Annotated in this window: 100 protein-coding genes and 1 riboswitch; of the genes, 58 read left to right on the top strand and 42 right to left on the bottom strand. The window is 74.8% G+C overall.

Annotation, left to right across the window (positions count from 1 at the left end; translation table 11 throughout):
* Positions 1-346: 346 nt before the first annotated feature.
* The 3 genes from uppS (at position 347) to ACWERV_RS03765 (ending at position 3,113) form a co-directional block, all read left to right on the top strand.
* Positions 347-1,123 (top strand): polyprenyl diphosphate synthase, encoded by a 777-nt coding sequence (gene uppS, locus ACWERV_RS03775; RefSeq protein WP_452928306.1) that lies wholly within the window; start codon positions 347-349, stop codon positions 1,121-1,123.
* 52 nt (positions 1,124-1,175) lie between these two features.
* A complete protein-coding gene (locus ACWERV_RS03770) occupies positions 1,176-1,907 on the top strand; it encodes a class I SAM-dependent methyltransferase (RefSeq protein ID WP_452928303.1) in 732 nt (243 codons plus the stop codon).
* Positions 1,908-2,045: 138 nt separating this feature from the next.
* Positions 2,046-3,113, top strand: a complete 1,068-nt coding sequence (locus ACWERV_RS03765) for an alcohol dehydrogenase catalytic domain-containing protein (protein WP_452928300.1) — start codon at positions 2,046-2,048, stop codon at positions 3,111-3,113.
* 19 nt (positions 3,114-3,132) lie between these two features.
* Here ACWERV_RS03765 and ACWERV_RS03760 read toward each other — a convergent pair whose 3' ends face one another.
* Both ACWERV_RS03760 and ACWERV_RS03755 read right to left on the bottom strand, forming a co-directional pair.
* Complete coding sequence (locus tag ACWERV_RS03760; protein WP_452928297.1) at positions 3,133-5,517, bottom strand: glycoside hydrolase family 65 protein; 2,385 nt, start codon at positions 5,515-5,517, stop codon at positions 3,133-3,135.
* 93 nt (positions 5,518-5,610) lie between these two features.
* Complete coding sequence (locus ACWERV_RS03755; protein ID WP_452928295.1) at positions 5,611-6,279, bottom strand: helix-turn-helix domain-containing protein; 669 nt, start codon at positions 6,277-6,279, stop codon at positions 5,611-5,613.
* Positions 6,280-6,507: 228 nt separating this feature from the next.
* On the opposite strand from ACWERV_RS03755, the gene ACWERV_RS03750 reads away from it, so the two are divergent.
* Complete coding sequence (locus tag ACWERV_RS03750) at positions 6,508-7,335, top strand: endonuclease/exonuclease/phosphatase family protein (protein ID WP_452928292.1); 828 nt, start codon at positions 6,508-6,510, stop codon at positions 7,333-7,335.
* Between the two features lie 155 nt (positions 7,336-7,490).
* Positions 7,491-8,573 carry a tyrosine-protein phosphatase gene (locus tag ACWERV_RS03745; protein ID WP_452928289.1) on the top strand — a complete coding sequence of 361 codons (1,083 nt, stop codon included), beginning with the start codon at positions 7,491-7,493 and terminating at the stop codon, positions 8,571-8,573.
* A 140-nt stretch (positions 8,574-8,713) separates the two neighbouring features.
* Here the strand turns inward: ACWERV_RS03745 and ACWERV_RS03740 are convergent, their stop codons facing one another.
* Positions 8,714-10,321 (bottom strand): purple acid phosphatase family protein, encoded by a 1,608-nt coding sequence (locus tag ACWERV_RS03740; protein WP_452928286.1) that lies wholly within the window; start codon positions 10,319-10,321, stop codon positions 8,714-8,716.
* Between the two features lie 319 nt (positions 10,322-10,640).
* Here ACWERV_RS03740 and ACWERV_RS03735 point away from each other — a divergent pair, with 319 nt between their 5' ends.
* Positions 10,641-12,698, top strand: coding sequence for a phosphocholine-specific phospholipase C (locus ACWERV_RS03735; protein ID WP_452928283.1), 2,058 nt, complete (start codon positions 10,641-10,643; stop codon positions 12,696-12,698).
* 61 nt (positions 12,699-12,759) lie between these two features.
* Complete coding sequence (locus tag ACWERV_RS03730; RefSeq protein ID WP_452928281.1) at positions 12,760-13,386, top strand: RraA family protein; 627 nt, start codon at positions 12,760-12,762, stop codon at positions 13,384-13,386.
* Between the two features lie 10 nt (positions 13,387-13,396).
* Here the strand turns inward: ACWERV_RS03730 and ACWERV_RS03725 are convergent, their stop codons facing one another.
* Positions 13,397-13,807, bottom strand: coding sequence for a winged helix-turn-helix transcriptional regulator (locus ACWERV_RS03725; protein ID WP_452928513.1), 411 nt, complete (start codon positions 13,805-13,807; stop codon positions 13,397-13,399).
* Between the two features lie 151 nt (positions 13,808-13,958).
* On the opposite strand from ACWERV_RS03725, the gene ACWERV_RS03720 reads away from it, so the two are divergent.
* Positions 13,959-15,410 (top strand): MFS transporter, encoded by a 1,452-nt coding sequence (locus tag ACWERV_RS03720; RefSeq protein ID WP_452928280.1) that lies wholly within the window; start codon positions 13,959-13,961, stop codon positions 15,408-15,410.
* 60 nt (positions 15,411-15,470) lie between these two features.
* Here the strand turns inward: ACWERV_RS03720 and ACWERV_RS03715 are convergent, their stop codons facing one another.
* The gene (locus tag ACWERV_RS03715; RefSeq protein WP_452928510.1) at positions 15,471-16,403 is read right to left on the bottom strand and encodes a LysR family transcriptional regulator; all 933 of its coding nucleotides are present in this window, start codon (positions 16,401-16,403) and stop codon (positions 15,471-15,473) included.
* A 93-nt stretch (positions 16,404-16,496) separates the two neighbouring features.
* Between ACWERV_RS03715 and ACWERV_RS03710 the strand changes: the two genes are divergently transcribed.
* From ACWERV_RS03710 to ACWERV_RS03675, 8 genes are all read left to right on the top strand, one after another.
* Positions 16,497-17,201, top strand: a complete 705-nt coding sequence (locus tag ACWERV_RS03710) for a succinate dehydrogenase cytochrome b subunit (RefSeq protein WP_452928276.1) — start codon at positions 16,497-16,499, stop codon at positions 17,199-17,201.
* A 10-nt stretch (positions 17,202-17,211) separates the two neighbouring features.
* Positions 17,212-19,170 (top strand): fumarate reductase/succinate dehydrogenase flavoprotein subunit, encoded by a 1,959-nt coding sequence (locus tag ACWERV_RS03705; RefSeq protein WP_452928274.1) that lies wholly within the window; start codon positions 17,212-17,214, stop codon positions 19,168-19,170.
* Positions 19,167-19,916: a succinate dehydrogenase/fumarate reductase iron-sulfur subunit gene (locus ACWERV_RS03700; RefSeq protein ID WP_452928271.1), complete on the top strand. Its 750-nt coding sequence runs from the start codon at positions 19,167-19,169 to the stop codon at positions 19,914-19,916. Before ACWERV_RS03705 ends, ACWERV_RS03700 begins: the two co-directional genes overlap by 4 nt.
* Before the next feature lie 178 nt (positions 19,917-20,094).
* Complete coding sequence (locus tag ACWERV_RS03695) at positions 20,095-22,137, top strand: GTP-binding protein (RefSeq protein ID WP_452928268.1); 2,043 nt, start codon at positions 20,095-20,097, stop codon at positions 22,135-22,137.
* Between the two features lie 61 nt (positions 22,138-22,198).
* Positions 22,199-22,567 (top strand): DUF427 domain-containing protein, encoded by a 369-nt coding sequence (locus ACWERV_RS03690; protein ID WP_452928265.1) that lies wholly within the window; start codon positions 22,199-22,201, stop codon positions 22,565-22,567.
* Between the two features lie 122 nt (positions 22,568-22,689).
* Positions 22,690-23,445: an SDR family oxidoreductase gene (locus ACWERV_RS03685; RefSeq protein ID WP_452928262.1), complete on the top strand. Its 756-nt coding sequence runs from the start codon at positions 22,690-22,692 to the stop codon at positions 23,443-23,445.
* Positions 23,446-23,561: 116 nt separating this feature from the next.
* Positions 23,562-24,593 (top strand): RNA polymerase subunit sigma-70, encoded by a 1,032-nt coding sequence (locus ACWERV_RS03680; RefSeq protein ID WP_452928259.1) that lies wholly within the window; start codon positions 23,562-23,564, stop codon positions 24,591-24,593.
* Positions 24,581-25,201: a TIGR03086 family metal-binding protein gene (locus ACWERV_RS03675; protein WP_452928257.1), complete on the top strand. Its 621-nt coding sequence runs from the start codon at positions 24,581-24,583 to the stop codon at positions 25,199-25,201. The genes ACWERV_RS03680 and ACWERV_RS03675 overlap by 13 nt, the downstream gene beginning before the upstream one ends.
* Positions 25,202-25,396: 195 nt before the next feature.
* Here ACWERV_RS03675 and ACWERV_RS03670 read toward each other — a convergent pair whose 3' ends face one another.
* The 8 genes from ACWERV_RS03670 to ACWERV_RS03635 all read right to left on the bottom strand — a co-directional run bounded on the left by ACWERV_RS03670 (position 25,397) and on the right by ACWERV_RS03635 (position 38,212).
* Complete coding sequence (locus tag ACWERV_RS03670; protein ID WP_452928254.1) at positions 25,397-26,809, bottom strand: MFS transporter; 1,413 nt, start codon at positions 26,807-26,809, stop codon at positions 25,397-25,399.
* Positions 26,810-27,083: 274 nt separating this feature from the next.
* Positions 27,084-28,112 (bottom strand): LacI family DNA-binding transcriptional regulator, encoded by a 1,029-nt coding sequence (locus ACWERV_RS03665; RefSeq protein WP_398184492.1) that lies wholly within the window; start codon positions 28,110-28,112, stop codon positions 27,084-27,086.
* Between the two features lie 249 nt (positions 28,113-28,361).
* A complete protein-coding gene (locus tag ACWERV_RS03660; RefSeq protein WP_452928250.1) occupies positions 28,362-30,407 on the bottom strand; it encodes a CBM96 family carbohydrate-binding protein in 2,046 nt (681 codons plus the stop codon).
* Between the two features lie 139 nt (positions 30,408-30,546).
* Positions 30,547-31,992, bottom strand: a complete 1,446-nt coding sequence (locus tag ACWERV_RS03655) for an MFS transporter (protein ID WP_452928247.1) — start codon at positions 31,990-31,992, stop codon at positions 30,547-30,549.
* A 392-nt stretch (positions 31,993-32,384) separates the two neighbouring features.
* Complete coding sequence (locus ACWERV_RS03650) at positions 32,385-35,075, bottom strand: hypothetical protein (protein WP_452928244.1); 2,691 nt, start codon at positions 35,073-35,075, stop codon at positions 32,385-32,387.
* Positions 35,072-35,998 (bottom strand): carbohydrate ABC transporter permease, encoded by a 927-nt coding sequence (locus ACWERV_RS03645; protein WP_452928242.1) that lies wholly within the window; start codon positions 35,996-35,998, stop codon positions 35,072-35,074. Before ACWERV_RS03645 ends, ACWERV_RS03650 begins: the two co-directional genes overlap by 4 nt.
* Complete coding sequence (locus ACWERV_RS03640) at positions 35,995-36,894, bottom strand: carbohydrate ABC transporter permease (protein ID WP_452928239.1); 900 nt, start codon at positions 36,892-36,894, stop codon at positions 35,995-35,997. The genes ACWERV_RS03645 and ACWERV_RS03640 overlap by 4 nt, the downstream gene beginning before the upstream one ends.
* A 28-nt stretch (positions 36,895-36,922) precedes the next feature.
* Positions 36,923-38,212, bottom strand: coding sequence for an ABC transporter substrate-binding protein (locus ACWERV_RS03635; RefSeq protein ID WP_452928237.1), 1,290 nt, complete (start codon positions 38,210-38,212; stop codon positions 36,923-36,925).
* A 205-nt stretch (positions 38,213-38,417) separates the two neighbouring features.
* On the opposite strand from ACWERV_RS03635, the gene ACWERV_RS03630 reads away from it, so the two are divergent.
* The 3 genes from ACWERV_RS03630 (at position 38,418) to ACWERV_RS03620 (ending at position 44,694) form a co-directional block, all read left to right on the top strand.
* Positions 38,418-39,515, top strand: a complete 1,098-nt coding sequence (locus tag ACWERV_RS03630; protein ID WP_452928234.1) for a LacI family DNA-binding transcriptional regulator — start codon at positions 38,418-38,420, stop codon at positions 39,513-39,515.
* 449 nt (positions 39,516-39,964) lie between these two features.
* A complete protein-coding gene (locus tag ACWERV_RS03625; RefSeq protein WP_452928231.1) occupies positions 39,965-42,844 on the top strand; it encodes a glycosyl hydrolase family 95 catalytic domain-containing protein in 2,880 nt (959 codons plus the stop codon).
* A gap of 32 nt (positions 42,845-42,876) precedes the next feature.
* A complete protein-coding gene (locus ACWERV_RS03620; RefSeq protein WP_452928228.1) occupies positions 42,877-44,694 on the top strand; it encodes a CocE/NonD family hydrolase in 1,818 nt (605 codons plus the stop codon).
* Here ACWERV_RS03620 and ACWERV_RS03615 read toward each other — a convergent pair.
* Positions 44,684-46,363, bottom strand: a complete 1,680-nt coding sequence (locus ACWERV_RS03615; RefSeq protein WP_452928225.1) for a GDSL-type esterase/lipase family protein — start codon at positions 46,361-46,363, stop codon at positions 44,684-44,686. The two genes, ACWERV_RS03620 and ACWERV_RS03615, sit on opposite strands and share 11 nt — an antisense overlap.
* A 252-nt stretch (positions 46,364-46,615) precedes the next feature.
* A riboswitch (guanidine-III (ykkC-III) riboswitch) is annotated at positions 46,616-46,676 on the top strand.
* 31 nt (positions 46,677-46,707) lie between these two features.
* Here ACWERV_RS03615 and ACWERV_RS03610 point away from each other — a divergent pair.
* From ACWERV_RS03610 to ACWERV_RS03600, 3 genes are all read left to right on the top strand, one after another.
* Positions 46,708-47,028, top strand: coding sequence for a DMT family transporter (locus ACWERV_RS03610; protein WP_398184477.1), 321 nt, complete (start codon positions 46,708-46,710; stop codon positions 47,026-47,028).
* Positions 47,029-47,099: 71 nt separating this feature from the next.
* Positions 47,100-47,444 (top strand): hypothetical protein, encoded by a 345-nt coding sequence (locus tag ACWERV_RS03605; protein ID WP_398184474.1) that lies wholly within the window; start codon positions 47,100-47,102, stop codon positions 47,442-47,444.
* 28 nt (positions 47,445-47,472) lie between these two features.
* Positions 47,473-48,558, top strand: a complete 1,086-nt coding sequence (locus ACWERV_RS03600; RefSeq protein WP_452928221.1) for a P1 family peptidase — start codon at positions 47,473-47,475, stop codon at positions 48,556-48,558.
* 23 nt (positions 48,559-48,581) lie between these two features.
* Here ACWERV_RS03600 and ACWERV_RS03595 read toward each other — a convergent pair whose 3' ends face one another.
* A complete protein-coding gene (locus ACWERV_RS03595; protein WP_452928218.1) occupies positions 48,582-49,682 on the bottom strand; it encodes a hypothetical protein in 1,101 nt (366 codons plus the stop codon).
* Positions 49,683-49,997: 315 nt separating this feature from the next.
* Between ACWERV_RS03595 and ACWERV_RS03590 the strand changes: the two genes are divergently transcribed.
* The 4 genes from ACWERV_RS03590 to ACWERV_RS03575 all read left to right on the top strand — a co-directional run bounded on the left by ACWERV_RS03590 (position 49,998) and on the right by ACWERV_RS03575 (position 53,557).
* On the top strand, positions 49,998-50,606 hold the full coding sequence (locus tag ACWERV_RS03590) for a DedA family protein (RefSeq protein ID WP_452928215.1): 609 nt from the start codon (positions 49,998-50,000) through the stop codon (positions 50,604-50,606).
* A gap of 240 nt (positions 50,607-50,846) precedes the next feature.
* On the top strand, positions 50,847-51,494 hold the full coding sequence (locus ACWERV_RS03585; protein WP_452928212.1) for a DUF4232 domain-containing protein: 648 nt from the start codon (positions 50,847-50,849) through the stop codon (positions 51,492-51,494).
* Positions 51,495-51,603: 109 nt separating this feature from the next.
* The gene (locus ACWERV_RS03580) at positions 51,604-52,437 is read left to right on the top strand and encodes a GH25 family lysozyme (RefSeq protein WP_452928208.1); all 834 of its coding nucleotides are present in this window, start codon (positions 51,604-51,606) and stop codon (positions 52,435-52,437) included.
* Positions 52,438-52,522: 85 nt separating this feature from the next.
* On the top strand, positions 52,523-53,557 hold the full coding sequence (locus tag ACWERV_RS03575; RefSeq protein WP_452928205.1) for a PHP domain-containing protein: 1,035 nt from the start codon (positions 52,523-52,525) through the stop codon (positions 53,555-53,557).
* 81 nt (positions 53,558-53,638) lie between these two features.
* Here the strand turns inward: ACWERV_RS03575 and ACWERV_RS03570 are convergent, their stop codons facing one another.
* From ACWERV_RS03570 to ACWERV_RS03540, 7 genes are all read right to left on the bottom strand, one after another.
* Positions 53,639-55,729 carry a cellulose binding domain-containing protein gene (locus ACWERV_RS03570; RefSeq protein ID WP_452928203.1) on the bottom strand — a complete coding sequence of 697 codons (2,091 nt, stop codon included), beginning with the start codon at positions 55,727-55,729 and terminating at the stop codon, positions 53,639-53,641.
* Positions 55,730-55,876: 147 nt separating this feature from the next.
* On the bottom strand, positions 55,877-57,280 hold the full coding sequence (gene sthA / locus ACWERV_RS03565) for a Si-specific NAD(P)(+) transhydrogenase (protein WP_452928200.1): 1,404 nt from the start codon (positions 57,278-57,280) through the stop codon (positions 55,877-55,879).
* Positions 57,281-57,348: 68 nt separating this feature from the next.
* Entirely contained in the window at positions 57,349-59,712 is a 2,364-nt protein-coding gene (locus ACWERV_RS03560) for a glycoside hydrolase family 65 protein (RefSeq protein ID WP_452928197.1), read from the bottom strand.
* Complete coding sequence (locus ACWERV_RS03555; RefSeq protein WP_452928194.1) at positions 59,709-60,452, bottom strand: HAD family hydrolase; 744 nt, start codon at positions 60,450-60,452, stop codon at positions 59,709-59,711. The genes ACWERV_RS03560 and ACWERV_RS03555 overlap by 4 nt, the downstream gene beginning before the upstream one ends.
* 100 nt (positions 60,453-60,552) lie before the next feature.
* On the bottom strand, positions 60,553-61,218 hold the full coding sequence (locus ACWERV_RS03550; protein ID WP_452928192.1) for an epimerase: 666 nt from the start codon (positions 61,216-61,218) through the stop codon (positions 60,553-60,555).
* A 108-nt stretch (positions 61,219-61,326) separates the two neighbouring features.
* Positions 61,327-62,004 carry an NAD(P)-dependent oxidoreductase gene (locus ACWERV_RS03545; RefSeq protein WP_452928189.1) on the bottom strand — a complete coding sequence of 226 codons (678 nt, stop codon included), beginning with the start codon at positions 62,002-62,004 and terminating at the stop codon, positions 61,327-61,329.
* An 85-nt stretch (positions 62,005-62,089) separates the two neighbouring features.
* A complete protein-coding gene (locus ACWERV_RS03540; protein WP_398184434.1) occupies positions 62,090-62,554 on the bottom strand; it encodes a MarR family winged helix-turn-helix transcriptional regulator in 465 nt (154 codons plus the stop codon).
* Positions 62,555-62,734: 180 nt separating this feature from the next.
* Between ACWERV_RS03540 and ACWERV_RS03535 the strand changes: the two genes are divergently transcribed.
* Positions 62,735-63,982 (top strand): MFS transporter, encoded by a 1,248-nt coding sequence (locus ACWERV_RS03535; protein WP_398184431.1) that lies wholly within the window; start codon positions 62,735-62,737, stop codon positions 63,980-63,982.
* Here the strand turns inward: ACWERV_RS03535 and ACWERV_RS03530 are convergent.
* Positions 63,954-64,475 carry a hypothetical protein gene (locus tag ACWERV_RS03530; RefSeq protein WP_452928187.1) on the bottom strand — a complete coding sequence of 174 codons (522 nt, stop codon included), beginning with the start codon at positions 64,473-64,475 and terminating at the stop codon, positions 63,954-63,956. The two genes, ACWERV_RS03535 and ACWERV_RS03530, sit on opposite strands and share 29 nt — an antisense overlap.
* Before the next feature lie 296 nt (positions 64,476-64,771).
* Here ACWERV_RS03530 and ACWERV_RS03525 point away from each other — a divergent pair, with 296 nt between their 5' ends.
* Positions 64,772-66,136, top strand: a complete 1,365-nt coding sequence (locus ACWERV_RS03525; protein WP_398184425.1) for an NAD(P)/FAD-dependent oxidoreductase — start codon at positions 64,772-64,774, stop codon at positions 66,134-66,136.
* Between the two features lie 79 nt (positions 66,137-66,215).
* Here ACWERV_RS03525 and ACWERV_RS03520 read toward each other — a convergent pair whose 3' ends face one another.
* The gene (locus ACWERV_RS03520) at positions 66,216-68,228 is read right to left on the bottom strand and encodes an ATP-binding SpoIIE family protein phosphatase (RefSeq protein ID WP_452928184.1); all 2,013 of its coding nucleotides are present in this window, start codon (positions 68,226-68,228) and stop codon (positions 66,216-66,218) included.
* Between the two features lie 142 nt (positions 68,229-68,370).
* Here ACWERV_RS03520 and ACWERV_RS03515 point away from each other — a divergent pair, with 142 nt between their 5' ends.
* The 10 genes from ACWERV_RS03515 (at position 68,371) to ACWERV_RS03470 (ending at position 79,298) form a co-directional block, all read left to right on the top strand.
* Positions 68,371-69,090, top strand: a complete 720-nt coding sequence (locus ACWERV_RS03515) for a ribonuclease H family protein (protein ID WP_452928181.1) — start codon at positions 68,371-68,373, stop codon at positions 69,088-69,090.
* A gap of 247 nt (positions 69,091-69,337) precedes the next feature.
* Entirely contained in the window at positions 69,338-69,985 is a 648-nt protein-coding gene (locus ACWERV_RS03510) for a GntR family transcriptional regulator (protein ID WP_398184416.1), read from the top strand.
* Positions 69,985-70,893: a dihydrodipicolinate synthase family protein gene (locus ACWERV_RS03505; protein ID WP_452928178.1), complete on the top strand. Its 909-nt coding sequence runs from the start codon at positions 69,985-69,987 to the stop codon at positions 70,891-70,893. Before ACWERV_RS03510 ends, ACWERV_RS03505 begins: the two co-directional genes overlap by 1 nt.
* A complete protein-coding gene (gene araD / locus ACWERV_RS03500) occupies positions 70,890-72,620 on the top strand; it encodes an L-arabinonate dehydratase (protein WP_452928176.1) in 1,731 nt (576 codons plus the stop codon). Before ACWERV_RS03505 ends, araD begins: the two co-directional genes overlap by 4 nt.
* An 18-nt stretch (positions 72,621-72,638) precedes the next feature.
* The gene (locus tag ACWERV_RS03495) at positions 72,639-73,568 is read left to right on the top strand and encodes a carbohydrate ABC transporter permease (protein ID WP_452928174.1); all 930 of its coding nucleotides are present in this window, start codon (positions 72,639-72,641) and stop codon (positions 73,566-73,568) included.
* Positions 73,565-74,461, top strand: a complete 897-nt coding sequence (locus ACWERV_RS03490) for a carbohydrate ABC transporter permease (RefSeq protein ID WP_452928173.1) — start codon at positions 73,565-73,567, stop codon at positions 74,459-74,461. The genes ACWERV_RS03495 and ACWERV_RS03490 overlap by 4 nt, the downstream gene beginning before the upstream one ends.
* Positions 74,462-74,466: 5 nt before the next feature.
* Positions 74,467-75,621, top strand: a complete 1,155-nt coding sequence (locus ACWERV_RS03485) for a Gfo/Idh/MocA family protein (RefSeq protein ID WP_452928171.1) — start codon at positions 74,467-74,469, stop codon at positions 75,619-75,621.
* Entirely contained in the window at positions 75,618-76,436 is an 819-nt protein-coding gene (locus tag ACWERV_RS03480) for a DUF6807 domain-containing protein (RefSeq protein ID WP_452928169.1), read from the top strand. The genes ACWERV_RS03485 and ACWERV_RS03480 overlap by 4 nt, the downstream gene beginning before the upstream one ends.
* Before the next feature lie 92 nt (positions 76,437-76,528).
* On the top strand, positions 76,529-77,878 hold the full coding sequence (locus tag ACWERV_RS03475) for an ABC transporter substrate-binding protein (protein ID WP_452928168.1): 1,350 nt from the start codon (positions 76,529-76,531) through the stop codon (positions 77,876-77,878).
* 127 nt (positions 77,879-78,005) lie between these two features.
* Positions 78,006-79,298 carry a pectate lyase family protein gene (locus tag ACWERV_RS03470; protein ID WP_452928507.1) on the top strand — a complete coding sequence of 431 codons (1,293 nt, stop codon included), beginning with the start codon at positions 78,006-78,008 and terminating at the stop codon, positions 79,296-79,298.
* Positions 79,299-79,376: 78 nt separating this feature from the next.
* Here ACWERV_RS03470 and ACWERV_RS03465 read toward each other — a convergent pair whose 3' ends face one another.
* The 6 genes from ACWERV_RS03465 to ACWERV_RS03440 all read right to left on the bottom strand — a co-directional run bounded on the left by ACWERV_RS03465 (position 79,377) and on the right by ACWERV_RS03440 (position 84,072).
* A complete protein-coding gene (locus ACWERV_RS03465; protein ID WP_452928165.1) occupies positions 79,377-80,231 on the bottom strand; it encodes a DUF4232 domain-containing protein in 855 nt (284 codons plus the stop codon).
* On the bottom strand, positions 80,215-80,706 hold the full coding sequence (locus ACWERV_RS03460) for an RNA polymerase sigma factor (RefSeq protein ID WP_452928504.1): 492 nt from the start codon (positions 80,704-80,706) through the stop codon (positions 80,215-80,217). The genes ACWERV_RS03465 and ACWERV_RS03460 overlap by 17 nt, the downstream gene beginning before the upstream one ends.
* A 53-nt stretch (positions 80,707-80,759) precedes the next feature.
* The gene (locus ACWERV_RS03455) at positions 80,760-81,377 is read right to left on the bottom strand and encodes a class F sortase (protein WP_452928163.1); all 618 of its coding nucleotides are present in this window, start codon (positions 81,375-81,377) and stop codon (positions 80,760-80,762) included.
* Positions 81,378-81,548: 171 nt separating this feature from the next.
* Positions 81,549-82,271, bottom strand: coding sequence for a DUF4232 domain-containing protein (locus ACWERV_RS03450; protein ID WP_452928161.1), 723 nt, complete (start codon positions 82,269-82,271; stop codon positions 81,549-81,551).
* Positions 82,272-82,410: 139 nt separating this feature from the next.
* On the bottom strand, positions 82,411-82,986 hold the full coding sequence (locus ACWERV_RS03445; protein ID WP_452928158.1) for a dihydrofolate reductase family protein: 576 nt from the start codon (positions 82,984-82,986) through the stop codon (positions 82,411-82,413).
* Positions 82,987-83,109: 123 nt separating this feature from the next.
* The gene (locus tag ACWERV_RS03440; RefSeq protein WP_452928501.1) at positions 83,110-84,072 is read right to left on the bottom strand and encodes a LysR family transcriptional regulator; all 963 of its coding nucleotides are present in this window, start codon (positions 84,070-84,072) and stop codon (positions 83,110-83,112) included.
* Positions 84,073-84,148: 76 nt separating this feature from the next.
* On the opposite strand from ACWERV_RS03440, the gene ACWERV_RS03435 reads away from it, so the two are divergent.
* The 5 genes from ACWERV_RS03435 (at position 84,149) to ACWERV_RS03415 (ending at position 88,758) form a co-directional block, all read left to right on the top strand.
* A complete protein-coding gene (locus ACWERV_RS03435; protein ID WP_452928155.1) occupies positions 84,149-84,937 on the top strand; it encodes a CTP synthase C-terminal region-related (seleno)protein in 789 nt (262 codons plus the stop codon).
* A 137-nt stretch (positions 84,938-85,074) separates the two neighbouring features.
* Positions 85,075-86,343, top strand: a complete 1,269-nt coding sequence (locus tag ACWERV_RS03430) for a VWA domain-containing protein (protein ID WP_452928153.1) — start codon at positions 85,075-85,077, stop codon at positions 86,341-86,343.
* Positions 86,343-87,185, top strand: coding sequence for a hypothetical protein (locus ACWERV_RS03425; protein WP_452928150.1), 843 nt, complete (start codon positions 86,343-86,345; stop codon positions 87,183-87,185). The genes ACWERV_RS03430 and ACWERV_RS03425 overlap by 1 nt, the downstream gene beginning before the upstream one ends.
* Positions 87,186-87,357: 172 nt before the next feature.
* Positions 87,358-88,185 (top strand): hypothetical protein, encoded by an 828-nt coding sequence (locus ACWERV_RS03420; RefSeq protein WP_452928147.1) that lies wholly within the window; start codon positions 87,358-87,360, stop codon positions 88,183-88,185.
* A 54-nt stretch (positions 88,186-88,239) separates the two neighbouring features.
* Positions 88,240-88,758, top strand: coding sequence for a pyridoxamine 5'-phosphate oxidase family protein (locus ACWERV_RS03415; protein ID WP_452928144.1), 519 nt, complete (start codon positions 88,240-88,242; stop codon positions 88,756-88,758).
* Between the two features lie 12 nt (positions 88,759-88,770).
* Here the strand turns inward: ACWERV_RS03415 and ACWERV_RS03410 are convergent, their stop codons facing one another.
* Positions 88,771-89,715: an ADP-ribosylglycohydrolase family protein gene (locus ACWERV_RS03410; protein WP_452928141.1), complete on the bottom strand. Its 945-nt coding sequence runs from the start codon at positions 89,713-89,715 to the stop codon at positions 88,771-88,773.
* A gap of 135 nt (positions 89,716-89,850) precedes the next feature.
* Between ACWERV_RS03410 and ACWERV_RS03405 the strand changes: the two genes are divergently transcribed.
* From ACWERV_RS03405 to ACWERV_RS03395, 3 genes are all read left to right on the top strand, one after another.
* The gene (locus ACWERV_RS03405) at positions 89,851-90,660 is read left to right on the top strand and encodes a hypothetical protein (protein WP_452928138.1); all 810 of its coding nucleotides are present in this window, start codon (positions 89,851-89,853) and stop codon (positions 90,658-90,660) included.
* 351 nt (positions 90,661-91,011) lie between these two features.
* The gene (locus tag ACWERV_RS03400) at positions 91,012-91,800 is read left to right on the top strand and encodes a dienelactone hydrolase family protein (RefSeq protein ID WP_452928135.1); all 789 of its coding nucleotides are present in this window, start codon (positions 91,012-91,014) and stop codon (positions 91,798-91,800) included.
* Positions 91,801-92,167: 367 nt separating this feature from the next.
* Entirely contained in the window at positions 92,168-93,559 is a 1,392-nt protein-coding gene (locus tag ACWERV_RS03395) for an MFS transporter (protein WP_452928133.1), read from the top strand.
* A 9-nt stretch (positions 93,560-93,568) separates the two neighbouring features.
* On the opposite strand, the gene ACWERV_RS03390 is transcribed toward ACWERV_RS03395, so the two are convergent.
* The 6 genes from ACWERV_RS03390 to ACWERV_RS03365 form a co-directional block, all read right to left on the bottom strand.
* Entirely contained in the window at positions 93,569-93,979 is a 411-nt protein-coding gene (locus ACWERV_RS03390) for a RidA family protein (RefSeq protein WP_452928130.1), read from the bottom strand.
* A 92-nt stretch (positions 93,980-94,071) separates the two neighbouring features.
* On the bottom strand, positions 94,072-95,010 hold the full coding sequence (locus tag ACWERV_RS03385) for a carbohydrate kinase family protein (protein WP_452928127.1): 939 nt from the start codon (positions 95,008-95,010) through the stop codon (positions 94,072-94,074).
* A gap of 426 nt (positions 95,011-95,436) precedes the next feature.
* Positions 95,437-98,424, bottom strand: a complete 2,988-nt coding sequence (locus ACWERV_RS03380) for an NHLP bacteriocin export ABC transporter permease/ATPase subunit (protein WP_452928125.1) — start codon at positions 98,422-98,424, stop codon at positions 95,437-95,439.
* A 1-nt stretch (position 98,425) separates the two neighbouring features.
* Positions 98,426-100,684, bottom strand: coding sequence for an NHLP family bacteriocin export ABC transporter peptidase/permease/ATPase subunit (locus ACWERV_RS03375; RefSeq protein WP_452928122.1), 2,259 nt, complete (start codon positions 100,682-100,684; stop codon positions 98,426-98,428).
* Positions 100,681-101,478 carry a hypothetical protein gene (locus ACWERV_RS03370; protein ID WP_452928119.1) on the bottom strand — a complete coding sequence of 266 codons (798 nt, stop codon included), beginning with the start codon at positions 101,476-101,478 and terminating at the stop codon, positions 100,681-100,683. Before ACWERV_RS03370 ends, ACWERV_RS03375 begins: the two co-directional genes overlap by 4 nt.
* Before the next feature lie 181 nt (positions 101,479-101,659).
* On the bottom strand, positions 101,660-101,869 hold the full coding sequence (locus ACWERV_RS03365; RefSeq protein WP_398184336.1) for a type A2 lantipeptide: 210 nt from the start codon (positions 101,867-101,869) through the stop codon (positions 101,660-101,662).
* A gap of 540 nt (positions 101,870-102,409) precedes the next feature.
* On the opposite strand from ACWERV_RS03365, the gene ACWERV_RS03360 reads away from it, so the two are divergent.
* Positions 102,410-102,901 carry a peptidylprolyl isomerase gene (locus ACWERV_RS03360; protein ID WP_452928117.1) on the top strand — a complete coding sequence of 164 codons (492 nt, stop codon included), beginning with the start codon at positions 102,410-102,412 and terminating at the stop codon, positions 102,899-102,901.
* 98 nt (positions 102,902-102,999) lie between these two features.
* On the opposite strand, the gene ACWERV_RS03355 is transcribed toward ACWERV_RS03360, so the two are convergent.
* On the bottom strand, positions 103,000-103,656 hold the full coding sequence (locus ACWERV_RS03355) for a PhzF family phenazine biosynthesis protein (RefSeq protein ID WP_452928114.1): 657 nt from the start codon (positions 103,654-103,656) through the stop codon (positions 103,000-103,002).
* 173 nt (positions 103,657-103,829) lie between these two features.
* On the opposite strand from ACWERV_RS03355, the gene ACWERV_RS03350 reads away from it, so the two are divergent.
* A complete protein-coding gene (locus tag ACWERV_RS03350) occupies positions 103,830-104,126 on the top strand; it encodes a dsRBD fold-containing protein (RefSeq protein ID WP_398184328.1) in 297 nt (98 codons plus the stop codon).
* A 45-nt stretch (positions 104,127-104,171) separates the two neighbouring features.
* On the opposite strand, the gene ACWERV_RS03345 is transcribed toward ACWERV_RS03350, so the two are convergent.
* Positions 104,172-104,609 (bottom strand): nuclear transport factor 2 family protein, encoded by a 438-nt coding sequence (locus ACWERV_RS03345; RefSeq protein WP_398184325.1) that lies wholly within the window; start codon positions 104,607-104,609, stop codon positions 104,172-104,174.
* A 239-nt stretch (positions 104,610-104,848) separates the two neighbouring features.
* Between ACWERV_RS03345 and ACWERV_RS03340 the strand changes: the two genes are divergently transcribed.
* From ACWERV_RS03340 to ACWERV_RS03315, 6 genes are all read left to right on the top strand, one after another.
* Positions 104,849-105,439 carry a hypothetical protein gene (locus ACWERV_RS03340; protein WP_452928110.1) on the top strand — a complete coding sequence of 197 codons (591 nt, stop codon included), beginning with the start codon at positions 104,849-104,851 and terminating at the stop codon, positions 105,437-105,439.
* A gap of 385 nt (positions 105,440-105,824) precedes the next feature.
* Complete coding sequence (locus ACWERV_RS03335; protein ID WP_452928107.1) at positions 105,825-106,328, top strand: fluoride efflux transporter FluC; 504 nt, start codon at positions 105,825-105,827, stop codon at positions 106,326-106,328.
* Positions 106,325-106,696 carry a fluoride efflux transporter FluC gene (locus ACWERV_RS03330; RefSeq protein ID WP_452928104.1) on the top strand — a complete coding sequence of 124 codons (372 nt, stop codon included), beginning with the start codon at positions 106,325-106,327 and terminating at the stop codon, positions 106,694-106,696. The genes ACWERV_RS03335 and ACWERV_RS03330 overlap by 4 nt, the downstream gene beginning before the upstream one ends.
* A gap of 100 nt (positions 106,697-106,796) precedes the next feature.
* Positions 106,797-107,396, top strand: a complete 600-nt coding sequence (locus ACWERV_RS03325) for a molybdopterin-dependent oxidoreductase (protein WP_452928102.1) — start codon at positions 106,797-106,799, stop codon at positions 107,394-107,396.
* Positions 107,384-108,103: an FAD-binding oxidoreductase gene (locus tag ACWERV_RS03320; RefSeq protein WP_452928099.1), complete on the top strand. Its 720-nt coding sequence runs from the start codon at positions 107,384-107,386 to the stop codon at positions 108,101-108,103. Before ACWERV_RS03325 ends, ACWERV_RS03320 begins: the two co-directional genes overlap by 13 nt.
* A 43-nt stretch (positions 108,104-108,146) precedes the next feature.
* Positions 108,147-108,437: a DUF6510 family protein gene (locus tag ACWERV_RS03315; protein ID WP_452928096.1), complete on the top strand. Its 291-nt coding sequence runs from the start codon at positions 108,147-108,149 to the stop codon at positions 108,435-108,437.
* A 16-nt stretch (positions 108,438-108,453) separates the two neighbouring features.
* On the opposite strand, the gene ACWERV_RS03310 is transcribed toward ACWERV_RS03315, so the two are convergent.
* A complete protein-coding gene (locus tag ACWERV_RS03310) occupies positions 108,454-109,029 on the bottom strand; it encodes a TetR/AcrR family transcriptional regulator (RefSeq protein WP_452928093.1) in 576 nt (191 codons plus the stop codon).
* A 94-nt stretch (positions 109,030-109,123) separates the two neighbouring features.
* Here ACWERV_RS03310 and ACWERV_RS03305 point away from each other — a divergent pair, with 94 nt between their 5' ends.
* Positions 109,124-110,032: an SDR family oxidoreductase gene (locus ACWERV_RS03305; protein ID WP_452928499.1), complete on the top strand. Its 909-nt coding sequence runs from the start codon at positions 109,124-109,126 to the stop codon at positions 110,030-110,032.
* Positions 110,033-110,059: 27 nt separating this feature from the next.
* Here ACWERV_RS03305 and ACWERV_RS03300 read toward each other — a convergent pair whose 3' ends face one another.
* Entirely contained in the window at positions 110,060-110,638 is a 579-nt protein-coding gene (locus tag ACWERV_RS03300) for a TetR-like C-terminal domain-containing protein (protein ID WP_452928091.1), read from the bottom strand.
* A 75-nt stretch (positions 110,639-110,713) separates the two neighbouring features.
* Here ACWERV_RS03300 and ACWERV_RS03295 point away from each other — a divergent pair, with 75 nt between their 5' ends.
* Both ACWERV_RS03295 and ACWERV_RS03290 read left to right on the top strand, forming a co-directional pair.
* Entirely contained in the window at positions 110,714-112,006 is a 1,293-nt protein-coding gene (locus tag ACWERV_RS03295; protein WP_452928088.1) for an MFS transporter, read from the top strand.
* A 104-nt stretch (positions 112,007-112,110) separates the two neighbouring features.
* Positions 112,111-112,581, top strand: a complete 471-nt coding sequence (locus ACWERV_RS03290; RefSeq protein ID WP_452928086.1) for a carboxymuconolactone decarboxylase family protein — start codon at positions 112,111-112,113, stop codon at positions 112,579-112,581.
* 85 nt (positions 112,582-112,666) lie between these two features.
* Here ACWERV_RS03290 and ACWERV_RS03285 read toward each other — a convergent pair whose 3' ends face one another.
* A complete protein-coding gene (locus tag ACWERV_RS03285; RefSeq protein ID WP_398184290.1) occupies positions 112,667-113,059 on the bottom strand; it encodes a DUF5997 family protein in 393 nt (130 codons plus the stop codon).
* A 181-nt stretch (positions 113,060-113,240) separates the two neighbouring features.
* Between ACWERV_RS03285 and ACWERV_RS03280 the strand changes: the two genes are divergently transcribed.
* A partial coding sequence (locus tag ACWERV_RS03280; protein WP_452928496.1) for a LysR substrate-binding domain-containing protein occupies positions 113,241-113,924 on the top strand: 684 nt, incomplete at its 3' end.

Genomic DNA, 113,924 nt, shown 5'->3' with positions numbered 1-113,924 from the left:
ACTCCTTCAGAAGTGAAGCGGAACGATCATTCCGGAATACAGGATAAGCCATCAGGAATGACGGTTCCGTTTCATGACGATGAGGGAAAGCGCACATCGATACGGGGAATACGCCGCCCGCCCGCGTGCGCCGCCGCCGGTCTGCGGCTTCCGGCCGGTTCCCGCGGACCCGGGCACCGGGGTCGGGGAGAGCGCTTTCCCGCCCCCGCGCTCCCCCTTACGGTGTGCCGCGGCGGGACCGGCCCCCGGGAACGGCCCGCTCACCCTAGTCTTCGGTCAGGAAAGCAAGGGGAGAGCCCAGGGAGCGCCTCGGGACCGCGGGGGCGCCAGGCAAGGGGAGACCGCCGTGGGGATCACGACACCGGTATACGCCCTGTACACCCGCCGGCTGCGCCGGAGGCTCCGCGGCGGGGCGCTGCCCCGCCACATCGGGCTGATCATGGACGGCAACCGCCGCTGGGCCCGCAAGGCCGGGCTGGCCGGCCCCAGCCTCGGCCACAAGGCCGGCGCCGAGCACGTGGACGACGTCCTTGCCTGGTGCGAGTCGCTCGCCGTCCGCCATGTCACCGTCTTCGTCTGCTCCACCGAGAACCTGGCCCGCCGCGGCGAGGACGAGGTCGGCTTCCTCATGGACCTGATCACCCGGGTCGTCACCGAGCGGCTCGCCCGCCCCGGCGCCCGCTGGCGGCTCCATGTCGCCGGCGACCTGTCGGTGCTGCCCGACCGTACCGCGCACGCGCTCAAGGAGGCCGTGGACGCCGGGCGGGAGATCACCACCGGGAACCACGTCACCCTCGCGATCGGCTACGGCGGCCGCCAGGAGGTCGTCGACGCGGTGCGCGAGGTGCTCACCGGGCACGCCGAGGCGGGCCGCTCGCTGGCCGAGGCCGCCGACGCCTTCGAACCCGACGACATCGCCCGGCACCTGTGGACCGCCGGGCACCCCGACCCCGACCTGGTGATCAGGACCAGCGGCGAGCAGCGGATGTCCAACTTCCTGCTGTGGCAGGCCGCGTACGCCGAGCTGTACTTCTGCGACGCGCACTGGCCGGCCTTCCGCGAGGTCGACTTCCTGCGGGCGCTGCGCAGCTACGCCGCCCGCGAGCGCCGCCGCGGCAGATGACCGGCCCGCACGGGCCGGGGCGGCGGGGGCCCGCCCGCCTATCCTTGGCCGGGTGTTCTCACCCGAGGGACCCACACTGCGCGAGCTGGCGGTCCAGGCGCTGTCGTCCGTCGAGCACGGCTACGACCTGCTCGCCCCCGACTTCGACGCCACCCCCTTCCGTACCCCGGACGCCGTCCTGGACGCCACCGCCGAGGCCCTCGCCCCGCTCGGCCCCTTCGACGCCGGGCTCGACCTGTGCTGCGGTACGGGCGCGGGCCTGCGGGTGCTGGCGCCGCTGTGCCGCACGCATGTGACGGGCGCCGACTTCAGCGCCGGGATGCTCGCCCAGGCCCAGGCCCAGGCCGCCGCCGCGCCCGCGGACGGTCCGCGGCGGTCCTGGGTGCGTGCCGACGCGCGTGCCCTGCCCTTCGCGCAGGGCTTCGACCTGGCCGTCAGCTTCGGCGCCTTCGGCCACTTCCTGCCCGCCGAGCGGCCCCGGCTCTTCGCGCAGGTCCACCGGGCGCTGCGGCCCGGCGGGCTGTTCGCCTTCCCGCTGGGCGCCCCGCCACCCCCGCGCTCGCCCTGGTACTGGGCCTTCGCGGGCTTCGACGCGGCCATGCGGGTGCGCAACGCGGTGCGCCGCCCGCCCTTCGTGATGTACTACCGCACCTTCCCGCTGCCCGCCGTCCGCGCCGACCTCGCGGCGGCCGGCTTCGACGTCGCCCTCACCCCGCTGACCGCCCTCGGCCGCCGTGCCGACGGCAGCCCCCGCGCCCGCCTGGTGCTGGCCCGCCGCCGCTGACCGGCGGCCGCGCGGCCGCGCCACATGCGTGACGGGGCGGCTGCGGCGACCATGGATCGAGGGGGCGTACGCGCGCCGCCGGCGGCGCGGGCGGCCCGCCGGCCGAGCCACAGTCGCGGTTGCGAGGAGATGATCCCCATGAAGGCCATGGTCTTCCACGGTCCCGGCCAGTCCGGCTGGCAGGACGTCCCGGACCCCACGCTCCAGGACGCGGGCGACGCCATCGTGCGCGTCGAGGCCACCACCATCTGCGGCACCGATCTGCACATCCTGGGCGGTGACGTGCCGGACGTGCGGCCGGGCACGGTGCTGGGCCACGAGGCGGTCGGCGAGGTCGTCGAGACCGGCGCCGCGGTGCGCGGGGTGCGCCCCGGCGACCGGGTGCTGGTGTCCTGCGTGACCGGCTGCGGGCGCTGCCGCTACTGCCGCCAGGGCGCGTACGGGCAGTGCCTGGGCGGGGGCGGCTGGATCCTCGGCCACCTCGTGGACGGCACGCAGGCCGAATACGTCCGGGTGCCCTTCGCGGACTTCGGACTGCACCCGCTGCCCGCCGCGGTGGACGCCGCGCAGGCCGTGCTGCTCGCCGACATCTTCCCCACCGGCTACGAGGTGGGTGTGCTCAACGGCCGGGTGCGCCCCGGCGACACCGTCGTGGTCGTGGGCGCCGGGCCGGTGGGGCTCGCCGCGATCGCCACCGCCCAGCTCTTCTCGCCCGCCCGCACCATCGCCGTGGACCTCGCGCCCGGACGGCTGGACGTGGCCAAGCGGGTCGGCGCCGACGCCATCGCCGGTGTCGCCGAGAGCGAGCAGCTGGTCGCCGACCTGACCGGCGGGCTCGGCGCGGACGTCGTCGTCGAGGCGGTCGGCCGCCCGGAGAGCTTCGAGCTGTGCGCCCGTATGGTCCGCCCCGGCGGCCACCTGGCGAACGTCGGCGTGCACGGCAGGCCGGTCACCTTGCACCTGGAGGACCTGTGGATCAGGAACCTGACCCTGACCACCGGCCTGGTCGACACCTCCTCCACCCCCGACCTGCTGCGCATGCTTGTCGACGGCCGCCTCCCGGCGTCCGCGCTGGTCAGCCACACCTTCGGGCTGGGGCAGATGGAGGAGGCGTACGAGGTCTTCGCCGGCGCCGCCGACACCGGCGCCCTCAAGGTCGTGCTCGGCGAGCCCCGGCACGAGGAGCTGACACTGCGCACGGGCTGACCCTGACCCGCGGCGCCCCTCAGCGCGGCAGGTCCACCGTGACCTCGCCGCCGGGGGCGACCTGGTAGACGTGCCCGTCGACCGCCACCGCGACCGGGTCCTGGCCGGAGTCGGGCACCCCGATGCGCAGCCTGCCGCCGTGCAGCGCGAGATCGACGCCCCAGTGCGTCCGGTAGCGCAGCGACAGCGAGAAGCGGGACAGCTGCGGCAGCGGCACCGGGTCCAGCCGCAGGCAGTCGGCCTGCGGCTGGAGTCCGGTCAGCCCGCGCTGCACCAGGTCCAGCGTCCCGGCCATGGCGCCCAGGTGGATGCCCTCGCCGGTGGTGCCGCCCTGGAGGTCGGCGACGTCGCCGAGCAGCGCCTCGCGCACGTGGTCCCAGGCGCCCTCGCGGCGCGAGCGGGCCAGGACCCAGCCGTGCACCAGACCGCTGAGCGTCGAGCCGTGGCTGGTGCGCGCCAGGTAGTGGGACACCGTCCGGGCCCACAGCTCGTCGTCCAGGGTGTGCCCGAGCCGCGCCAGGAGCGCGGCCAGCTCCGCGGGCGGGAAGAGGTAGCCGAGCATGAGCACGTCCGCCTGCTTGGACGCCTGGTAGTGGTTGACGCTGTCGCCCTCGGCCTCCAGGATCCGGTCGAGCCGGCGGATGTCGCCGTAGCGCTCGCGGTAGCCGGTCCAGTCCAGCTCGTCCAGCTCGCCGTAGCCGTCGAACTGGCTGATCACGCCCGCGTGGAAGGGCACCCGCAGCCGCCGGGAGACGTCCTGCCAGCGCTCCGGCTCGTCCGCGCCGATCCCCAGCCGCTCGAACAGCTCCGACCGCCGCGGGGCGGGCATCGACCCGGTCAGCTCCAGCGCGCGGGCCAGCACCCACGCGGCCGTGACGTTGGTGTACGCGTTGTCGTCCAGCCCCGGGCGGTCCGCCCCCGGGTAGGCGGTGTGGTATTCGTCGGGGCCCACCACCTGGCGGATGCGGTAGCGCTCGTACCCCGGGTCCCACACCGCGCTGCCCGCCCAGAAGCGGGCGACCTGGAGCAGCATCTCGGCGCCCTCGCCGTGCAGGAAGGCGGTGTCGCCGCTGGCCAGGCAGTACTGCCAGACGTTGTACGCGACCGCCGAGCCGACATGGTGCTGGAGGTGGGTGTGGTCCGGCAGCCAGCGGCCCGAACGCGGGTTCAGGTGCAGCCGCTGGGTCTCCTCGTGGCCGTCGCTGCCGCTCTGCCACGGGTACATCGCGCCCTGCCGCCCCTCGGCGCGGGCCGCGCGGCAGGCCGCGTCCAGCCGCCGGTGCCGGTACATCAGCAGCGCCCGCGACACCTCCGGCAGGTGCAGGTTGAGGAAGGGCAGCACGAACAGCTCGTCCCAGAAGACGTGCCCGCGGTAGGCCTCGCCGTGCAGCCCGCGGGCCGGGACCCCCACGTCGAGGTCCGCGGTGTGCGGCGACAGCGTCTGGAGGACGTGGAAGAGGTGCAGCCGCAGCACCGCCCCCACCGAACGCGGGACCTGGATCCTGGCCCGCCGCCACAGCCGCTCCCAGGCGGTGGAGTGCTCCGTGAGCAGCCCCGTGACGTCCGCCGCGCGCGCCACCCGCTCCAGCGCGGCGTGCAGCGGGTCGTGGATCGCCGAATCCCGCGAGGTGTGCAGCGCGACGACCTTCTCCACGGTCACCGGGCGCGTGGCGTCCACCGCAGCGGTGACCCGCCGCAGCACCCCGCGCCCGCCGGGGACGGGCGGCTGCGCGCGCACGTCCGCGCCGGTCACCCGGATCCGGGCGGCCAGCGCCACCTCGATGCCGGAACTGGACGTGCGGCAGCGCAGCCAGCCGGTGTCCTGGCCCTCCGCGCCCGTGCGGTGGCCGGTCAGGTGGTGCCCGTCGAGGTCGCGGTAGCGGGCGACGCCGCTGTTGGCGACGTCCCCGTCGAGGCCCGCCTCGATCTCCAGGTCGCCGCTCCAGCCCTCCGCGGTGACCACCAGCCGCTGCGCCGCCAGGTGCGGGTCGCCCATGTGCACCAGCCGGGTCTCGGTCGTGGCGAGGATCCGCCCCGCGCCGTCCCGCAGCCGCGTCCGCCGCTCCAGGGTGCCGCCGCGCAGATCGAGGACGACCTCGTGGTCGAGCACCTCGCACACGTCGGGGCCGAACCAGGAACCGCCCGCCGGGCGCACCCGCAGCGGCAGCCAGTTCGGCAGGTTGACCATGTCCTCGTTGTCGACCTCGCGCCCCGCGACCTTCGACGTCAGCCGGTTGTAGCAGCCGGCCGCGTACGTGCCCGGGTAGTGCGGGCCGCCCGCGGGTGACTCGGCCGCCGCGCCGCGGGTCGCGAAGTAGCCGTTCCCCAGCGTGCACAGCGCCTCGCGCAGCTGCTCACGCTCCGGGTCGTAGCCCGCGTAGCGCCAGGCCCAGCCGTCCTCCATGCCGCGGTCCCTTCGGCTCGCCCGGCGCGGGAACCGCCGGCTCTCGGTGGTGGGTCGGTACGGGGCCGGGCCGCCGGTGCGGGCGGAGGGCGCTCACTCGGTGTCGATACGGCGGCCGGTCACGCTCTTGGGCCGAACCCGTATCCACAGCGGGCGGTCGCCGCCCGCCCACGGCTCCGGGGCGCGGGCGGACAGCACCTCGGTCTGCGCCGGGTCCTCGACATGCTCCGCGGTGCCGGTCAGCAGCACGCTCCAGCCGCGGCTGAGATGATCGTCGATCTGGTCGACCTGGAAGGACACGCCCTCGCCGGGCGCGGGCGCCGCGGGGCCGCCGGACTCCGTGCGGTAGACCACCGTGCCGCCGTCCACCAGGTAGTTCACCGGCAGCACCGCGGGTCCCGGCTGCACCGGCACCGCGATCCGGCCCACACCGTGCGTGCCCAGCCGGTCCCAGCACTCGTCGGTGCTCAGGTGCGCGAGCACCGGGCGCGCGGAGGCGTCCGGCTGCCCCGGCGGCGGGTCACGGCGGCCCTCCATGAGTTCCTGGTAGGTGAGGTCCAGGGCGGCGGCCACCCGGACCAGTCCGCCCGGGTCGAAGTCCGGGCCGGAGTCCAGCAGGTGCTGCAGATACCGGGGGGACATCGCCGCCCGGGTCGACAGCGCGCTCTCGCTCAGCCCGAGCTGCGCCCGGCGCTCCGCTATGCGCCGCACGATCGGATCACGTTCGGTCCGCTGCCCGCCGGTGCGCGTTTGGCCGGCCATGTCGGACCCTCCCTCCGCCCGAACCTCGGGCAAGATGCCACACCCGTACATCCAGGATCACGCACCTTCGCCCACCGCGCCACGCGGGACGACGGGCGGCGGGGTGCCGCACGGCGCCGCCGGGCGGCAGGATGAGCACCCCGTGCCCGGCCGGTGACCGGCCGGGACGGTGCCGGTACGCAAGGGCGCGGGGCGTCGCGGGCGCTCCGCCGGGGGAGGGACACGGCGATGCGCGTGCTGACCTGGAATCTGTGGTGGCGCTTCGGCCCCTGGGAAAGGCGCCGCGAGGCGGTCCTGGAGGTGCTGCGGGAGCTGCGGCCGGACGCGGTGGGCCTGCAGGAGGTGTGGGAGGCCGACGGCGAGAACCTCGCCGGGTGGCTCGCGGAGCGTCTCGGGATGCACTGGACGTGGGCCGCCTCCCGGGCGCCGCACGGCTGGCGGCGCCGGACCGGCGAGCCCGCCGCCGAGGTCGGCAACGCGGTGCTCAGCCGCTGGCCCGTCACCGAGCGGGCGGTGGTCGAGCTGCCCGCCCGGCCCGGCGAGGACGACGGGCGGCTCGCCCTGTACGCGCGGCTGGACGCCCCGGGGCACCCGGTGCCGTTCTTCACCACACACCTCACGGCGGACCTGGCCGCCTCGGCGGTGCGCTGCGCGCAGGTGCGGGCGCTCGCCGCTCTCGTCGCCGCCCGCCGCGGCGGCACCGGCTTCCCCCCGGTGGTGACCGGGGACTTCAACGCCTGGCCGGACTCCGACGAGATACGGCTGCTCGGCGGCTACCGGACCGCCCCCGCGGCGCCCGGCCTGACCCTGCTGGACGCCTGGGAGTACGCCGCCCCCGGGCTGCCCGGCGCGACCTGGGACCCGGCCAACCCGTACGCCGCGGTGCACGGCGAGCCGCCCGCCCGCGTGGACCACATCCATGTCGGGCCGCCCGGACCCGGCGGTCTCGGGCGGGTCCTGGACGTGCGGCGGATCGGCACCGGGGAGGTCGCGGGCGTCTGGCCCTCCGACCACGCCGGGGTGCTCGCCGACCTGGACATGCCGGGCGGGGGCTGACGGGGGCCGCGCCGCGGGGTTCGCGCGGCGGTCCTGCGGCGGTGCTGCGGCAGTTCTGCGGCGGGACTTTCCGCGGCGGTCCCCGGCGGGCCACCCGGGTGTCATGTACAGGGGGATGGATGGCGGCGACGTCCACCTCACGTGAGGAGCACTCCGTGCGCATCCCCCGTACCGCACTGGCTCTCGCCGTCGCCGCCGTCCTCGGCGCCACCGCCGCCGGTCCGCTCGCCGCACCGGCCACCGCCGCCCCGGCCGTGGCCGCCGCCGACGCCGCGGTGTCCGCCGCCCCGTTCACCGCCGCGCAGGCCACACTCAACGCCGACGGCAGCTACCTGGTCAGCTGGACCTCGACCGCCGCCCAGGTCGGCGTCACCGCCGTGACCGGCGCCTCGGACACCGCCGGTGTCGCGCTCGGCGCGGGCCCCGGCACGGGCAGCCTCACCGTCCCGGCGGGCACCCTGCCGGGCGCCGCGCGCTGGTACTTCCGGCTCACCACCCCCGACGGCTCCGCGCTCACCGTGGCCGAGCGCTCGCTCGGCCTGCCCGACGCGCGCAACTTCCGCGACGCGGGCGGCTACCGCACCGCCGACGGCCACTGGGTACGCACCGGCGTCGTCTACCGCTCGGGCAAGCTCAGCGGCCTGACCGCCGCCGAGCAGCAGGTGCTCACCGCCGAGGGCGTCACCCTCGATGTCGACCTGCGCAACGCGGGCGAGCGCTCCGACGACCCCGACCGGCTCCCCGCGGGCGTCGCCTACCAGGTCGCCGACGTCGTCTCGGTCGCGCACGGCGTCAGGTTCCACAAGGACGCCGCCGCCACGCTCCTCCAGGCGCTCGCCGCCGGGCTGTTCAGCGGCTCCTCCGACCTCGGGCAGTCCATCGGCTACCCCTTCATGGTGAACTTCGTCGGCGCCGACTACGCCTTCCACGACGCCCTCACCGCCGTTGAGCACAACCCCGGCGCCACCGTCCTCCACTGCACGGCGGGCAAGGACCGCACCGGCTGGGCCGACGCCGTGCTGCTGACCCTGCTCGGGGTGCCGCGGGCCACCGTCGAGGCCGACTTCCTGGCGAGCAACACCTACACGGGCGACCCCGACGCGGTCGAACTGTCCTGGCTGAACGCCGCCTTCGACGAGGTCGACGCGATCTACGGCAGCTTCGACGGCTATCTGCACCAGGGCCTGACGCTGACCGACGCCGACATCGCCGCGCTCAAGGCCAAGTTGCTCGTCTGACCCCGCGTCCGCCGTCCCCCCGGCTCGTCCCCGCGAAGGGGATCTGTGTACCCGGTCCCATATCCGGTGTACGGCGCGGCGGAAGGCGGCCCGCGGGAGCAGTTCCCGCGGGCCGCCGCACCGGTGACGGGACGCGGGTGTCAGCCGCGACCGTCCGAGCGCTTGCGGTGCAGCGTGAACTGCTCGAAGACCGACAGCTCGCCGTGCGGCTTGTTCACGTTGTAGTACGTGACGTGCATCCGGGTCGTGTCGCCGGGAAAGCGGCCCGGGTCGACGGTGAAGGCCGCGAAGCCGTACGGGTGCTCGATGTCGCGCACGCCCGTCCAGACCGCCTGCTCCTTGACGTACGTCGCGGCGCGCTTGCCGCCGCCGGAGGGGCGGCTGTCGGCCACCGCGGTGATCACCTTGGCGGTGCCGTCCTGGAAGAAGGCCTGGTTGGTGGTGCCCGAGACACCGCCGCCGCCCAGCACCATGTGGACGGTGCCGAGGCCGGTGTCGATGTCGTCGGTGCGGTGCGAGGCCGGGTTCGGGGTCAGCGTCTCGCTGCCGCTGACCACGCCGCGCACCGCGAGCGAGCGCTCGTAGTTGTGCTCGTGCCCGCACACCACGAGATCGACCTGGTAGCGGTCGAACAGCGGCCCGTACGCGGCCCGCAGGCCGAGGTCCGCGCCGTTGGCGTCGGAGGAGCTGATCATCACCTGGTGCATCGCCACGACGATCCAGTCGATGTCGCGGTCCCGTCGGGCCGCCTTCAGCTCCCGCTCCAGGAAGGCCAGCTGGCGCCCGCCGGAGTAGCCGTGCAGGTAGTTGTCGCCGCCGTCCTGGAGGGCCACGTCGTCGTTCTGCAGCACGATCACCCGCACCGACCCGGCCGTGAAGGCGTACCACAGGCCCGCCAGCTCGTCGTCCGTCTCGGTCGAGGGCAGCTGGAAGTACGTCTGGTAGGCGCCCAGGCCCAGCGGGCCGTTGCCGGACTCGATCTCGTGGTTGCCCGCGGCGGGCATCCACGGCCGGAAACGGGCCGAACGCGAGTTGTTGGCGAAGAAGTTGTTCCAGGTGCGCACCCGGTCCACGTCCAGGTTGGCGTAGCACAGGTCGCCGTTGAGCAGGTGGAAGAGCGGCGCGACCTGCTCGACGCCGGTGACGATGTCCATCGTGGCGGGCGTGGAGTTGGCGTCCAGCGCCACCGTGCCGTCCGCGGACCAGGTCACCTGGGGGGCCGACTGGTCGCCGAAGCTGGTGAAGGTGAGCGGCTGCCGGCCGCGCGGCGCGGTGCGGAAGGTGCCGCTGTCCGGGGTGCCGCCGTCGTGCGAGGCGAGGTAGTAGTAGTCGGTGCCGGGGCGCAGCCCGCCGAGCAGCACGTGGTGGACGTACACCGTGCGGCCCGACTTGCCGTCGGTGTACGTGCGCGTCCGCGCCGCGGCGCCGGAGCCCAGGCCGTGCTCCAGCGTGCCGTAGAGCACCCGGGGGCGCTTGACCGGCCCGTCGGTGATCCAGGACACCGCCATCTGGGTCGACGGGTCCTTGCCGAAGGTGAGGTGCAGGCCCAGCACCGGGGAGGCGCCGCCCGCGTCGGGGGTGGGGTGGAAGGCGGGCGCCCCGGCCGGGGCGGCGGACGCGGTGCCGGCGCCCAGCAGCGGCACGGCGACCGCGCCCACCCCCGCGCTGCCCAGCAGTCCGACCGCGGTACGCCGGCTGAGGCGGTCACCCGACGCGGACGGCTCCGGGGTGTCCATCTGTGCGACCATCGTTGCTCCTTGGTGCATGGGCTGGGATCGCGTGCAGACTCGCGCCCCCCGGCGACGCCCAGTTGAACACCGGCTGTCCACCGCGGGTCGGAAGACGCGGCCGTGCCGCGCCCGGACTCCCGCCGCCGCCGGCGGCCCGCGTGCCGCACCGCCGCCCGCGCCGTGCCGCGGACGGCTGTTCGTGACGCGTACCGTGGTACGTCACACGGCCGTCACGGACGGTTCGCCCGGGGTCGCTGCTGTGGGGACCGCCTTGCGCGTCCACTCCCGCAACCACCGCACTCCCGCACCCTCGACGAGCGAAGAGGTGTTCCGACCCATGGCCGAACCCACCCGGCGGCGTTTCCTGCAGATCGCCGGCGCCACCGCCGGCTTCAGCGCTTTGTCCGGCAGCATCGCCCGTGCCGCCGCGATCCCGGCCCGGCGCCGCACCGGCACCATCAAGGACATCGAGCACATCGTCGTCCTGATGCAGGAGAACCGGTCCTTCGACCACTACTTCGGCACGATGCGCGGGGTGCGCGGCTTCGGCGACCCGCGGCCGGTGCTGCTGGCGAACGGCAGGTCCGTCCTCCACCAGCCCGACGCCGCGGGCAACGACGTGCTGCCCTACCACCCGGACGCCGGCGGCCTGGGCATGCAGTTCATCGAGGGCCTCAACCACGAGTGGACCGGCAGCCACGCCGCCGTCCACGACGGCCGCTACGACCGCTGGATCCCCGCCAAGTCCCCGGCCACCATGGCGTACCTGACGCGCGAGGACATCCCCTTCCACTACGCCCTCGCCGACGCCTTCACCGTCTGCGACGCCTACCACTGCTCGTTCATCGGCGGCACCGACCCCAACCGCTACTACATGTGGTCCGGCTGGACCGGAAACGACGGCAAGGGAGCAGGCCCGGTCGTCGACAACTCCGAGCTGGGCTACTCGTGGACGACCTACCCCGAGCGGCTGGAGCGGGCCGGGATCTCCTGGAAGATCTACCAGGACATCGGCGACGGCCTGGACGCCGAGCACTCCTGGGGCTGGATCCAGGACGCCTACCGCGGCAACTACGGCGACAACTCGCTGCTGTACTTCGACAACTACCGCAACGCCCGCCCCGGCGACCCGCTCTACGACAAGGCCCGCACCGGCACGAACGCCGCGGCCGGCGACGGCTTCTTCGACGTGCTGCGCGCCGACGTCACCGCCGGGCGGCTGCCGCAGATCTCCTGGATCGCCGCCCCCGAGGCCTTCTCCGAGCACCCCAACTGGCCCGCCAACTACGGCGCCTGGTACATCTCGCAGGTGCTGGACGCGCTCACCGCCGACCCCGAGGTGTGGAGCAGGACCGCGCTGTTCATCACCTACGACGAGAACGACGGCTACTTCGACCACGTCGTGCCGCCCTTCGCACCGCCCGCGCCCGGCCGCGGCGCCTCCACCGTCAGCACCGACCTGGAGATCTTCCCGGGCAACGGCACCTACGCCGCGGGGCCCTACGGGCTCGGGCAGCGGGTGCCGATGACGGTCGTCTCCCCGTGGAGCACCGGCGGCTACGTGTGCTCCGAGGTCTTCGACCACACCTCGCTGGTCCGCTTCATGGAGCGCCGCTTCGGGGTGCACGAGCCGCAGATCTCACCGTGGCGCCGCGCCGTGTGCGGCGACCTGACCTCGGCCTTCGACTTCTCCCTCGCCCGCGAGCGGACCGCCCCGCTGCCCGCCACCGACGGCTACCGCCCGCAGGACGGCGACCGGCACGACAGCTACGTGCCCGTGCCGCCCGCCGACCAGAAGCTGCCGGTGCAGGAGCGCGGCAGCCGCCCCACCCGCCCGCTGCCGTACGCGCCGCTGGTGGACGCCTCGGTGTCCCCGGACAAGGGCGCACTGAGCCTCACCTTCTTCGCCGGAGCGGGCGCGGGCGCGTGCTTCCACGTCACCGCCGCGGGAGAGGACGCCCCGCGGACGTACACCGCGGCGGCCGGGCGGACCGTCAGCGGCCGGTGGGAGACCGCGGACCGGGACGGCGGCTACGACGTGACCGCGTACGGCCCGGCCGGATTCCTGCGGGCCTTCCGCGGCTCCGCCCGCCGGGCCGGACCCGAGGTGACCGCCCGCCACCACGCCGCCACCGGCCGGGTCGAGCTGACCCTCGTCAACAACGGGCGCGGCGAGGTCCGGCTGACCGTCCGCAACTCCTACGACGGCGGGCACACCGTCCACACCCTGCGCCCCGGCCGGCGCGAGACGCACACCGTCGACCTGGCCCGCGGCAAGCGCTGGTACGACCTGACGGTGACCGCCGACCACGACCCGGCGTTCCTGCGCCGCCTGGCGGGACACGTCGAGAACGGGCGGCCGGGCGTCAGCGACCCCGCCCTCGCCACCGGCTGACCGCCCGGTAACGTGCCAGGGGCGCTCCCGGCCGGGGGCGCCCCGCACGGAAAGGCCGACCATGGGCAGCGACGCGCACGACTTCCGGGAGATCTCCCCGACTACCCTCGCCGACGTCCTCGGACGCGGCCAGGTGATGGACCACGGACTGCGCCCGCTGTGGGGACCGGCGCCGCGGATCGCGGGACCGGCCTTCACCGTGCGCTGCCCGCCCGGCGACAACCTCATGCTGCACGCCGCGATCCACCGGGCCCCGGCGGGCTCGGTGATCGTGATGGCGGCCGGGGACACCGACTTCGCGGTCGCGGGCGGCAACGTCTGCGCCGTCGCGCAGCGCCGCGGCATCGCCGGTTTCGTCGTCGACGGGGTGATCCGCGACCTCGCCGAGATCCGCGCGATGGGCTTCCCGGTGCTCGCCCGCGGCATCGTGCCCTGCCCGGGGGTGAAGTCCGCGGTGCTGCCGCTCGGCGAGCCGGTCGACTGCGGCGGTGTCCGGGTGCACGCGGGCGACGTCGTGGTGGCCGACGAGGAGGGCGTCGCCGTCGTCCCCGCGGGCCGGACCGGCGAGGTGCTGGCGGCGGCCCGCACGAAGCTCGCCAAGGAGGCCGCCCAGGACCTCGACGCCTGGGAGGCCGAGCACCGCGCCCGGATCGACGCGGCGCTCGCCGAGGGCGGCTACCGGGACTGAACCCGGCTCGTCACGGCATCGGCCCGCCCCGGTCGTCGTAGCCGGTGCGGGCGTCGGCCACGTCGCCGGCGTGCTCGCGCCACCACTCGGTGAGGTGGTGGAAGAGCGGGGCGAGGCTCACCCCCAGCTCGCTGATCTCGTACTCCACCCGGGGCGGCACCTCCGGGTGGTAGGTGCGCACCACCAGGCCGTCGCGCTCCATCTGGCGCAGCCGCTGGGTGAGCACCTTCGGGGTGATGGTGCCGATCCGGCGCTCCAGCTCCACGAAACGCTGCCGGCCGAACTGGTTGAGCGCCCACAGGATCGGTGTCGTCCAGCGGCTGAACACCAGGTCCACGACGGGCGCGATGGGGCACGGCTCCGCCTGGACCCCCGCGGCGGCGCCCCGGGCGGTGCGGGCACCGGCGGGCGGGGACATCATCTCGGGCATGTCTGCTGCGCCTCTCGGGACTCGGCGGACCCGCCGCCGGAGCCCGGGGCCGCCGTGCGGCGGATCCGGCGGGCCCGCCGGGAGAATCCGTAGCCACTTTCTTCTAGGTACCTACTATATCGGCGTTGCTAGCGTCCGGGCCATGTCTCTCACCGCCGCCCGGCGCGGCCCCGCTCCGCACGCCCCGGCCGCCGTACGCCCCGGCCTGGTCCTGGCCTTCCTCTGCGTGGTGCAGTCGATGGTCTACCTTGACGTCACGATCGTGAACGTCGCCCTGCCCTCCCTCCAGCGCGGCCTGGGCATGGCCGACGGCGACCTCCAGCTCGTCGTGACCGCCTACGGCACCGTCCTCGGCGGCTTCCTGCTGCTCGGCGGCCGGCTCGCCGACATGCTCGGACGGCGGCGCCTGCTGCAGGCCGGCATGGCGCTCTTCGGCGCCGCATCGCTCGCCGCGGGCCTCGCGCACGAGCCCGCCGTGCTCATCGCCGCCCGCGCCGTCCAGGGCCTGGGCGCCGCGCTGACCGCGCCCGCGGCGCTCTCCACGCTCACCACGACCTTCCCCGAGGGTGCCGCGCGCAACAAGGCGCTCGGCATCTGGGGCGCGCTCGCCGGAGTCGCCTCCGTGCTCGGGGTGCTGCTCGGCGGGCTGCTCACCCAGGGTCCCGGCTGGCGCTGGATCTTCTTCGTCAACGTGCCCGTCGCGCTCACCGCCCTTCTCCTCGCGCCGCGGGTGCTGCCCGAGAGCCGGGCCGCGCACGACGGACCGCGCCGCTTCGACGCCGTGGGCGCGGCGACCCTGACGGCAGGACTGCTGCTGCTCATCTTCACCCTCGACCAGGCGGTCACGGCGGGCTGGGCCACCGCGCGGACCATCGGCGGACTGGCCGGTGCCGCGCTGCTGCTCGCCGCCTTCGTCGCCGTCGAACTGCGCACGGCGGCCCCGCTGCTGCCGATGCGGATCTTCCGGCTGCGCGCACTGCGCGCCGCCAACCTCGGCACGGTGCTGATGCTCGGGGCGATGGGTACGCTGTTCTTCTTCGCCAGCCTGTTCATGCAGCAGGTGCTGGGCTACGACGCGCTGCGGACCGGGCTGGCCTACGTCCCGCTCGCGGTCGCGGTGATCGTGGGCGCGGGCGTCGCCTCCGGCCTGGTCACCAAGCTCCCGGCGCGGGCGGTGCTCGCCGCGGGCCTCGCGCTCGCCACGGCCGGGCTGCTGCTGCTCGCCCGGCTGCCCCTCGACGCCGGGTACGCCGGGCGGGTGCTGCCGCCCTTCGTGCTGGTCGGCGTGGGGCTGGGGATGTCCTTCGTGCCGTTGCAGATCGCCGCGGCCTTCGGGGTGGCCGAGCGCGAGTCTGGGGTGGCCGCCGGGCTGATCAACACCAGCCAGGAGGCGGGCGGCGCGGTCGGCCTGGCGGTCGTGTCCACCGCGGCCTTCACCCGGATCGGCCACACGGCCTCCGGCCCGTCCGCGAGCGCTCTGCGGGCCGCTCGGGCGAGCGGCTTCCACGAGGCCTTCCTCATCGGCGCCGGGTTCGCCTTCGCCGCGCTGCTGGTGGCGCTGCTCCTGCTGCCGCGGATGCGGACGGAGGGGTAGTACGCACCGGGGCCGCGTCCGCCCCTCCCGACCCGCCGGGCCCGCCCCCGCGCCCCGGGTTCAGCTCCGGCCCGGGTGCAGGCCCGGCGAGGCCACCGCCCGGCGCGCCGCGGTCAGCAGCACGTCCTGGAGGACGCGGGCGGCCCGCGGCGGGGCGACGTCGCTGCGGTGGGCCAGCGCGACGGTACGCCGCAGGCCCGGCCGGGCCAGCGGCGTCACCCGCAGGTCCAGCCCGGCTCGGGCGGCCACGGTCGCGGGCACGACGCCGATGCCGAGCCCGGCCCGTACGAACCCCAGCACCGCGTCCATCTCGCCGCCCTCGACCGTGAGGTACGGCTCGAATCCCGCCGCCCGGCAGGCCGCGAGGGTGAGGTCGCGCAGGTCGTAGCCGTGCCGGAACATCACCATCGGCAGGCCCTCCAGATCGGCGATCCGCAGCGGCCCGGCGGTGGACTCCGAGGGCGGCCCGTCCGCGGCGGACGAGACGACGACCAGGTCCTCCTGGAAGAGCTCCACCGTGGTCAGCGCGGGCGACGGGCTGGGCAGCGGCAGCACCACGAGCGCCAGGTCCAGCGCCCCGCGGGCCAGGTGCCGCACCAGGTCGTGCGAGCCGCCCTCCTCGATCAGCAGCCGGATACCGGGGTGCCGGTCGTGGAAGGCCCGCAGCACGTCGGGCAGCAGCCCGGTGGCCAGGCTCGGGGTCGCGCCGAGCCGGACCCGGCCGCGGCGCAGCTGCACCAGTTCCAGCACCTCGTGCCGCGCGGTGTCGGCGTCGGCGAGGATCCGCCGGGCCAGCGGCAGCAGCGTCTCACCGGCGTCGGTGAGCGCGATGTTGCCCCGGGCCCGGCTGAACAGGGCCGCACCCAGCTCCTTCTCCAGCGCCCTGATCTGCTGCGACAGCGACGGCTGGGAGACGTGCAGGGCCTGCGCGGCCCGGGTGAAGTGCCGGGTGTCCGCGACGGCCACGAAGTACGCGAGCTGCTGGAACTGCACCCTGTCAGGGTAGCTCTCCATAGCCGGTGCCTATCGACTCCAGCCCGATCATGTCTTGGACCACTGGTGGCACCCGGCCGTAGCGTCGTGTCCATGGCATTGGCAACGCGGCCGGACCGGCGCCCCTCGGCGGTCCGCACGGTCTGGGACTCCTCCGTCGGCAAGAAGGCGGTCATGGCGGTGAGCGGCCTGGTGATGCTGCTCTACCTGGTCGTCCACATGTACGGCAATCTCAAGATCTTCTTCGGTCCCGGCACCTTCGACGGCTACGCGCACTGGCTGCGCACCCTCGGCGAGCCCTTCTTCCACTACGAGTGGGCGCTGTGGATCGTCCGGGCGGGCCTGGTCGCCGCCGTGGTCGCGCACGGCGTGTGCGCGTACCAGCTCAGCCGCCGCGACATCCGCTCGCGCCCGGTCGGCTACGTCCACCGCAAGGCGCGCTCCAGCTACGCGACCCGCACCATGCGCTGGGGCGGCGTGATCCTCGCGCTCTTCATCGTCTGGCACATCCTGGACCTCACCACCGGCACCGTGCAGCGCGGTTTCGTGCCAGGCCACCCGTACCACAACGTCGTGGCCGCCTTCCACGACTGGTGGAACAACGTCTTCTACATCGCGGCGATGCTCGCGCTCGGCCTGCACGTCCGGCACGGCTTCTGGAGCGCCGCGCAGACCCTCGGCGCGGGCAGCGCCACCCGCGACCGGGTGCTCAAGGGCACCGCGAACGTCCTCGCCCTGCTGCTGACGGCAGGCTTCATCGCCGTGCCGGTCGGCGTCATGACCGGCCTCGTGAGCTGAAGGGTCCGACATGAGCAACCCCACCGACTACGCCGACTACACCACCGGCGAGCCGATCGCCGACACCAAGGCGCCCGACGGCCCGATCGAGGAGCGCTGGGACACCCGCCGCTTCACCGCCAAGCTGGTCAACCCCGCCAACCGCCGCAAGCACACCGTCATCGTCGTCGGCACCGGACTGGCCGGCGGCTCCGCGGGCGCCACGCTCGCCGAACAGGGCTACCACGTCGTCCAGTTCTGCTACCAGGACTCCCCGCGCCGGGCCCACTCGATCGCCGCGCAGGGCGGCATCAACGCCGCCAAGAACTACCGCAACGACGGCGACTCCATCCACCGGCTCTTCTACGACACCGTCAAGGGCGGCGACTTCCGCTCCCGCGAGTCCAACGTGCGCCGGCTGGCGCAGATCTCGGTGGAGATCATCGACCAGTGCGTCGCCCAGGGCGTCCCCTTCGCCCGCGAGTACGGCGGCCTGCTCGACACCCGCTCCTTCGGCGGCGTCCAGGTCTCCCGCACCTTCTACGCCCGCGGCCAGACGGGTCAGCAACTGCTGCTCGGCGCCTACCAGGCGCTCTCCCGGCAGATCGCGGCCGGCAGCGTCGAACTGCACCCGCGCACCGAGATGCTGGACCTGCTCGTCGTCGACGGCCGGGCCCGCGGCATCGTCGCCCGCGACCTGGTCACCGGCGAGATCACCCCGTACTTCGCGGACGCCGTCGTCCTCGCCTCCGGCGGCTACGGCAACGTCTTCTACCTGTCGACCAACGCCATGAACTCCAACGCCACCGCGATCTGGCGGGCCCACCGCCGCGGCGCGTACTTCGCCAACCCCTGCTTCACCCAGATCCACCCCACCTGCATCCCGCGCACCGGCGACCACCAGTCCAAGCTCACCTTGATGAGCGAGTCGCTGCGCAATGACGGCCGCATCTGGGTGCCCAGGGCGAAGGGCGACACCCGCCCGCCCGGCGAGATCCCCGAGGACGAGCGCGACTACTACCTGGAGCGCATCTACCCCTCCTTCGGCAACCTGGTGCCGCGCGACATCGCCTCGCGCGCCGCCAAGAACGTCTGCGACGAGGGCCGCGGCGTCGGACCCGGCGGCCAGGGCGTCTACCTCGACTTCGCCGACGCCATCGCCCGGATGGGCCGCAAGGCCGTCGAGGCGAAGTACGGTAACCTCTTCGATATGTACGAGCGGATCACCGCGGAGAACCCGTACGAGGTCCCGATGCGGATCTACCCGGCCGTGCACTACACGATGGGCGGGCTGTGGGTCGACTACGACCTCCAGACCACGATCCCGGGTCTGTTCGCGATCGGCGAGGCCAACTTCTCCGACCACGGCGCCAACCGGCTCGGCGCCTCCGCGCTCATGCAGGGCCTGGCCGACGGCTACTTCGTGCTGCCCGCCACCCTCAACGACTACCTCGCCCGGCACCCCGGCCACGACACCCCCGGCGCCGACCACCCCGAGGTCGCCGCGGTGCTCGAAGAGACCACCGGCCGGCTGCACCGCCTGGTCGCCGCGGACGGCGATCGCACCGCCGACTCCTTCCACCGTGAACTCGGCGAGCTGATGTGGGAGTTCTGCGGCATGGCCCGCACCGCGGAAGGGCTGCGCAAGGCGCTCGACCGGATCCCGCAGATCCGCGAGGAGTTCTGGCGCCGCATCAAGGTGCCCGGCACCGAGGCGGAGTTCAACCAGTCGCTGGAGCGGGCCAACCGCGTCGTCGACTACCTGGAGCTGGCCGAGCTGATGTGCCTGGACGCGCTGCACCGCGCCGAGTCCTGCGGCGGCCACTTCCGCGAGGAGTCGCAGACCCCGGACGGCGAGGCCGCCCGCCGCGACGAGGAGTTCTCCTACGCCGCCGCCTGGGAGTTCGCCGGCACCGGCGCCGCCCCCGTCCTGCACCGCGAAGACCTGGTCTTCGACTACGTACACCCCACCCAGCGGAGCTACGCATGAGGCTCACCCTGCGCATCTGGCGCCAGCACGACGCCGCCGCGCCCGGCGGCATGACCACCTACGAGGTGGACGGCATCTCGCCCGACATGTCCTTCCTGGAAATGCTCGACACCCTCAACGAGCGGCTCACCGTCGAGGGCGAGGAACCCGTCGCCTTCGACCACGACTGCCGCGAGGGCATCTGCGGGGCGTGCAGCCTGGTCATCAACGGCGACGCGCACGGCCCCGAGCGCACCACCACCTGCCAGCTGCACATGCGCTCCTTCCGGGACGGCGACACCATCGACGTCGAGCCGTGGCGCGCGGCCGCCTTCCCGGTGGTGCGCGACCTGGTCGTGGACCGCTCGTCCTTCGACCGGATCATCCAGTCCGGCGGCTACGTCACCGCGCCCACCGGCTCCGCCCCCGAGGCGCACGCCACGCCCGTGCCCAAGGCCGCCGCCGACAGCGCCTTCGAGCACGCCGAGTGCATCGGCTGCGGCGCGTGCGTCGCCGCCTGCCCGAACGGCTCGGCGATGCTCTTCACCTCGGCGAAGATCAACCACCTCAACGTCCTGCCGCAGGGTGCCCCGGAGCGCGAGACCCGGGTGCTGGACATGGTCGCGCAGATGGACACCGAGGGCTTCGGCGGCTGCACCCTGACCGGCGAGTGCGCGACCGCCTGCCCCAAGGGCATCCCGCTGACCTCCATCACCTCGATGAACCGCGAGTGGCTGCGCGCCAACCGCAAGGTCTCCCGGAAGTAGGGGCCCGCCCCGCCCGCGCCCCCGCGCCGCGTCCGCCGGATATCCGGTTGCCGCCCGCGGGGGCGTTCTGGTGTAGTCGGCGGGTCCTCATCGCCGACGAAGGAGCACTGAGCAATGCGCGGTTCCGTCATGCCCGCCCCGACAGGAATCCCTTCGCCTCCTGAGGACATGACAGCCCGTGGCTTCACTCAATCTCGGCATTCTCGCGCACGTCGACGCAGGTAAGACCAGCCTCACCGAACGGCTGCTGCACCACGCCGGTGTCATCGACACGGTCGGCAGCGTCGACCGCGGCACGACGCGCACCGACACCCTCGCGCTGGAGCGGCAGCGCGGCATCACCATCAAGTCCGCCGTCGTCTCCTTCGCCCTCGGCGGTACGACCGTCAACCTCATCGACACCCCCGGCCACCCCGACTTCATCGCCGAGGTCGAACGGGTGCTCGGCGTCCTGGACGGCGCCGTCCTCGTGGTCTCCGCCGTGGAGGGCGTCCAGCCGCAGACCACCGTGCTGATGCGCACCCTGCGCCGGCTGCGCATCCCGACGCTGGTCTTCGTCAACAAGCTCGACCGCTCCGGCGCCGACCTCGACCGCACGCTGGCCGCCGTCGCCGAGCGCCTCACCCCCGACGTCGTGCCGATGACGGCCGCCCGGCAGCAGGGCACACCGCGGGCCGCCGCGGTCCCCTACACGCCGGACGACACCGGATTCACCGCCCGCCTCACCGAGGTGCTCGCGGGCCACGACGACGGGCTGCTCGCCGCCTGGGCCGAGGGCGAGGGCGCCGGGCTGCCGTACGGGCGGCTGCGGGACGCGCTCGCCGCGCAGACCGCGCGGGCCGCGGTGCACCCGGTGTACGCCGGCTCCGCCGTGACCGGAGCGGGGGTGGACGCGCTCGCCGACGGCATCGCCCGGCTGCTGCCCGGCGCCGGCGGCGACCCGGACGCGCCGCTGAGCGGCACCGTCTTCGCCGTGCAGCGCGGCGCCGCGGGCGAGCGCGTGGCGTACGTCCGGATCGGCGCGGGCACCCTGCGGGTGCGCGACCGCCCGCCGCTGCACCGCGGAGCGCAGGTGGCGGGGGAGGGCCGGGTCACCGCGCTCAGCGTCTTCGCCGACGGCACCGACACCCCGGCGGCGAGCGTGCCCGCCGGGCGCATCGCCCGGGTGTGGGGACTCGGCGCGGTACGGATCGGCGACACCGTCGGCGTCCCCGATCCGTCCGGGGCGCCCGCCCGGCACTTCGCGCCGCCCACCCTGGAGACCGTCGTCGCCGCCCGCCGCACCGCCGACCGCGCGGCCCTGCACACCGCGCTGGGCCAGCTCGCCGAGCAGGACCCGCTCATCGGCCTGCGGCGCGACGAGGACCGCGGGGAGATCGCCGTCTCGCTCTACGGCGAGGTGCAGAAGGAGGTCGTCCAGGCGACCCTGGCCGCCGACTACGGCGTGGACGTGGTCTTCGAGCCGACGACCACGCTGCACATCGAGCGGGTCACCGGCAGCGGCGCGGCCGTGGAGTTCAACAAGAAGGACGCCAACCCCTTCCTGGCCACCGTCGGCCTGCGCGTCGACCCGGCGCCGCCCGGCAGCGGCGTCGTCTTCCGCCGCGAGGTCGAACTCGGCTCGCTGCCCTACGCGTTCTTCACCGCCGTCGAGGAGACCGTGCACGCCACGCTCGGCCAGGGCCTGTACGGCTGGCAGGTCGCCGACTGCACGGTGACGATGACGCACTCCGGCTACAGCGCCCGGCAGAGCCACGCGCACGCGGTCTTCGACAAGAGCATGTCCAGCACCTCCGGCGACTTCCGCAACCTCACCCCGCTGGTGCTGACAGCCGCGCTGCGACAGGCCGGCACCCGGGTGCACGAGCCCGTGCACCGCTTCCGGCTGGACCTGCCCGCCGACGCGCTCGGCGCGGTGCTGCCCGTCCTCGGCAAGCTGCGGGCGCTGCCCCGCACCCCGGCGGCGGCCGGTCCCGGCCGCCATGTGCTGGAGGGCGACATCCCCGCGGCCGCCGTGCACGCCCTGGAGCGGCAGCTGCCCACCCTGACCAGCGGCGAGGGCGTGCTGGAGACCTCCTTCGGCCACTGGGCCCCGGTCACCGGCGAGATCCCGGTCCGCCGCCGCACCGGCCCCGACCCGCGGGACCGGAGGGAGTACCTGCTGGCGGTACGGCGGCGGCTCGGGACCGTACCGCACCGCGCCGCGGCGGGGGGTGCTTGACCCTGCCCGGACGATCTGCCTACGGTCGCAGGTGCCGTACCGCTACGTCAGGGAGGACCCCGTGGAGCGCACCGTGAAGACGCCCGGTCCGGACCACCCGATCACCGTCGAACCGAACCCGGCGCGGGTCACCGTGCGGGCCGCCGGGAAGGTCGTCGCCGACACCACGCGGGCGCTGACCCTCCGCGAGGGGACGTACCCGGCGGTCCAGTACATCCCGCTGGAGGACGTCGAGCCGGGCGTCCTGGTGCCGGGCGACAAGAGCACGTACTGCCCGTACAAGGGCGACGCCTCCTACTACGCGCTGGTCACCGCGGACGGCACGGTGCCCGACGCGGTGTGGACGTACACCGAGCCCTTCCCGGCGGTCGGCGGGATCGCCGGGCACGTCGCCTTCTACCCGCAGCACGTCGAGCTGACCGAGGACTGAGCCCGGCGGCCCGGACGGGGCCGACGAGTTTTCCCGCGTGCCGTTGTCCTTATCCGTGAGGCGTCCGCGCACCCCGTGACACCACGGGCCACGGACGAGGACAACGCACCGAGGGAGACACCATGCCCGTCCACGAACTCGCCGGAACCACCGCCGTCGTCACCGGCGCCTGCGGCGGCTTCGGCCGCGGCGTCGCCGCCGCACTCGTCCGGGCCGGCGCCCGGGTCCTGGGCCTGGCCCGCGACGGGGAGGCGCTGGACAAGCTGCGCGCCGACCTCGGCGACGGCTTCGTCCCCGTGCCCGGCGACGCCACCGACCCCGACCTGGCCGCGGACCTGCTCGCGCGGCACACCCCGCGCACGGTGGTGCTCGCCGCGGGCGCCGCGCCCGCGATGCTGCCGCTCCAGGACCACACCTGGGAGACTTTCTCCGAAGCCTGGCACACCGACGTGCGGCATGTCTTCGGCTGGACGCGCGCCGCGCTGCGGCAGCCGCTGCCGCCCGGCAGCACCGTGATCGCCTTCTCCAGCGGGGCCGCCCTGCGCGGATCGCCGCTCAGCGGCGGCTACGCGGGCGCCAAGGCCACCGTCCGCTTCATCACCGCCTACGCCGACGGCCAGTCCCGCCGCCACGAGCTGGGCATCCGCTTCACCGCCGTGCTGCCCGCCCTGGCGCCGACCACCGGCCTGGGCGCCGAGGCGGCGGCCGCCTACGCGGCCTACGAGGGCATCACCACCGAGGACTTCGTCCGCCGCTCGGGCGCGCTTCTCACGCCGGGGACGGCGGGCGCCGCGGTGCTCGAACTCGCCCGCGGACAGCGGGCGGACGCCGTCGCGTACGGGCTGTCGGCGGACGGCCTGGCCACCCTCGCGGACTGACGCGACCGGCCGCGGGCGCCCCGCAGCGGGGGCGGGACGCCCGGGTGCGATGACTTTGCGGGCCGGGCGGTGTCTGTACTGGTGGACGCCGGTCCCCGAGCACCCGGAGAGGTCACGTGAACACCCTGAACGGCCAGACCACCACCGCCCCCGAACGCCCCGACGACGGCGACGACTTCCTCGCGCGGGCCGCCGCCTACCGCCCGGAGCTGATGGCGCACTGCTACCGGATGCTGGGCTCGGTGCACGACGCGGAGGACCTGGTCCAGGAGACCCTGCTGCGCGCCTGGCGCGGCCACCGCGGCTTCGAGGGCCGCTCCTCGCTGCGCTTCTGGCTCTACCGCATCGCCACCAGCGCCTGCCTGACCGCGCTCCAGCACCGCAGCCGCCGGGTCGTGCCCGCCGGGCTCGGCGCGCCCAGCGACGACCCGGACGTCTCCATGGAGGCGGCGCCGGCCGGCGTCGCATGGGTCCAGCCGATGGCCGACCCGCCGCCGGACCCCGCCGCGGTCGTCACCGAACGCGGCAGCGTACGCCTCGCGTTGATCGTCGCACTCCAGGAACTGCCGCCCCGGCAGCGGGCGGTGCTCATCCTGCGGGATGTGCTGTCCTGGCGCGCCGCCGAGGTCGCCGAACTGCTCGGCACCAGCACCGCCGCCGTCAACAGCGCCCTCCAGCGGGCCCGGGAGCGGCTGGAGCGCGCCGCGCCGCGCGAGGACGACGTCCACGACGTGCTCGACGCCGACGGCCGCGCCCTCGTCGAGAGCTTCGCCCGCGCCTTCCGGGAGGCCGACGCCGACGCGCTGGCCCGGCTGCTGCGCGACGACGCGACGCTGGAGATGCCGCCCGAGCCCGTCTGGTTCGCCGACCGCTCGGTCGCACTCGACTTCCTGCGGCGGCAGGTCTTCCCCGTCCTCCCCGACCAGCGGATGCGCGGCCTGACCGTCAACGACGGGCAGCCCGCGCTCGCCCTCTACTGGCGCGCGGCCGACGGGCTCTACCACCCGCACGCCGTCAGCGTCCTGACGCTGCGCGAGCGGCGGATCGCCCGTGCGGTCGTCTTCCGCGACCCCGCGCTCTTCCCGCTGCTCGGCCTGCCCGGCGCCCTCGCCCCCGGCACCGCACCGGAGGTGTCATGGCTGCGCTGACCGAGCGCGGCCGGACGGTGCTGCTGCTGGAGCAGGCCGTCGGATACGGACTGGACTGCGTCGGGACCGTCACACCCGCCCTGCTGCCGCGGCCCACACCCTGCGCGGGCTGGGACCTGGAGCGCCTGCTGTGGCATCTGTACGAGTCGATGGCCGCGCTGCGGGAGGCCCCCGACCGCGGGGGAGTCGCGCTGCTGCCCGCGGGACCGGGCGGCCCGCCGCCCGCCGACCCGGTCGCCGCCGTGACCGCCGGGGCGCACCAGCTGCTGGACAGCTGGCGCTGCTGGGCGGCCCGGCCGGGTCCGCCCTGCGCGCCCGTCGCGGTCGGCGGGATGCCGATACCCGGTGAGACGGTGGCGCTGGTCGGGGCGCTCGAAGTGGCCGTGCACGGCTGGGACGTCGCCCAGGCGTGCGGGCGGGCCCGTCCCATCCCGGCGCCGCTGGCGCTGGCCGTCCTGCGCCGCGCCCCGCAGGTGGCCGACGCCACCACCCGCCCCGCGCTCTTCGCCGCCCCCGTGCCCGTACCGCCGCACGCGTGCGCGGGGGACCGGCTGGTCGCCTTCCTCGGCCGCCCCCCGGACCGCGTCGCGCCGGATCCCGGGGCCTGACGCCGTCCGCGGGCGCGCGGTGCCGGTACGCCCGGGGCTCGCGCGGGACGGGGCCCCGGGGTCCGCCGTACGCGAGGGGCCGCCCGCGGGCGGGCGGAGGTCCGCCGAAGCCCGACCGCCGGACGCGCAGCCGAGGAGACCGCCGCGGACCCGGAAGGGTTCCGCGGCGGTCTCCTCCGCCCCGTGGCCGGGACGTCAGAGGGTGCCCTGCGTTCCCTGACTCCGTGCGGCCACCGCGTCCTCCTCCCGTTTGCCCGGCGCGAGCAGTGCCACCGCCGCTCCGGCGGCCGCCGCCACGGCGGCGACGACCTCCGCGGCCCGGAAGCCGGACATGAACGAACTCACCGACCCGTAGCTGCCGTTGGCGGAGAAGACGGCCACCAGGACGGCCACGCCGAAGACCCCGCCCGCCTCCCGCACCGTGTTGTTGGTGCCCGCCGCCACGGCGGCGTCCTCGGCCGGCACCGCGCCGACCACCGCGTTCGCCACCGTCGGGAAGACCATCGAGATGCCGACGCCCGCCACGACCAGCGGACCGGCCACGCTGCCGTACCCGGTGCCGGAGTCCGCGACCAGCGCGAGCCACAGCAGGCCCACCGCCTGGAGGAGCATGCCGAGCACCATGAAGGGCCGGTTGCCGAGGCGTTCGGACAGCGCGCCCGCGAGCGGCGCGACGACCATGGGCATCGCCGTCCACACCAGGATGCGCAGCCCCGTCTGCAACGGGTCGTAGCCGAGACCCAGCTGGAACATCTGGGTGATCATGAAGAGCGAGCCGATGAGCGAGAACGTCATGAAGAAGACCGTGCCGTTGGCCACGGAGAAGCCGCGCACCCGGAAGTAGCCCAGCGGCAGCATCGGGAAGCGCGCCCGGCGCTGCCAGCCGAGGAAGCCGGCCAGCAGTGCCGCGCCCGCGGCGAGCGCGGCCACGACCTCGGCCGAGCCCCAGCCCACCGAGGGCGCCCGCACCGGTGCCCAGACCAGCGCCAGCAGCCCGGCGCTGACCAGCCCCACGCCCACCAGGTCCAGATGCGGACGGCTGCCGCGGCTCTCCTCCAGCCGCAGCATCGCCAGCACCGCGACCGCGACGCCCACCGGCACGTTGATCCAGAAGATCCACCGCCAGGCGATGTCCTGGATGATCAGCCCGCCGAGCACCGGCCCGAGGGCGACCCCGAGACCGGTGACGGCGCCCCACACGCCGATCGCCGCGCCCCGCTTCTCCGCCGGGAAGGCATGGCTGATCAGGGTGAGCGTCAACGGCAGCACCACTGCCGCGCCCGCGCCCTGCACCACCCGGGCGGCGATCAGCGCCTGCGCGGAGCCGGCGCTCGCGCAGGCGATCGACGCCAGCGTGAAGAGGGCGACGCCCAGCGCGTACGTCCGGCGCCGCCCGAAGCGGTCGCCGAGGGCCGCGCCGGTGAGCATCAGACAGGCGAAGGCCAGGTTGTAGCCGTTGAGTGTCCACTCCATGTCGGCCAGGCTCGCGTGCAGGCTGTCGCGCAGCGTGGGCAGCGCGGTGGCGACCACCACCACGTCGAGCGAGGTCAGGAACGCCCCCAGCGAGGCGAGGACCAGGGTCCACGCCGTCCGTGCGGGCGGCTTCACGCCCCGCGTGGACGCCGGTGCGGGGCGGTCGGCCCTGTCGGTGTCCGGCGGTGTCGGTGCCGCCGGTGGTGTCGGTGGTGTCGGTGTCGTGGGTGTCGTCGTCATGGGAAGAAAAGACCTCCGGTCCGGCCCGGGGCAGAGCGCCGCGGGCACCTGCGGGCGGCGCCGCCCCGCCGTCCCTGGGAACGCGCGCCGTCGCGAGCGGCACGGTGGGGAAGGGGGAAGGCGGGCGGACGCGGCCCTCAGGAATACAGACCAGACCGGTGGAGGAAAGTCATCGTGCGCCGGCGGCCGACGGGGCCGGGCCGGTCGAGCCGCGCAGCACCAGCTGGGTGGCCAGTTCGACGTGCAGCGCGTCCACGGTGTGCCGGTCCAGCAGCCGCATGAGCAGCGAGACGGCCATCCGGCCCATCTCCTCCAGCGGCTGGCGGACGGTCGTCAGCCGCGGCACGGTGCTGCGGCTCAGGTCGATGTCGTCGAAGCCGGTGATCGACAGGTCCTCGGGCACCCGCAGCCGCCGCTCGTACGCCGCGCGCAGCGCGCCGACTGCGGCCTTGTCGTTGAACGCGACCAGCGCGGTGGGACGTTCGGGCAGGTCGAGCAGCTCGCAGGCCGCGGTGTACCCCCAGTCCGCGGTCGGCTCGATGCTGCGCAGCAGCTCGGGGGCGGGCAGCACACCCGCGTCGGCGAGGGCCGAGGTGTGCCCGGAGAGCCGGGACTGGCCCGCGAGCCAGTCGCCGGGGCCGCCGATCACGCCGATCCGCCGGTGGCCCAGCTCCACCAGGTGGGCGGTGACGGCGCGCGCCGCCGTGAGGTTGGCGGCGGAGACGGAGGCGATGTCCTGCGGCAGCGGGGTGCGCGGATCGACGACGACGAAGGGGAAGTCGGCGGCGCGCAGCGCCGCAAGGTCCCGCTCCGGTTCGGGCGGCACGATGAGCACCGCGCCCGCCACGGCCGGGTCGTCCGGCAGGCCGCCCAGCACCTCGCGGTCGCGGGCCGCGTCGCCCGCGCTGAGCACCAGGCGCCGCCCGTACAGGTCCAGCGTCTCGGCGATCGAGGAGACGATGACCCCGAAGTAGTCGCTGAGCACGTACGGGCAGCGTACGTAGATCGCACCGTCCGCGGCGCCCCGCCGGGCGGGTGCCGCGGCGCCCAGCCGGGCCGCCGCACGGCGCACGGCCTCGCGGGTGTCGGGCGCGACGGAGGCATGGCCGTTCATCACCCGCGAGACGGTCGCGATCGACACCCCGGCCTCCGCCGCGATGGCCCGGACCGTGGCCCGGGAGCCCGGCTGCCTAGCCACGCGTTACACCGCTCTGTTTCATGTGCAGCAGACTAGCGGCGTCCGTACGCGTATTGACAGGGGCGGGAAGCAGGGGGTGTGCTGGGAAGCCACCCGCTCGCCGCGCTCCGGTGTTACATCGTGTTCCACGATGCGCCGCTTCCTCCCCGCGCCGCGACCGGGACGGGACGCCCGCCGGACGGCAGCTGCCGAGGGAACAGCTGCGGTCCGGGGAGGCGCCGCGGCGCCCCGCCCGGACCGGACCCGCCGTCAGGACTTGGCGAAGGTCAGCGTCAGCTGCGGATGGCCCGCCGTACCGGATGCCTCGCGGGACCAGAACCACGCCGAATCCGTCCCCGTGGACGTGAGCGCCAGGCCGTAGCCGCCGCCGAGCGCGGGGCTGAGCGCCGACACGGTGAGCGGGGCGCTGTAGTCGGTCTGGAGCGCGGTGGGCGCGGGCAGGGTGCCGAGCGAACCGGCGTCGGGCGCGGGCTGGTTCGCCCACGTCACACCCGTCTCCGTCCACGCGTCCGCGACATGCTGCACGCTGAGCGTGTCGGCGGAGGCAGCGAGCGTGTCGGAGCTGGTGCGCACCGACAGCGACGCGCTCCGCAGCGTCATCCCGGCCGGCGCCGCGGGCAGGGTGAAGTGCAGATACGTCCGGTAGGCGGAGCTGCCGCGGACCGCCAGCTGCTGGTCGCCGCCGTAGTTGGCGGTGGTCGCGGCCGCGTTGGTGTAGCTGTCGGCGTCCGCCGGGACGGTCAGCGTGGTGGTCGTCGCGGTGCCGGAGGTCGTCACGCTCACCGCCGCCGACCGCGCGCTGGTGTTGCCCGCCGCGTCCGCCGCCGTGACCTGGTAGCTGTACGTGGTGCCGGGTCCGGCGGTGGTGTCGGCGAAGGCCGCCCGGCCCTGGTTCCAGAACGTCGAGGAGGCGCCGACCACGGCGATCCGGACGCCGTCGCGGTAGACGGTGTAGGTCAGCGCGGTGTCGTCGAGGTCGAGGGAATCCTGCCAGGTCAGCCGTACCCCGTTGGGGGCGGCGACCCCGGTCAGCTGCTGCGGCACGGTGGGGCTGCGGGTGTCGGGGGTGTTCGGGAAGTGGACCAGGCCCTGCTGCAGGCGGTTTCCGTTGCTGGCGATACGGGTGAACTCGCCGCCCACCCACAGATAGTCGGTGCCGCCCTCGCTCGCCGTCGTCATGGCCCGCGGGCCGATCTGCTCGGTGCCGGCCGGGCCGTCGTCGGTGTCCGGGAACCACCCCAGCAGCGGGCGGGGGTTGCCGACCGACTCCGCCAGCAGGTGCTGCCGGTCGTCCATCTGCGGGAACTGCCCCATGCTGGAGCAGTTGTGGGCGTGCGAGCCGCTGTAGAGCACGCCCTGGTAGACCTGCACCGTCTGGGTGGCGCCCAGGCAGGTGTCGCGCCAGCGCTGGTCGAGTGTCGCCCAGTCGAGGGCGATGCGGCCGTCGAAGCCGCCCGTGCCCTCGTTGGCGGTGTAGAAGCCGGTGGCGTCGGACGCCAGGTCCTGCACGGTCGAGGTCGCGCCGATGAAGCCCGGGTACGTCCGGACGTTCGCGCCCGTCGTGGCGTCCACCACGGCGAGCGCGTGCGAGGCCGCACCGTTGACGGTGTCGAAGTCGCCCCCGAGCACCACCCGGGAGCCGTCCGGCGAGAGCAGCAGGGCCTTGCCCGCCTGGTCGGCCGCGGGCGCGAACGGGAGCAGCGCGCCCGCCGTGCTGACCGCCGCGAAATGCTGCCGGGCCTGGCCGCCGACCGAGGTGAAGTTGCCGCCGAACCGGACCGTGTCGTCCGTCGCCAGGATGGTGCGCACCTGCGCGGACACGGCGACCTTGAAGTCCGTCCGCACGGTGCAGCTCGCGATGTCAACCGCCGCGAGATTGCTCACCGGGACCCCGCCCGCGGTGCCGAACGTCCCGCCGACGTAGAGCGTGCTGTGGTCCGGTGACACCGCGAGCGCCCGCACCGTGGCGGTGCCGCTGCCGACGGTGAAGGACAGCCGGCAGGAGGTCGGGGCGCCGGTCGCGGCGTCGAACGCCTGGAAGTTGAGCGCCTGCTGCTCGTTCGTGCCCGCCGCCGCACCCGGCGGCCGCACCGACGAGAAGGTGCCCCCGGCGAAGACCACGCCGTCCGCCTGGGCCAGCGCCCACACCACGCCGTTGGTCTGCCAGGTCGGCAGGTCGTCCGCGGTCATCGCCACCGGCGGCGTCAGCGCGCTCGCCGGACCGCCGGCGGCCAGGCCGGTCAGCGACGCCGCCGCCAGCCCCAGCGCCGCTAAGACCGCGCTGTGTCTCCTCATGAGCCGCTCCCCACCCCTGCCCGTCACCGGACCTCGCAGATCAGGCTTTCGGGACAAGGCTAGCCTTCCCGGGCCGCGCGGGCGTCCGCTTCCGCGCTTCCCGTCCGCGCGGGGGAGCCGCCCCCGCGCGGACGGGGGCTCACGGCCGCGCCGCCGGGGCGCGGTCGGCGCCGCGCTCCCGCGCGGAGGCCCCCGGCGCGGGAGCCGGGCGGCGGGCCGGGATGCCGAGGGCGACGAGCACACCGAGGAACGCGTAGCCCGCGACCGCCGCCATCGCCGCGGTGAAGCCGCGGCCGAAGTCGGCGGTCGAGGCGTAGCCGCCGCGCCCGGCGAAGACCGCCACGGTGACCGCGGTGCCGAAGACCCCGCCGAAGATCCGCAGCATCATGAACGCGCCCGACGCCTGGCCGATCTCCTGCGGCCGCACCGCGCCGACCACCGCGCGCTGCGCGGCCGGCATCGCCATGGTCAGCCCGACACCGCTGACGAGGAGTCCGGGCAGCAGCCGCGGGTAGGCGGTGCCGGAGTCCGCGACCGCCGCGATCCACGTCATCCCCGCGGCCTGCAGCAGCAGCCCGCCCGCCACGAACGCCCGCTCCCCGAAACGGTCGGTGAGCCGCCCGGCGATCGGCGCGCACACCATCAGCGTCGCCGTCCACGGCATCAGCCGCAGGCCCGCACCGAGCGGGCCCTGGCCCCGTACCGTCTGGAAGTACTGCGCGAGGAAGAAGAGCGTGCCGTAGAGCGAGGCGAAGACCAGGAAGTTCGCCGGGCTGGCGGTCGCGAAGGCCCGCAGCCGGAAGAAGCGCATCGGCAGCATCGGCGCGGGCGTGCGCTGCTCCCAGCGGACGAAGGCCACCAGCAGCGCCGCCCCCGCCGCCCAGGCGCCCAGCACCTCCGCGCTGCCCCAGCCCGCGGTGTTGCCCCGCACCAGGCCCCACACCAGGCCGAGGGCCCCGCCCGTCACCAGCAGCACGCCCGGCAGGTCGAAGCGGGCGCCGGGCCCCGAACTCTCCGCGATCCGGCGCCCGGTGAGCACCATCGTCACCAGGCCCACCGGAAGGTTCAGCCAGAACACCCACTGCCAGGCGAGCCCCTCGGCGACGACCCCGCCGACGAAGGGCCCGCTGAAGGTCGCCAGGCCCGTGATGCCCAGGTAGAGGCCCATCGCCTTGCCGCGCTGCTTCGGCGGGAAGGCGGCGCCGACCAGGGTGAGCGACAGCGGCAGCACCATGGCGGCGCCCGCGCCCTGCAGTACCCGGAAGGCGATCAGCGCGCCGACGTCCGGTGACAGCGCGCACGCCACCGACGCGGTGGTGAAGAGCGCGAGCCCGGCGGTGAGGACGCGGCGCCGCCCGAAGCGGTCGCCGAGCGCCGATCCGGTCAGCAGCAGCGCCGCGAAGGTCAGGTTGTAGGCGTTGACCACCCACTCCAGCGCGGCGGTCGACGCCGTCAGGTCCTCCCGGACCGTGCCCAGGACCGTCGTGACGACCACGCTGTCCAGCGACATCATGAACGACGCCGCCGAGGCCAGGCCCAGGATCCAGACCTGCGCCGACGTCATCCGTACTCTCTCGGTAGCCACCGTTCTCCCTCTGCTCCCCGCCCCGCCGTGACGCGGCGGAGCTGTCCTGCCCGTGCAGACACGGCAAGCGGCGGAAAACAGTCGGTACGCGGCAGGGGCCGGGGGGAGCCGCGCCGACGGCGGCCCTCCCCGGCCCGGTGCCGTCCGGCACCCCGCCGGGCGCGTGGCCCCGAGCCGACCTCGGCGGCACGCCCGCGGGACGCCGGACGGACCCGCACACCGCACGCGGCGTGCGGACCGCGCGCCCGGCCGGTGCACCGAGGGCCGGCCGCGCGGGTCCTGACCCGGCCTCGGGACCGGACGGCGCTCAGGCCCTTCTCACCTGCCCCGGGCCGAACCGGCCGTGCGTGCCTGCCGCGCAGCCGGAACGAGCGGGACCGGGTCCGGGCGGGTCATCCGGCCGGTGGTGCGGCTCCCAGGTCGAAGCCGACCGCGCGTACGCCGCGCAGCTCGCCGAACTCGCCGGTCAGCGCGCCCGCGGCGGCACCGGTGAGGGAGCCCGGGGCCGCCTCGATGCCGAACAGCCCGGCGATGACCGCCTCGGTGACGGCGACGGCGGCCACCGACTCCCGGTTGGACACCCCGCGTTCGGCGACGCGGTAGGTGCCGTCGGCGGTCACCTCCATGGCCTGCCCCCACAGCCCGCCGGAGGTCGCCCGGTGGGCGCGGCGCAGGATGCCCGCCGCGAGGTCGCGGCGGCCGAGCCGGCACAGGCCGTACGCGGTCGCGCCCGGCCAGGCGGCGAAGGCGCCCGCGGCGCCGTGGTCGGGCCGGTCGGACAGCGGCGCGACGGGGTCCCGCGGGTCCAGCGCGCGCATCCAGTCGCCGTCCACCAGCCGGGAGGCGGCGAAGCCGACCAGCTCCGCGCGCTGCCCGTCCGTCAGGTCCGCGGCCATGTCGGCCGCCACCAGGGCGAAGTCCAGGACGTGCCCGATGGTGTCGGAGCCCTCGGGGCGGGCGATCCGCCACCGCCCGCCGCCCGCGTACTGCGCCAGCACCGCGCGGGCCAGCGCGTCGCCGTCCGCCCGCGCGGCGGCCGCCTCCGCGCTGTCCTCGCCGAGCAGTTCCAGCAGTTCCGCCAGGGTGCGCAGCATCCCGGCGTAACCGGCGTTGAACGACACCACCGCGTCCCGGTAGTTGGGCACGCACTCCAGCAGCTCCCAGGCGTCCCGGCCGAGATCGACCAGCACCCCGTCGCCGAACGCCGCCCGGCGCGAGCGCGGCCGGTAGGCCATGGCCCGCAGGTGGTCCAGCACGCTGCCGCCGCCGGTGTTCTCGCGCAGCAGCCCGGTGTCGCCGGTGACCGCGACGTAGGCGGTCACCGTCCGGAAGAGGGCGTGGTCGTTGGCCGCGTAGTGGTTGCCGACCGGCAGCAGGTTGTAGGTGTCGAAGGAGTGGCAGTGGTCGTACGGCCGGGCGAGCGCGGCCAGGATCCAGGCCCGCATCCCGCGTGGCTCCAGCAGCGCGGCGGTGCGGGCGAACTCCGACTGGTCCCAGAAGTACGTCGTCGTCGGGCCCAGCCGCGGGCCGCCGGTGAGGAAGACCGGGCCGGTGCGCGAGACACGGGTGTTGCGCAGGTAGACCGCCAGCAGCGCGCCCAGGTAGTACGTCCGCGCGAGGTCCGCGTCGTCGGTGACGAGCGCCGGGAGGTAGCCGGAGAATTCCGTGCCGCCCGGTTCGAAGGCCTGCCGCCAGGTGTCCCGCCAGCGCGCGGCGATCTCGTCGAAGGCCGCCGCGAAGGCGTCCGCGGCGGCGCGGGCGGCGGTGGCCGCCTCGTCCGCGTCGGAGCCGATCTCCAGGACGAAGCCCAGCTCCCGGGTCTCGCCGGGCGCCAGCACCACGTCCCAGCGGGCCAGTCCGCGGGCGCCGTCCGCGCCGAGCGCGTCCGGCTCCGCGGCGAAGGCGTACGCGCAGCGGGCCGGGCTGCGCGAGTCGGCGACCCGCAGCACCCCGTCCGCGGCGGTGGCCGTCCAGCGCTGCCCGCCCCACCAGGGGGCGGTGCGCGCGGCGACCCCGGCGTCCACCAGCAGTTCGGCCCCGGCCGCGCCGATCCGCACCCCCAGCCGGTGCCAGCCCCCGGGCGGCAGCGGATCGGCGGCGACCGTGTACTCGCCGCCGATCCGCAGGGCCGGGCGTCCGCCGTCCAGCGAGAGCTGGGCGGAGTCCGGGTGGTTGCCGTGGGTGGCGACCACTCCGGACACCCCCTCCTGGTCCACCCGCACCTCGCACTCCAGCGTGTCGCCCACGGCCAGCCGCACGGTGCCGATCCGCAGGTCCGTCCCGGCCCGTACGGTGTACGCCGCCGCCGGGTCGCCCACCGGCCCGGCCGTGCCGTCCGCCCGCAGCACCCTCAGGGCGCGCAGCAGGCAGGGCGCGCCGGGCGCCCGGACCCGGCCGGAGTCGGGGGTCGAGTGGTCGGGCAGCTCCGACTCCAGCAGCATCGGCGCGGAGTCCTCGTCGCGCTGGATACCGGGGATCCGCGGCGAGCCGAGCCGTACCCAGCGCTCGCCGTGCGGCAGCGTCTGGACCTGGCGCGGCCGGTCGGCCGTCACCTCGGCGCGCAGCCGCTCGGTGGCGTAGAAGTCGTGGTGGTGGCCGGAGTTCCACGGGGTGCCGTAGAGCCACCCCCAGTCCGTCCGGTGGTGCGCGACCATCGCGAGCAGCTCCTGCTCGACGGTCACGGCGGCCTGGTGCGCCGAGCCGTTGTGCAGCGTGACACGCCACATCAGCCGGCTGCGCTCGTAGCCCATGCGCACCTCGGTGCGCACGGTGAGCGGCCCGTGCTCGGCGGCCCGCTGCACGCCCCAGGGCGACCAGCGCATCCGCGCGGCGGCGGCCGGACGGCCGTCGAGGCGCAGCACACCGGTGTGGTAACCGCCGCTGTACGGCGTGAAGGTGAGCCAGGACAACGATGTCAGGTCCTGGTTCACATGACCCTGGCCCCACTGGTTGCGCAGCGTCGGCAGGTGCGCGAGCGCCTCGGCCGGGAGCCAGTCCCCGGCCAGCTCGTCCAGCTCCGGCACGCCCTCGGGCGTCCCCGCGGGCCGGGCGTCCCGCTGCCGCTGCGCGGCGGGCGCGCTCACTTGACCGAACCCGACGTCAGCCCGGCGATGAACTGCTTCTGCAGCGCCAGGTATCCGGCGACCGGGATCACCCCGGCCAGGAACATGATGCCGAAGAGTTGTCCGTAATCCATCTGGAACTGCCCCACGGAGAGATAGAGACCGGTGGTGATGGTCTGGCCCTGCAACGGGCCGAGGATGAACTGCGGGTTGAGGAAGTCGTTCCAGATCCACAGCGAGAGGAAGATGGCCACGGTGGCGGTGGCCGGCCGCACCAGCGGCATGATGATCGTCCACCAGATGCGCAGGCCCCCGGCGCCGTCCAGCCGTGCGGCCTCGACGACCTCGTCGGGCACCGCCCGCATGAAGCCGACGTAGACGAAGACGGCGAAGGAGAAGTAGCCGCCGCCCAGGTTGGACAGGATCAGGCCCGGATAGGAGTGGTCCAGGCCGAGGAAGTCCAGGATGTGGATCGTGGGCAGCAGCACCACCTGCGGCGGGATCATCAGTCCGGCGGCGAGCACGGCCAGCACCAGCGCGCGCAGCCGGGTGCGGCGGCGCGAGACGTAGAAGCTGAAGGCCGAGCCCAGCGGGATCAGCAGCAGGACCGAGCACACCACGACGACCAGCGAGTTGCGCAGGCCCAGTTGCAGCAGGTGGTCGGGGCGCTGGAGCGCCGTGGAGAGGTTCCCCAGCGTCGGGTGGAGGGGCGGCGCGGCGGGGGAGGAGACGATGTCGTCCTCCCTCTTGAACGCGTTGACCACCGTCAGGTAGATCGGGCTGACGAACACCAGCACCACGGCCAGCGCGATCACCAGCCGCAGCGGGCTCAGCAGCCCGCGCCGGCCCGTCCCGCGGGGCGCCGTGCCGGGACCGGTGTCACGGCGGGGCCGCGCCGGGCGGCGCACCGCCGGACGGCGGGCGGGTGTGGTCTGGACGGTCACAGGTCGACCTCCCTGCGGCGCAGGATTCCGGTGACGGACAGCGCGATCACCGCGGACAGGGCGAGCAGGAACATCGCGATGGACGAGGCGTAGCCGAACCGGTCGTTCGTGAACGCCATCTTGACGATGTACTGCGCGGTGGACTGGGTGGCGTCGGCGGGCCCACCGGAGGTGAGCACCTGGATGACGTCGTAGAGCTTCAGCACGGTGATCAGCGAGATGGTGACGCTGATCGTCGTGGCCGGGGCCACCATCCGCCAGGTGATCATCCGGAACTGCTGGACGGTGCCCGCGCCGTCGATCGCCCCCGCGTCGTACAGCTCGCGCGGGATGTTCTGCAGCGCCGCCAGGTAGACCACGGTGGTGAAGCCGGAGAGCACCCAGGCGACCACCACGCCCACCGAGAACTGCGCCAGGTGCGGCTTGCCGAGCCAGTCCACCGGGTCGTGCACCAGGTGCAGGCTCTTCAGCACGCTGTTGAGCAGCCCGTCCTGGGTGAGGATCGTCTTCCACACGAAGCCGACGATCACCCCGGAGACCACCTGCGGCAGGAAGGCGATCGTCCGCAGCACCCGGTAGCCGAGCGTGCTGCGGTCCAGCAGCAGCGCGAAGGCCAGGCCGAGCACGTTGGAGACCACCGTGACGCCGAGCGCCAGCAGCAGGGTGAAGACGACGCTGCTGCGCAACTGCTCGTCGTGCAGCATCTCGGAGTAGTTGGCCAGGCCGATCCAGCTGCTGCCCGCCTTGAGCGGGTTCTCGTCGGTGAAGCTGCTGCGCAGGCTCATGAGGACCGGTACGACGATGAAGACCAGGTAGAGCAGCAGGCCGAGCGCGGCGACCAGCCGCAGCCCGAGGTCCTGCGAGGTGTCGCGAAACCAGTGGGAGAGCGGCTTCACCGGAGGTGTCCTTTCGTGGTGCGCGCGTTCACTTGGTCGCGGTGTCCCAGGACTTGTCCAGCTTGGACAGCTGGCCCTTGACGTCGGAGCTGTTGAAGAGCGCCTGCGCGGCCGCGTAGAAGTCGTTGTTGAGGGTGCCGGGCAGCGCGTCGTCACTGGTCGCCCAGCCGACCGCGCTCACCTTGGTGTTGGTGGCGGTCACATAGGCGTACGAGCCGGTGAAGGCGGGGGAGACGGTGACGCCGTAGTCCTGGAGCGTCTTGTTCTTGAGCATCGGGTAGGCGCCGTCGCCCTCGATGAGGGCCTTGAGGTTGTCCGGGTCCAGCGACCAGGACTGCGCGAAGGCGGTGGCCGCCTTGACGTCCTTGGCCTTGGCGCTCACTGCCATCGAGCCGCCGACGGCGAAGGGCACGACGACCTTGCCGTCGTCCGTGGGCCACGGGAAGACGCCGATGTTCTCCCACTGGTCCTTGGGGATCGAGCCCAGGTACCAGCTGCCCATCGGGTACATCGCGGCCTTGCCGGCGTTGAAGTTCTTGATCGAGTCGGCGTAGCTGACGCTGAGCGCCCCGTCCTCGAAGTAGCCCTTCTCGACGAGCGTGCGCATCTTGCCCGCGGCGGCGACCACGTCGGCGTCGGCGAACTTCACCTTGCCCGCGTAGCGCTGCTGGATCCACTGCGGGTTCTTGCCGAGCACGTCGGCGGAGACGGCGCCGGTCAGCGGCATGGCGGCGGCGAACGGGTCGTTGCCGCCCAGCTCCATCGGCGTGATGCCGGCGGCCTTGAGCGTGGCGTTGACCTGGAGGAACTGCGCCCAGGTGGTGGGCGGCCGGACCCCGGCCCGTGCGAAGAGCGACTTGTTGTAGAAGACCAGCGGGATGATCTGCGAGTTGGTCGGCGGGATGTAGACCTTGCCCTTGATCGCGTTGCCCTGCGGCAGCAGGAAGTTGGCGTCGATCCAGGACTGGTCGTACGGCGTGAGCAGCCCGGCCGCGGTGTACTGCGAGGGCGTGATCGACTGGAGCAGGTCGGGGAACTGCCCGGACGCCTGGAGCTGCTTGGCGTACGCGTCGCGGTCCGTGCTCGGCGCCACGACCTGCTTGACGGTCACCCCGGGGGCCTGCTTCTCGGCCCGCGCTATGGAGTCCTTCCAGAACGCGGGGGTGAGCGAGGGGGTGTTGAACGTCAGATAGGTCAGCGTCTTGCCGCCCGCCGAACTCCCGCCGCTGGAGGCGGAGTTGGAGCAGGCGGCGAGGAGCAGCAGGCCGGCGGCGCCGGCGGTGGCGGCGATCCGTCTGAACGCGGCACGTCGATACATGGCCGTCCCTTTCGGTGAGGGTGTCGGGGAGATCCCGGGGACCGCGGTCGCGTGCGGAGGCGGCTCGGGCCGGCGACCGGGATAACGTTATCTCGTCGAGTACAGTAAGGTTCCGCGACAGCAAGTCAAGCCCCCGCACGATCACGGACCGGTCTCGGGCCGCCCGCGGGGGCCGTCCACCGCAATCCGGCGAAGGGAAACGAAGGTGCCCGGTCGAGGTGACACCGGCAGGTCCGGCGGCGAGCGCGGTGACAGGCCCGGCGACGGGTCCGCCGCCCGGCCCGGCGCCGACCGCGGGCCCGGCAGGTCCGGCAGGACCCGCAGGCCGACGATGGTCGACGTGGCCCGCGAGGCGGGCGTCGCGCTGCGCACCGTCTCGCGGGTGGTCAACGGCGACGCCACCGTCGGCGACGAACTGGCCGCGCGCATCAGGGGCGCCATCGAGCAGCTCGGCTACCGCCCCGACGTGCGGGCCCGCCAGCTGCGCAGCGGCCGCACCGGCACCATCGGCGCCGCCGTGCGGCACATCGCCGACGCCCACCCGGTGCTGCGCGCGGTCGACGAGACCGCCCGCGAGGCCGGGCTCACCGTCGTCGCGATGTCCACCGAGGACGACCCGGAGCGCGAGCGGGAGGCCGTGATGTCGATGTGCGGCCGCCGGATGGACGGCATCGTCATCGAGCCCATCGCCGACGCCCACCAGTACCTCCAGCCCGAGATCGACTCCGGCCTCGCCGTGGTGGCGTTCGACCGCCCGGCCACCGGCGTGGAGGTGGACACCGTGCTCTCGGACAACCGCGGCGGCATCCGGCAGGCCTTCGCCCACCTGGCCGCGCAGGGCCACCGGCGGATCGGCTACATCGGCGACGACGAGCGCATCTACACCGGCCACGAGCGGGCCTCGGCCTTCCGGCAGTGCCTGCGGGCCGCGGGTCTGCCGGTCGACGGCCTGGTGCACCCCGGCCCGATCGAGGAGGAGCGCATCGGCGCGGCGCTGGACAGCCTGCGCCGCGGCCCCGAGCCGGTGACCGCCCTGGTGACCGGCAACTTCTCCACCTCGGTCGCCGTCATCCGGGCGCTGGGCCCGGACTACGGCAGTACCGCGCTCGTCGGCTTCGACGACTTCGGGCTCGCCGACCTGCTGCGACCCGGGCTGACCGTGGTGGCGCAGGGCGAGCGGGAGATCGGCCGGACGGCGATCGAGCTCTTCCAGGCGCGGCTGGCCGAGCCCGCCCGCCCGGTGCGCACCGTCATCGTCACGACGTCGCTGGTCACCCGGGGTTCGGGGGAGATCGCGCCCTGAGCGCGCGGCCCGCAGGCCGTCGCCGCCGGGCGGTGCGGCGGGGTGCGGCGGTACGGCGCGGGGCCTTTACAAGCTGCGGGACCGCCTCTATAAACGTCCAAGACATCCGACGATAACGTTCTCTCGGACGTGCTTGCTCTCCTCGGAGCAGCGCCCCGGTGAACGCCTTCGGGGGACCCGGCTCGCCGCCGCGTCCCCCGCCTCATCGCTCGTACCCCCCCACGACGCCTCCCTGCTCCGACCGTTCGGCCGGCCGATGCCGGATCTGCGCCGCCCCGCGAGTGTGACAACGCTGTCATCGCGCTGTCGCCCCCGTGTTTCCACCGCCCTCCGGCCCCCTCAGTCATCCGATGTATCGGGTGAGCCGGACCCGGTACCGGCGCGGTCCGCGGCGACCGGCGGACGGCCGCTGCCGCGGCGGCGTCCCGTACCCAGAAAGGCAGCAGCCCATGAGGCTCACCCGGCCGGCTCTCCGCGCGACGGGCGCGGTGGCAGCCGCGGCCCTGGTCGGCGCCACGCTGACCGCCGCGCTGGCCCCACCCGCCGCAGCCGACCCCGCCGCCGCGACCGACCCGGTCACGGCGGCGCAGGGCTGGACCACCGTGTCCCGCTACCAGGGCGAATGGACCTCCCCGCCCACCCAGCTGACCGGCGGCGGCACCGTCGACGCCCCCGAACTCGGCAACGGCGACGTCGGCGTGGCGATCGGCGGCTCCATCGACAACCAGACCTTCTACCTCGGCAAGAACGACTTCTGGTCCGCCACCAGCCACGCCGTCAAGCCGCTCGGCCGCGTCGTGGTGAAGGCCGGCGGCCTCGCCGGTGCGAGCTACGACGTCGTCCAGGACATCGCCCACGCCGAGGTCCGCGGCACCTACACCAAGAACGGCCAGACGCTGCGGACCACCAGCTGGGTGGACGCCAACCGCGACGTCCTGGTCACGTCCTTCGCGCTCACCGGCGGCAGTACCCAGCAGATCGCCATCACCGTGCAGAACGGCTTCGGCGGCGCCCCCGCCGTCACCACGACCTGCAACGACCTGGACGCCGACGTCGTCGCCGACACCGGCGGCAGCGGCGACCCGCACGCCAGGATCGCCGCCCGCACCATCGGCCAGAGCCAGAGCATCTCCGGCAGCACCCTCACCCTGACCCTCCAGCCCGGCACGACGTCCACCCTGGTCGCGGGCATCCGGTCCAGCATCGACACCGGCGGCTACCAGGCCGCCGCCGACGCCCTCGTGGGCAGCCTCACCCAGGGCGACGTGGACAGCCACCAGGCCGCCCACCGCGCCTGGTGGCAGTCGTACTGGTCGCGGTCCTACGTCCAGATCCCCGACAAGGCCGTCGAGAAGAGCTGGTACGGCTCGCTCTACCTGCTCGGGTGCGTCTCCCGGCCGGGGAAGTACGCGCCCGGCCTGTGGGGCAACTGGATCACCGGGAACATGAACTGGAACGGCGACTACCACACCAACTACAACTACCAGGCGCCCTTCTACGCGGCCCTGACCACCAACCACATCGACCAGATGGCCGCGTACGACAAACCCGTCCTGGACTGGACGAGCCGCGGGCAGCAACTCGCCGCGCAGAACGGCTTCCAGGGCGTGCTCTACCCCGTGGGCATCTCGCCGAACGCCACCAGCGCGGACATGAACCTGCACAACCAGAAGTCCAACGCCGCCAACCTCGCCAGCGACATGGTGATGCGCTACGAGCAGACCCGCGACACCGCGTACGCCGCCACCGTCTACCCGTTCCTCAAGCAGGTCGGCCTGTTCTGGCAGAACTACCTCACCAAGGACTCCTCCGGCACGTACGTCATCGAGAACGACGCGCCGCAGGAGGACAACGCCTACCCGCAGACCAACAGCATCCTGTCGCTCGGCCTGGTGCACCTGCTCATGCAGGGCCTGGTCGACATCTCCACCGCGCTCGGCCAGGACGCCGGCACCCGCGCCACCTGGAGCGACATCGACGCCCACCTCGCGCCGCTGCCGACCATGACGCAGAACGGCCAGAGCGTCTTCCGCGAGACGTCCACCGGCGCGGGCTTCGTCAACGACGGCAACGACATCGACATCCAGGCCGTCTACCCCGGCGGCCAGGTCGGCCTGGACAGCGCCCCCGCGCTCCTCCAGACCGCCCGCAACACCGTCGGGCAGCTCACCGCCGCATGGCACGGCGGCAACGCCCCCGCCACCTTCTACGCCGCCGCCGCACGCGTCGGCTACGACCCGGCCACGGTGCTCTCCCACCTGCACACCGAGGCCACCGCCAACAGCTACCCCAACCTCGGCGTCCACCACGGCGGCGGGGGCATCGAGAACCTCAACGTCACCACCTCGGGCCTGGACGAGATGCTGCTCCAGTCCTTCCAGCACGACGTGAAGGTCTTCCCCGACTGGCCGTCCGGCACCGACGCCAAGTTCGGCGACCTGCTCGCGGACGGCGGCTTCCTCGTCTCCGCGGGCCGCTCCGGCAACGCCGTGCAGTACGTGCGCGCGGTCAGCCAGCAGGGCGGCGACCTGACCTTCACCAACCCCTGGCCCGGCAGCGCCGTCCAGGTCTACCGCGACGGCAACGGCGCCGGGACGGTCACCGGCACCCGGATCACCCTGCCCACCACGGCGGGCGAGACCGTCACCCTGGCACCCCCCGGCACCTCCTACGCCACCGTGCAGACCGAACTCGCCCAGCCGCTCGGGTCGTCCGGCGGCAGCGGCGGCACCAGCAGCAGTTTCGCCTCCGGCCTCGAACCGGGACAGGCACAGCCGACCTGGACCGACACCGTCGACACCACGGACGGCAACGCCACCGGCGTGACCGGCATCAACGGCGACGCCCCGGGCCCGCAGGCGGGGGTGCGCACCGGCGAGAGCGCCCACACCGGCGGATCGGCGCTGATGTACTCCGGCTCCGCGGCCGGGAGTTCGCCGCACGCCTACCTGAAGGTCTTCGACCTGTCCGGCGCGCCGCTCGCCGTCGGCACCGCGAAGACGCTCGGCTACTGGATCTACCCGCAGTCCCACGCCACCACCCCGTGGGTGCCCGCGGGCTCGGCGGAGAGCGAGTGCGTCGCCGTCGACCTGGTCTTCACCGACGACAGCACCCTGCGCGACTCCGGCGCGACCGACCAGAACGGCACCCGCGCCCACCCCGCCCAGCAGTGCGGCCACCTCACCCCCGATACCTGGAACCACGTGACGGTCGACCTCGCGGCGCACAGCTCCGGCAAGCAGATCGCCCGCGTCCTGATCGGCTACGACCACCCGGGCGGCGCGGGCGGCGGATACCGCGGGTACGTCGACGATCTGACGATCGGCTGACCGGCCGCCGTCCGGAGAGAAGGAGAACGGGCATGCCGGGGGAACCCGAGACCGTACGGGCCGCCATGCGGGACGGCACGGTGCTGCACGCCGACGTCCGGCGGCCGTCCGGCGGCGGGCCGTGGCCCGTGCTGCTGGCACGGACCCCGTACGGGCGGCGTGACCCCGGCGTGCTCGCCCGGCTCGACCCCGAGGCCGCGCTGCGGCGCGGATTCCTCGTCGTCGTGCAGGACGTGCGCGGCCGCGGCGACTCCGGCGGCACGTGGGAGCCGCTCGTCCACGAGCGGGACGACGGCCACGACACCGTGCGCTGGGCCGCGCGGCTGCCGGGCTGCGACGGGCGCGTGGCGATGTACGGGCCGAGCTACCTGGGGCACACCCAGTGGGCCGCGATCACCGCGCGGCCGCCGGAACTGGCCGCCGCCGTACCGGAGTTCACCTGGGCCGACCCCTACGACGGGCTCGCCGCCCGCGGCGGCGCCGCCGAACGCGGGCTGCTCGCCCAGTGGACGCTCGGCCTCGGCCACGAGGTGCTGAGCCGCCGGTACGCCGCCGACCCCGCAGGGCGCGACCGCGCCCTGCGGGAGCTGGACCGCGCCCGGGAGGGGCTCGCCGCGGGGCGGTGGGAGCCGGCCGTGCTGCGCCGCCTCCCGCTGCCCGGACGACCCGGCGGCCCGCCGCTGCCGCCCGTGCCCGCCGTCCGCCCCGGGCCCGCGGTGCCCACGCTCACCGTCGCCGGGTGGTACGACGCCTTCCTCCAGGGCAGCCTCGACAACCACACCGCGGCCCGCGCGGCGGGCCACCCCGCCGACCTCGTCGTCGGCCCCTGGACCCACGACGACCGCACCGGCCGCCTGACCGGCCACGACTTCGGCCCGGCCGCCGACGAGGCGACACTCGCGGGCGGCCCGTCACTGCGCGAGCGCACCCTGGAGTGGCTCACCTCGGTCCTGACGGAGGAGTCCGTCCCCGCCGAGAGGGGCGAGGACGCGGCTCCGCCGGACGTGTCGGGCCCCGTGGGGACGGGGGACGAGGGTCCTGCCGCCGCAGCAGAGGGCGCGGATGCCGCCGGGCCCACCGGGAAGCCCGGCGGCACCGCTCCGGCACCCGCTCCCGGGGCGGACCGGGGCCTGTCCCCGCGGCGCGCTCCTGCGGCTCGCGGGGGGACGTCCCCGGCACCTGCTCCGGCGGCGGACGGAGACCTGCCCCCTGCGCTCGGGGGTGTGCTGGTCTTCGTCATGGGGGCCGACGAGTGGCGGCGACTCGACCGGTGGCCGCCGGCCGCCGTCGAGACCGCGCTCTACCTGCGCGCGGGCGGTGGGCTGACCGCCGTGCCGCCGGACGCGGACGAGGCGTCCGCGTCCTTCCGGCACGACCCCGCCGATCCGGTCCCGACCCGGGGCGGCGCGCTGCTGCTCACCGAGGGGCATCCGGCCGGTCCCGCCGACCAGCGGGAGGTCGAGGCCCGCCGCGACGTGCTGGTGCACACCGGCCCGCCGCTCACCGCGCCGCTGGAGGTGGCGGGCCGGGTCCGGGCGACGCTGTTCGCGGCCGCGGACACCGGGCCCGCCGACTGGGTGGTCCGGTTGTGCGACGTCGCGCCCGACGGCACCTCGCGCGTGCTCACCGACGGCGTGCGGCGGGTGCCGGCCGCCGGCGGGCACGGGGTGCGCGAGGTGGACGTGGACCTGTGGTCGACGGCGCACGTCTTCCGCCGTGGCCACCGCGTGCGGCTGCACGTCGCGGCGAGCAGCCGCCCGCGCTGGGACGTCGCCGGTCCGCCGGGCGGGCGCACCGTCCACCGCGACGCGGCCCGCCCCTCCCGGGTGGTGCTGCCGGTCACGGCATGACCAGGTCGAACTCCTCCCACGGGCCGATCGCGTCGCGGTTGGCGATGAGCGGCTGCGCCCCGGCGGCCTCGGCCGTGACGTACCGGCCGTTGATCTCGGCCCGCAGGGTGACGCTGCCGTCCGGGTTGTGGAGCAGCGTGAAGGTCTCCCACGCGCCGGCCGCGTCGCGGTTGGCGATCAGCGCGGCCGCGCCCGCGTTCTCCGCCGTCACGAGCTTGCCGTCGGCGTGCGCGCGCAGCGCGATGTGCCCGCCGCCCAGGTTGACCTGGTCGAACTGCTCGGCGGTGCCCGCCGAGGTGCCCGCGGCGATGAGCGGCGAGGCGCCGCCGTTCGGCGCCGTCACGTACTTGCCGTTGGCGTGCGACCGCAGGGCGATCCAGCTGCCGCCGGGCTGCCCGGCGGGGCCGAACAGCGACAGGTCCACCGCGTCGGCGATGGCCTGCAGCCCCGCCTCGTTCGGGTGCAGATGGTCGCCCGCGTCGTAGGCGGGCAGGTAGCGGGCCGGGTTGGCGGGGTCGTGGGTCGCGGTGTCCTGGTCCACGACGCCGTCGCAGCCGCTGCCCGCGCCGCGGACGAAGGCGTTGATCTGCGCCCGCGCGTCCTCGCCCTGCTGCGTCCAGCCGCCCGAGCCCTGGAAGGGCGTGAGCGTCGAGCACAGGAAGGAGATGCCCGCCTGGTGGGCGCGGGTGATGAGCTGCTGGAGCCCGGCGATCAGCTGGTCGCCGCTCGGGCGGTTGCCCGCGCCCAGGTCGTTGATCGGGTCGTCGGAGAAGACGACCCAGCGCACCCCGGGCTGGCCGATCACGTCCCGGTCGAAGCGGTTGAGCGCGCTCTGTCCGGCGCCGTCGCTGAGCAGCTTGTTGCCGCTGATGCCCTGGTTGAGTACGCCGACCGTGCGGCCGCTCGCCGCGAGCCGCGCCGCGAGGTCGTTGGGCCAGCGGCGGTTGGAGTCCTGGGCCGACGCGACCCCGTCGGTGATCGAGGCGCCCAGCGTCGCCACCGCGCCCTGTGCGGCCGGGTTCTGCACGTCGAGGTTGGTCAGGAAGGAGTAACTGCCGCTGGTGCCGCTCACGTTGATGCTGCCGGAGCCGCTGACGTCGCCGCTCGCGGTGTAGTTGGTCTGGGTGCCCTGCTGGTGGTAGGTCGCCGAGCCGGTGGGCTGCGGCAGGTAGAGGCTGACGGCGACGTCGGCCAGCGCGGGCACCGCGAAGCCGACCGTGTCGCTGACCGCGGTGCCGCCCGCGGGCACCGTCACCGTGGACGCGCCGCCGAAGGTGACCGCCCGGTCGGTGCCGGTGTCGACCGAGGAGCCGGACGTGCGGCGCGCGACGTGCACGTCGGACACGGTCAGCGGCGCGGAGCCGAAGGCGTTGGAGATGCGCAGCCGGGCGGCGCTGCCGCCGATGCTGGTGCGCACGATCTGCCGCAGCGTCTGGTGGTCGTACGAGGGGCCGCCGCTCTGCGGGGAGACCGACCAGCTGCCGGTCCAGCCGTCCGCGGCGGCCGCCGCGGACGCCGCGGACGGTGCGGCGGCGGGGGAGTGGGGGGAGGGTGCGGCCGGGGTGGCGGCGGTCGCACGCGTGGGAAGGGCCGTCAGGAACAGTCCGGCGGTCAGGGCGGCGGTCGCCAGGACCGCGGTGCGTCGCAACTGGCGCACATGACCTTGCACAGGTGCCTCCTGTGGGTGTGGGGGATTCCGGCACGCTCATTCCCCGCAGGAGCCCTGCCGACACCCGTACGGCGGAACAGAGTTCGGATGATTACCCGGTCAACGCGGCTTGCGGCGGCCTTCGTTGGTGATTAAGTCGCCTGACATCCGATCTCTGGGTGGGATCGGGTGGGATCGGGCGGGGTCCGGTTGCCGAGGAACACCGCCGTGGAGGACGGCCGCTCCTGATCCCCTGACCGTAATGGCGGTATTTGCTACTCTTGGGGGAACCCGACGAGCGCGTCGTACCGGGACCCTGCAAAGACGGCGCACCCCCGTACATTCCCCATCACGGAGGTGCCGTCATGGCATGGGTCCTTCTTGTCGTCGCAGGTCTGCTCGAGGTCGTCTGGTCGGTCGGTATGAAGTACACCGACGGCTTCACCCGGCTGTGGCCCAGCGTGGCCACCGGCGCGGGCATCGCCGCCAGCATGCTGCTGCTCGCGCAGGCCGCCCGTACGCTGCCCATCGGCACCGCCTACGGGGTCTGGGTCGGGATCGGCGCGGCCGGTGCGGCCGTCGCCGGGATGCTGCTGCTGGGCGAGCCCACGACCGCCGCGCGGATCTTCTTCGTGGCCCTGCTGATCGTCGCCGTCGTCGGCCTCAAGGCCACCTCGGGCCACTGACCGGCGGCGCACGCGGCGGCTCCGGGGGCGGGGGGCTTCTGCCTCCCCGCGCCCCGCAGGACACTGGAGCCATGACCGCGACCTACCGGGACACCTGGATCAGCTGCACCGACGACGCGATACGCATCCGCGGCTACTACTTCCCCTGGGGCACCAAGAAGATCCGCTACGGCTCGCTCGCCGCGGCGAAGCGGGTCCGGCTCGGCCCGACGACCGGGCAGCTGCGGCTGTGGGGCACCGCGAGCTGGACGGTGTGGGCGAGCCTCGACCCCGGCCGGATGCGCAAGAGCGAGGGTGTGCTGCTGGACGTCGGCCACCGGGTCCGCCCGCTGGTCACCCCAGCCGACGTCGGCGCCTTCCTGGCCGCGCTGGACGCGCACGGCGTACCGGGCGCGCGGCCGGACGACGAGGCCTGACGGCCACCGGGGAAGAGGAAGGGATCCCATGGAGAACGGCACCGTACCCGGCGCGGCCGACGCGCTGACCGATGTGCCCGGACTGCGGGTCGGCCAGGCACAGCGCACCGGCGACGGCTGGCTCACCGGTGTCACCGTCGTGCTGGCCCCGCCCGGCGGCGCCGTGACCGCCGTCGACACGCGCGGCGGCGGCCCCTGCACGCGGGAGACCGACGCGCTCGACCCGCGCAACATCGTCCCGCGCGTCGAGGCCGTCGTCCTGTCCGGGGGCAGCGCCTTCGGCCTCGACGCGGCCACGGGCGTCGCGCTCTGGCTGGAGGAGCAGGGCCGCGGCTTCCGGGTCGGCGGACCCGGGCGCGTGGTGCCGGTCGTGCCCGCCGCCTCGCTCTTCGACCTCGGGCGCGGCGGCGACTGGTACGCCCGCCCGGACGCCGCGATGGGCCGCGCCGCCGCCGCGGACGCGGCCTCGGCGCCGGAAGGGGCGCCCGTGCCGCAGGGTGCGACCGGCGCCGGGACGGGCGCGGTCGTCGGCGGCCTCAAGGGCGGCACCGGCACCGCGAGCGCCGTGCTGCCCTCGGGCGTCACGGTGGCGGCCCTCGCGGTCGTCAACGCGGCGGGTTCCGCCGTCGACCCGGCCACCGGCCTGCTCTGGTCCGCGGCCCCGGGCGGTACGCCCGTGCCGCAGGACGTACGGGAGCGGGCGCGCGACCGCCTCGGCGCCGCCGCGGCGCGCTACGCCGAGCGGGTGGCAGGTCCGGTGAACACCACCCTCGCGGTCGTCGCCACCGACGCCGACCTCTCCCGCTCCCAGGCCCAGAAGCTCGCCGGGACCGCCCACGACGGGCTGGCCCGCGCGATCCGCCCGGTGCACCTGCTCTCCGACGGCGACGCCGTCTTCGCGATGGCCACCGGCGCCCGCCCGTTCCTCCCGCCCGGCGCGCCCGCCGCCGACCCGGCCTTCGGTGTCCACCTCGCGGCGGGCGCCCTGGACGCGATCTTCGCGGCGGGCGCCGACACCCTGGCTCGCGCCATCGGCAACGCCGTGCTGGCGGCCGAGTCCGTCACCGGTCCGGGCGGCGACTTCCCCTCCTACCGGGAGCTGTACGGCAGCTGAGCCCGTACACCTACAGCCGGTGCTCAGCCCGCCGCGCGGGTGATACGGCGGCGGGCCACCACCAGCAGCAGACCCGCGGCGACGAGGGTGCTGCCGCCGGTCAGGAAGGCCGCGCGGGTGAAGCCGCCGGAGCCGGTCATCGCGAGGCTGCCGGGCTCCTGCACGGCGCGCGGGGCGCTCGGCGAGGGAGCCGGGGCGGCCGCGGGCCCGCGGGTGGCGGTCGCGGTGGGCGCCGCGGTGCGGTGGTGCGCCGCGGGGGCCGCACGGTGCGTCGGTGTGCCGGACGCGGTGGTGGCCGGCGCCGGGCCGGTGGGCGGCACGGGGACCTGGAGGGTCTGCGGCGCGGCGCCGCTCGCGTCGAGGTAGGGGTCGTCGGCCGCCTCCAGGGAGGTGGAGGCCGTGCCCGCCGCGCTCGCCGTGACGTCCGCGGTGAAGCGCCCGTCGGCCCCGGTGCGCACGGTGCGGACCACCGGCGCGGAGCCGTCCGCGGTCTGGTACGCGATCCGCACCGGCACGTCCGCGGCCGGCAGCCAGCCGCCGTCCGCGGCGCGTTCGACCAGACCGGAGGCCGTGACCGTACGGCCCTCGGCGGCCGGTTCGCCCAGCGTGTAGGCGGCCGTCAGCCGTACGGCGCTGGGCACCGCCGTGACGTCCACCGCGGCCTCGGCGTCCCAGTCGCCGTAAGTGCCGCCGCCGGGGCCGGGGGTGCGGTGCAGCGCGTGCACAGGCACCGTCCAGGGCCCCGGGCCCGCGTCCGCCGGCCGCAGGCCGATCCGCGCGTCCGGCAGCCGGAAGACGCCGCCGGGGCCGGTCGTCACAGTGCCCAGCAGTTGCGCGCCGGCTCCGGACGGATCACCTGCCACCAGGTCCACGGTGGCGCCCGCCGCGGGCTCGCGCGGGCCGCCGTCCCCCCGGTCGGCGCGGTCCAGCCGCCCGGCCAGCGTCATCGTGCGGTCGGCGTAGTCCGTCACGGAGGGCTGCGCGGTGAAGGTGGCCAGCGTCCACCCGCCCGGCGGATCGCCCGGCGCCGCCTGCGCCGTCCCCGGCAGCCACACCAGCACGGCGGCGACCACCGCCCCCGCCGCCCCCGCCCGCCGTACGGCCCGTTTCCCCGCCCCCGCCATAGCTCCCCGCCTCCTGCCACGTGCCCGTACTCATTGGACGAGCCGGGGGCCCGTCCCGTTGCGGCCGGGAGAGGTAATTTCCGGTGAGGAGTGTGTGAATGCGCGCCCAACGCCCTTTTCACCCACCGCACACCCGCCCCGCACACCTGCTCCGGACGTCTGCCCCGCACACCCGCCCCTGACGCCACGTTCGGCACACCTGTCCCGGACGCCGGGTTCCGCGCGCCCGCTCCGGTGGCCGTGGCCGTCCGCTCCTCGCCGACCCGTCCGCGCCGCGGGTGCGGGGAGGCGGGCGAGCGGGGGAAGGCTTCCTCCATGCACTCCATCACCGACTGGCTCTCGCGCTTGTCCGGCCCCGCGGTCTACGCCGTCGTGGGGGCCCTCGTCTTCTGTGAGGACGCGCTCTTCTTCGGCTTCGTGCTGCCCGGCGAGACGGCCGTGGTGCTGGGCGGGGTGATCGCCAACGAGGGCCGGGTCTCGGTGTACTGGCTGGCCGCCGTGGTCGTGCTGGCGGCCGTCGCCGGGGATTCGGTCGGGTACGAGATCGGCCGGCGGTACGGGCCGCGCATCCTGGAGGTCAGGACGCTGCGCGGGCACCGCGAGCGGATCGACCAGGCGCGCGACCTGATCCGCAGGCGCGGCCCCGCCGCGGTCTTCCTCGGGCGCTTCATCGCCTTCTTCCGCGCGATGATGCCCGCGCTCGCCGGTATCTCGCGGATGCCCTACCCGACGTTCCTGCTCTTCAACGCGCTGGGCGGGCTGGTGTGGGGCGTCGGCTTCACCCTGCTGGGCTACTTCGCCGGCAACGCGTACAAGCGCGTCGAGAAGACCGCGGGCACGGCGGTGGCCGTCGTGGTCGCCGTCATCGTGGTGGTGGCGCTGGTGGTGTGGCAGGTCCGCAAGCGGCGCCGCGAGCACGACTGACGCCGACGGGCCGCGTCCACCCGGGCCGTACGCATGTACGTGGGTCGTACGAGCATGCTGTTTCGGCAGTTCCGCGCGGTGACAATGTGCGGAAACAGCAACAATCGAGCCGGACGAGGTTCGAAACCGGCCCGGCGTGAGAAACCGAGCAGTATGGCTAACTCGTCTTCTCCCTCCGGGACGGCGGACCGGCCGCGACCGCGGTCGCGACGCCGTCCGGCCGTCCTCACCGCCGCGGCGGTGGCCCTGCTGTCCGCCGCGGCCACCGGCTGCGGTGGCAACGGTGACGGCTCGGCCGCCGCGCCCTCCGCCGACGGCAACGACACCTCGCAGTCCGCCCCGGCCGCCACCTCCGGCACCGCGACGCCCACCGACGGCACGTCCGACGGTCAGGCCACGGCCACTCCGGAGCCCCCGGCCACCACCGGGTCCTCCGCCTCGGCGGGCTCCTCCGGCTCGTCCGGCTCCTCCGGCGGCGCGCAGCAGCAGTCCACCGCCCGCTGCACGGTCACCGACCTCAAGATGACCCTGGGGCGCGGCGACCCGGGCGCGGGCAACATCTACTACCCGCTGGACTTCACCAACACCACCGGCCACGCCTGTGTCCTCAATGGCTTCCCGGGCGTCTCCCTGCTGCGCGGCGACGGCAGCGTCATCGGCAAGCCCGCGACGCGCCAGACGGTCAAGGCGGCGGCGGTGCGGATCGCGCCGGGCCAGACCGTCGAGGCCGACCTGCACACCCTCAACCAGGGCGTCAGGGACGGCGGCTGCTGGCGGACGCCCACGCTGATCATGGTCTACCCGCCCGGGTCGACCCAGTCCATGACGCTGGCCACGAAGAACCCCGTCGTCTGCGGCGACACCTTCGACGTCGGCCCCGTGCACTGACCGGCCCCGCCCCCTCCGACCGACCGCCTTCCGCGAACCCCGAGACCCCGAGACCCACCGCACCACCCCGCACCACCGCACCAGCGCACGAGCACGGAAAGGGACCGCCGTGACGGTCAACGGCATCGACGTCGCCTCGTACCAGAGCAGCGACTACAGCACCAGCGGCCTGGACTTCGTCGTCGTCAAGGCCACCGAGGGATCGAGCTACACCAACCCCAGGCACGCCGGGCAGGTCGCGACCGCCCGCGGGCACGGCCTGGTCGTCGGCCACTACCACTTCGCCCGGCCCGGCTCGGTGAGCGCCCAGGCCGACTACTTCCTGGCGCACGCCGGGGCGAAGACCGGGGACTTCCTGGCCTTCGACTGGGAGGACGCCGGGGTCTCCGGCACCGACAAGGACGCCTGGCTCAAGCACGTCAAGGCCAAGGCACCCGAGTACCGCGTCGTCCTGTACTGCAACCGCGACTTCTGGCTGCACCGCGACAGCACGTCCTACTGCGCCGACGGCCTGTGGATCGCCGACCCCTCGGCGCCCAAGGGCCACCCGCGCGTCGAGCATCCCTGGCTCTTCCACCAGTACAGCGAGGCCGGCGGCCTGGACCGCAACGTGGGGCAATTCGCCGACCGCGCGGCCCTGCACACCTGGGCGGGTGGGAGCGCCGCCGCACCGCGCTACGAGCCCTTCCCGGGCTCGGCGTGGTTCACCACCGGGCGCCGCTCGCCCGTCGTGGCCGCCATGCACGACCGGCTGGTCGCGGTCGGCTGCAACCATTACCGGAGCACGGCCAACAAGGATGTCATCGGCTCCGGCGACATCGCCTCCTACGAGGCCTGGCAGCGCAAGTACAACACCGAGCACCACAAGGGCTGGTCCGGCGACGCGCTCAAGTGGCCGCCCGGCCGCGAGACGTGGGACGCCCTGCACGTGCCCAACGTCTGACGGCGCCCGCCCGGCCGGGGTCCCGAACGTGTGACCCGGCACGCCGCCCCGTTACGCACGGGGCCGGGCCGGGAAACCGCTGTCCATGGAGCCGATCGAGGCACTGGAGCGGATCGCCTTCCTGCTGGAACGCGCCGACGCGCCCGTCTACCGCATCCGCGCGTTCCGCAACGCCGCCGCCGTACTGTCCGCCCTGCCGCCCGGCGAGCTGGAGCGGCGTACGGCGGCCCGCCGCTTCACCGATCTCAAGGGCATCGGCAGCACCACCGGCACGGTGCTCGCCGAGGCCGCCCAGGGCCGCGTCCCCGGCTACCTCGCCGACCTCGAACGCGACCACGGCGGCCCGCTCACCCCGGCCGGCGCCGCCCTGCACGCGGCGCTGCGCGGCGACTGCCACCTGCACTCCGACTGGTCCGACGGCAACAGCCCGATCGCCGTGATGGCGCGGGCCGCCCGCGCCGAGGGCCACACGTGGGCGGTGCTCACCGACCACTCGCCGCGGCTGCGTGTCGCCCACGGGCTGACCGCCGACCGGCTGCGCCGCCAGCTCGACACCGTCGCCGAGCTGAACGAGCAGCTCGCCCGGGGGCCCCGGCCCTTCCGGCTGCTGACCGGCATCGAGTGCGACATCCTCCCGGACGGCTCGCTCGACCAGGACGACGAACTGCTCGCGCGGCTGGACGTCGTCGTCGCCTCGGTGCACTCCGAGCTGCGGATGGCCGCTCCCGCCTTCACCCGCAGGCTGCTCGCCGCCGTCGGCAACCCGCTGGTGAACGTGCTCGGCCACTGCACGGGCCGGCTGATCGGTGAGCGCCGCACCCGTCCGGAGTCCTCCTACGACGCCGCGGCGGTCTTCGCCGCGTGCGCGGAGGCCGGGACCGCGGTGGAGATCAACAGCAGTCCCCAGCGGCTCGACCCGCCGCGCCGGCTGCTGGCCCTGGCCAGGGACGCGGGCGTGCTCTTCGCGATCGACAGCGACGCGCACGCGCCCGGCCAGCTCGGCTGGCAGGCCTACGGCTGCGCGCGCGCCGAGGAGGCCGGGATCCCGGCCGCGCGCGTCGTCACCACCTGGACCGCCGACCGGCTGCTCGCCTGGAGCGGCGGCAGGCCCCCGCCGTGAGGGGCGCGGAAAAGCACCTGCCGCGCCCGGCGCCCCTGACAGGCGCCGGGTGCGGCAGGCAGTCCCGGGAAGGGAAGGATGTCACACCGTGGTGCACACCGTCCCGTTGAGTGTGAAGACCGTCGGCGGCTGGTAGGCGCCGTTGTTGGCGCCGGTGAAGCCGAAGGTCGCCGAGTTGCCGCCGTTCGGGGCGAGCGTGGCGTTCCAGTCGACCGGGGTCGCCGTCACATGGCTGCCGTCGGACTTCAGGACCGCGTTCCAGAAGCCGCTGACCGACTCGCCGCTGCTCGGGAAGGTGAAGGCGAGCGTCCAGCCGTTGATGGTCGCCGGTCCGGTGTTGGTGACCGTCACGTTGGCGTTGAAGCCGTTGCCCCAGCCGGCCGTCAGGTCGTACGACACCTTGCAGGTGGAGTCCTGCGGGGTGCCGGTGCGGACGGTGAGCGGGTCCGAGGGGCGTGACAGGTGGCCGCTGGAGTCCCTGGCCAGGATGTTCCAGGTGCCGGTGCTGCCGGGCACCAGGTTGTACACGGTCGCCGAGGTGCCGGTGGAGGTCGCCACCAGCTCGCTGTTGGCGCCGATCTGCCGGTAGACCTCGTAGCGGTCGACCTTGCCGCCGGTCGAGGGCGTCCAGCTCACCGTCGCGGTCGTGGCGCCCGCGGCGGTGACCTTCGGGGCGCCCGGTGCGCTCAGGGCCGAGCCGGTGCCGGCCTTCGGGTGCACGGTCACGGTGGTGATCGAGTACGGCGGGAGCGTCCAGCTGCCGGTGTTCGGCGCGGTGGCGCTGTCGATCGAGGAGGCCTGGTCGCGGAAGGTGTCGACGGTGGCCGCCCCGCCGTCCGGCAGGAAGTTCTGGTAGCTCAGGGCCACGGTCTGCGCCTTGGCCGGGTCCTTGTTGATGAGCATGACGCTCAGGTCGCCGTTCTTGCGGTGCACCGCGTGCGCCGCCACCAGCGGGCTGCCGCTGGCCGCGCCGATGAGCTGGTCGCCGGGCGTGCCGAGATGGCTGAGCATCGAGATGGCGTGGTAGGGCGCGAAGGGCGTGTTGAGCGGGGGCTCGCACACGTCGCCGACGCAGGTGCCGCTGGAGAGGATGCCGTAGTCGTTGAAGTCCGTCGCGCCGTCCGGGGCGGTGCTGATCGCGCCGGGCCCGTTGTGGGTGTCCCACCAGTCGACGGTGAAGACGCCGTTCTGCAGCGCGGTGAGGTACGCGTCCGCGCCGAACAGCGCGTTGGGCTGGGTGTCCTCGAAGACGTTGGAGTTCAGCTCGGTCAGCGCGACCGGCATGTCCGCCGCGCCGCCCGCGGCCAGCTGGTCGTGCAGCTGGGCGAGTTCACCCGACAGCTGGGAGGGGGTGTTGAGCATCCCGGCCGCGTCCGAGCCGCCCGGGTACCAGTGGACGATGACGAAGTCGGCCTTGCCGGCGATCAGCGGGATCACCGTGTGGTTCCAGTCGGACGTCTCGCCGCCCGCCATCACCCCGTCCGGCCAGTTGCCGGGCAGCGTCAGCACCGCGCCGACCTTGACGGTCGGGTCGACGGCCTTCATCGCGGCGGCGTAGTCGGCGACGTTGTGCGCGTAGGCCGTCGGCGAGGTGTCGGCGTGGTTGTCGGTCTCCCAGCCGCTGCCGTAGTGGCCGTTGCCGTACAGCTCGTTGCCGACCTCCCAGAACTTCGCGCCGTAGTTCTTGGTGACGTTGGCGTAGCGCACCCAGTCCGCGGCCTCCTGCGGGGTGCCCGAGCCGTAGTTCGCGATGAGGATGGGCTGCGCGCCGATCTTCTTGACCGTGCCCATGAAGGCGTCGAAGTCGGTGCCGGGTGCGACGTAGCCGCCCGGGGCGGTGTTGTCGACCCAGTGGTAGATGTCGCCGTAGGAGCCGCCGGGGTAGCGCATCATGCCGATGTTCGCGGCCGACAGCAGGTCCTGGACCTCGGGGACGTTCATCTGCGAGTCCCACACCGCGCTGTTGAGCCCGTACGCGGTGCCCGGGATGGTGCCCTGGCCCTCGGCGGCGTTCACCGTGACGCCGACGGCCTGCGGGGCCGGGGCGCCGGGGTCGTCGGCCAGCGCGGTACCGCCGCCGGCCAGCAGCGCGGCGCCGAGCGCCAGCGCGGAGGCGCAGGCGGCGAGCCGTCTGCGCGGATGTGCGGAGCTTTTCGCAATGCCTGGACGCAACGGTCTCTCACCTTCGCGAGGCGTGACGTGGGGGTGTGCGCGGTGCGTGGGAGCGCTCCCATATTTGACACGGCGACCCCCGTTGTCAATGCCCGGACGCGGACCGGGAACGGCTCCCCTGCCGCGCCCGGACGCGCGCGGCAGGCGTCAGGCGCCGAGCCGGTCGATCTGCCGCATGCGGTTGGTGACGTCCAGCGCGGCGACCTTGTACGACTCGGCCAGCGTCGGGTAGTTGAAGACCGCGTCGACCAGGTAGTCCACCGTGCCGCCGCAGCCCATCACGGCGTGCCCGATGTGGATCAGCTCGGTCGCGCCGGTGCCGAAGCAGTGCACACCCAGCAGCCGCCGGTCCTGCGGGGACACCAGCAGCTTGAGCATGCCGTGCGCGTCGCCGATGATCTGGCCGCGGGCCAGCTCGCGGTAGCGCGAGACGCCCACCTCGAAGGGCACCGAGGCGTCGGTCAGCTCGTCCTCGGTGCGGCCGACGAAGCTGATCTCCGGGATCGTGTAGATGCCGATCGGCTGGAGGTCGGCGAGCGCGTGCGCCGGTTCGCCGAAGGCGTGGTAGGCGGCGCAGCGGCCCTGCTCCATCGAGGTCGCGGCGAGCGCTGGGAAGCCGATGACGTCGCCGACGGCGTAGATGTGCGGCACCGTGGTGCGGTAGTGCTCGTCCACCGTGAGCCGGCCGCGCTTGTCGGCCGCCAGGCCCGCCTTGTCCAGCGCCAGTCCGTCGGTCAGGCCCTGCCGTCCGGCGGAGTACATGACGGCGTCGGCCGCGATCTTCTTGCCGCTCGCCAGCACCGTCAGGGTGCCGTTCTCGTGCCGCTCCACCGCGGCCACGGTCTCGCCGAAGCGGAAGGTCACCCCGAGGTCGCGCAGGTGGTAGCGCAGCGCCTCGACGATCTCCGCGTCGCAGAAGTCCAGCATGCCCTCGCGCTGCTCGACCACGGTGATCCGGCTGCCGAGCGCGGCGAACATCGAGGCGTACTCCATGCCGATCACCCCGGCGCCGACGATCACCATGGAGCGCGGCACCCGCTCCATGCGCAGCACGCTGTCGGAGTCCATCACGGTGCGGTCGTCGAACTCCACGCTCGCCGGGCGGGCCGGACGCGTCCCGGTCGCGATGACGATCCGGTCGGCGGTCGCCACCCGCTCCTGGCCGCCCGCGTCCGTCACGGCCACGGTGTGCTCGTCCAGGAAGCGCCCGGTGCCGTCCAGCACCGTGACGCGGTTGCGGGACAGCTGGCTGCGCACCACGTCCACCTCGCGGCCGACGACGTGCTGCGTCCTGGCCGTCAGGTCGGCGACGGTGATGTCCTCCTTGAGCCGGTAGCTCTGCCCGTACAGATCCCGCTGGTTGAGGCCGGTGAGGTAGAGCACCGCCTCGCGCAGCGTCTTGGACGGGATCGTGCCGGTGTGCAGGGACACCCCGCCGAGCCGGTCCGAGCGGTCGACCAGGGCCGCCCGCTTCCCGAGTTTCGCGGCCGCGATGGCCGCCTTCTGCCCGCCGGGGCCCGAACCGATCACCAGTATGTCGTAGTCGCGCACCCGGCCAGTCTGTCAGCCGGGCCGCGCGGGCGTCACCGCTTCGGTACGCGCGGGGCCCGGCGGCGCGGCTACTTCGGGTGCTGCGGGCGCCGCAGCGGCGCGCGGCCCGGCGGCTGCGCGGGCGGCGGGCGGTGCTCGGACGCGGGCAGCTCCCGCTCGGCGGGCTTGTCCGTGGTGAGGGTGAACTCCTCCCCGTAGTGGACGAGTTGGAGCGGCTCGCCGGACGCCAGGGTGTACGTCGCCGTGCCGCGGCCGACCTCCACCCGCAGCCGGCGGCCGCGGAAGAGCAGCCGGAAGGAGATGCGGCTGAGCGTCTCCGGCAGCCGGGGCGCGAACCGCAGCCGGCCGCCGTCGAAGAGCCGCATCCCGCCGAGCCCGGCGACCAGCGCCGTCCAGGTGCCGGCCAGCGCCGCGATGTGCAGCCCGTCGCGCGCGTTGTTCTCCAGGTCCTCCAGGTCGATCATCGCCGACTCGCCGAGATAGTCGTACGCCAGCTGCAGATGCCCGACCTCGGCGGCGATCACCGCCTGCCCGAAGGCCGACAGCGACGAGTCGCGCACGGTCAGCGGCTCGTAGTAGGCGAAGTTGCGGGCCTTCTGCTCCAGCGTGAAGGCGTCGCCGCGCAGGTACATCGCCAGCACCAGGTCCGCCTGTTTGACGACCTGCTTGCGGTAGAGGTCGAAGTACGGGTAATGCAGCATCAGCGGGTAGTTCTCGGGGTCGGTGCGGCCGAAGTCCCACATCTGGTGCCGGGTGTAGCCCATCGACTGCTCGTGCACCCCGAGGCCCTCGTTGTAGGGCAGCGCCATCGCCGCCGCGGCGTCCCGCCAGGCCGCGGTCTCCTCGTCGGTCACGCCGAACTCCGCGGCATGCCGCGGGTGCCGCTCGGCGGCGTCCGCGGCGGCCTCCAGGTTCGCCTGCGCCATCAGGTTGGTGTAGGCGTTGTCGTCGCTGATCGCGCTGTACTCGTCGGGTCCGGTCACCCCGTCGATGTGGAAGGCGCCCGCGTGGTCGTGGTGGCCCAGCGAGCGCCACAGCCGGGCGGTCTCGACGAGCAGTTCGAGCCCGGTGCTGCGTTCGAAGTCCTCGTCGCCGGTGACCGCGACGTAGCGCACGACCGCGTCGGCGATGTCGGCGTTGACATGGAAGGCGGCGGTGCCGGCCGGCCAGTAGCCGGACGCCTCCTCGCCGTTGATCGTCCGCCACGGGAAGGCGGCGCCGGCGAAGCCCAGTTGGCGGGCCCGCTCCTTCGCGGCGGGCAGCGTGTTGCGGCGCCAGCGCAGCACCTCCGCGGCGGCCCGCGGCGAGGTGTACGTCAGCAGCGGCAGCACGAAGGTCTCGGCGTCCCAGAAGGTGTGGCCGTCGTAGCCGGAGCCGGTCAGGCCCTTGGCGGGGATGGCCCGCTCCTCGGCCCGCGCGCCGACCTGGAGCACGTGGAAGAGCGCGAAGCGCACCGCCTGCTGGATCTCGGTGTCGCCGTCCACCTCGACGTCGGCGCGGTCCCAGAAGTCGTCCATGTACGCCCGCTGCTGGTCCAGCAGGCCCTTCCAGCCGGTGTCCCTGGCGCCCACCAGTGCGGCGTCGGCCTGGTCGCGCAGCGCGGGCAGCGAGCGGGTCGCCGACCACCCGTAGGCGACGAACTTCTCCAGCCGCAGCGCCTGCCCGGCGCCCACCACCGAGGTGACGGTCAGCCGGCTCACGTCGTCGGCGGAGTCCGCCGACACCTGCGTGGTGCCCGCCGGGCCCTCCACCCGGTGGTCGGCGGCCACCGCGACCCGCAGGTTGCTGCGGGTGGTGGAGTGCACCAGCCGCAGCCGGGTGCCCGTGGCGGAGTGCTCCTCGCCCATCAGCGGCGAGGACAGCGCGGCCGACACCCGCGGGTCGCCGGGGGAGTGCGGCACCTCCTCGTTGGCCGCCAGCTCCGACTGGACCACCAGCCGCACCTCGCCGTCCAGCGGCTCCACCTCGTAGGCGATGGCGGCGACCGCGCGCTGCCGGAAGGACACCATCCGGGTCGAGCGCACCCGCACCGCGCGCCCCGCGGGCGAGACCCACTCGCACTCGCGGCGCAGCACCCCGGCCCGCAGGTCCAGCTCCCGCACGTGGCTGCGGACCGTGCCGTAGCGCAGGTCGAACGGCTCGTCGTCGACCAGCAGCCGGATCAGCTTGCCGTTGGTGACGTTGATGACCGTCTGGCCCGACTCCGGGTAGCCGTAGCCCGCTTCGGCGTACGGCAGCGGGTGCAGCTCGTGCAGCCCGTTGAGGTACGTGCCGGGCAGGCCGTTGGGCTCGCCCTCGTCGAGGTTGCCGCGCCAGCCGATGTGGCCGTTGGACAGCGCGAACACCGACTCGCTCTGCGGCAGCAGGTCGAGGTTGAGCTCCAGCTCGCGCAGGCTCCACGGTGAGACCTCGTAGGCCGGGTCGGTGATCACCGGGCGGGCTCCAGCAGTTCGGCGAGGTCGGTCACGACGACGTCGGCGCCGTGCCGGCGCAGCTCCTCGGCCTGCCCGGTGCGGTCCACGCCGACGACCCGGCCGAACCGCCCGGCGCGCCCGGCGTCCATGCCGACCAGCGCGTCCTCGAAGACCGCGGACTCGTCCGGGCCGAAGCCCAGGTCGCTCGCCGCCTCCAGGTAGGTGTCGGGCTTGGGTTTGCCGCGCAGGCCCCGCTCACGGGCCACGTTGCCGTCGATGCGCACATCGAGCAGCTGCTCGATCCCGGCGGCCACCAGCACGTCCCGGCAGTTGGCGGACGAGGAGACCACCGCGGTGCGCAGCCCCGCGGCGCGCACCGCCTCCAGGTAGCGCACCGAGCCGGGGTAGGGCGCGACGCCCTCCTCGCGGATCTTCTCCAGCACCAGCACGTTCTTGCGGTTGCCGACGCCGTGCACGGTGTTCAGTTCGGGCGGGTCGTCCTCCTCGCCCTCGGGCAGCTCGATGCCGCGCGAGGACAGGAAGCTGCGCACCCCGTCCGCGCGCGGCCGGCCGTCCACGTAGGTGTCGTAGTCCGCGGTGGCGTCGAAGGGCTGGAAGTCCGGGCCCTCGATGGTGCGCAGCACCGCGTCGAAGGTGTCCTTCCAGGCGGCGGCGTGCACCAGCGCCGTCGGGGTGAGCACACCGTCGAGGTCGAAGAGGCAGGCACGGATGCCGTCGGGAAGGCCGATCTCGGTCATGACGCAGCTTGTGCCCGCTGACCGGGCCGGGTATGTCAGCCGCCTCGGAAGTCCGCCCGACTCGCCGAACGGCCGCCCGCCGTCCGGGCGGGCCCGGCGTTCAGCCGCCCAGCCGGTTGATGTCCCGGGTGGACAGGATGTGCGGGCCCGCGCCCTCCAGCCGTACGGCGGCCAGCATCGACCGGCCCAGCACCTCGGTGGTGGTCACCCGGTCCGGCACCAGCCGGTGCGCCAGCGGGTAGAGCCACGAGGTCAGCCGGTAGACGGTGCGGTAGAGCGGGGTGCGGGAGACGGCGCCGTCCACCGGGCGGATGTACCCGGGGCGGAACATGTACGCGCGCATGTCCATGGCCAGCAGCGCGTTCTCCGTGCCGCCCTTGATCCTCGCCCAGGCCACCCGGCCCTGCTCGGTGCTGTCGGTGCCGGCCCCCGAGACGTAGGTGAAGGTCAGTTCGGGGTTGCCCGCCGACAGCAGCCGGGCGGCGGCGAGCGGGAAGTCGTGGCTGACCCGGCGGTAGACCTCGGCGCTGTGCCCGGTGGTGGAGACCCCCAGGCAGTAGAAGCAGGCGTCCGCGCCCGCCAGCTCGGCCGCGACCGGGGACAGGTCGGCGAAGTCGGAGTGGGTGACCTCGCGCAGCTTGGGGTGGGCGGTGCCGAGCGGGCCGCGGCCGACCGCGACCACCTCCGTCACGCCCTCGTCCCGCAGCGCGGCGCGCAGCGCCCCGTGCCCGACCATGCCCGAGGCACCGAAGACAACCACCTTCATCGCGGACCGCCGCCGCCTTCCCGCATCCGCCGTCACCGCTGGCCGGGCGCCGGCGGCACCCGCGGAGGGACGATGGTAACTCCCCTGGCGGGCGGCCTGGTTCACCGCTCAGTCGGAGACGACCGCGATCTTGTGCAGGTAGTCGCCGGTGACGGCGCGGCCCAGCAGGAAGTCGGCGACGTCGGCCCGGGAGACGGTCGGCGTCCCGTGCAGGTCGAGCTTCTCGCCGTGCCGGTAGCGGCGGGTGTGGGCGCCGTTGGTGAGCATCACCGGGTAGACCAGCGTCCAGTCCAGGCCGCTGTCGCGCAGCACCCGCTCGCCCGCGGCCTTGTCGGCGTAGACCCGGCCGAGCAGCAGCCGGTAGCCGAGCCGCGGCACCGGCGGGACCTCCGCCAGGGTGTCGCCGACGCCGAGGCCGGACAGCCACACGACCCGGGAGACCTCGGCGGCGCGCATCGCCGCCACGATCCGCGGCGCCGCTTCGGCCATGACGGCGGGCGCCCGCAGGCCCTGCCAGGTGCGCGCGGTGCCCAGGGCCACGATCACGGCGTCGCTGCCGGTGACCGCGGCGGTCACCGCCTCCTGGTCGGACGTCACCTGCCCGACGGCGATCGTCAGCCCGGCGCGCGCGGGCGGCGCCTTGGCCGGGTCCCGCACGAAGGCGGTCACCTCGTGCCCGGCGGCCAGCGCCTGGGCGACCACCTGGCGCCCGGTCGCGCCGCTGCTGCCGAAGACCGCGATCCGCACGGCGTCCTCCCGCTGCTGTCGTGTCCGGTGCCGCTGCATGTCCGGCGGGGTACGCGGGCGGCGGCACGCCGGGCCGCGGCCCCGCTCGTACCGTACCCGGGCACGGCGCGGGCGGGGCGGGGTGTCAGGCGCCGACCGGGTCGGCGAGGTGTTCGACGGCGCTGACCAGCCGGGCGAGCTGCGGGTCCTGGGCGGCCTGGTCGAGGGCCTCGCGCAGCGCCGCGTTGTTGGTCGGACGGGCGGCGGCGAGCAGGTCGGCCCCGGCCGGGGTGACGTCGGTGTAGATGCCGCGCCGGTCGGTCGGGCACAGGTAGCGCGACAGCAGCCCGCGCTCCTCCAGCCGGGTGACCAGCCGGGTCGTCGCGGACTGGCTGAGCACCACCGCGTCGGCGACCTGCTTCATCTGCAGATGGCCGCCGTCGCCGTCGTGCTGCCGGCTGAGCACGTCCAGCAGCGAGAACTCCCGGACGCTCAGGTCGTGGTCGGTCTGCAGCGCGCGCTCGATGTGCGCCTCGATCCGGCCGTGCAGCAGGGACAGCGCGCACCACCCGCCGGCGAGTGCGGTCATGGCCGGATCCGTGGCGGTCATCGCTCCTCCTGGCCCGGTGCGGGCGGTCCGGCGCCCGGCTCCGCTGCCGTGCGCACTCGCCCCACTCTAACGCGCTTGCAATTAATCCGCGTCTGCAATTATTGTTAACGCTTGTTACGTGCCCTCGCGGGCAACGTGCCGCCGTGCCGTACGGCGGGATTACCGGAAGGGTTGCGCCTCATGCCTCTCGCGCTGCTGGCCCTGGCCATCGGGGCCTTCGGGATCGGCACCACCGAGTTCGTCCCCATCGGGCTGCTGCCGCAGATCTCCGACGCCTTCGGCGTCTCGGTCCCGACGGCGGGCCTGGCCGTCACCGGGTACGCGCTCGGCGTGGTCGCCGGGGCGCCGCTGATGACGGCGCTGGGCACCCGGATCACCCGCAAGCGGATGCTGATGCTGCTCATGGGGCTGTTCACGGTCGGCAACCTGGTCTCGGCCGGTGCCCCGGACTTCGCGGTGCTGCTGGCCGGGCGGGTGGTCACCTCGCTCGCGCACGGCGCCTTCTTCGGCATCGGCTCGGTCGTCGCCGCCGAACTGGTCGCGCCCGCGAAACGGGCCGGTGCCATCGCGACGATGTTCACCGGCCTGACCGTCGCCAACGTCGTCGGCGTGCCGCTGGGCACCCTCGTCGGCCAGGGCGCGGGCTGGCGCGTCACCTTCCTGGTGGTCGCCGTCCTCGGGGTCGCGGGCCTGTTCGGCGTCGCCCGGCTCGTCCCCGACCTGCCGCGCCCGGAAGGCGTGAGCCTGCGGCACGAGCTCGCCGTCTTCCGCAATGTGCAGGTGCTGCTCGCGCTCGGCACGACCGTCTTCGGCTTCGGCGGGGTCTTCGCCGCCATCACCTACCTGGCGCCGATGATGACCGACGTCGCCGGTTTCTCCGACGGCGGTGTCACCTGGCTGCTGGTGCTGCTCGGCCTCGGCATGGTCGTCGGCAACCTGGCCGGCGGGCGGCTCGCCGACCGGCGGCTGATGCCCGCCCTGCTCACCGCGCTCGTCGGACTGGCCGCCGTGCTCGCCGCCTTCACGGTGACCGCGCACCACCAGGCCGCCGCGGCCGCCACCGTCTTCGCCGTCGGCGCGCTCGGCTTCGCCACCACCCCGCCGCTGCAGAAGCGGGTGCTCGACCAGGCCGCCGGTGCGCCGACGCTCGCCTCCGCCGCCAACATCGGCGCCTTCAACCTCGGCAACGCGCTCGCCGCCTGGCTCGGCGGCCTGGTCATCTCGGCCGGCCACGGCTACACCGCCGCCAACTGGGTCGGTGTGGGCCTGGCGGGCGGCGCGGTGCTGCTGGCCGTGACGTCGCTCGTGCTGGAGCGCGGCGCCCGCCGCCCGGGACGGGTGGTCGCGCGTTCCGCGGCCGGGTCCGCCCCCGCGGACCCGGCCGCGGCGGGGGCCGCGCTCAGCCCGCGGGAGTCACGCCCACGCTGACGTAGGTGACGTCCACGGTGGCGGGCTGCGCCGTCGCGCTCGTCGGCACCGGCACGAAGCCGACCGTGCCGGTGCCGGAGCAGGGCAGGTTAAGGCTCTGCGGGATCGGCACCTTCAGGCCGTACGCCTTGATCTCGGTGGCCGGCGCCGCCGAGGTCGGGTTGCCGAAGGCGACCAGGACGCGGTCGGCCGACTCTCCCGTGTACCCGACCCGGGCCGCGACCGGCGTGGCCCCGGACACCAGTTGGACCGACACCGTCTGGCCGGCCAACGGGTGGCCGGTCGAGGTGCTGCTCACCGGGCCAAAGCAGCCGACCTGGATCACCGCGCCGATCGTGACGCCGTTGACCTGGCCGACGAAGGTCTGGTGCGGCTGGATCGGCAGCGGGTCCACCTGGGCCGCGGACGCGGCCGGCATCCCGAGACCGGCGCCCAGCAGGGCGACGGCCGTGGCGGTGCCGAATCTGCGTAACCGCTGGTGCGTGCTGCGCATGTCTACCTCCGGAAGTGGGGGATCCCGGGGCCGGCCGCGGCCCCGGGGGACAACGAGGGCGAACCGTGCGAGAGCACCTGCATCGTAGTGGCCGCCGCCCCGGACGGACCCCGCCCGGAAGCCACTCGTCCGCGCGCTGCGGGCCCCGGCGCGGACCGGCCCGCCGCGCCCTCCGACCGGGGCCGCTCGGCTGGCGGGGGCCGGGAGCCCGGGGTAGGACAGGAGGAGGTGCGAAGCCGCCGGCGGCGGGAAGGCGAACGACCGGACCGTACGCAGCCCCAGAAGGGACGGACATCGTGGCACGACCCAGGATCCTCGTGGTGGGAGCCGGCTTCGCCGGAGTGGGCTGCGTCCGCAGGCTGGAGCGCAACCTCGGCCGGGACGAGGCGGACATCGCCCTCGTGACGCCGTTCTCCTACCAGCTCTACCTGCCCCTGCTGCCGCAGGTCGCCTCCGGCATCCTCGCCCCGCAGTCGATCGCCGTGTCGCTGCGCCGCAGCCGCCGCTACCGCACCCGTATCGTCCCCGGCGGCGCGGTCGGTGTGGACACCAAGGCCAAGGTCTGCGTGGTCCGGACGATAACCGACGAGATGTTCAACGAGCCCTACGACTACATCGTCCTCGCCCCCGGCAGCATCACCCGCACCTTCGACATCCCCGGCCTGGTGGAGAACGCCCGCGGGATGAAGACGCTCGCCGAGGCCGCGTACGTGCGCGACCACGTCATCGCGCAACTGGACCTCGCCGACGCCTCCCACGACCCGCTGGAGCGCGAGTCGCGGCTGCAGTTCGTGGTCGTCGGCGGCGGCTACGCGGGCACCGAGACCGCGGCCTGCCTGCAACGGCTGACGACCGCCGCACTGCACCGCTACCCGCGGCTGGACCCGAAGCTCATCAAGTGGCACCTGATCGACATCGCCCCCAAGCTCATGCCCGAGCTGGGCGACAAGCTCGGCAGCAGCGCCCAGCAGATCCTGCGCGACCGGGGCATCGAGATCTCGCTCGGCACCTCGATCGCCAAGGCCTCGCCGACCGAGGTGACCTTCACCGACGGCCGGGTGCTGCCCTGCCGCACCCTCATCTGGACCGCGGGCGTCGTGGCGAGCCCGCTGGTCGGCACGCTGGACGCGGAGACCGCGCGCGGCCGGCTCGTCGTCACCCCCGAGATGGCCGTGCCCGGCCGGGAGGGCGTCTTCGCCCTCGGCGACGCCGCGGCCGTCCCCGACCTCACCAAGGACGACGAGGACGCGGTCTGCCCGCCCACCGCGCAGCACGCGATGCGGCAGGGCGTGCGCGCCGCCGACAACGTCATCGCGGCCCTGCGGCACCAGCCGCTCAAGCCCTACCGGCACAAGGACATGGGCCTGGTCGTCGACCTCGGCGGCCGCGACGCGGTGTCCAAGCCGCTGGGCGTCGAGCTGCGCGGGATGCCCGCGCAGGCCGTCGCCCGCGGCTACCACTGGTCGGCGCTGCGCACCAACGTCGCCAAGACCCGGGTGATGACGGACTGGCTGCTCAACGCGGCGGCCGGAGACGATTTCGTGCGCACCGGCTTCCAGTCGCGCAAGCCCGCCACCCTGCGGGACTTCGAGTACACCGACGCCTACCTGTCGGCCGAGGAGATGCGCGAGCAGATCGCCGGGACGCAGCCGCAGACCTGACGGCCGGCGCAGGCGCGTACGCGGGGCGTGGCAGGGCGGGAGGACCGCCCGCCGCGCCCCGCGCACGCGCCCCGGAAGCTCAGAACCCCTCCGGGTCCTCCATCCGGTCCAGCACGGCCGCCGGGTCCTCGGCCAGCTGCTCCGCCTCCTCCTCGGCTTCCTCCGCCCCCATCTCCTCCTCGTCCTCCCACAGCGAGAACCACACCGTCTTGCCCTCCGACTCCGGGCGCACGCTCCACTGGCCGGACAGGATGTCCAGCAGCATCAGCCCACGCCCTGAGGAGGCCAGCTCCCCGGGGCTGCGCTGGTGCGGCAGCTCGTCGCCGTTGTCGGACACCTCCACCCGCAGCACCCGGCGGCCCGGCTCGCCGGTCAGCGACGCGGACAGCGACGCCGACTGGTCGGTGTGCATGAGCACGTTGCCGACCAGCTCCGACGTCAGCAGCACCGCGGTGTCCACCTGGTCCGGCTGCGCCCAGTCGTGCAGCAGCGCCTGCAGCTCCGCGCGGGCCTCGGACAGGCCCTGCGCCTGGTCCTGCTCGATGGTCAGCACGAGCTTGCGCTCGGGCACCGCCCGCTGGAGCACCCCGGCGTCGCGGCGCAGCAGCACCAGCGCGATGTCGTCCTCGTTGCGCGGCGCCAGGTCGTGCCGGGCGCCCGCGGCCGCGTGCTCGTCGTGGCCCTCGGGACCGCGCTGCGCCGACTGCGCCAGCGGGTGGTGCACCGCGCGGATGAGGGTGTCGGCGATGCCCTCCAGATCCTCGGCGGGCCCCGGCGAGAAGGCGTCCCTGACCCGCACCCAGCCGCTGTACATGTCGTGCCCGCCGGTCTCGATCAGGCCGTCGGTGCACAGCATCAGGATCTCGTCGGGCCGCAGCTCCATGTCGGTGACGGGGAAGTCCTCGGTGCCGGGCATGAGGCCGAGCGGCAGCCCGCCGTTGACGTGCTTGAGCATGCAGGTGCCGTCCGCGAGCCGCAGCACCGGGTGCGGGTGCCCGGCCCTGGCGATGTGCAGCACGCCCGACGCCGGTTCGGCCTCGATGTACAGGCAGGTCGCGAAGCGGTCGTCGTCCAGGGCGGCCAGGAAGCGCGAGGCGCGGGCCAGCACCGCGTCCGGGCCGTGCCCCTCGGCAGCGTAGGCGTGCACGGCGGTGCGCAGCTGCGCCATCAGCGCGGCGGCGTGCACGTCGTGGCCCTGGACGTCGCCGATGACGACGGCCAGGCGGCCGCCGGGCAGGTTGATCACGTCGTACCAGTCGCCGCCGACCACCAGCCCGCCGCCGGTCGGGATGTAACGGGTGGCGACGGACAGGCCGGGGACCGCGGGCGGGGTCGCGCCCATACTGCGCCGCAGCCCGCGCGACAGGGCCAGCTCCGCGGTGCCGGTCCGGGTGCGTTCCAGGGCCTGCGCGACCAGCCGCGAGGCCAGCACCAGAAGCGCCCGCTCGTCGTCGGTGAACTCCACCGGTTCGCGGAAGGCCATCAGGCACACCGCGCTGATGCTGCCCGACGTCACGAGCGGCAGGAAGGCCCAGGACTTCCGCCCGTGCCGGGCGGCGATCGGCCAGGTGGCGGGGAAACGCCTGCGGTACTCGGCGGCCGACCTGAGGTAGACCGGGCGGCCGGTGTCGATGACCTCGGTGGCCGGGAAGGGCGTCCCGGCCACCATCCGGAAGGTCTCCTCGCCCTCCCGGCGGCGGAATCCGTACTGGCCCAGCACCTTGAGGTACTTGTCGGTGAGCCCGAAGACGACCAGCCCGTCCAGTGTGAAGCCGGGCGAGAAGAGCCTGGTCACGGTCTTGAGGGCGGCCGACAGCGAATCGGCCTCGGCGAGGTCGTGGCCGGCCTCCAGCAGCACCGCGTCCCGCAGCCGGCCGTCGGCGGGCGTGCCACCGGCGGCGGGAGCGGAATCCGGACCGGGGTCCGGGGGAGGGGCGCCCGGGTGGTCCGTGAAGCGGTTCATGGCGTCGATCTGGCGCTGCTCGGCGGGGTCGGTTCCACCGTCCCGGGGGTCCGCGGGCTCGCCGGAACCGGCCCGCCTGTCGGCGTCCGACGGCTCGCGCGGCGCCGGACGGCCCGCTCCGTTGCCCATCCCGGCGCCCTCTCGCCGCAGCGGTGGTCCTGTCCGTACCCATGCTGGGCGACGGTGGCGGTCGGCGCATGCGGAGCGCGCCCGCGCGGGGCGCGCGGACCGGCGGCCGGGGGCGATGTGCTTCCCGGCCGGGGGAGCTGGCATGCTCGGACACGTGGGTGAACGCATCATCGCCGCGTGTGACGGGGCATCGAAGGGCAATCCTGGACCTGCGGCCTGGGCCTGGGTCATCGCCGACGACCGGGGCGAGCCGGTCCGCTGGGAGGCCGGGCCGCTGGGCAGCACGACCAACAACGTCGCCGAGCTGACCGCGCTCGAACGGCTGCTGGAGGCGGTCGAACCGGACGTCGCGCTGGAGGTCCGGATGGACTCCCAGTACGCGATGAAGGCCGTCACGACCTGGCTGCCGGGCTGGAAGCGCAAGGGCTGGAAGACGGCCGCGGGCAAGCCCGTCGCCAACCAGGAGCTGGTGGTGCGCATCGACGCGCTGCTGTCCGGGCGGGAGGTGGACTTCCGCTACGTGCCCGCGCACCAGGTCGACGGCGACCGGCTCAACGACTTCGCCGACCGCGCCGCGAGCAACGCCGCCGTGGTCCAGGAACCGGCGGGCAGCGCCCTCGGCTCCCCGCCGCCCCCGCGCACGCCCGACACGGTGCGCAAGGCGCCGCGCCCGGCGCGCTCCGGCGGGTCCGGTGGTTCGGGAGGTTCAGGCGGCGCCGCGTCCGGCGGCTCCGGGGGCGGCGGCCCGGCCCGTACCCTCAAGGCCAAATACCCCGGCCGCTGCCGCTGCGGGCGGGGATACGCGGCCGGCGAGCTGATCGCCAAGAACGCCGACGGCTGGGGTCACCCCGACTGCCGCTGACCCGCTGACCCGCCGCCTCCCGTCATCGCCACCGCCCCCGTCCCCGCGCACCCCGCGCGGCGGCGGGGGCTTCCGTATGCCCGCGCCCGCGCCCGCAACCCCGCCGCCGGGCCCGGCCCCGGCGCGGAAAAAGCCCGCGCCGGTTCGCGCGCAGGGCATTGACGCCCGCACCCGGCGGCCCTACGGTCGTCCGCGTCGTACTTCGTACGTCATATATGAGACCTGATACGTGAGATCTGAGAGCCCCATGACCTTCGCTCCCACGCCGATCCCGTCCCGGACGCAGTTCGTCCTCGAAGCGATCAAGCACCGCATCCTCACCGGGCAGCTCAGCCCGGGGCAGGCCCTGGTCGAGGCGGACCTGGCGGCGCAGTTCGGGGTGTCCAAGACCCCGGTGCGCGAGGCGCTCAAGACGCTCGCCGGGACGGGCCTGGTGGTCATGAGCCAGTACAAGGGCGTCACCGTGCGGACCGTGGACGCCGACATGGCCCGCGAGGTCTACGACGTGCGCCTGCTGCTGGAACCCGAGGCGCTGCGCCGCACCATCGCCCGCCGGGCCTCGCTCGCCGCCGCGCAGGAAGCGCTGGAGCGGGCGGCCCGCGCGGAGGACCGGGCCGACCGCAGCCTCGCCAACCGCGACTTCCACCGCGCCCTCTACCTGCCGTGCGGCAACCCGCTGCTGGCCCGGATGCTCGACGAGCTGCGCGACCAGGCCGCGCTGGTGTCCACCGTCGCCTGGGCCGCCGACCCGTCGTGGGAGCGGGAGGCGAGCGAGCACGAGGAGATCCTGGCGCTGGCCCTGGCCGGTGACGCGGACGAGGCGACGCGGCTGCTGCACACGCACATCGCGGTCTTCTTCCGCCGTGCGTTCCCCGACGACGAGGAAGGTGTCTGATGGACCGTTCCGCGCTCACGGCCGCGCTCGCCGGTGTGGTGGCGATCCCGGTGATCCCCTTCGGCACCGACGGCGGCATCGACCGGGACGCCTACCGGGTGCTGCTGCGCCGGCTGCTGGACGGCGGCATCCGCGCCGTCACGCCGAACGGCAACACCGGCGAGTTCTACGCCCTGACCCCGCGGGAACGGCAGGCGGTCGTCCTCGACACGCTCACCGAGACCGCGGACCGGCCCGCCGTCACCGTGATCGTCGGCGTCGGCCACGACCTGCCGACCGCGATCGGCGCCGCCGAGCACGCCCGGGACTGCGGGGCCGCGATGGTGATGGTGCACCAGCCCGTGCACCCGTACGTCTCGCAGGACGGCTGGGTCGCCTACCACCGCGCCATCGCCGAGGCGGTGCCGGAACTGGGCGTCGTGCCCTACATCCGCAACCCGCTGCTGGACGGCGAGTGGATGGCCGAGCTGGGCGGGCACTGCCCCAATGTGATCGGGGTGAAGTACGCGGTGCCGGACGCCGCCCGCTTCGCCGCCTTCGCGCGGGACGCCGGGCTGGAGCGCTATGTGTGGCTCGCGGGCCTGGCCGAGCTGTACGCGCCCGCGTACTTCGCGGCCGGGGCGACCGGCTTCACCTCGGGCCTGGCCAACGTGGCGCCCTGGATCTCGCTGGAGATGCTGGCCGCGCTGCGCGCCGGCGACTACCCGGCCGCGATGAAGGTGTGGGAGCAGATCCGCGCCTTCGAGGACCTGCGCGCCGCCCGGCAGTCCGCGGACAACGTCACGGTGGTCAAGGAGGCGCTCGCCGCGCTCGGCCTGTGCCGCCGCGAGGTCCGCCCGCCCAGCAGCGCGCTGCCCGAGGAGCGGCGCGCCGAGGTCGCCGCCGCGGTGGAGGGCTGGGGACTGTGACCGCCACCGGGAGCGACCGGCCGCCGCTGCGCAGCAGCGCGTGGTACGACGGCGAGGGCCTGCGCGCCTTCAGCCACCGGGCCAGGACCCGGCAGCTCGGCTACCTGCCCGAGGAGCACCTGGGCAAGCCGGTGATCGCCGTGCTGAACACCTGGTCGGACATCAACCCCTGCCACAGCCATCTGCGCGAGCGCGCCCAGGCCGTCAAACGCGGGGTGTGGCAGGCGGGCGGCTTCCCGCTGGAATTCCCCGTCGCCACCCTGTCCGAGACGTTCCAGAAGCCGACCCCGATGCTCTACCGCAACCTGCTCGCGATGGAGACCGAGGAGCTGCTGCGCTCCTACCCGGTGGACGGCGCGGTGCTGCTCGGCGGCTGCGACAAGACCACGCCCGCGCTGCTGATGGGCGCGGCCAGCGCCGACCTGCCCGCCCTCTTCGTCCCGGCCGGGCCGATGCTGCCCGGCCACTGGCGCAACGTGGTGCTCGGCTCGGGCACCGACATGTGGAAGTACTGGGACGACAAGCGCGCGGGCCTGATCGGCGACTGCGAGATGGCCGAACTGGAAAGCGGGCTCGCCCGTTCGCCCGGCCACTGCATGACGATGGGCACCGCCTCCACGCTGACCGCCGCCGCCGAGGCGCTCGGCATGACGATGCCCGGCGCGTCCTCGATCCCCGCGGTCGACTCCGCGCACGAGCGGATGGCCGCGGCGAGCGGTGCCCGCGCCGTCGAGCTGGTCCGCCGGGACCTGCGCCCCTCGGCGATCCTGACCCGCGAGGCGTACGAGGACGCCGTCACCACCGTGCTGGCCCTCGGCGGCTCCACCAACGCGGTGATCCACCTCGTGGCGATGGCCGGGCGCTCCCGGGTGCCGCTCACCCTGGACGACTTCGACCGGCTCGCCCGCGACGTGCCCGTGCTCGCCGACGTCCGCCCCGGCGGCCGGTACCTGATGGAGGACTTCCACTTCGCCGGCGGACTTCCCGGCCTGCTGTCCCGGATCACCGGGCTGCTGCACCTGGACCGTCCCACCGTCGCCCACGACAGCCTGCGCGCGCAGCTGGCCGGCGCGCTGGTGCACGACGACGACGTGATCCGCGACCGCGCGCACGCGCTCGCCGCCGAGGGCGGCATCGCGGTGCTGCGCGGCAACCTCTGCCCGGACGGCGCGGTCATCAAGCACATCGCCGCCGAGCAGCGCCTGCTCACCCACACCGGCCCGGCCGTCGTCTTCGACGACTACCGCACCCTCCAGGCGACCGTGAACGACCCCGGGCTCGGCATCACCGCCGACAGCGTGCTGGTGCTGCGCAACTCCGGTCCGCTCGGCGGGCCCGGCATGCCGGAGTACGGCATGCTGCCGATCCCCGACCACCTGCTCAAGCAGGGCGTCCGCGACATGGTCAGGATCTCCGACGCCCGTATGAGCGGCACCAGTTACGGCGCCTGCGTGCTGCACGTCGCCCCCGAGTCCTACGTCGGCGGCCCGCTCGCGCTGGTGCGCACCGGCGACCCGATCACCCTCGACGTGCCGGGCCGCACCCTGCACCTGGGCGTCGAGGACGCCGAACTCGACCGCCGCCGCGCCGAGCTGAAGCCGCCGCAGGCCCGCTACGGGCGCGGCTACGGCGCCCTCTACCAGGACCAGATCACCCAGGCCGACACGGGCTGCGACTTCCGCTTCCTCGCCGCGCCCGGCGACGTCCCGGAACCCCACGTGTCCTAGCGAAGGAGCCCCGAGGTCATGGCCATCGCCGTGGCGGAGAACCCGCCCGGAAACCGTGTGAAGGACCGCGGCCGGCGCACCCGGCGCCTGCCCTACCTGCTGATAGCCCCGGCCGCCGTACTGATGCTGGGCTTCATCGCCTACCCGATGGGCAGCGTCCTCTACTACAGCCTGCAGGACTACAACGTCACCAAGCCCTGGCGGAACGGCTACGCGGGCCTGGGCAACTTCCACCGCATCCTCACCGACGACCCGCAGTTCTGGCAGAGCCTCGGCTTCAGCCTGCGCTGGGTCGTGGTGCAGATCGGCCTCCAGCTCGTCATCGGACTCGCGCTCGCGCTGCTGGTCAACCAGACCTTCGCCGGCCGCGGCCTGTCGCGCGCCCTGGTCTTCTCGCCCTGGGCGGTCTCCGGGGTGCTGACCACCACCATCTGGATGCTGCTCTACAACCCCTCGACGGGCATGAGCCGCTACCTCGCGGACGCCGGGATCGGCTCCTACGGCCACTCGGTGCTGTCCGACCCGCACACCGTCTTCTGGGCGGCGGTGCTCGCCGAACTGTGGCGCGGGGTGCCCTTCTTCGCGATCCTGCTGCTCGCCGACCTCCAGTCGATCCCGCAGGACCTCTACGAGGCCGCGTCCGTCGACGGCGCAGGCAGGCTGCGGCAGTTCTTCCACATCACGCTGCCGCACCTGAAGGACGCGATCGTGCTGTCCACGCTGCTGCGCGCGGTGTGGGAGTTCAACAACGTCGACCTGCTCTACACCCTGACCGGCGGCGGCCCCGCGGGGCAGACCACCACGCTGCCGCTGTACGTCGCCAACACCGGCCTGGACGGGCACGACTTCGGCTACGCCTCGGCGCTGACCACCGTCGCCTTCGTCATCCTGCTCTTCTTCTCCCTCGTCTACCTGCGCCTGAGCAAGTTCGGAGGCGAACGCGCATGACCACGGCACTCGCCGAGGGCGTGACCCTGCCGCCCGCCGCACTCCCGCACCCGGCCAAGGGCGGGCGCCGCCGGCGCGGACCCGCCGACGGGCCCCCGCGCTGGCAGATCTACCTGCCGCTGGGCCTGTACCTGCTGTTCACGCTCGTGCCGTTCTACTGGATGCTGCTCTTCGCGCTGCGCCCCGACGGCTCCACCTCGCTGGTGCCCTGGCCGGTCACCGGCGCGCACTTCGACAAGGTCTGGAACGACCGCTCCTTCGGCACCTTCTTCGTCAACAGCATGCTCGTCGGCGTCGGCACCCTGGTGTTCACCACCGTGGTCGCGCTCAGCGGCGGCTACGCGCTGGCCCGCTTCCGCTTCAAGGGCCGCACCGCCTTCCTGATCGCCCTGCTGTGCTCGCAGTTCATCCCCGGCGCGCTCATGCTCGTACCGCTCTTCCAGATCTTCCGGCACCTCCAGCTGATCAACTCGCTGTGGAGCGTGGTCATCTCGGAGACGGTCTTCCAGCTGCCGCTGTCGGTGATCCTGCTCAGCGGCTTCATCAAGGGCATACCCGAGGCGCTGGAGGAGGCCGCGTGGGTCGACGGCTGCACCCGCATGCGCGCCTTCCGGGCGGTGGTGCTGCCGATGCTGCGCCCCGGGCTCGTCGCCGTCGGCTCCTTCGCCTTCGTGCACAGCTGGAACCACTTCCTCTTCGCGCTGATGTTCCTCAGCGAGCAGGACAAGCAGACGATCCCGGTCGGACTCAACACCCTCATCGGCGCCGACAGCGTCGATCTGGGCGCGCTCGCCGCGGGCGGCGTCATCGCGGCCGTGCCCGTGGTGATCGTCTTCGCCTTCATCCAGAAGTGGCTGATCACCGGCTTCAGCGCCGGCGCGGTGAAGGGGTGAGCGGCATGGGCGCGACACGTGTCGTCCTGGCCGGCGGGCGCGGCCACGGCCACTGGCACCTGGACAACCTGCGCCGCCTCAGCGCCCGCGGCCTGGTCCGGCTCGCCGGGGTCTGTGACGTCACCCCGCTGGAGCCCGCGGCCCTGACCCGGCTCGGCAGACCCGCGCAGGGCCCCGACCTCGGCGCCCTCATCGACGCCACCGGCGCGACCGCCGCGATCGTGTGCACCCCCATCCACACCCACACCGCGCTCGCGCTGACCGCCGCCGCACACGGCGCCGACGTGCTGCTGGAGAAGCCGCCCGCGCCCTCGCTCGGCGACTTCCGCCGCCTCACCCGGGGGCTGGCCGGGCGCGGCCGGGCCTGCCAGATCGGCTTCCAGTCGCTCGGCTCGCACGCCCTGCGCGCGGTGCGCGCACTGGTCGCGGACGGCGCGGTGGGCGAGCTGCGCGGCATCGGAGCGGCCGGCAACTGGGTGCGCGAGGAGCACTACTTCCGCCGCGCCGCCTGGTCCGGGCGGCGCCGGCTGGACGGTACCGACGTCGTCGACGGCGTGCTGACCAACCCGCTCGCGCACGCCGTCGCCACCGCGCTGCACCTGGACGGCAGCACCGCCGAGGAGGACGTGGCGCAGGTGCGCACCGAGCTGTACCGGGCGTACGACATCGAGTCCGACGACACCTCGTGCGTCGACATCCGCACCGCCCGCGGCACCCGGATCGTGGTCGCCGCCACGCTGTGCGCGGCCCGCGCCGCCGAGCCGTACGTGGTGGTGCACGGCAGCAGGGGGCGGATCACCTTCTGGTACAAGCAGGACCGGGTGCTGCTCCAGCGCGCCGGGCACGGCCCCGACGAGCGCGCGTACGGCCGTACCGACCTGCTGGAGAACCTGCTCGCGCACCGCGCGGACGGCACCCCGCTGCTGGTGCCGCCCGCCGCGACCGGGGCCTTCATGCGGGTCGTGGAGGCCGTGCGGACCGCGCAGGACCCGGAGCCGGTCCCGCCGTCCCGTTGGCGTACCGCAGCGGGGGAGCGCTCCCACCGGCGGGTGGTGGACGGCGTCGACGAGCTGGTCGACGGCGCCGCCGAGAAGCTCGCGACCTTCGCCGAACTCGGCGCGCCCTGGGCCGCGCCGCTGCGCCCGGCGGCCCGCCGGTGACCGGCCCGCTGCCGCTGCGCTGCGGCTCCACGACGGTCGGGGCGTACGTCACCGCGCCGCGGCTCGCCGCCCGGCTGTCCCCGCGGCCCTACCTGCACCCGCTGACCACGCTGGGCGGCGCCCCCGTCACCGAGCTGATGCCCGCCGACCACCTGCACCACCTGGGCGTGGGCGTCGCGGTGCCGGACGTCGCCGGGCACAACTTCTGGGGCGGCCGCACCTTCGTCCGCGGCCAGGGGCCCACCGCGCTCGACAACCACGGAGAGCAGCGCCACCTGCGCTGGACGGCCGGGGGCCCGGACGGCTTCACCGAGGAGCTGTCCTGGACCGCGGGCGGCCGCGAACTCCTCCACGAGGAACGCACAGTGACGGTCCGCCGGCTGGCCCCGCACGCCTGGGAGCTGGGCTTCTCCTTCACCCTGGCCAACGTCACCGGCGCCCCGCTGCGCATCGGCAGCCCCGCCACCAACGGCCGCCCCGGCGCCGGATACGGCGGCTTCTTCTGGCGCGCCCCGCACACCGGCACACCCCCGCAGGTCTTCACGCCCGACGCCGCCGGTGAGGACGCCGTGCACGGCAGCACCGCCGACTGGCTGGCGCTCGCCGCCGAGCACTGGACCCTCGTGCTGCGCGGCACCGACCCCTGGTTCGTCCGCACCCGCGAATACCCCGGCGTCGGCTCCGCCCTGGCCTGGCGCAGCCCGCTGACCGTTCCCGCCGGCGGCAGCGTCGCCCGGCGGGTCGTCACCGCCGTCGCCGACGGCCGGCTCGGCCCCGACGAGGCCGCCGCGCTGGCCGCCCGCACCACCCGCTGACCGGCGCCCCCGGCACGGCAGCAGCACCACCGCAGGACGTCCCGCCCCGGACGCCCGCCGCGCCATCCGTCCCGACAACCGAAAGAGCCGCCATGCCACACCCGCAGCACAGACACCGCAGAGCCCGGCTGGCCGCCGGTACCGCCCTCGCCGCAGCGCTCGCCCTGACCGTCACCGCCTGCGGTGACGACGGCAGCGGCAGCTCCGGCGGGGAGGGCAGCGGCAAGGGGAAGATCGTCTTCTGGGACAACAACGGCGGTGTGCGCACCGACGTCTGGAAGCAGATCATCGCCGCGTTCGAGAAGCAGAACCCCGACATCCACGTCGAGTACGTCGGCATACCGATCGCCGACGTGCAGAAGAAGTACGACACCGCGATCGCCGGCGGCGGCCTGCCGGACGTCGGCGGCGTCGGCACCGCCTACCTCGCCAACATGGTCGCGCAGAACGCCCTGGAACCGCTGAGCGCCCGGATCGACGACAGCGGCCTCAAGGGCAAGCTGGTCACCGGGATGGTCTCCAGCGTCCAGGCGGCCGGCGGCCGGGGCAAGGAGATGTACGAGGTCCCGACCTCCGCCAACATGGGCACGTTGTGGTATCGCCCGGACCTCTTCACCGCCGCGGGCCTGCAACCCCCCACCACCTGGTCGGCGTTCTACGCCGCCGCCGACAAGCTCACCGACGCCGGGAAGAACAAGTTCGGCTTCACGCTGCGCGGCGGCGCCGGATCCATCGCCCAGGCGCTGGAGATGATGTACGCCCAGTCCGGCATCGACAGCTTCTGGAACGGCGACAGGACCACCGTCGACGACCCGAAGAACGTCGCGGCGCTGGAGAAGTACGTCGGCCTGTACAAGAAGGACACCCCCGAGGCCGACCTCAACAACGACTTCGTCAACATGGTCGCCGAGTTCGACCACGGCACCGTCGGCATGCTGCAGCACAACCTCGGCTCGTACAACGACCATGTGAAGGCCTTCGGCAAGGACGGGATCGAGGGCGTCACGCTGCCGCCGTCCCAGGACGGCGGGGTGCGCACCATCGTCTCCAACCCGGTCGACGGGCTGGGGCTGTTCAAGAGCAGCACGAACAAGTCGGCGGCGTGGAAGTTCATCGAGTTCGCCGCCTCGGCGCAGATGAACAGCCTCTGGAACCGGTCGGCGGGCGCCATCCCGGCCAACACCGGTGCCGCGCACGACGCGTGGATCAACGACGCCAGGCCGACGAAGACGGCGATGGAGTCGCTCGACGACCCCGGGACCAAGATCGTCCAGTTCCCGTACTACCTGCCCGACTGGAACAACATCACCAAGGCCGACACCGAGCCGGACTTCCAGAAGGTGCTGCTCGGCAAGATGACCGCGAAGGACTTCGCCGAGGAGCTGGCGGGCAAGATCAACGACGCCCAGGCCGACTTCCTCGCGCACAACAAGAAGAAGTGAGCCCGCGGCGGGGCCGGTCCACGCGCCCCGGCCCCGCCCGCCCCCACCCCTCTCTGCACCGTCACGCCCTCTCCTTCACCCCCACCGGGAGCCGCACGTGCGCAAGAGCCATGTTCCGCTGATCGCCATGCTCGTCTCCGCCGCCCCCCTGATGCTGGCCGCCGCCCCGGCGCACCGCGCGCCCGGCGGGCACACCGCCAAGCCGCCGCACTACGCCCGCCAGACGCTGCCCGCCCACGACGGCTGGGCCTCCCAGGACGGCGGCACCACCGGCGGCGCGGCCGCCGACGCCGCGCACGTCTACACCGTCACCGACCGCGCGGAGCTGGCCGCCGCGCTGGACGGCGGCAGCGCCGTCCCGAAGATCATCCAGATATCCGGCACCGTCGACGGCAACGCAGACGCCGCGGGCAATCCGCTGTCCTGCGACGACTACGCCACCGACGGCTACAGCCTGGACGCCTACCTCGCCGCGTACGACCCGGCGGTCTGGGGACGGGACGAGGTGCCGTCCGGCCCGCTGGAGGACGCGCGTGCCGCGTCCGCGGCCAGGCAGGCCCTCCAGGTCGAGCTCAAGGTCGGACCCAACACCACTATCGTCGGCGTCGGGCACGACCCGACGCTGCTCGGCCTGGACCTCCAGGTCGCGGGCGTCGACAACGTCATCGTCCGCAACCTCACCTTCGAGGACGCATTCGACTGCTTCCCGCAGTGGGACCCGACCGACACCGCCGACGGCAACTGGAACTCCGAGTACGACAACCTCGTGCTCACCGGCGCCACCCATGTGTGGGTCGACCACAACACCTTCACCGACGGCCGCCGCCCCGACGCCGCCCAGCCGTACTACTTCGGCCGCATCTACCAGCAGCACGACGGCGAGATGGACGTCGTCAAGGGCGCCGACCACGTCACCGCCTCCTGGAACGCCTTCCTCGACCACGACAAGACGCTGCTGTTCGGCAACAGCGACGGCGCCGCCGCGACGGACGCGGGCAAGCTGCGGGTGACCCTCCACCACAACCTCTTCCGGGACATCGGCGAGCGCGCCCCGCGGGTCCGCTTCGGGCAGGTCGACGCCTACAACAACCACTACGACGTCACGGACGGGGCCGACTACGTCTACAGCCTCGGCGTGGGCGTGCAGTCGCAACTCGTCGCGCAGTACAACGCGTTCACCCTGCCCGCCGGGGTGACCGCGGACCGCACCATCGCGTACTGGAAGGGCACCGCGATGACGGAGGACCACAACTACGTCAACGGGCGCCCGGCCGACCTGCTCGGCGCGTTCGACGCGGCCAACCCGGCGACGCCGATCGCGCGGGGTGCGGGCTGGACACCGGTCGCGCGCACCCACCTCGACAACCCGCGGGCCGTCCCGCAGATCGTCGACCACGGCGCCGGAGCCGGCCGGCTCTGAACCCTTGGGGGCCTGCCGTCCGTCCCCTGCCCGGGGCGGACGGCAGGCGCCGCACGGCCGCCGAACGGCGCCGTCCGCTCAGGCCGGAGGGTTGCCGGTGCGGCCCGCGGCCAGCGGTGTGATGGTGAACAGCTCGTCGCAGACCGTCAACTGACCGTCGACGACGAGCGAGGCGCGGCTGCCCGGCGGATAGACCCGCACCTTCGCCGACGTGGGGCGACAGGTGCCCATGTGGTTGGCGGTGCGGATGGTGTCGCTCGCCGCCCCGCCCGGCTTCAGCACGACCGCCGCGTAGCCCATCGGCTGGCGGTCGGCCGGGGCGCCGATCTGCTTGCCGTTCGCGTCCAGCACCGACACGCCCGGATAGCCGGTGAGATGGCAGGCCGTCGCGCTGTGGTTGGTGAGCAGCAGATAGCGGTAGACGCTGCCCGCCGCGCCGTCGGAGCCGCCGAGCGAGGCGGTCAGCTGCGAGGCCGCGCACATCGGCGTCGTCGAGCCGTGGCCGGGGGAGGACGGGGTGCCCGGCACGGTCGGGGTGTCCTGCGCGGGGGAGGACGTGGCCGGGGACGGGCCGGACGGCGGGGGCGCGCTGTGCGTGCCGGGGGTGGCCCGCGGCTCGGTCGTCACCGGCGGCGCGGGCCGGGTGGTCGGCAGGGCCGGGCCGGTCTGCGTGTCCGTCGCGGGCGGGCTCACCCGGTCGTCGGTGCCCTGCGGGGTGAGCGCGCCGACCAGGTACACCGACCCGGCGAGCACCGCGGCCGCCGCGACCCCGCCGCCCGCCGTGCGCAGCCGGCGCCGGCGCGCGGCGCGCCGCCGGATCTGCCCGAACGAGCCGGGCGGCGGCGCCAGATACCCCGGCGGCTGCCGCAGCAGCGGCTCCTCCGGGCCGGGGCCCTCGGGGGCGCCCCCCAGGTCGTCAGGAAATCCGGTCATGGTGTCCTTCGAGTCGGGCGCGGAGCAGTTCGCGGGCGGCGTGCAGGTCGGCCTTGACGGTGCCCTCCCGGCGGCCCAGCAGCGCGGCCACCTCACGGACCGGCAGATCCGCGTAGTAGTACAGCAGCACCGGGTTGCGCAGCCGCTCCGGCAGCGACTGCACCAGCATCCGCACCGACGGGTCGTGGGCCTCCGTCTGCGCGTGCAGGGACTGCTCGGCCGACACCCGGCGCAGCGCGCGCCGCTCGCGCTCCATTCTGCGCCAGTGGTCGCGCACCAGGTTGGCCGCCGTCACATAGAGGAAGCCGGTCGGTTCCTCGACCCGGGTCCAGCGGGCCCACAGCCGGGTGAACGCCTCGGCCGCCACCTCGTGGGCGGTGCCGTCGTCGTCCACCAGGCGGCGGCACCAGCCCGCCAGCCTCGGGTAGACGGCCTCGAACAGTTCGGCGGCGGCGCGTTCTTCGTACTGCCGGATGACGCCCCTCCTCACCTCGGCCGCCGGGCCGCCGACCGCGGCGGGCCAGTCGTTCACGAGCCGGCGACCAGCGAGGCGTAGACGATCACATTGTCCGGGTAACCGCCACCGCCGGTCAGCTTCGTGCCCCCGCAGGTGATGAGACGCAGCGCGGGGTGGTCCACGTTCCCGTACACCTCCTGCGTGGGGAAGTGCGCCTTGGACACCGTCTGCACCCGCTCGACGGCGAACGTCGCCACGCTGCCGTCCGCCCGCTCGACCTGCACCCGGTCGCCCGGCCGCATCCGGTCCAGGTGACGGAAGACCCCGTCGCCGTACGCGCCGACCGTGACGTGCCCGAGCAGCACCGACGGGCCGGTCTGGCCCGGCGTCGGCGAGCCGTCGTACCACCCGGCGGGCGAGTGCGCCTCGATCGGCGGCACCTTCACCTCGCCGTCGGGCGCCAGGCCCAGCGCCATGACGGGGGTGTCCACGCCGAGGGAGGGGATCCTCAGCCGCTCCGGCGACGACCGCGCCATCGGCGTGCCGGGCACCGTCCGCGCGGTGCCGGGGGTGGCCGTCGCCGAAGCGGTGGGCGGCGCCGCGCCGCCGGACGTGCCGGAACCCGCGGGCGCGGGACCCGTGCCGGTCCCGTTGCAGGCCGACACGCCGACGGCGAGCGCCGCGAGCACCGCGGCGGCCCACGGGGCGCGACGCGCCCCGGACCGCTCGCGGGCCCGTCGGGGAACGCGCGTCCTCCCGCCGCCGGAAGGCCGGGCGGCGGCGGGAGGACGCGCCGGGGGCACGGGGAGGCGAGGGGCTGCCTCCCCGGCCTCAGGTACGCGACGGGAGCCGGCCAACGCTCAGCCCCGGGAGCGGCGGCGGGAGGCCGCGACGCCCAGACCGCCCAGCGCGAGCGCCGCCGCGCCCGCCGCAAGACCGGCCGTCAGCCCGCCGTTGCCGCTACCGCCCGTCGCGGCGAGCCCGGTGTCCGGCGCGCCCTTCGGGACCGTCGTGACCTGGCCGGGGTTCGTCGGCGAGGGCTTGGTGCCGTGCGTCGGGGCGGGCGTGCCCACCGGGTCGCTGCCGTTCTTGCCCGCGGCCATCGGCGTGATCGTGAAGGTCTTGTCGCAGATGGTCAGTTCACCCGGGATCACCAGCGACGCCGTGTTGCCCGGGGGGTATATCCGCACCTTCGCCGACGTCGGCAGGCACGTCCCCATGTGGTTGACGGTGCGGATGGTGTCGCTCGCCGACGCGCCGGGCTTCAGCACGACCGGCGCGTAGCGGCTCGGCTGGCGGTCGGCCGGGGCGCCGATCTGCTTGCCGTTGGCGTCCAGCACCGACACGCCCGGGTAGCCGGTGAGGTGGCAGGTGGTCGCGCTGTGGTTGGTCAGCACGAGATAGCGGTAGACGCTGCCCGCCGCCCCGTCCCCGCCGCCGAGCGACGCGGTCAGCTGCGAGGTGGCGCACATCGGGGTGCCGGGCGCCCGGCCCACCGGGGCCGAGGCGACGGCGGGGACGGCCCCCGCGACCGCCACCGCGAGGACCGCCGCCGTACCGGCGGCGACTGAGGTACTGCGCATGTCCCGTCCCTCGTTTCTCCGGCGGCCGGCCGCACGTCATGTCGCGCGGCCGGCCGGACCGGGATTCGAGGGCAGAGACGACACGGGCGGGCCCCGGGTTGTAAAGACTTCGCCAAGTCCGGCTCCGGGGCCCGTCCCGTCACAGCGGACGGTAGGTCAGCAGCGCGAGGTGGCCGCCGATCTCCCGGGCGCCCGCCAGCCGCAGCCCGCGCATCGCCCCCTTGTCGGGGAAGAGCCGCTCACCGCCGGCACCGAGGACGAACGGGTGCGTCATCAGGCGCAGTTCGTCGACCAGGCCCGCCTCCAGCAGCGCCTGCGCGAGCGGGCGGCTGCCGTAGACCAGGACGTCCCCGTCCACCTCGTCGCGCAGCCGCGCCGCCGCCACCGCCGGGTCGCCCTTCACCACGAAGGAGTTGGCCCACTCCGGCGCGTCCGCCAGCGTCGACGACAGCACGTACTTGGGCACCGCGCGCAGCCTGTCCCCCCACGCGCCCTCGCGCGCGGCCCACCGCTGCGCGAACCACCGGTAGGTGCCCCGCCCGATGAGCCACGCCGAGCAGTCGCGCGCCTCCTGGTACTCGACCTCGCCCCACGCCGCGAACACCTCCTCCGGCATCCGCGCGAACCACCCGCCGCTCGCGTACCCCTCGTCGCCGGTCGGATCCTGCATCACGCCGTCGACCGAGACGTTCTCGTGCACGACGATTCTCCCCATGACGGGCTCCCTCGCTCCGTGTGCTCCGCGGCCGCTTCCCGGCCGCGGGCCGCCGTTCCCGGCAACCGCAGGGATGGACACCGCGGCCCGCCGGGACTGGGCGGGGAAGGGGGGATCTTTTTCTCACGGCCGCGTGCCGCCGCCCGCCCGCGAGTCGTCACCCGGCTGGTGCGGTACGGCGGGCGGCCGAGGCCCGCGCGGCGGCGCCGCGGTGAGCGCCGCCGCGAGCAGCGCCACCTGCGCGGCCGGGGACCTCGCGTGCAGGATCTCGGTGCGGTGCACCAGCCGCGGGGCGGTAACGGGGACGGCGTGCACGCCCGGCGCCCCGCGCAGCGCCGCGGCGGGCAGCACCGTGAGGCCGTGCCCCGCGGCGCACAGCGTGAGCAGCCCCCGCACGTCCGCGCCCTCGTAGCGCAGGGCCGCGCGGAAGCCCTCCGTGCCGCTCACCGTCCGCAGCCGGGCGAGCGGCAGCGCGGTGCCGGGGGCGTCGATCCAGCGGGCCTGCGACAGGTCGGCGAGGCCCACCCCCGCGCGGCCCGCCAGCGGGTGCCCGGCGGGCAGCGCGACGGCGAGCGCCTCCTCGGCGACGGCGAACGCGGCCAGCGGCGCCGTGTCGGCAAGGTCCAGCGGATCGCCGGGCGCGGCCGCCCCGTCGACGAGGCCCGCGTCCAGCTCCCCGGCGGTGACGCCGCCCACGACGGCGGCGCGCCCCAGCACCCGTACCGTCACCTCCAGCAGCGGGCGGCCGCGGCGCAGTCCGGCCAGAGCCGCGGCGAGCGGGCCGGTCAGTGCGGTGGGGACCGCCCCGACGGTCAGCCGGGCGGCGGGCTCGGCGGTCAGCCGGGCGATGTCCGCGCGGGCGGCCGCCAGCCGCAGCAGCAGCGGTTCCGCGTGCTCCAGCAGCCGCACCCCGACGGGCGTCGGCGCGACCGGCCGCCGCCCGAGCAGCACCGCCCCGAGGTCGCTCTCCAGGGCGGCGACGTGCTGCGAGACCGCCGACTGCGTGTAGCCCAGCTCGCGCGCGGCGGCCGAGAAGGAGCCGAGGCGCGCGACGGTGACGAACGTACGGAGCAGGTGCGGATCCACGCCCATCAGTATTCCTGATGGACAGGTCACACATCATCGTTGGCGCTTGTCTCGGCGGCCGGGCCAGGATGGCGGCATGACCGCACCCCAGACGGCGGCTGCCGCCGTACCGGAAGTCCCCGCCCCGCGCGTCGCCCTGGTCGGTGACCGCTCGCCCGGCGTCCGGGCCCATACCCGCGTCCCCGGCATCCTCGACGCGCTGGCCGCCCGCGACGGCCTTCTCCTCGACGCCTACTGGATCCCCACCGCCGACGCCGAGGACGCCGCCGCCCTCGCCGCCTTCGACGCCGTGTGGCTGCTGCCCGGCAGCCCCTACCGCAGCGAGCGCGGCGCGCTCACCGCGGTGCGCACCGCCCGTGAGCGGGGCATCCCGTTCCTGGGCAGCTGCGGCGGATTCCAGTACGCGGTGCTGGAGTTCGCCCGGCACGTGTGCGGTCTGGCCGGGGCGTCGCACGCCGAGGACCGGCCGCCCGGCGCGGACCCCGCCGATCTGCTGGTCGTCCCGCTCGCCTGCTCCCTCGCCGGCCACGAGGGCACGGTCACGGTGGCCGAGGGATCGCTGGCCCGCAGCGTGCTCGGCGCCGAGCGGTCGGTGGAGCGCTACAACTGCTCGTACGGCCTGGCCCCCGGCCACCTCGACGTGCTGCGGGCGCACGGCCTGCGCTTCAGCGGTACCGACGGCGACGGGGAGGTCCGGGTCGCCGAACTCCCCGGCCACCCCTTCTTCCTGGCCGCGCTCTTCCAGCCCGAGCTGTCCGGCGACGGAAGCCGCCCGCACGCCTTCGTCCGGGCGCTGGCGCGGGCCGCCGCGGCCCACGCCGCGGCCCACGCCGCGGGCCGCGCCGCACAGCTGTCCCCGGCCTGAGCCCCGGCGTCCGCCCGCGGTGGCGGCCCGTCAGGAAATCGCCCGCGCGGCACCCCGGCACGAGCCGGTGGGCCGTCAGGCCACCGCGCTGACCAGCCGACTTCATGATTGTCACGGACCTTCACTACGATCCTCCGATGATCACGAGAAGACTGCTGGCCATGGGAATGGCCGGTGGCCTACTGGCCACCCTCGTCTGCGGGCTGCTGCCCGCCGGCGCCGCCGCCGACGACGGCGAACCGGCGGCGCAGCCCGCACCGAAGGTCGAACTCGTCCTCGACGTCAGCGGCTCGATGCGCGCCAAGGACATCGACGGGCAGAGCCGGATGTCCGCCGCGAAGCAGGCCTTCGACGACGTCCTCGACTCGACGCCGCCGGAGGTCCAGCTGGGCATACGCGTCCTCGGCGCGGACTACCCCGGCAACGACCGCAAGACCGGCTGCAAGGACACCCGGCAGCTCTACCCGGTCGGACCGCTGGACCGCACCGAGGCCAAGACCGCCGTGGCGACGCTCGCCCCCACCGGCTGGACGCCGATCGGCCCCGCGCTGCTCGCCGCCGCCGACGACCTCAAGGCGGGCGGCGACGGCACCCGCCGCATGGTGCTCATCACCGACGGCGAGGACACCTGCAACGCCGACCCCTGCGACGTCGCCCGTGACATCGCCTCCCAGGGCATCCACCTGGTCATCGACACGCTCGGCCTGATCCCCGACTCCAAGACCCGCAACCAGCTCAGCTGCATCGCCGAGGCCACCGGCGGCACGTACACCACCGTCCAGCACAAGAACCAGCTGACCAGCAAGGTCAAGCAGCTCGTCAAGCGCAGCACCGACCGGGTCGTCACGCCCGTCGCCACCCAGGGCGCCGACAGCTGCAAGGACGCGCCCCTGCTCAAGGCGGGCCTGTACTCCGACCGCGAGACCTTCTCCGAGAACCGCTGGTACCGCGTCGAGGTGCCGCCGGGCAAGGAGCTGCGGGCGTCCGCGACCATCGCCGACGACCGCGCCGTCAACGCGAACTACGGGGTGCTGCTGCGCGGGGTCACCACGCACGGCCGGGAGATCGTCCGCGACGACGAGGGCGGCACCGGCCGCACCGACGCCGTCTCCGCGGGCATCCGCTACCCCAAGCCGAAGGCTGACGACGACACGCCGCCGGAGACCGTGTGCCTCCAGGTCGGCAACTCCTTCTCCGCGCCGCCCGCCGTCAAGACCACCCCGGGCCTGCCCGTCGAACTCGCCATCGACCTGGTGCCGAGCCCCGACCAGCCCTCCGACGTCGCCTTCTTCGGTCTCGGCCGCGGCTGGTGGCTGCTCGGCCTGCTGACCCTCACCGGCGCTGTCGCCGGCCTGCTGACCGGCTGGATCTCCCGCTGGCGGCTGAACACCGGAAGGGCCTCCTGATGCGCAACGTACGACGACTGGCCGCCGCGCTGCTCTTCGCGGCCGCCGCGGTCGCGCTGCCCGCCGGGCACGCCCTGGCCGACGACACCCCGAGCGCCACGGCGACCGCGACCGACGGCTCCACCGATGCGGGCGACGACGGCCCGCCCACCGAGGCCGGCACCAACTTCCGCACCGCGGTGGCGCTCAAGCAGGGCGAGCAGGCCACCGCCAGCGCCTCCGCGGGCGACTACCTGTACTGGGTGGTGCCCGCCGACGCCGGGCAGCACGTCACCGTGAAGGCCACCGTGACGTTCGGCTCCGGCTCCGGGACCGCCGCCGCGCACAGCGCCTCCACCTGGCAGATCGACGTCTACGACGGCCTGCGCCGCCGCCAGGCCTGCCGCTACGGCGCGCAGACCCGCACCGCCGCCGCGAACGCCGCGAGCGTCGAGCTGGTCTGCCACCTGCGCACCGTGCGGGCCTGGGCCGACACCTGGTCCAACGACCCGCTGCGCGGCGCGTACTACCTGCGGCTCACCGCCCTCGACGTCCCCGAGGCCGACCTCGGCCAGCCCTTCCGCGCCGCCGTCGAGGTGACCTCGGACGGCACCGCGGGCCGCGACGCCGTCGACGGCTCGGTGGCGCCCGTGGTCTCCGCGAGCGCCCCGGACATCTCGCCCGGCGGCGGCTGGGCCGGGACCTGGTGGTCGCCGCGCTGGCTGTGGACGGCCGGCGGCGGGCTGCTCGCCGTGGCCGCCGCGCTCGGCGGGCACCGGCTGGCCCGCGGCCCGATCGGCCGCCCGTACCGGGGCCGCCCGGAACCGGTCCGCCCGCACGAGCCGCCGCCGTACACCCCCTGACGGCCGCAGCGCACGACCCCGGGGCGCCCCCTCACACGCGGAGGGGGCGTCCCGCTCCGTGCGCGGCGCCCGGCGGTCGCGGCGCGGCGCCGATCCGGCCCGTCCGCCGTGCCGCCCGGCGCCGCCCCGGGCGCGGACCTCGCTGTCAGTGCTGGGGTGTTCACTGGGGGGCATGGACAGCAGCCCCTTCGCCGCCGCGATCCGGCGGCTCACCGACGGCGAGCCGCCGCAGCCCGGCGCGCCCGTCGTTCTGACCGCCCCTCAGGACGCCGATCTGCGCGGCCTCGTCGCGGCGCTGACCCGGCTGGCGGGCCGGCACCGCAACCTGGCCGCGGGCGGCCTCGTCGACCCGACGCTGACCGAGCGCACCGGCCGCGCGCTGACCGAGCCGTTCGCCGCGGGCGAGCTGCTGGAGCTGCGCGGCTGGCCGCTGCGCGACCGCTGGCTGGGCTGCGGCCTGGCCGCCACCGCGCAGGGCCCGCGCACCGTCGCCGTCGCCGCCCACCGCGCGGACCCGGCGGTCGACGGCTTCCCACCGGGCACGAGCTGGGCCGACAGGCTGCGCACCGTCACCGGCTGGGAGCCGATACCCGGCCCGCGGGCCGACTGGCCAGCGATCGAGGCCGCCCTCGGCACCCGGCTGCCCGCCGACTACAAGGAGATCGCGGACGTGTTCGGGGAGGGCAGCTTCGACGGCTGCGTGGAAGTCCTCGTGCCCGCCCCCGACCTCGCGCCGTGGACCCCCGACGAGCTCACGGACCCGGCCGCGGAGGGCCTGCTGCCCTGGGCGTGCTCCGAGCAGGGCCTCGTCCTGCTCTGGCGGACCCGCCCCGGCGACCCCGGCGCCTGGCCGGTCGTCGCCCGGACGGAAGGCCGCGAGGACGAGCAGCACGACTGCGGCGCGGGCGAGTTCCTGCTGCGGCTGCTCACCGACGTCCGCCTCGGCCACCCTGCGAGCCGCGCCCGCGACCACCGCTTCACGAGCTTCGCCGCGCAGTAGCCCTTCCCGGCGCCGCTCGCCACGGGACGGGACGCGGCTGGCTACAGTGTGCCGATGCGTGAAACCCCCGAGGAGACCGCCGCGCTCCAGGCCCTGCTCGACGCCTCGCTGTCGGACTCCACCTCCCACCTGCGTTCCATCTTCACCGGCCGCACCATGACCGCCGAGCAGCTCACCGCCGTCCTCACCGGCATGTGCACGCTCGCGCTGTCCACCGTGACGGCCAAGGGCGAACCGCGGATCAGCGGCGCGGACGGCCACTTCCTGCACGGCCGCTGGTACTTCGGCACCGCCCGCACCGCCGCCAAGGCCCGCCACCTCACCGCCCGCCCGGCCGCCAGCGCCGCCCACATGCGCGGTGAGGACCTCGGCGTCTTCACCCACGGCGACGCCGTCGCCCTCAACCCCGCGGACGGCGACCCCGACCCCGAATGGCCCGGCCTGCTCGCCTACCTCAAGGACTTCTACGGCGCCGACGCCTTCGACTGGGAGCGCGACGTCGTCTACTTCCGCCTCGACCCCCACTGGATGACCGTCTTCGCCCCCGACCCGGCCAAGCTCAGCGCCCCCTGACCGCGCGTCACCTCAGGCCGCCAGCCGCCGGGCCAGCCAGGCGAGGTCGTCCGCCGTCAGCACCCGCCCCCCGAAGCCCGGCAGCGGCACGTGCAGCGGCCGCGTCCACCGCTCCGGGACCGCCCCCGCCCCGTAGTACGCACCGGCCAGGCCCCCGGTGACCGCGGCGACGGTGTCGGTGTCGCCCCCGAGATCGACCGCGGCGCGCACCGCCTCCTCGTAGCCGCCGGTGGTCCGCAGCGCCCAGACCGCCGAGCCGAGGCACGGCCACACCGCCCCGTTGAACTCCGTGGCCCGCTCCGGGGTCCAGTCGGGCGCGAGCACCGTCGCGTACCGCCCGCGGTGCGCGGGCCGCAGCGCGAGCAGGACGTCCGGGAGGGCGGCGAGCGGATCGGCGCCGAGCAGCGCCAGCCGGACGAGCTCGTGGAAGACGGCGGTGCCCTCCCACGCCGCCGGATCGCCGTGCGTGAGGGCGGACAGCCGGCGGGCGGCGTCCATCGTCGCCTCCCGGCCCGCTGCCGCGAAGTACACCGCGGAGGTGGCCGCACGCATCAGCGCGCCGTTGCCCGCCGCCCGCGCGTTGACCGCGAAATGGGCGGCCGCGGCGGCGTCCCAGGGCAGGCCGTTGGTGAGCACGTCCTCGGTCTGGAGTCCGATGTCCTTGGGATCGGCCGCCGCCCAGCGCCGGAAGCGCGCGAAGACGTCGGGCAGGTCCAGCCCGCCCCGGTCGAGCAGGGACTCGCCGACCAGGACCGCCATCTGCGTGTCGTCGGTCGCCTCGCCCGGGTCCCAGCCCCCGCCGCCGCCCATCTCGCCACCGGCCCCCGGCTCGGGGAAGCGCGCCGAGAACGCGCCCCGCGGCCCGAACTCGAAGGGTCCGCCCAGCGCGTCGCCCACCGCCGCGCCGACGACGGCGCCCACCGCCCGCTCCTCCCGCGCCCGCCACTCCCCGTCCATGGCGGGAGGCTATCCGCGTGCCGCGCGGGCCGCCGCCGGATATCCGGCGCGACCGGCGATGCGCGAGCGGCGATGCGCGACCGGCGACCGGCGACCGGGGCGGGCCTGTCACAGGCGCGTGCCAGACTGCGGGGCATGCCGCAGCTCGCAGAACTCACCCTCGCCGACTGGAACGCGCTCGACCCGGCCGGAGCGCGCCGCCTCGCCCGGGAGGCCGCCGCGGCGGTCGGCGGGAAGGTGCTGGCGGTGGAAGAGGCGGAAGGAGCGGACGCGGCGGGCGGTGTGGCGTACCGGGCGCTGATCGCGCGCGCGGAGCGGGAGTTCGCCCTGATACCCGGGGGGACGGCCGCGCTGGGCTTCGACCTGGAGCGGTGGGCGCCCGGCGCGGAGCAGGCCGCCGACTACGCCGCGAGCGCGGCCCAGGGGTTCGGCCACGGGGCCGACCTGCGGGCACACCTCGCCGGAGTGCTCAGCCCCGCCCGCCGGGTGCGGCTGGGCGCGTTCCTCGCGGCCGTACGGGACGAGGCACTGGACGAGCCGCCCGCCGGTACCGCCGCCGTCCTCGCCGGGCAGGGCCTGCGGATGCCGAGCCCCGACGAGTGGGAGTACGCGTGCGGGGCGGGCCGCGGCACGCTCTTCCGGTGGGGCGACACGTGCCCGCTCGACACGATCCCGCTCGACGGGCGCGACGGCCCGCACGCCGGGCCGAACGCCTTCGGACTGCGCATCGCCCACGACACCTACCGCGCGGAGCTGTCCACCGACCCCGGCGCCGTCCACGGCGGCGACGGCGGGGAGTCGGTGTGCGGCGGCTACGGCAATCTGCTGGGCTGGTTGCCGCTGGCCACCGCCAACCGCAACCCCGGCATGGCCGAGTACGTCCACGGCCCCGAGGGCGAGGACTGCTGGGAGGACTGCTCCACCCGGCCCGTGCTCCCGCTCTGAACCGCCGGGCGCCTCGCGGGATACGCCGAGTGTCGTATGGCCGCGGCATGTGCGCAGGCGCATGCTTGCCCCACCCCCGAGGTGCCCCGCCGCGGCTCCCCCTTCCGGCGGGGCACCGCCGTGCCCGCACGGGGCTCTTCCGCGCCCGGAAAGGAACCGGAAAAAATGAGGCGCGGACGGGGACCGCGTCGGTGTAGCTTTCTTCTCGGCCGTTGCAATCGACGCAGGAGGTGAGACCCGTGAACGCAGTACGCACATGGGTGCTCCCGTCCTGCCGCACGGCTGCGGGCGACTGAGTACACGTCCCCCGGGAGCGCCCACACACATGGCACTCCCGAAAGGCAACACCCTGTGAATTCTGTACAGTTCACCGCCGAGACGATCACGGCGGACGGCCTGCGCGAACGCGACTTCACCGTCGCCGGAGTCCCCGGCGTGCTCTGGTCGCCCGCCGACAACGCCGACAACGCCGACAGCACCGGCCGCGCCCCGCTGGTCCTCATGGGCCACGGCGGCGGCACCCACAAGAAATGGCCGGGAATGACCGGTCGCGCCGAACGCCTCGTCCGCGCCGGCGGCTTCCACGTCGCCGTCATCGACGCCCCCGGGCACAACGGTCGCCCGCTCAGCGCCGACGACGAACGGGAGGTCGCCGCACTGCGGCAGGCCATGACGGCGGGCGAGCCCGTCGGCCCGATCGTCGTCCGGCACAACGCCCGCATCGCCGAGCGCGCCGTACCGGAGTGGCGGGCCACGCTGGACGCCCTCCAGCAGCTCCCGGAGATCGGCCCGGACGGGCCCGTCGGCTACTTCGGCCTCAACATGGGTACCGCGATCGGCATCCCGCTGATCGCGGACGAGCCGCGGATCACCGCCGCCGTCCTCGGCATGTTCTGGCCCGACACGGTCGCCGACACGGCCGCGCGCGTCACCGTCCCGGTGCAGTACGCGCTCCAGTGGGACGACGAGCACATCCCGCGCGCCGCCGGACTCGCGCTCTTCGACGCCATCGGCTCGCGGGAGAAGACGCTGCACGCCAACACGGGCCGCCACAAGGAGGTTCCGCGTTTCGAGGCGGACAGCGCGGTCGCCTTCTTCACCCGCCACCTGTCCCGCCCCGCACCCGTCCCGGTGTCCTGACCCGCCCCGGCGCCCGGCCCCGGCGGCCGGGCGCCGCCCCCGGGGTGCGGTCTCGCCACCGGCCGCTGGCAGGCAGCGCCCGTACCGGATCCGACCCCGGCTCCGTTCTCCGGTTGGCGGCGTCGCCCGGCGCGGACTCCTTCCCGGCGGGGCCGCACGCCGTGCTGACGGCCTCTCAACCCCGCCCCACGCGGCGGATTCCGCCGCGACCGCTCCCCGGCGGCGACGCGCGCTGCTACCGTGCGGGGCATGTTCCTCCACCGTGTGTAGGCCGGGCCCGGCCGCCCCGTGAAGCCGCGGGTGGCGGCCCTCTCGCGTCCCCCATCGGCGCGCCGGTCGCCCGGCGCCGCGACGTCGAGGAACACCCATGTCCGCGTCCCCCGCACGACCGGCGTACTCCGCCGTCCTCCGCAGGCCGCACGTCCTGCGGACCTTCGGCCCGGCACTGCTGGGCCGCCTCTCCTACGGAACGGTCTTCGTCCCGCTGGCCGTCGCCCTCACCCGCACGACCGGCTCCTACGCCTGGGCGGGCGCCGCAGTCGCCTGCTTCGGGCTCGGCGCCTCCGCGCTTGCGCCGCTGCGCGCCCGTCTCATCGACCGGCGCGGACCCCGCCGCGTCCTCCCGCTCCTGGCCGCGGCCTACGGGGCGGTGCTGCTGGCGCTCACCGCCGCGACCTGGTCGCCCGGCACGCCGCGCCCGCTGCTCGTGGCGCTCACCCTCGCGGCGGGCGTGTGCTCGCCGCCGCTCGGCCCGGTCATGCGCACCCTGTGGAGCGCCCTCGTGCCCGACCCCGGACTGCGCCAGCGGGCCTTCGCGCTGGACACCGTCGCCGAGGAAGTGCTGTACGTCGTCGGCCCGTTGCTGGCCGGTGTCGTCATCGCGGCCGGCAACCCCGCCGCCGGGGTGGGCGCGAGCGCCGTCCTGGTGGTCGCGGGGACGCTGGCGATGTGCGCCTCACCGGCGATGCGGGACGCCGTCCCGCCGGTGAAGGCGCCGCCCGGCGCGCCCGCGGCGGAGCCGTCGCCGCCGCCGCGGGGCCGCCCGGCGTGGCTCGTGCCCGCCGCCGTGGCGGGCGCCCTCGGGGTGTCCCTGGGCGCGCAGGAACTGCTGGTCGTCGCGTTCGCCCGCGGGCACCACGACCTCGCCGCGGTCGCCTGGATCCAGGCCGCGGTCTCGGCGGGCAGCGTGCTCGGCGGCACCGCGTACGGCGCCCGCGACTGGCGGACGCCCGCACGTCGCCGCCTCGCGCTGCTGGCGGCCGCGCTCCCGGTGCCGCTCGCCCTCGCCGGGCTCGCGCACGGCGTGTACGTGCTCGCCGCGGTGCTCGGCTGCACGGGCGCCTTCGTCGCGCCCGCCCTGTCCACGGCCTACCTGCTCGCGGACGAGGAGGCCGCGGAGGACGCCCGCACCCGGGCCGGCACCTGGGTCAACAGCGCCTTCAACGCCGGGCACACCGTAGGGACCGCCGCCACCGGAGTGGCCCTGGGCGCCCTCCCGCTGTGGCTGTGCTTCGTGGCGGCGGCCGTCCCGACGCTGCTGTCGGCGCTTCCGGCCGCGGGCCTGCGCGCCCGCCCGGTCCCGGCCGCGGTGAGGAACCTGCGCGCGCGGGCGGGCGCCGGGCGGCGCGAGAGGTGGCCCTCCGCGCCGCCGCCCACCGTTCCGCCCGCCGGGCCGCCGGTCTTCTCCTGCCCGCGGTGCCGCGCACCGCTGCCCGCGGGCGGCACCGCCTGCGCGGTGTGCCCGGCTCCCGGGCGGTGAGCGGGCGGCTCAGTCGGGCAGGGCCGCGGTGAGGTCGAGTTCGGCGAGCTGGCCGGCGAATCCGAGCTGTGTGACGCCCAGCAGGGTGCTGGCCGAGGTGAACGCCTCGGCCAGCGCGGACGAGGTGAGGCGCTGCCAGACGGCGCCGAGCTTGTCTCGGTCGTCGCTGCGGACGTAGATCACCGAGCGGATCACGTCCCGCGGCCCGGCGCCCACCGCCGCCAGCGCGATCAGGGCGTTCTCGACGATCCGGTCGACCTGGGCGTCCAGCGAGCCGGGGCCGACCAGGTCGCCGGCCTCGTCCAGCGGGCACTGCCCGGCGAGGTGGGCGGTGCGCCCGGCCGTCACGACGGTGACGTGGTGGTAGCCGGGCGTGGGGTGGAGCCGCCCGGGATTGATTCGGGTGATCCGCTGCGTCATGCCGCGAGTCTGACCCGTCGTCGCTCCCGCCCGCACCCCTGTTTCCGCCGCCCGGCCCGCCGCGGGCCCCGCACGCCCGGCGGTGCGGGCCGTCAGCGCGCCGGTACCGCGACCGCCGCGGACAGCTCCGCCGCGTCCGGCGGCCGGGCCCCCGCGCGGGAGACGGTCAGGGCCGCCGCGGTCCCGGCCCGGTGCAGGACGCGGGCCAGCACGGTCCCGTCGAGGGCGGCGGCCAGCCGGGGGCGGGCGGCGGCGCCCGTCAGCCCCAGCGCGTTGAGGGTGTCCAGGGCGGCGGACGTGAAGGCGTCACCGGCCCCCACGGTATCCACGACCTCCGCGCGGACGGGGGCACCGGCTACCCGGCCCGCCGCGGTGAAGGCGTGCGCGCCCTGCGCGCCGAGCGTCACGAAGACCACCGCGGGCCCGAGCCGCAGCCAGCGCGCCGCCACCTCGCCGGGCTGCTCGCCCGGATAGAGCCAGGCCAGGTCCTCGTCACTGGCCTTGACGACGTCGCTGAGCGCCACGCACCGCTCCGCCGCCGCGGCGGCCGCGGCCCGCTCGCCCATGAGCGCGGGGCGCACGTTCGGGTCGTAGCTCACGGTCGCCGACGCGCGCAGCCGCGCGGTCACCTCCCGCGCCGCGTCCGCGCCCGGCGCCACCACCGCGCCGATCGAGCCCAGGTGCACGTGCCGCACGCCGTCCGCCGGGAAGTCCACCGGCCGCAGAGTCCAGCCGATCGCGAAGTCGTACGTCGCCGCGCCGCGCGCGTCGAGCGTGACGACGGCGGTGGGCGTGGCCTGCCCCGTCCGCCCGTCCGTCAGCACCCGCACCCCCGCGGACTCCAGGTGCTCCCTGATGAGCCCGCCCGCCGGATCGTCCCCGAGCTGGGTGAGCAGCGCCACCCCCCGCCCGAGCCGCGCCAGCCCGTAGGCGACGTTGGCCGAACTGCCGCCGGGATGCGTGACGTCGGGAGCGCCGGGAGTACGGACGACGTCGGCGACGCTCTCCCCGACGGCCAGGAATTCGGTCATCCCCCCATCATCCCCCAGCCCACCCCACCCTCTAGCGGCGTCCCGCGTCCCCCCGCTGCCGGGCGCCGGTACGGCGTCGGACAGGGGTGCGTGGGGCTCGCGTGCGTCTTCACGGCGTGGGGTGGCAGGTGTGCGGGACGGCTGGTGTGCTCACGCGGTCCGGCGGTGTTCGGCGGGACGGCCCGTGCTCGTACGGCGTCCGGTGGTGGTCGGTGGACCGTCCGGGTGTTCGGGGCGCCCGGGAGCGGTCGGGCGGGACTCGTCCGCGTCCCCACGGCTGCCGGGCGGCAGGTGGTGGGACGGGTCTCGCGTTCGTACGGCGTGGGGCGGGGGTGTTTGGGACGTGTGTGCGTCCCCCCGGCGCTGGGCGGCAGGCGGCGGGACGGCCCGTGCTCGTCCGGCGGGGCAGACGGGCGGGGGGGGGTCTCACAGGGTCTGGCGGCGTACCAGTGCGTGGAAAGGGCCCGTGGTGTCGGCCAGCAGGTCGGCGGGTGGGCCCTGTTGGACGATGCGGCCCGCGTCCATCACCAGGACGCGGTCGGCGTCCAGGACGGTGGACAGGCGGTGCGCGACGACCACCCGGGTGGCTCGCAGGGCGCGCGTGCCGGCGGTCACGGCGCGCTGCGTCGCGTTGTCCAGCGCGCTCGTCGCCTCGTCCAGGAAGAGGATCCGCGGGCGGCGGACGAACGCCTGCGCGAGCATCAGGCGCTGCCGCTGGCCGCCGGAGACGGCGCCGCCGCCGTCCGGCAGGACGGTGTGCATCCCCATGGGCATCGCCTTGATGTCCGCCGCGAGTCCCGCCAGGGCCGCGGCCTGCCACGCCTCCTCCACGGTGTGGTCGCCCGCACCGCGGATGCAGTCGAACACCGAGCCGCTGAAGGGCTGCGCGTGCTGGAGCACCACCCCGCACTGGCGGCGCACCGCCGCGCGGTCCAGCGCCGCGAGGTCCTGCCCGTCGTAGCGGACGCTGCCGGTGAGCGGCGCGTCGAAGCCGATCAGCAGCCGCAGCAACGTGGACTTGCCGCACCCGCTGGGTCCGACGATCGCCACGAACTCGCCGGGCGCGATCCGCAGCGACACCTCGTCCAGCACCAGCGGCCCCTCGCCGGGGTAGCGGTACGACACCGCGGCGGCCTCGATCGCGCCGGTCAGCTCGCCGGGCCGGGTGCTGCCCGCGGGCACGTCGGGGGCCGCCTCCAGCACCGGCCGCAGTTGTTCCACCATCGGCAGCACCGTGACCGCCGACAGCAGTGCGCCGGTGAGCTGTCCGACCGAGGAGAGCATCATCGTGGCCGCCGAGTTGAAGGTCAGGAAGGCGGCGGGGGACAGGCTGCCGCGGGCCGGGCCCGCGAGCAGGGCGAAGACCGCGAGCGTGCACAGCGGCAGGTAGACGGCGTTGACGGCGGCGGCGGTGTTCGCCACCCGGCCCGCCCTGCGCTGGAGTTCGCGGCTGCGGGCGAAGTCCGCCGCCCACGCGGCGTACGCGAAGCTCTCGGCCGCGGCGACCCGCAGCTTCGGCAGGCCGCGCAGCGTCTGGAACGCCTGGTTGGCCAGCCGGTTGCTGAGCTCCACCAACTGCCGCTGCCACCGCAGCTGGGCCAGGCCCGCCGCCACCAGCACCGCCAGGACGACGGCCAGCATGCCGAGCACGGCGAGCGCGAGCGGCACGCTGTACCAGAGCAGCAGCGCCAGGTTGACCGCCGCGACCGTACCGGCCTGCACGGCCGCCGCGGTCGTCCCTGACAGCACCCGGCGGATCGAGCTGACGCCCATCGCCGCGCTCGCCAGCTCCCCGGTCGAGCGGCGGGCGAAGAAGCCGGTGGGGAGCCGCAGCAGCCGGTCCCAGACGGCCGGTTGCAGGGCCGCCTCGATCCGGCCCTCCAGCCGCAGCACCGCGATGTTCTGCACCAGCATGAAGGCCGCGGAGACCACGGTCGCCGCGATCACCGCGAGCGCGGCCTGCGTGATGAGCCCGTTCTCGCCGCGCGGCACGTACGAGCCGAGGACCCGCCCGGTGGCCAGCGGCACCAGTGCGCCGAGCCCTACCGCGACCAGGCTCCCGGCCAGCAGCCGGCCGAGGTCGGCGGCGGTGCCGCGCAGGCCGAAGCGCAGCAGGCGCCGCGCGGACACCGGGCCCGGCGGGAGCGGGCGGTAGAACATCACGGCCCGGTCCGCGTAGCCCGCCGCGGTGCCCGCGCGGACCCGGACCGTCCGCCCGGCCGCCGGGTCCACGGCGGTGTATCCGCCGCGCCGCCGGAGCAGGGCGACCGGAGCGCCCGCGGCGGTACGGCCCACGAGCGGCCCGGCGTCCGTACGCCACCAGCGCGCGCCGAGCGCGACCTCGCGGGTGCGGAAACCGGACGCCACGGCGATCCGGTCCAGCGGTCCGAGCCGGTCCTCGGCCGCTCCCGCGGCGGGCTCCGCGACCGTCACGCCCGCCGCCGCGCCCACCAGCCGGCACACCGCGAGCAGCGCGTCCGCCCCGTGGCCGCCGGGGGAGTCCGCCGCGCCTTCCGCGGCCGCCAGCAGCAGCCGGTCGGCCTCGGCGCCGGCGGCGGCGCCCGCGCGCGTCCCGGCCGCGGCGCGCTCCTCGTGGGCGTGTTCCAGCTGGGCGATCCACCGGCCCAGCGCGACCAGCAGCCGCGCCTGCTGGCGCACCATGCGCTGCCACAGGGCGCCGTCGATCAGCAGGTGCCCGGCGGCGTCCGGGCCGAAGTCGGCGCCGTAGCGGACGCTGCCCGGCTCCACGGTCACCCACTGGACGTCGTCCTCGGCCGCCGCGGTCCCGGCGGCGGGCCGCCCGTCCACCCGGGCCTCGAACACCAGCCGCAGCCCGCGCCCCACGCCCCGCGCGAAGGCCTCCTCCAACGGGCCCGGCGCGGCCTGCCGGTACGGGTCGGGCCCGGCGAACAGCTCGCGCAGCCCGACGCGCCGCAGCCCGCACCCCGCCAACGGGCGCCCCACCAGCGTGTGGTGGGGCCCCTGCGGCGGACCCAGCAGCGCCGTGCCGGGTTCGAGCCGCCCCAGGAAGTGCCACCGTCCGCCGCCGTCACCGTCAACCGCGAAGAGGTCCATGGCGCCGTCGGTCACCAGCCACAGCCCCTCCGGCCCGGCGAGAGCGACACTGCTCGTCCCCGCGCAGTCGACCGCCTCCCCGAGCCCGCCCAGCGCCCGTACGACGGAATCCGGATACCCCGGACGATCCCCAGAGGCCGGGAAGTGCGCCTCCTCGTAGGGCGGCTGACCGGGTGTCGGGCCGCCGGGCTCGTCGGCGTACGTCTCCGGCGCCGCGAAAAGCCCCTGGCCGTAGAGCGGTTGACCGGGTGTCGGGCCACCGTGGGCGTACGGGTCCGGGGTCGCAGGCGGGACCTGGTCGTACCGTGGGGGGAAGGGGCCCGCCGGGTGCTGGGGCATGTCAGCGCTCCCGGACCAGCGCGGCGTACGGGCCGCCCGCCGCGGCGAGGCCCTCGTGGCGGCCGCGTTCGACGATCCGGCCCCGCTCCAGCACCACGATCTCGTCGCTGTCGCGCACGGTGCTGAGCCGGTGCGCGACGACCACCCGGGCGCAGCCGCGCCGCCGGAGGTTGTCGATGACCAGCCGCTCCGTCTCGGCGTCCAGCGCGCTGGTGACCTCGTCCAGCACCAGCACCGCGGGGTCGCGGACCAGGGCGCGGGCCAGCTCCAGGCGCTGGCGCTGGCCGCCGGAGAAGTTGCGGCCGTCCTGCTCGACCCGGCCGTGGATGCCGCCGGGGCGCCGGGTGACGACGTCCAGCAGCGCGGCGTCGGCGAGCGCGGCGCGCACCGCCTCGTCCGGGATCGAGGGGTCCCACAGCGTCACGTTGTCGCGCACGGTGCCCTCGAAGAGGAAGACGTCCTGGTCGACGAAGGCCACCGACGCCGCGAGCACCGCGCGCGGCAGGTCGGCCAGCCGCCGGCCGTCGATCCGCACCTCGCCGGACGACGGCTCGTACAGGCCCGCGACGAGCCGGGCCACCGTGGACTTGCCGCTGCCGGAGCCGCCGACGAGCGCCACCTGACGGCCGGGGCCGACCGCCAGCGAGAAGCCGGTGAGCAGCGGCGGGTCCAGCGGGCTGTAGCCGAACGTGACGCCGTCCAGGACGACATGGCCGGTGAGCCGGCGCGCGTCGGCCGGGCGGGCGGCGGCGCGGGCGGGAGAGTGGACCGGGTCGGCGGGGAAGTTCTCCACGTCCTTGAGCCGGGCCACGTCCGCCGCGAGGTCCTGCGCGCGTCCGGCGACCGCGCTGAGCCGGGTGACCGGCGCGGTGAAACCGGTCACCAGCGCCTGGAAGGCCACCAGCAGGCCGACCGTGATCCCGCCCCCGACGGCCCGGTGGCCGCCGATCAGCAGGACGAGCGCGCTGTTGGCCGCGGCCAGCGTGGGCGCGACGACGGCGAGCACCGCGCCGGGCACGCCGAGCCGCTGACGGCCCTCCAGCGTCGCGGCGTGCTGTCCCGCCCAGCGGCGGAAGTAGCCGTCCTCGCCCCCGGTGGCCTTCATCGTCTCGATCAGCTGGAGCCCGCTGTAGGCGGTGCTGGTCAGCCGGGCGGTGTCGGCCCGCAGTTTGCGGGTGCCGGTGGCGCGCATCCGCACCACCGTCCGCATCGCCGCCACGTTCGCGAGCGCCACCAGCACGCCCAGGGCGGTCAGTTGCGGGTCGTACGTCCACAGCAGCGCCGCGTAGAGCAGCACCACGACCGCGTCCACCCCGGCCGCCGCGAGGTCGCGGGCGAGTGTCTCGGCGACGGTGTCGTGCGACTGGAGGCGCTGCACCAGGTCGGCGGGGCTGCGCTGGGCGAAGAAGCGCACCGGCAGCCGCAGCAGGTGCCGCATGAAGCGCGCGCTGCCGAGCGTCGCGGACGCGATCCGGCCGCGCAGCAGGTTCGCCTGCTGCACCCACGTCAGCAGCCCCGTCAGGGCCACCAGCGTGCCCATGGCCGTCAGGAGCGTGCCCAGCAGCGAGGTCTGGCCGCCGAGCAGGAAGGTGTCGATGTAGGTACGGCTCAGCGCGGGCGCGGCCGCCCCCGTCAGCACCAGCAGGAATCCGGCGAGCACCGCGGCGGCCGTCGTCGCCGAGGCGCCGCGCAGCCGGGCCGGGAGGCCGCGGACGAAGCCCGGCGGGCGGGGTGTGCGGGTGAAGCCGGCGCCGGGTTCGAAGGTCAGCACCACCCCGGTGAAGGCGGCGTCGAACTCCTCGGCGGTGACGAAACGGCGCCCGCGCGCGGGGTCGTTGAGGTGCACCCCGCGCCGCCCGAGGCGCCGCCCGGTGCCCTCGTAGACGACGTAGTGGTTGAACTCCCAGAAGAGCACGGCGGGCGGCCGGGTCCCGGCCAGCGCGGCGGGCTCCATCTGCATGCCCTTGGCGGTCAGGCCGTGGCCGCGGGCGGCCTTGAGCAGGTTGCTCGCGCGCGAGCCGTCGCGGGAGACCCCGCAGGCCACCCGCAGCTCCTCCAGCGGCACGTGCCGCCCGTGGTGGGCCAGCACCGTCGCGAGCGCGGCCGCCCCGCACTCCACGGCCTCCATCTGGAGCACCACGGGTGTGCGCGCCCGCCGCCCGCCGCGCCCGCGGACCGCGTCCGGCCCGGCCGCGCGGGGCCGGTGCCGTCCGCTCCGCGCCGCCGGGGACGCGCCGCGGCCGGTGTGCCGGGCGCTCACGGCAGCAGCCAGTCGACGGGCCGCTGCGCGGGCAGCAGCACCGAGCCGCTGACCGGGGTGAGCGAGGCCGGGCGGAAGGGCGGGCCGCCGCGCGACCAGCGGTAGCCGCTCGCGCTGCCCGCGGCCCGGTCCAGGCGCACGGTCACGGCGACCGGCGCGCCGTGCGCGGCGAGGGCGGCGCCGAGCCGGGCGTCGCCGAGGAAGCCCGCGATCTGTCCGGCGCTCTGCGGCTCGCGGCCGACCGCCGCGACCGTGCCGCGCAGCACCCCGTAGCGGTCCGCGGGCACCGACTCCACCGTCAGCTCCACCCGCGCCCCCACCGGCACCGCCGTGCCGCCCGCCGCGTAGAGCACCGCCTCCAGCGGGTCGTCCGGCGACGTGGCCAGCTCCACACCCGCGACCTGCGTGCCCGCGGCGACCACCGTGCCGATCCCGGCGGGCAGCGCGGTCAGCCGCCCGCCCGCGACCATCCGCACGGCCTGCGTCCCCCGCGCGGTGCGCACGTCCAGCAGCGGGGCGCCGGCCGCCAGCAGGTCGCCGACCCGGGCCCGTACGTCCACCACCTGGCCCGCGAGCGGGCTCTGCAGCACATAGCCACCGCGGCCCCGGGTGAGCACGCCCGGCAGTGTCGTACGGGAGGTCACCGAGCCGCCCACCGCCCACACCGCCGCCGCGGCCAGCACCACCAGGGCGACGGCCAGCGCGGGCAGCCCCTGCGGCCGGGCGAGCCGCACCGGCAGGTCCAGCTCCTCCGGGGAGCGCAGCCGCGCCAGTGCCTTCTGCCGGAATTCCACCCGCCCCTGTCCCCTTCTCCCTCGCGCCCCGGCGGTTCCGGGGCGGCCCCTGGCAGCGCCGTGGACCCCGGGATGTCAGGCCCCGGGGTCCACGGTCGATCCCTGTCCGCCGGCCGCGCGCTGCCGCGCCCGTCCGCCGGCCGTGTCCTGCGGTCAGTGCCCGCCGGTCACGCGCGTGCGGTCACAGACCGGCGGTGAGGCCGGTCAGCGGCGCGACGTCCAGGCCGGTCGCCGAGGTGGCCAGACCCGCGACGTCGGAGACGGTCGGCAGCATGGAGTCGACCGTCCAGACGGTGTCGAGAACCGGGCCGAGAATGCCGCCGGAGACGCCGTCCAGCTCGCTGTCGGCAATCTCACGGGTCTCGACCTGCGGGGTGGTGTCCTTGCGCATGGCTGGTTGTTCCCTTCGTCAGCCCATTGTTTCGAAAACCCTGTCGACCGGATGGACGCCGTTATCAGGGCAGGGCGATCCCAACGCCCGCCCGGTGCCGGGGAATTACGCGGCGGATCGGGTCGACCGCCGCATGGCGCACGATGCAACCACGTCCGCGCCGACCCGGCCACCCGCGACCGTGCGGGGATCGGTGCAGGTGGCGGCGGTGTGCCGGATCCGCCCACCGGATGCCGACGAATTCTTCACACGGCTTTCCCCTGGGAATTCGCACACCGCGTACGGGCACTGCGGGATACGCGTTGCGCGTCGAACACCTCTGCGCACAAACGTGCCTGCCGGAAGTGCGGTGAACGGTCCACCGGATGTGTGTGCAGAGTCTGCGCCCGTGATGTGCGGTCCCGCCGAAAACCGTATTCGTGCGGTCACGTCGGCAGACGGGCGTGAGATCAGGGCATCTGCCGCCATGTCGGAATTCCGGACACCCGCCACCGGCCCCGGCGCGTGAGCGGCGCGGCCGGGGATGCGAGGATGGGGACCATGAACAATGTGTACTTCGACATCTCGATCGACGGCGCACCCTCCGGACGCATCGTCTTCCGGCTCTTCGACGACGTGGTGCCCAAGACCGCCCAGAACTTCCGTGAGCTGGCCACCGGCGAGCACGGCTTCGGGTACGCGGGCTCCGCCTTCCACCGGATCATCCCGGCCTTCATGCTCCAGGGCGGCGACTTCACCTCCGGTGACGGCCGCGGCGGCAAGAGCATCTATGGCGAGAAGTTCCAGGACGAGAACTTCCAGCTCAAGCACGACCGCCCGTTCCTGCTCTCGATGGCGAACGCCGGGCCGAACAGCAACGGCTCGCAGTTCTTCGTCACCACCGTCGTGACCGACTGGCTGGACGGCAAGCACGTCGTCTTCGGCGAGGTCGTCGAGGGCCAGGAGCTCGTCAAGACGATCGAGGGCAAGGGCTCGCGCAGCGGCACGCCGTCCGCGAAGGTCGTCATCACCGAATCCGGCATCGTCGACTGACCGGTCTCGACCACGCCCCGCCGCCCGGCGGGGCACCCGTGAGGGCCCCCGGCGCACCGCCGGGGGCCCTCACGCGTTCTTCGGCCGGAAATGACGGGTCAGAGCGCCTCCTGGCCGTCCAGCCGCACCCGGCCGCCGATCTCGACGGCGCCGCCCGGGAGCGGCGCGGTCATGATCTGCGAGCCGCGGCCCTGCGTGATGTTCAGCGCCCGCCCCAGCCGGGCGGTGAGCAGCAGCGCCGCGGCGCCGGTCGCCTCGTCCTCGTCGATCCCGTCGTTCCGGCCCGGGAACGCCCGCGCCCTGATCCGGCCCGCGGCCTTGTCCTGCCAGGCCCACGCGTAGATCCACTCGCCGGGCGGCGGCACCTCCAGCGCGTCCACCTCGGCCGCCGAGCCGTACTGGAGCAGGGTGCGCGGCGGCGCCCAGGCCGGCAGCGCCTCGATCCAGCAGAACTCCCCGTCCAGCCGGACGCCCACCACGCCCGCGGGCGTCACCAGCTCCGGCAGGTCGAGCAGCCAGCCCGTGCCGACGCACGGGTGCCCGGCGAAGGGCAGCCGCAGGGTGGGGGTGCAGATGTCGAGGACGCCGCGCTCGGGGTCGTCGACGAAGACGGTCTCGCTGAAGCCCAGCTTGGCGGCGAGCCGCAGCCGGTCGAGGGGGTCGGGCAGCGCGGAGCCGTCGCGGACGACGGCCAGCTCGTTGCCGTGCCGCCCGTCGGCTCCGCAGAAGACCCGCAGGACGTCGTATTCGGTCACCCGCGCAGTCAACCACGCCGCAGGGGGCCGGACGCGTTTGCGGGCGGGCGCACGGGGCAGGCGAGCGGGCACAAGGGGGCCGGACGCGGCACGCGCGCGACCGACCGGTTCGGCACGTGCGGTACGGAGGCCGGGTCCGGCACGCAATCGGGCACGGATGGGACGGTCTCGTGATGCAGCAGCAGACGGCGCCGAAGACGCGCACCAAGTCCTGGACCCTCAACCTGGAGATCGCCGAGGAGAGCAAGGACGCCACCACCGTCGAGGCCGCCCTCGACACCGGTGAGCGCACCTTGCGCACGCAGACCACCGCGCAGCGCAACCCGGGCGACCCGCCCGCCCCCGAGATCGGCGACGAGTACGCCGCCGGGCGCGCGCTGCTGGACCTGGGCAGGCAGCTGCTCCGGATGGCGACGGTGGACGCCGCCGCCAACGAGAAGTCCGCCTCCCACGAGCCGGCGGCCCGCTGACCCGGTCCCGCGCCGCGGCCGGGACGTCCCGGTGCCCGTCGGACCTCAGCGCTCGGCGGGCACCGGTGCGGGCAGCAGCCCGTCCGCGAGCAGTCCCGCGTGGATCGCCTCGGCCACGATCAGCACCGCGGACTGCGGGCGGATCAGCACGGTGATCTCCGTGATCCGCCGGGCGCCGTCGAAGTGCAGCAGGTCGATGCCGTGGATCTGGCGGCCCTTGACGGTCGCCTGGAAGGGCAGCGCGGTGGCGGTGGCGCGCGCCCCGTCCACGCCGCGTTCCGCGGCTCCGTCGAGCCGGCCGCCGTAGTGGACGTCCTCGAAGGTCCGGTAGAGCACCCCGAAGAGCCCGGTCACCAGCCGCCGTCCTTCGAACGGCCGGAACTTGACGGGACTGTAGAGCCGGATGTCGTCGGTGAAGAGGGCGTCGAGCGCGGCAAGTTCCCGGTTCTCGACGGCGGCGCGGAAGCGCTCTGCGGTGGCCACGGGCGTACCTCCCCTGTGAAGCCCTGGCTGGGGGCCTCTTCTCGATAGTCATGAAGGTGACTAGTCACAGTGTTGACTATGTCGCGGTCAGGTGTGGCCATTTCACGCCACTGCACGCGCGCGCCACTGCCGCCGCCCGACCGGGCGGCGGCAGTGGCGCGCGCGGACGGGAACCGCGGGTGCGGCGGACGCCGTCTCAGCGGGCACCTGGCACCGGACACACACGGAGGGACGGGGCGGTGACGGACACGGCGGACGAGAGCGCACTCGACGGGACGAACGGACCGGCCACCCGGCGCGAGGTGGTCCGGCTCGCCGAGCAGCACGGCTTCGGCGCCGCGCACGGGAGCGTCGCCCTGGGCGGCGGTGACGCGGGCTGCGCGGGCATCGCGCTCGCGGTGGCCCTGCTGCCCTCGGGCATCGGCCTGCTCGCCGGGCCCTTCGGCCCGGTCGCGGCGTCCGTCGGCGCCACGCTGGTCATGGCCGGGGTCGCCGTCCCCGTGCTGGCCTTCGGCTACGAGCGGCGGCGCGCGTCCCGCGTCCCGCGGCTGCACCTCTTCGACGGCGGCCTCGTCATCGGCTACCCGCCCGCGCGCTCGCCGGACCCGTCCCGTCCGGAGGGGTTCGCCGTCCTGCCGTGGCCGGACGTCCGCGTCGTCGAGCGGATCCACACCTCCACGATCGGCCAGGGCGGCACCGTCCAGCGCATGTGGCGGCTCGAACTGCACGCCAGGGGCGGCCCGCTGCTCTGCTCGCTGGGCGACACCCATCTCGGCACGCAGACTCTCCGGCTCGCCCTCGCGGGCGGCGCGGCCACCGGCGACGCCTGACCGGAGACGGCGAACCGGGCGCGGCCCCCAGCGGTCCGCGCCCATGCCGGGCGGCGGGCGCCGCTGGGGAGCGGCCGTACGTGCGACAGCCGCCGGTGGGGATTCGGACGTGCGGCAGCCGCGAGTGAGAGCCGCCCGACCGAACGGGGGCGCCGCTGAGGACCCGCCCGGCCGCGCGGCAGCCGCCGCTGAGCACCCTGCCGTCCGGCAGCCGGCGCCGAGTCCCCGCCCGGCCTCCGCGGCGCCGCCGCACGCGCGGCCTCGTGTTGCGGATGTTCCCGGTTACCCCACCCTTGAGGAGGGAGAACCACGCGGCGGTACGACAGGCGGCCCGCGCCGGGCGCCCCGCGCTCCGTGCGCGCACCCTTGCGAAGGGCGGACCGACATGGCTGACGCAGCCGAGACCGTGGCAGCCGTTCCGGCGGATGCGGCGCTCTTCCACCGGCTCTTCCCGCACCCGACCGCGGCCGGTCTGCACGCGGTGTGGATGACCGTGCTCGTCGCGGGCGGCGGCGCGGCCGGCGCCCTCGCACGGGCCGGTGTCGGGCAGCTCGGCACGGACGCCGCGAACGGCTTCCCGTTGATCACCTTCTCGGTCAACCTCGCCGGCTGCGCCGCCATGGGCGTGCTGATGGCGGCGCTGCACCGCAGGCCCGCGTCCCCGATGTGGGCGGGCCCGGTGCTCGGCAGCGGCTTCCTCGGCGGCTTCACCACCTTCTCCTCCTACGCGGCCGACACCCAGCGGCTGCTGTCCCACGGCCACGCCGGGCTCGGGGTGCTGTACGCCGCGGCCACCGTCGTGGGCGCGCTCCTCGCGTGCGCCGGGGGCCGCGCGCTGACGGTGCGGCTGGTGCGGACGGCGCCCGCTCACGCGGCGGCGGGCCGGTGAACGGCGCGGACTGGGGATGGCTCGCGCTGGGTGCCTTCGTGGCGTCGCCGGTGCGCTACTGGGCGGGCGTGCTGGCGAAGTCGACCACGGCGCGGCCTTTTCCCGTGGGCACGTTCGCCGTCAACAGCGCCGCCTGCCTCCTGCTCGGCATCGCGCTCCAGATGCGGGTGCCCCAGGCGTGGATCCAGTCGGTCGTCGCGGTCGGCTTCTGCGGCGCGCTGTCCACCTGGTCCACCCTGGCCTGGGAGACGACCGGCTTCCTGCGCGCCCGCACGGCCGTACTCGCCGCGTTCTACCTCGGTACGACCGTGGTGGCCGGTGTCCTGCTGGCCTGGGCGGGCCGCACGATCGGCGGGCGGATCTGGTGAGCGCGCCGCGCCGGGCCCCGCCGGGGCCGCCCGGTCCGCGCGCACCGGACCGCCCGCGTCCGGCGGAGCACCCCGCGTCCTTCCCACGAGGCGGATGATCATGACACGACTCTCACCCGGTTTCCACGGACGGCGGCACCGCTTCGACGGTGTGCTGCCGCCGGGGCAGTACCCGACCGAGTCCTTTCCCGTCCTGTCGGCCGGTCCGACCCCGCGCGTCGAGCGGGACGAGTGGACCTTCACCGTCACGACGGAGACCGGCGCATCCCGGACCTGGGACTGGAAGGCCATGACGGCCCTGCCCCAGGAGGAGCCGACCGTGGACATCCACTGCGTCACCCGGTGGTCGAAGTTCGCGACCGCCTGGCGCGGCGTCCCGCTGGACGCCTTCCTCGACGGCGTGGAGACGAGCGCGGAGTTCGCGCAGGCGCGGTGCTACGGCGGCTACACGGCCAACTTCCCGCTGGCGGACATCACCGGCGGCAAGGCGTGGCTGGTCCACTCCTTCGACGGCTACGACCTCGCGCCCGACCACGGCGGTCCCGCCCGCCTGCTGATCCCGCACCTGTACTTCTGGAAGTCCGCCAAATGGGTCAACGGCCTGGCCCTGTCCCACACCGACGAGCCGGGTTTCTGGGAGTCCGCCGGCTACCACAACTACGGTGACCCCTGGCGGGAACAGCGCACATGGAACGACTGACCGCGGACGGCTGGCGCCGGGCCCGTCTCACCGCACGCCACGCCCAGACGCCGAGCGGATCCACGCTGTTCCTCGACACGCCGTCCTGGCCGGGCCACCTCCCCGGGCAGCACGTGGACGTCCGGCTGACCGCCGACGACGGCTACCAGGCGGTGCGCAGCTACTCGCTGGCCGCTCCGGCGGACGGCGCGCGTATCGAGCTGGGGGTCCAGGACGTGCCCGACGGCGAGGTGTCCGCGTACCTCGTCCACGACCTGCCGGTCGGCGCGGACGTCGAGGTCAGGGGTCCGCTCGGCGGCTGGTTCCGGTGGGACCCGCGGCAGGAGGGCCCCGTGCTGCTCGCCGCGGGCGGATGCGGGATCGTCCCGCTGATGGCGATGGTGCGGGCCAACTACGCGGGCGCCGCCGCCGTCCCCATGCATCTGACCTACTCCGTCCGCGACCCGGACCAGGTCTGGTACCGCGACGAGCTGGCCGCCGCACGGCAGCGCGGGCTGGGCGTCACCTACGTCCACACCCGCAGGTCGCCCGACGGCCGCCCGCCCGCCCGCATCGGGGCCGGTGACCTGGTGACCGCCCTCGGCGCGGACCTGGGCGACCTCCGGTGCTTCGTGTGCGGGCCCACCGGTTTCGTCGAGCGCGCCGCGGAACTGCTCGTCGACGGCGGCCACCCGCCCGGGACGATCAGGACCGAACGCTTCGGATGACCCCCGACCGGCACCACCCGGCAGACCCGGAGGAGCACAGGCCATGAACGACGCATTCACCCGGCTCGACGGCAACGCCCTGGCGGGCCCCCTGTCGGCGGTCCTCGCCGCCGACCCCACCACGGCGTGGCGGAGCTGCCCGAACTGCCGGCTCACCGGCACGATGGCGCAGCTCCACCTCTACGGCCCGGACCCCGGCCTCACCGGCCGCTGCCCCGGCTGCGGCGTCGTCGCCCTGCGCTTCGTGGAGCAGCCCCACCACCTGTGGCTGCAACTGGGCAGCGGCGGCGGGGCCTTCCGCTTCGACCGCCCGCCGGGGCGGACCCGGCCCTGACCCGGGCCTCCCGCGGTCAGTGGCCGCGGTCCTCCGCGACGACCCCGGCCAGCGTGTCCAGCGTGCCGCGCACCAGCTCCGGCAGGCCGCGGGTCTCGTCGGGGGCGACCCAGCGCTCGAAGCCGACCTTGAAGACGGCGACGCCCGCCTCCGCGGCCACCGTCGCCGCGGGCTCGGGCACGCCGCGCTCGCGCAGGGCGGCGGAGAGCGCGGCCGACAGTGTCGCGAGCTTGATCAGCTCACGCTCCAGCAGGTCGGCGTTGGCCATGACCACCGCCTGCCGCTTGCAAGCGAAGTCCCGGCGGTCGGCGAACAGCGCGGTCGCCGCGTCGAGTCCCGCCGCCACGGCCCGGAGCGGCCCCGCGCCGTCCGGGGCGCCCGTGACCGCCGTCACGAACACCTCCTGGAGCACGGCGCTGCCCGCGAACAGCACCTCGCGCTTGTCGGCGTAGTGCCGGAAGTACGTCCGCTCCGTCAGTCCGGCGCGGCCCGCTATCTCCGCGACGGTCGTCTGCTCGTAGCCGCGCTCGCTGTAGAGGTCCAGCGCCGCCTTCGCCAGCCGGCCGGGTGTGTCCGGCTCCCATCTGCCCATGGCTGGATTTTACCGTGATGGCAGTCGCTGACATCGAGTGTTAATGTCGATGACAGCAACTGACATCACCTATCGAATGTCTGGGGTCCTCTCCATGCGCTACTTCGTCACCGGTGCCTCCGGCTGGATCGGCGCCGCCACCGTGCCCGAGCTGATCGCCGCCGGCCACCAGGTCACCGGCCTCGCCCGTTCCGACGCCTCCGCCGCGGCGCTCACCGCGGCCGGCGCGGACGTCGTCCGGGGCACGGTCGACGACCTCGACGTCCTGCGGGACGCCGCCGCCGCGTCCGACGGGGTGATCCACCTCGCCTTCAAGCACGACATCGCCTTCTCCGGCAGCTTCCAGGAAGCCGCCGAGGCCGACCGCCGGGCCGTCGACGCGCTCGGCGAGGCGCTCACCGGCAGCGACCGCCCGCTGGTGCTCGCCTCCGGCGTGGCGGGCCTCAAGCCGGGCCGCCTCGCGACCGAGCGGGACATGCCGCAGAGCGACGGCACCCCGTTCTCCATCCGCGGGACCACCGCGGGGGCCGTGCTCGCGCTCGCCTCGCGCGGTGTGCGCTCGTCGGTCGTCCGGATCTCGCCGACCGCCCACGGCGACGGCGACCACGGCTTCCTGGCGAGCCTGATCGCCTTCGCCCGGGAGAAGGGGTCGGCCGGCTACATCGGCGAGGGCGCCAACCGCTGGCCCGCCGTCCACCGCTCCGACGCGGCGAAGCTGTTCGCCCTCGCGGTGGACAAGGCCCCGGCCGGATCGGTGCTGCACGCCGTCGCCGAGGAGGGCGTGCCCTTCCGGGAGATCGCCGGGACGATCGGCCGCCACCTCGGGGTGCCGGTCACCTCCGTCGCGCCCGAGGACGCGGGGGAGCACTTCGGCTGGATGGCCGGCTTCGCCGGGCTGGACGCCCCGGCCTCCAGCGAGCTCACCCAGGAGCTGCTGGGCTGGCACCCGACCGGGCCCGGCCTGCTGGCCGACCTGGACGAGGGCCACTACTTCCGCGCCTGAGGCCCGCCTCCCCCGCGGCCGGTGCCGTCAGGCCGCGGGCGCCGCGCCCCGGTCGCAGCTCGCGAGCAGGGCGCCCACCAGGCCGCGGGCCCAGTCGCCGGAGGCGGGCCGGCTGCTGAAGACGGCCCGGTAGTAGAGCGGGCCGAGCAGCATGTCGACGGCCCGCTCCACGTCGGGGACGGCCCCGCCGCGGGCGTGCTCGCGGCCGATGATCGCCGCGAGCTGCTCGTGCCGGTCGGCGGCGCACGCGCAGCCGCCCTCGGGGCCGGAGCCGATCGTGGCGCGCATCAGGGCGAGCACGTCGGGGTCGGCGAGGTCGGTGGCCACGTCGGCCATCCAGCGCTCCAGGTCGCCGGCCAGCGTGCCGGTGTCGGGCACCACCACGTCGCCGCTGAAGCGGCTGGTGGCGACGTCGGCTAGCAGATGCGCGACCGACCCCCAGCGCCGGTAGACGGTGGTGGGGTGGACGCCCGCGCGGGCGGCGACCAGCGGGACGGTCAGCGGCTCCGCCGGTTCGGCGGCGACCAGTTCGGCGACGGCACGGTGGACGGCGGCCCGGACCCGGGCCGACCGGCCGCCGGGGCGCCGCTGGGCTGCTTCGGTCATACGGAAATTATCGCACTGGTCACTGCGTTAGCCCAGGAGTCACTAACGCAATGATCACTGCAACCGGAGAGATCCATGACCGTCGCGCCGAACTCCCAGGAGCCCGGACCCGCCGCACCGCCCGCCCCGCGCAGATCCTCCACGGCGCTCCGCCCGGCCCGGCGGCGCGGCCTCGGCCGTGGCGCCGCCTTCGCCGCCATAGCCGCGATCTTCGTCCTCTTCATGGCCGCCTCCAGCGCGCCCTCTCCGCTCTACGTCGTCTACCAGCACGCCTGGGGCTTCTCCGCGACCATGCTGACCACCGTCTTCGCGGTGTACGTGGTCGGCATGATCGGCGCGCTGCTCGTCCTGGGGGCGCTGTCCGACCACGTCGGACGCCGCCCCGTGCTGCTCGCCGCCATCGCCCTGGAAGCGGTGGCGATGCTGCTCTTCATCACCGCCGGCGACGTGTCCCTCCTGCTCACCGCCCGCTTCGTGCAGGGCGTCGCCACCGGCGGCGCCATGACGACGCTCGGCGCCGCCCTGGTCGACCTCAATCCGCCGCACGCGCCGCACCGCGCGGGCGTGGTCAGCGGCGCCGCCCCCTCCTTCGGACTCGCGGTGGGCTCGCTCGGCTGCGGCTTCCTGGTGCAGTACGGGCCGCACCCGACGCGGCTGGTCTACGTGCTGCTGCTGGCCGGACTGGCCGTCGCCGCACTCGTCGCGGCCCTGCTGCCGGAGACCTCGCAGCGCCGCCCCGGCGCCGTACGCTCGCTCCAGCCGCGGCTCGGCGTCGCGCCCCGGCTGCGGGCCGACCTGCTCGCGCTGGTGCCGATCCTGGTCGCGAGCTGGGCGCTCGGCGGGCTCTACCTCGCCCTCGGGCCCTCGGTCGCCGCGGGGCTGTTCGGCCTGTCGAGCCACGTCATCGGCGGCCTGGTCGTCACCCTGCTGTGCGCGCCCGCGTCCGTGACGGCGTTCGTGCTGCGGCCCTGGCCGACCGAGCGCACCCTCGCCCTGGGCGCGAGCCTGCTGGCGCTGGGCACGGGCGTCGGCCTGGCCGGTGTGGAGGCGGACTCGGTGACCGCGGCGGCGCTCGGCACCGCTCTGGCCGGGGTCGGCTTCGGTGCCGCGGGACTGGCGAGCTTCGGCACGCTGGCCCGGATAGCCGCACCGGCCGAGCGCGGAGAGCTGTTCGCCGTCGCCTTCGTCATCTCCTACCTGGCCTTCAGCATCCCCGCCGTCATCGCGGGCTTCGCCACCACCGACGTCGGCCTGCACCGCACCGCGGTCGTCTACAGCTCCGCCGTGATCGCCTTCGGCGTCCTCGCGCTCGTCGCCCAGCGGCTGCGGACCTCCCGCGCCGCCGCCCGCGCCTCAACGGCGGGGTGACGCGGATCACCGCCGCGCGCCGCGCCCGGCGGTCACATCCGGCCCGCCCCGGGAGTCAGTGCAGTGCAAGCCCCCGCGGGGGCCACCACCGCAAGGAGACCGTCATGGACGCCCGTCTGAGCTACTACACCAACCCCGTCGGCGCCAAGGTCGCGAAGTACGTCAACTCCGCGGGCAAGGCCGTCACCGACTCCTCGCTGCCCGCCGCCACGCAGGAGCTGGTCAAGATCCGCGCCAGCCAGATCAACGGCTGCGGCGCCTGCCTGGACATGCACACCAAGGACGCGGCGGCCGCGGGGGAGACCGCGGTGCGGCTGGCCCTGGTCGCCGCCTGGCGGGAGGCCACGGTCTTCACCGAGGCCGAACGCGCCGCCCTCGCGCTGACCGAGGCCGGCACCCGGCTCGCCGACGCCGCCGGTGTCCCCGACGACGTGTGGGCGCAGGCCGCCCAGCACTACGACGAGGAGCAGCTGACCGCGCTGGTGTGCCTGATCGGCGTGATCAACGTCTACAACCGGCTGAACGTCCTGACCCGCCAGCCCGCCGGGGACCACCAGCCCGGCCAGTGGGGCTGACCCGCCCCGCACCGCCGGGACGTGCCCCGGGCAACGCACGAGGGCCCGCCCCCTTCCGGGGCGGGCCCTCGGCCGTGTGCCGCGGTCAGCGGGCGGGACGGTCCTCCGCCGCGCGCTTCTCCTTCAGCCGGACCGCCTCCTTGCGCACCTCGGCCTGCGTGGCGCGCTCCTTCTCCAGCCACACCGGGCTCTCCTGCTTCAGCGCCTCGACCTGCTCCGTGGTGAGCGCCTCGGTGACACCCCCGCGGGCCAGGCCCGCGATGGACACACCGAGCTTCGCGGCCACGACCGGGCGCGGGTGCGGTCCGTCGCGCCGCAGATCGCGCAGCCACTGCGGCGGGTCGGCCTGGAGCGCGTCCAGCTCCTTCCGGGAGACGACACCCTCCTGGAACTGCGCGGGGGTGGCCGGGAGGTACACGCCCAGCTTCTTGGCCGCCGTGGCGGGCTTCATCGTCTGGACGGATTTCTGCGACGTCATGCCCACAAGGGTAACGACCGCGTGTGCCGCCCCCGACCGTCGCCGATAGCCTTGCGAGGTGACCGGCACGCACGAGACGCACCAGAACCCCGACAGCCCCGAGGGCCCCGACACCAGCGAGGGCCCTGACGCGTCCGCGCCGCCCGCGGGGCCGGTCTTCCGGCTCGCGTACGTCCCGGGTGTGACGCCGTCCAAGTGGGTGCGGATCTGGGCGGAGCGGCTGCCGGACGTCCCGCTGGAACTGGTCGCGGTGCCGCCCGCGGAGGCGGCGGGGCTGCTGCGGGCCCGCGGCGCCGACGCCGGGCTGCTGCGGCTGCCGGACGACCGCACCGACCTCAGCGCGATCCCGCTCTACACCGAGACCACCGTGGTGATCGTGCCCAAGGACCACTTCGTGGCCGCCGCCGAGGAGATCGCGCTGGCCGACCTAGCCGACGAACTGGTGCTGCACCCCGTCGACGACACCCTCGGCTGGGAGCGCCCGCCCGGCCGCCCCGCGCTGGAGCGCCCGGCGACCACCGCGGACGCCGTCGAGCTGGTCGCCGCCGGGGTGGGCGTGCTGGTCGTCCCGCAGTCGCTGGCCCGGCTGCACCACCGCCGGGACCTCACCTACCGCACGGTCGCCGACGCGCCCCAGTCGCAGGTGGCGCTGTCCTGGCGGGAGGACGCGACGACCGACCTCGTCGACGACTTCATCGGGATCGTCCGCGGCCGCACCGCCAACAGCACCCGCGGCCGCCGCGCCGCCGCGGAGCAGGCCGCGCCCGCGAAGTCCGCCACCGGCGGGGGCTCGGGCGCGGGGCGCAAGAAGCCGGCCAAGCCGGGATCGGCCCGCACGTCCGCGGGCAAGGGCGCCCGGACGTCC

The organism is Streptomyces sp. NPDC004031, assembly GCF_053604375.1.
This window is presented reverse-complemented; position numbering and strand designations above follow the sequence as displayed.

Bases quoted from the DNA above. Each gene is read 5' to 3' on its own strand.
- ACWERV_RS03765 (WP_452928300.1), top strand. From the start codon at position 2,046: ATGAAGGCCATGGTCTTCCACGGTCCCGGCCAGTCCGGCTGGCAGGAC.
- ACWERV_RS03760 (WP_452928297.1), bottom strand. From the start codon at position 5,517: ATGGAGGACGGCTGGGCCTGGCGCTACGCGGGCTACGACCCGGAGCGT.
- ACWERV_RS03755 (WP_452928295.1), bottom strand. From the start codon at position 6,279: ATGGCCGGCCAAACGCGCACCGGCGGGCAGCGGACCGAACGTGATCCG.
- ACWERV_RS03750 (WP_452928292.1), top strand. From the start codon at position 6,508: ATGCGCGTGCTGACCTGGAATCTGTGGTGGCGCTTCGGCCCCTGGGAA.
- ACWERV_RS03740 (WP_452928286.1), bottom strand. From the start codon at position 10,321: ATGGTCGCACAGATGGACACCCCGGAGCCGTCCGCGTCGGGTGACCGC.
- ACWERV_RS03735 (WP_452928283.1), top strand. From the start codon at position 10,641: ATGGCCGAACCCACCCGGCGGCGTTTCCTGCAGATCGCCGGCGCCACC.
- ACWERV_RS03730 (WP_452928281.1), top strand. From the start codon at position 12,760: ATGGGCAGCGACGCGCACGACTTCCGGGAGATCTCCCCGACTACCCTC.
- ACWERV_RS03725 (WP_452928513.1), bottom strand. From the start codon at position 13,807: ATGATGTCCCCGCCCGCCGGTGCCCGCACCGCCCGGGGCGCCGCCGCG.
- ACWERV_RS03720 (WP_452928280.1), top strand. From the start codon at position 13,959: ATGTCTCTCACCGCCGCCCGGCGCGGCCCCGCTCCGCACGCCCCGGCC.
- ACWERV_RS03710 (WP_452928276.1), top strand. From the start codon at position 16,497: ATGGCATTGGCAACGCGGCCGGACCGGCGCCCCTCGGCGGTCCGCACG.
- ACWERV_RS03705 (WP_452928274.1), top strand. From the start codon at position 17,212: ATGAGCAACCCCACCGACTACGCCGACTACACCACCGGCGAGCCGATC.
- ACWERV_RS03700 (WP_452928271.1), top strand. From the start codon at position 19,167: ATGAGGCTCACCCTGCGCATCTGGCGCCAGCACGACGCCGCCGCGCCC.
- ACWERV_RS03685 (WP_452928262.1), top strand. From the start codon at position 22,690: ATGCCCGTCCACGAACTCGCCGGAACCACCGCCGTCGTCACCGGCGCC.
- ACWERV_RS03675 (WP_452928257.1), top strand. From the start codon at position 24,581: ATGGCTGCGCTGACCGAGCGCGGCCGGACGGTGCTGCTGCTGGAGCAG.
- ACWERV_RS03660 (WP_452928250.1), bottom strand. From the start codon at position 30,407: ATGAGGAGACACAGCGCGGTCTTAGCGGCGCTGGGGCTGGCGGCGGCG.
- ACWERV_RS03635 (WP_452928237.1), bottom strand. From the start codon at position 38,212: ATGTATCGACGTGCCGCGTTCAGACGGATCGCCGCCACCGCCGGCGCC.
- ACWERV_RS03625 (WP_452928231.1), top strand. From the start codon at position 39,965: ATGAGGCTCACCCGGCCGGCTCTCCGCGCGACGGGCGCGGTGGCAGCC.
- ACWERV_RS03620 (WP_452928228.1), top strand. From the start codon at position 42,877: ATGCCGGGGGAACCCGAGACCGTACGGGCCGCCATGCGGGACGGCACG.
- ACWERV_RS03610 (WP_398184477.1), top strand. From the start codon at position 46,708: ATGGCATGGGTCCTTCTTGTCGTCGCAGGTCTGCTCGAGGTCGTCTGG.
- ACWERV_RS03605 (WP_398184474.1), top strand. From the start codon at position 47,100: ATGACCGCGACCTACCGGGACACCTGGATCAGCTGCACCGACGACGCG.
- ACWERV_RS03600 (WP_452928221.1), top strand. From the start codon at position 47,473: ATGGAGAACGGCACCGTACCCGGCGCGGCCGACGCGCTGACCGATGTG.
- ACWERV_RS03595 (WP_452928218.1), bottom strand. From the start codon at position 49,682: ATGGCGGGGGCGGGGAAACGGGCCGTACGGCGGGCGGGGGCGGCGGGG.
- ACWERV_RS03590 (WP_452928215.1), top strand. From the start codon at position 49,998: ATGCACTCCATCACCGACTGGCTCTCGCGCTTGTCCGGCCCCGCGGTC.
- ACWERV_RS03575 (WP_452928205.1), top strand. From the start codon at position 52,523: ATGGAGCCGATCGAGGCACTGGAGCGGATCGCCTTCCTGCTGGAACGC.
- ACWERV_RS03555 (WP_452928194.1), bottom strand. From the start codon at position 60,452: ATGACCGAGATCGGCCTTCCCGACGGCATCCGTGCCTGCCTCTTCGAC.
- ACWERV_RS03550 (WP_452928192.1), bottom strand. From the start codon at position 61,218: ATGAAGGTGGTTGTCTTCGGTGCCTCGGGCATGGTCGGGCACGGGGCG.
- ACWERV_RS03545 (WP_452928189.1), bottom strand. From the start codon at position 62,004: ATGCAGCGGCACCGGACACGACAGCAGCGGGAGGACGCCGTGCGGATC.
- ACWERV_RS03540 (WP_398184434.1), bottom strand. From the start codon at position 62,554: ATGACCGCCACGGATCCGGCCATGACCGCACTCGCCGGCGGGTGGTGC.
- ACWERV_RS03535 (WP_398184431.1), top strand. From the start codon at position 62,735: ATGCCTCTCGCGCTGCTGGCCCTGGCCATCGGGGCCTTCGGGATCGGC.
- ACWERV_RS03530 (WP_452928187.1), bottom strand. From the start codon at position 64,475: ATGCGCAGCACGCACCAGCGGTTACGCAGATTCGGCACCGCCACGGCC.
- ACWERV_RS03520 (WP_452928184.1), bottom strand. From the start codon at position 68,228: ATGGGCAACGGAGCGGGCCGTCCGGCGCCGCGCGAGCCGTCGGACGCC.
- ACWERV_RS03515 (WP_452928181.1), top strand. From the start codon at position 68,371: ATGCTCGGACACGTGGGTGAACGCATCATCGCCGCGTGTGACGGGGCA.
- ACWERV_RS03510 (WP_398184416.1), top strand. From the start codon at position 69,338: ATGACCTTCGCTCCCACGCCGATCCCGTCCCGGACGCAGTTCGTCCTC.
- ACWERV_RS03505 (WP_452928178.1), top strand. From the start codon at position 69,985: ATGGACCGTTCCGCGCTCACGGCCGCGCTCGCCGGTGTGGTGGCGATC.
- ACWERV_RS03495 (WP_452928174.1), top strand. From the start codon at position 72,639: ATGGCCATCGCCGTGGCGGAGAACCCGCCCGGAAACCGTGTGAAGGAC.
- ACWERV_RS03490 (WP_452928173.1), top strand. From the start codon at position 73,565: ATGACCACGGCACTCGCCGAGGGCGTGACCCTGCCGCCCGCCGCACTC.
- ACWERV_RS03485 (WP_452928171.1), top strand. From the start codon at position 74,467: ATGGGCGCGACACGTGTCGTCCTGGCCGGCGGGCGCGGCCACGGCCAC.
- ACWERV_RS03475 (WP_452928168.1), top strand. From the start codon at position 76,529: ATGCCACACCCGCAGCACAGACACCGCAGAGCCCGGCTGGCCGCCGGT.
- ACWERV_RS03470 (WP_452928507.1), top strand. From the start codon at position 78,006: ATGCTCGTCTCCGCCGCCCCCCTGATGCTGGCCGCCGCCCCGGCGCAC.
- ACWERV_RS03465 (WP_452928165.1), bottom strand. From the start codon at position 80,231: ATGACCGGATTTCCTGACGACCTGGGGGGCGCCCCCGAGGGCCCCGGC.
- ACWERV_RS03450 (WP_452928161.1), bottom strand. From the start codon at position 82,271: ATGCGCAGTACCTCAGTCGCCGCCGGTACGGCGGCGGTCCTCGCGGTG.
- ACWERV_RS03445 (WP_452928158.1), bottom strand. From the start codon at position 82,986: ATGGGGAGAATCGTCGTGCACGAGAACGTCTCGGTCGACGGCGTGATG.
- ACWERV_RS03435 (WP_452928155.1), top strand. From the start codon at position 84,149: ATGACCGCACCCCAGACGGCGGCTGCCGCCGTACCGGAAGTCCCCGCC.
- ACWERV_RS03430 (WP_452928153.1), top strand. From the start codon at position 85,075: ATGATCACGAGAAGACTGCTGGCCATGGGAATGGCCGGTGGCCTACTG.
- ACWERV_RS03425 (WP_452928150.1), top strand. From the start codon at position 86,343: ATGCGCAACGTACGACGACTGGCCGCCGCGCTGCTCTTCGCGGCCGCC.
- ACWERV_RS03420 (WP_452928147.1), top strand. From the start codon at position 87,358: ATGGACAGCAGCCCCTTCGCCGCCGCGATCCGGCGGCTCACCGACGGC.
- ACWERV_RS03415 (WP_452928144.1), top strand. From the start codon at position 88,240: ATGCGTGAAACCCCCGAGGAGACCGCCGCGCTCCAGGCCCTGCTCGAC.
- ACWERV_RS03410 (WP_452928141.1), bottom strand. From the start codon at position 89,715: ATGGACGGGGAGTGGCGGGCGCGGGAGGAGCGGGCGGTGGGCGCCGTC.
- ACWERV_RS03405 (WP_452928138.1), top strand. From the start codon at position 89,851: ATGCCGCAGCTCGCAGAACTCACCCTCGCCGACTGGAACGCGCTCGAC.
- ACWERV_RS03395 (WP_452928133.1), top strand. From the start codon at position 92,168: ATGTCCGCGTCCCCCGCACGACCGGCGTACTCCGCCGTCCTCCGCAGG.
- ACWERV_RS03390 (WP_452928130.1), bottom strand. From the start codon at position 93,979: ATGACGCAGCGGATCACCCGAATCAATCCCGGGCGGCTCCACCCCACG.
- ACWERV_RS03385 (WP_452928127.1), bottom strand. From the start codon at position 95,010: ATGACCGAATTCCTGGCCGTCGGGGAGAGCGTCGCCGACGTCGTCCGT.
- ACWERV_RS03380 (WP_452928125.1), bottom strand. From the start codon at position 98,424: ATGCCCCAGCACCCGGCGGGCCCCTTCCCCCCACGGTACGACCAGGTC.
- ACWERV_RS03365 (WP_398184336.1), bottom strand. From the start codon at position 101,869: ATGCGCAAGGACACCACCCCGCAGGTCGAGACCCGTGAGATTGCCGAC.
- ACWERV_RS03360 (WP_452928117.1), top strand. From the start codon at position 102,410: ATGAACAATGTGTACTTCGACATCTCGATCGACGGCGCACCCTCCGGA.
- ACWERV_RS03350 (WP_398184328.1), top strand. From the start codon at position 103,830: ATGCAGCAGCAGACGGCGCCGAAGACGCGCACCAAGTCCTGGACCCTC.
- ACWERV_RS03335 (WP_452928107.1), top strand. From the start codon at position 105,825: ATGGCTGACGCAGCCGAGACCGTGGCAGCCGTTCCGGCGGATGCGGCG.
- ACWERV_RS03325 (WP_452928102.1), top strand. From the start codon at position 106,797: ATGACACGACTCTCACCCGGTTTCCACGGACGGCGGCACCGCTTCGAC.
- ACWERV_RS03320 (WP_452928099.1), top strand. From the start codon at position 107,384: ATGGAACGACTGACCGCGGACGGCTGGCGCCGGGCCCGTCTCACCGCA.
- ACWERV_RS03315 (WP_452928096.1), top strand. From the start codon at position 108,147: ATGAACGACGCATTCACCCGGCTCGACGGCAACGCCCTGGCGGGCCCC.
- ACWERV_RS03310 (WP_452928093.1), bottom strand. From the start codon at position 109,029: ATGGGCAGATGGGAGCCGGACACACCCGGCCGGCTGGCGAAGGCGGCG.
- ACWERV_RS03305 (WP_452928499.1), top strand. From the start codon at position 109,124: ATGCGCTACTTCGTCACCGGTGCCTCCGGCTGGATCGGCGCCGCCACC.
- ACWERV_RS03300 (WP_452928091.1), bottom strand. From the start codon at position 110,638: ATGACCGAAGCAGCCCAGCGGCGCCCCGGCGGCCGGTCGGCCCGGGTC.
- ACWERV_RS03295 (WP_452928088.1), top strand. From the start codon at position 110,714: ATGACCGTCGCGCCGAACTCCCAGGAGCCCGGACCCGCCGCACCGCCC.
- ACWERV_RS03290 (WP_452928086.1), top strand. From the start codon at position 112,111: ATGGACGCCCGTCTGAGCTACTACACCAACCCCGTCGGCGCCAAGGTC.
- ACWERV_RS03285 (WP_398184290.1), bottom strand. From the start codon at position 113,059: ATGACGTCGCAGAAATCCGTCCAGACGATGAAGCCCGCCACGGCGGCC.